Source organism: Legionella stuttgartensis (genome assembly GCF_977063405.2).
The window spans coordinates 1-115343 of sequence record NZ_CDRUHA020000060.1 but is presented as its reverse complement, the minus strand read 5'-3'; the positions used below and the strand labels follow the sequence as shown (position 1 = coordinate 115343).

The window sequence follows — 115343 nt, the reverse complement described above, 5'->3', positions numbered from 1 at the left end:
CTGTTGATTTGATCAATAATGAGAATGCTATAGTCATCGATTTGCGTGACAAAGATGCCTTTAAACAAGGACATATTATTGATGCGATCAATGCAAAAAGTGAAGATTTTGAACAGCAAAAAATGGATAAGTATAAAAATACGCCCATTATCCTCATTGCTTCACGGCCTATGGAAGCGCAAGCTCTTGCTAATAAAATTCGCGCCCAAGGGTACCAACCCCATGTACTTAGCGGCGGAGTTACTGCCTGGCAAAATGCAGAATTACCCTTAGTTAAAGGAAAATAAGATCATGGCTGAAATAATTATGTACAGTACAGGTTATTGCCCCTACTGTGTCAAAGCCAGGGAATTATTACAATATAAAGGTGCCTCATTTACTGACATTCGTATTGATTTACAACCAGAATTACGTGATGAAATGATAGCAAAAAGCGGCAGACGTACCGTCCCGCAAATTTTTATTAATGGCCAGCATGTCGGTGGCTGCGATGATTTATATGCCCTGGATGCCCAGGGAACACTCGATCAATTACTAAGAGGATAGCAATATCATGAGCGAACAAGCAAACCCAGCACAAAACCAAAATGAAACTCAATTCATGATTCAAAGAATTTATACCAAAGATTTATCTTTTGAAACGCCTAATACACCTGCTGTGTTTCAACAACAATGGGAACCAGAGCTGAATCTCGAAATCAATACTTCCAACACCAAATTGGAAGAGGGTGTTTATGAAGTAGTATTAACTGTAACTACCACCGTGAGCAATCAAAAAGCTACTGCATTTCTTGTAGAAGTGAAACAAGCGGGGATTTTCACCATTCAAGGTGCTCCTACAAATCAATTGGATCATTTGTTAAACAGCTTCTGCCCCAACATTTTATTCCCTTACGCTCGTGAAGCAATTACTTCTCAAGTAATTCGTGGCAGTTTCCCACAATTAGTATTGGCACCTATTAATTTTGATGCTTTATACATGCAACAAGTTGCCGAAAAACAAAAAGAAGGTCAAGCTTAAAAAATACAAGTACATACTAAAGTATTGAGCCCGGGTACAGGCAAAGCCCTAACCCGGGGGTTAGTATAAGAATCTGTTTTTCAACCGGGTCACTTCGCTTGATCCCACTACCAATACACTCCTTTTTAAGAGCATAAAATGAACCAAAAAAACATTACCATATTAGGTGCTGGATCTTGGGGAACGGCTGTAGCAATTCACCTCGCCAAAGTGGGACATCGTGTTTTGTTGTGGAGCCATGATCCGCAGCAAGTTGCTCTTATGACGGAGAAAAAAACAAACCCGCGCTATCTACCTGATATTGATTTCCCTAAAACATTAGAGCCTTCAACCGATTTTGATCAGTGTGTGAATGAAGCCCATTACGTTATTATTGCAGTGCCTTCTCATGCTTTTGCAGAAATTATCGGCAAAATAAAAATACCACCTCAAGGATTAGCTTGGCTGACTAAGGGTATTGATCCACAAAGCCATCAATTATTAAGTGATTTAGTGGGTCAAACTTTTGGCCCTACTTTTCCCAAGGCAATTATTTCAGGTCCATCATTCGCCAAAGAAGTAGCCCATTTCTTACCTACGGCAGTGACTTTAGCCTCTAATGACTCAGAATACCAAAAAAATGTTCGTGAGTTACTTCATCACGATAACCTTCGTGTGTACTTGAGTGATGATCTGATCGGCGTACAAATTTGTGGTGCGATTAAAAATGTTTTGGCTATTGGCTGCGGCATCAGTGACGGTTTAGGTTATGGTGCAAATGCCAAAGCCGCATTAATTACCCGCGGACTCGCAGAAATGGAGCGTCTGGGACTGGCTTTGGGAGCACGTGCAGAAACTTTTCTTGGCTTAGCTGGCGTAGGGGATTTGGTCTTAACCTGCACTGATGATCAATCTAGAAACCGTCGCTTCGGCTTACTCCTCGGACAAAATATCAGCATCAACGATGCAGAAAAGCAAATTGGCCAAGTTGTAGAAGGTAAATATAATGCTTCTCAAGTCTGCTTCCTTGCCAAACAGCATCATGTAGAAATGCCTATTTGCGAGCAAATTAACGCCCTTTTGCAAGGGAAAATTAGTCCCAAACAAGTGGTACAGAACTTAATGAGCCGCCCTCCTAAAGAAGAGTAACTGCACTCTCAATCCGCCGGATTCTGCCTTAAGCTTACAAATTTTCCCGCGCAAGCGAGAATTTATGCTGGAACTACTCTGTTCTTTATCAGGAATGGTTCCCGCTTGCGCGGGAACTACAGTTCTTAAATGAATTTCAGCGTACGTAGAAATTATATTTAGGATTTAACATCCACAAGCTCAATGTCCTCAGAGAACAACCGATCGCCTAAAAATATCTCGCCCACAATTTGGAAGCGCTTCACTGAATCCGTTACTAAATAATTTACGGAACGGCTCAAAGAAGGAACATCATTCAATAAATCCTGCTTTTCGAGCAACTGATACAGAGCATGTGCAGTGGCATGTGCTGAATCCACTATAGTAACCCCTTTAGGTAACAAGTCACTCAGCAAAGACTTAAATACAGGGAAATGGGTACATCCAAGGAGCACCGTATCTTCATTGGTAAAACCATCCAAGTAATGTTTTAATGCTTCGCGCGCTACTTGATTGTTCACCATGCCTTCTTCTGCTAAAGCAACTAAAACGCTGCATGCACGCGTATTAATTATTGCTTGAGGTAAATGGTGGGTAATTAACTGTTGGTATGCATTGGATGCAATTGTTGTTTCAGTAGCTAAAACAATAATACGCTTGTTTTCAGTTGCCGCTACTGCTGCCGCAGCACCTGGTGCAACCACACCAAGCACTGGCATACCAGGTAGCATTTCCTGTAAATACGGTAATGCGGCTGTAGTGGCGGTATTACAAGCAATGACTAAAGCCTTAATCCTCCGCTCAACCAGCAATTTTGCCATTTGCATGGCATATTGTTTTACCGTATCTGGACTTTTAGTTCCATAAGGAAGTCGAGCGGTATCCCCCAAATAGATAAACGATTCTTGCGGTAGCCCCTCCCGCAATGCACGTAAAACAGTTAAGCCGCCCATCCCTGAGTCAAATACACCAATCGCCAATTGGTTTGAATTCAATTGTATACCCCTTTTTAGTAATTATCGCTTAAACCTACCCCCCAAGAGTCTTAGCTGTTCCTTCTACTTTCTTATCTTTTTCAACTTCTTTCTCGATATTTTGATCTTTATCGCCACTGAGAGTATCTCTGTAGAATGAAGTTGAGTTTTTAACACCTTTATCCACTTTATCTCGTTTCTTTTGATCAATCATGGAGGTGAATTCCCTTACATGTTCCGCAGTGTATCCACTGGCTTTTTCCTTGAATACTTTATTATAAACAGAAACTTCGGTAAAACCTCTCCAGTTACGTTCCCCATCAGGTTTCCAATTCGCAGTTCCTGTAATGGATATTTTATCACGAGAGAATTTGGGGTGATGCTCGCCTAAAACATTGAGAGCGGTCCATAAATAGGCCAATTCTTTCTCTTTACCACTCCAGCCTTTCAATTTAATAAGACTCTGGCCATCCCAATCTTTTAACAATTCTCTTGCTGCTCTCAAGGATTGATCCGCTCTATGAACGGGATCATCTACTGGCACAGCAATCATTACCTTTATAGGTCTAGAACTGACTACATCATTTCCTGCTAAAGTTGCTTTGGGAATAGATCCATCAGGATGATAATCAATAGCAATACGTCCTTTTACTTCTGTTGAATCAGGCTTCACATAAAGCGTATTGATACAAAAAGCTTTACCTTGCTCAGGGATTTTGTGTAACTTAGAGGTCTCGGAGTCGCCACTTGTATTAGTAGCTCCGGTGGTCACACTAGGAGTACGAGCTTCAGCCTTTATAGGGAAGTAATCAAGGCCACTGCCAACAATTTGACCATCAATTTTTTTGATATCACTCAGATCGAGTGTGGAGTATGTAGTAGATGCTGTCTCCACCACCGCAGTGAGCTCTCGCTTCATTATTCCTTTAATTTGTTCTAAAGCACCATTTTCTCCCGAAATTTTTTGTTTTATTTCTTTATAAAATTTGAGCTGTTCCTTAACATCCGTTATTTCTTTCTTTAACTTCTCATGCAGTGGATCTAATTGTTCTTTTACCTGAGGACTTACACCACCAGCAGGTGTATTATCTAGACGGACTTGAAGCTCGGCCTGAACCCGTTCTAAATGCACGATGACCGTATCACATTGCTTTTCCAAAGCTTTATATTCTGCTATCATTTTCTCAGCTTTGTTTTTGGCTTTGACTTCATTGGCCCCGCTATATAAAGCAGGTAGAGACTTAAGATCCTCTTTAAGCGCTTCTAAATGTCCTTTATGTTTTTCAATTGAAGACTTACTTTTTTGCAGTCGTTCTAAGTCCTGATTGATTTCTTGTATAGTGGATAGTTTAGTTTGATCATCTATGCCAAAAAGACTCGTAATTCTCATGCCTTTTAGTTCATTATACACGCTTGGCGTAAACTCTCTGCTTAATTCTTTTTTTAGTGCGCCCTTTAATGGATCACGATTAGCAACTGCTTCAGGGATGAGGTTATCAAGAAACTCGTGAACATTAGTGCTCGATTTAAATTTCTCAAAAAGATTCTTGACATCGGCTGTGATATGATACTCATTTCGCAGCGGCATCACCGACACCCCTTGAATGTCAAGATGAGCAGCTCCCGTAACTCTTGCAAGAATCTGCACAAATTTTTTCTGTGTTGGACCTAAAGCCTCATCTTCCTGCACTCCATTGACCCTGACCACCACATGAGATACAGCTTGGTGAGCATCAAATAAAGGTTTATTTTTTTTATGTTCGTCTTGTACCGCATCTGCTATCGGATGCGTGGGTACCTTTAAAGTATTTACAGAATCACTTTGCAGATCAAAAGATTTATAAAATGCATTTTTATTTGGAGCCGGTACGGCACATTTTCCATGAATATCGTCAATTAAGGTTTTATAATGAGCGAGGTTAGTAAAATCGAGGTCTTTGTTTGCTAATAACCTTTCATTTATACCATCAATCATCGCTTTATTAGGAGAAATATAATCAAGCCCCATCAAAACTTTAGCTATTGTGGGATTCATGATTTGTTTAAAGGCCGCAGCACGTTCATTCTCTCGAACAAGCGCATCCACAACAAGCGCACTGCCATTGGCGTCTTTATTTCCCCAATAATACTTAATTTCTTCGGGACTTTTTGCATTGATTACAAAAAGCAATTCGTGCTGCTTACTAGATTCCAAAATTTGAGTTTGCTTTGTATCGGGTAACTGTTTAAATACTTCCATTAATTTTGGATGCGACACCGCACCTAAACGAGAATATTTTTCAACCGCAGCTTTAAACTTATCCTCCCGATCTTTTCGCGAAAAGGCAGCTATCTGATCACGAAGTGTCTCTCTTAACTCAGGCAAGTCTTTTTCCTGAACAAAATCAAATGTAACTCCATTTCCAACCTTAGTAACGAGCTCTTTTCGGAAACTCTCTAAATTACCAGAAGCTGCATGGAGTTTTTTTAAGGAATCAAGATCAGCCGGAGTACCACCTGAACCTATTTTTTTTATGATATTCGCCGTTAAAGCCACTTTAAACGCGGATAAGTTGGTATCAGTTATAGCCTTGCCGATAATTGCCTTATCATCGGCATCGGCGGCTGCTCCGACGAAATTTTCTAATTGGGTTTTTAAGGTATCTTTATTTAATTCTTTTAATGGATTGAGTAAAAGAGGATCATTAATTGCTTTATCTGTAGCTAATATCTTAGCTTTTAGGTATTGCTCACATAATGGTTGTTGGTGAGTAGTACCAAGAGCCGTTCTTTTACTAGCCTTCAAGTTCGCCATTCTAGCTTTATATGGGTTATTCGCTAGATCCTCTTTTAATTTTGCATCGGCAGCCAATGCATCTAAGAATGCTTGTTCACCTTGTTTAAGCGTATTTTTCATTCCCAAAAGATCGATATCTGAAACGGTGCTTTTAAAATTTTGCAGTTGTTTCTCAAACTCAGCTATAGCCTTTAGATCCAGTAAGTTGTCTCTTCGCTTTGTAGCGGCATCAACAACTACCGCAACGGAGTCAAATGCCAAACCATTTGTTATATCATCTAGTGTTTTCCCAGGAGGTAGGGTAATTCCGCCTGCAGTAATAAGTGCTTTCGCAGCAGTTTGAAATTCTCCTATATTTGTTGCCTTGGTTAGATCATCAAATAATTTAGGATCAGTGAGTTCGGGTTTGGCTATTAATTTTAGTAGTAGCTGATTTGCTGCTTCTATTCTTATCTTAGCTAAAGAGGCATGGGTTAGGACATCCTCATTGCTTGGATTCCATCCATGTATCTCACCAAATTTAAGTCCAAGAGAATTCTCCCTCGATGCTAAGTATTGTCTAAGTATTGTTCCATTATCGGTAAAATCAGAGGTTAAAAGGCCTACTAAAACATCATTTTGCGCAGCTGCTAATGAAAATTTGACACGTTGTTCAGCGGCTGCTTGTTTTATTTCTTTCAAAGTAGGAGTATCTTGTAGTCTGGCGCCCAAAAAATCATCATTTTGGACGGGGTTAGATGAGACAAATGCAGCTCTGGCACCTCTTTTTATAGTTCCCAAGCCCCAAGATGGAGGAGCAATAGTGCTGTCCATCTGCTGCCAAAAAGCTATACTTTCATCCGAAAGTACTGCTGATCTAAACTCTTTTGGATTATTGGCATCAGCTTTTAATAATTCGTCTAAAGCACCATTTCTTTCCGCTTCTACAACACCAGGTCCTCGTAACTTTGCAGTATTCTTTAATACGGTTAAAAGCTCTTTATTCTTAGGCATAATCAAACACTCCGCAAACCATAATGTATCTATTTTAAACTTATTTTATTAAATAAACCTTAAATTTCATCGCTTCAGCACATCTTGCTTGAATATAGGGGGTAAGATGAACTAACTTTATAACATTATTATAGCAAGATTAAAGGATTAAGTGATGAAAATCATACGGATTGGATTATTATTAGCATTAATTAATTTTGCTTATGCTCAAGGTTGCGTCATTGGCGAGATTCCTTCGAATCCTCGTTATGTGTGTTTTGATGGTAGAACATTGCAGCTTGCAGAAGATGGCCATTATCGTTGGAATGCCAAACGAGGGTGTTTTGTTAGTGCCGTCCCTTGTTGTGCATACAAAGCCACCCATTACGCATTTTACCCCGATCCCACCAAAATCGGTGCCGCCTATGCACGTTGCCGACATGATTACCCATTCCACCTGGGAGAAATGCAAACCCATTAATTTCTAATTTTCATAAGTGAGAGAACACGGCAATTATTTGTATCAGGCTGGATGTGGGTTGGTAACCATTCACCTGCGTCCTGAGGAGTTTACACGGGACATGAATTTTGTAACTCATAGGCCGGAGGGGATTCTGCTTGCTTGGCACAAGAAAAGAATGAAAAAGAATTGGATTCTTTGGCTTGGTTACGCTCCAGAGCCCGGTTAATTAGGGTATTAATTTCCCATTGTGTGGAACTCCAACCATATAATCCCCGTAATTGGCGAATAATCCATAGTTTACTGCGTAGTTGGCGTATGTATTTCACCCCTGCCGATTCTTCTTCAGATGAGTAACCATTTATGTCGTATCTTAACTGGTTCAGTCTATTCTCAAAATTAGGATGATTTTGATTAATCTTAATAAAACGCTTAATACTTTCTAGAGCTAAATTCTTTTGGAATTTCAGACAAAAACGATGATCCTCACCTATATCTCTTAAAATCTGCTTGAATGATCGATAACTCATATTCGGTTTTATTTGTTCCAAATAAGGATTTTTAAAAGCATATGCTTTAACTAATTGCATAAGACCAGAATCTCTATATTTTTTGGTTATATACGCTCCATTGTCTATTAAATGTTTGATGATTAACACTCCATTTTTCGTTACATCCTGTTCATCATCTACCCCAGCTTGAACTCGTTCCACTACAATGTCTAAAGGAGTTTTACCGGCTTTATTTTTTACATTCATGAACTGAGCAAACATGCTCAAAGTTTCTTCATAGCGATACTCACCCAGCTTAATTGCGGTATGTAACGGTGTATCTCCTTTCTCAAATCCACCGGCTTCATTACATAAGGTCTTATAGTGAATAAAAGAATTACGGACTTGTTTTACAAGAACCTCAGTTACTAGATGCGGCGGAATAATTTCTTGCAATAAAGCTTTGGTTTTTTCATTATCCAAACTGCCTACATAATTTCGAAAATCTTTTACCGAAAACAATGCAGCCCGCAAACGGGCAAGCCTTGCTATGGTAGTTTGGGTCATCAATGCAACTTCAGCGCGATCTGCCGCATTCTCCATTTCTGCACAGTCTTGTACTGTTTGCTCAATGATCTCATTGGGAATTAAAATATGTTTATAAAATGATTTCCATTTCGCTTGGGTGAACCGAGAATTATTACTGAGCAGAGAAAAAGCATTAATATCGGCATAATTATGGTATTCCTTGTTGTCAAAGGGATTAGCAATATAACTAAATTTTGTTGGCCAATAGGAATTAGACGAATTAGTTAAACACGTGAGTGACTTAAGGTCTTTGACGGTAATGTCAAACGCATGAGCACCGTGCATTAAATGAAAAGGTCGGCGAGTATGAAACCCCATAATGCTATCTACGAACATTAAATCATGATCAATTTTAAAGAACACCACCTGAGGCTTACCATTGCGCTCTACCAAATAAAAGCCATAGTTTCCTTTATGCAGATCATCCTCTTCCAAAGTATAAGAAGTCGCAAGGATGCTGGCTAAAGAGTCATAATCAATGGTTAATTTTCCATCTATCTCCGCTTCGACTAAGCGCGCAAAAAAGCCCTGAGGTAATTTATCTAGAAAATAAATGGGTATTTTAGTGGGATCATTGAGTCGTGATGGAGTTGAGTCATAACCTGTATTTGGATCATTTAAAGCATAAAAGTCATGCTCTAGCCCTTCCTTGTTGGCTATAACATAGCAAAGATGCTGAACAGCCAAACCAAGAATGTTTTTGTCACCATCGACCACCAAGTTGTTCGATGGCGTTAAACCAGATAATAAAAACAGGCGAGCCAATTGGCTAAACATCACTTCCAAACGAGAAAATTGCGGTTGACCGTATTTATTCTTTTTATAAATAATTTTATAAGCGGGTTTTTCCCGACTGGGGGGAGTATATACTGCTTTAAGATACGTCTCATGACCCGATGCGTGTGAAGGCGGTCCTAAGGTAATATCTTTAATCTGAAAAAATGCAGCCATGAACCATAAATCGGAATCAAATTGCGCTAAATTTTAACATGAAGAACAAAAAAATCAATTCTCATCAATAGTTAACGTATCATTTTGAGAATCAAAGTCACCGCTACTATTTAAACGAATTTGTAAACCCACATTATTTTTTGAATCCGCATACTTAATTGCATTTTCTTGGGAAATTGCTCCGCTTCGGTATAATTTTAATAAAGCCTGATCGAACGTCTGCATCCCCTGTTCGGTGCTGCGCTCCATAGCTTCTTTGATGTCATCAATTTTTCCTTTCTCGATCAAATCAGAAACATAAGGCGTATTTAATAATAATTCTACAGCAGCCATACGTTGATTATTCACGCCAGGAATAAGACGCATTGAAATAATAGACCGTAAATTGAGCGACAAGTCCATTAATACCTGTTTCCGTGCATCTTCGGGGAAGAAATTAATAATGCGGTCCATTGCTTGGTTCGCATTATTGGCATGGAGCGTCGAAATACATAAATGGCCTGTTTCTGCATAGGCAATAGCATGCTTCATCGCATTGCGTTCGCGAATCTCACCAATTAAAATCACATCCGGAGCTTCACGCATCGCATTGACTAAGGCATTATCATAACTCATGGTATCAATACCCACTTCGCGTTGGTCCACTATTGATTTTTTATGTTGATGAATAAATTCAATAGGGTCTTCAATGGTTAAAATATGCCCGCTTTGGTTTTCGTTACGATAATCAATCATTGATGCCAAAGTAGTTGATTTACCGGATCCAGTTGCACCTACAACCAAAACCAGACCGCGTAACTCCATAACTATAGTTTTTAAAATCAGCGGTAAATTTAATTGTTCGAGTGAAGGAATTTTATTTTTGATATAACGCACCACCATCGAGATGTCTCCACGCTGGCGAAACAAATTAATTCTGAAACGCCCGACAGAAGCAATGGAGAGCGCCATATTCAGTTCCAAAGTAGCCTCGAATTCTTTGCGCTGATCATCATTCATCAACGATAAAGCAATTTCAGCCATTTGTTGGGATTTGAGTGGCACCTGCCCTACAGGAGAAATTACCCCTTCAATTTTAATATTAGGTGGCGCCCCCACACTAAAAAATAAGTCTGAAGCACCGCGGTCAACCATTAATTTAAAAAAAGGAGTTATGTCCATATATCATTCCACCATCGTCAGAGTGTAGCCTGGGGGCTTCACCTGAATCTTATACTCATCTCTGAAAAACCTGTCCAGCCCTATCCCGACGTCCCGCGGCTTTGTCCGCGGGATCCAGAAAATCTGCCTAAAACCCTGGACCCCGCGGACAAAGCCGCGGGGCGTCGACAAAGGTGTGATCAAGAGACAGGTGCTTCACCCTGGCTATGACAAGACCAGTTAAGAAATCACCAAATCACGTATCCTTCGATTTTCCAATTCATTCTGACACGTCTTTAAAAAAATCGCCTTGGCATTTTTCGCTGCCTCGCTCTGTACTGGCATTAAATCAACCACCTCATGGAGACGCATCAAAAAACTTACACATTCTTCTTTAGTATATTCTATGGATTTCATTTTTGGTGAATGACTTATCTCTTTTATACTCTTATCCTCCAATTCACTTTTCAAACCCAAACTCAGATCAAGCATTTTTTGAAAATAATTAGTGTTATAAGGAGCCATAGCCAAACGATCTGCACCATCATTCTTCTGGGGTGTCGCATTCCAGCGTTCCGCTGCTTCTATAAACTCCTTCATGTTTTTAGAGTCTAAGAACTGAGAATAATGAACCACTCCATCTGGAAAATGTTTTCCTAAATGATTTCTTACTTCAAATTTTTGTTCTTTTAAAAACTCTAAAAATTCTTCTTCAAAACGAACAATCCCTCGTGTTTGGGGATGAGTCACCACATCCAACGCAATGATATGTTCATCAGGGCTGCTCGTACCGGTTGGAGATAATCCTCCATTAGTTCCTTTCAAATAACGAACATAGACCGCGTAAGTTATCGGGTATTCTCCACGCCTCGATGCCTTGTTTACCTGATTTTCGATTTGTTGCAAAATTGCTTCTAAATTCTCTCCAGCCTTGTCATCTTTTACAGGGATAAAATAATCCACATCACGAAGTTTTTCAGGGAACGCGACTTGGGGATGGGTGATATGATTTTCAAAATCGACTATAGATTTTGTTCCTCGTTCTTCAATCGATTGAGCCGCTGCAATTAACATAAACTCTGGCAATAAACTTCTTAATTCCGAATTAACTAAGAAGTCCATTAAATCTTTACCCAACCTTAGTCCCAGCTCTTGGGCCAAAGAAGTAATCGTTGGTGCATAGGTTGGTTGAGTCTTTTGAGTTGGTTTATCCGTAGTGTAATTCCACATACGCACTTGCCATTGATGAACATTCTCACCCAGTGGGGAGGAGCTTGGCATTCCCATAACACTCACATAGTGATTATTCTTTAATATATCTCCCAGTTTGCCTTTCATTTCTTCGGTATTGTGAAATACTGCGATTGTTTCTCGTAAATTGTAAGCCTTCACCGCGCGCATTTTGACACTAAGAATAACTCCTAAAAAACCGCTATGTGCTGCACATAATGTTTGAAAATCAGGATGGTCCGGGGTCAGTTCACGAATGTTTCCATCCATATCACAAACTCGAATTGACTCAATCAAGCCACTGACTGCCGGCTCATCACGACCTGTACCGTGTCCTCCATGCCCAAGTAATCCTACTAAACTTGCCCAACTCAACATACTAAGCGTCGATGAAGATAAATTATTTTTTCGCAAAAATTCTGCATATTCGGCTATTTGCATTCCAGCACTTACCTCAACCAATGAGGCAGGAAGCTGGTGAATTGGATTGTTGGGATTAAGCCATGCCGGTTTGGTATTAAGAGGGCCTAGGACTTTCGCTTTGTGAAATTTCTTTTTAAAACGAAGAATAATGTCAGTACCTTCGCCTTCAGAAGAAGCTCTTCCTCCTACTACTTCTGAAAAAGAAAAACTGCCTTTACCGTATTCTTCTTCCTGAACTTTGGACCATGGAAATAAACAACAGCTTACACTGTTGTCTTTATTTTCCCAACCGGCCGTCGCTCTTAAGGTAATTTTATTCTTTGGAGTCCGCCCCTCATTCATCCGTTTTATTTCTTTCATAATTAATTGAACTTGCGCTTCACTATCTACATCAACAACCACAGCTGAGGGATTACGTACGTTTCCCATAAAATTCGTCCAACCCTGACTGCAAGAAATTTTGTTGCGGGTTAGCATATCCATAAATTCAAATTTTAGCTTGGCTGGAAAAGTCATCATTGCTCCTATCGTTGATTAAACATCAAAAAGGTAAAGACTTTATCCATCCATCATGTCATAAGTTCTTGAAACTTTACACATACACGTCTTTGTGACTGGAAATCCCTCGTTTCGCCTTCCAATTCACCTTGAGGCACTAAGCTTTCTTTTTTACTGGATGCTGCGAACAAGTCGCAGCACGTAGTGCTCTGGGGCAGTCCAAAAAAAACGTAATTGCATACCACGTTATCCTGAGGAGTTTACGACGAAGGACCAGTTTTGACCTAAATTTATGTCATTCCCGCGCAGGCGTGAATGACACTATATATGATTAATGACACATATGAGTAATAATACTATATACAAACAAGTTACCCATTAATGGACTCGAAAAATGGTACAAAAAATGTGACGATATTTCAGGTTTAGGATAATAACGTCGTAACCTGGGGTCCAATACGCTTCACCCAGGCTACCACTAGCACAAGAATTACATTTTTTCCAAAACTTCGTGCAAATATTTAACAGGTTCGATTACCATTGAAGAGTTCTGCTGTTTTGGTGCATTGGCAAAAGGCACTATTGCCCGTTTAAACCCATGTTTTGCTGCTTCTTTTAATCGCTCTTGCCCACTTTGAACGGGTCTAATTTCACCTGCCAATCCTACTTCACCAAAGATAATGGTTTCCCGATCAAAAATTCGATTACGTAAACTCGATACAACGGCGGCTAATAATGCTAAATCAGATCCTGTTTCCGTCACTTTTACACCACCTACTACGTTAATGAAGATATCCTGATCGTAGGTAGCAATGCCCCCATGTCGATGTAATACAGCAAGTAAAATAGCCAGGCGATTGGATTCAAGCCCAACCGTTACACGTTTGGATTGCTGCCCATGTGCCTCATCCACCAGCGCTTGAACCTCCACTAACATAGGACGCGACCCTTCCCACGTCACCATCACTGCACTACCTGCAGTAGGTTCTGGTTGACGCGATAAAAAAATCGCTGACGGGTTGGCTACTTCTTTTAAACCTTTGTCCGTCATCGCAAACACGCCAAGTTCATTGACCGCACCAAAACGGTTTTTAATGGCACGAATGACCCTAAATCGGCTGTCACTTTGACCTTCAAAATATAAAACGCTGTCTACCATATGCTCTAAAACTCGTGGGCCTGCTAAAGCACCCTCTTTCGTTACATGTCCAACCAGAAACACGGCGGTTTGGGTTAGCTTAGCAAAACGAACCAATTGTGCGGCCGATTCACGTACTTGGCTCACCCCTCCTGGAGCAGAACTGATATTTTCCGTAAAAATAGTTTGAATGGAATCGATCACAATCACTTTAGGACTTTCTTTTTGTGCATGAGCAATAATTGATTCGACCTGTGTCTCGGCTAAAAGTCTTAAACCCGCCAAGGGTAATCCCAGGCGCTTGGCACGCATCGCTACTTGTTGTAAGGATTCTTCACCAGTGACATATAAAACAGTTTCCTGCATCGAGAGATTAGCCAATGTTTGTAATAACAAAGTGGACTTACCAATTCCTGGATCGCCACCGATCAGGACTACAGAGCCATAAACTAAACCGCCACCTAGTACTCTGTTCAATTCGGATAAGCCACAATCCATGCGCACTTCTTTATCCATAACCACATCTTCTACAGCAGTGATTACCGAACGTTGATTCACCCAAGAGCCGCTGCGCGAATTTTTATTCACAGGCATACCTTCTTCTGCGATTGCATTCCATGCCCCACACTGCGTGCATTGTCCGGCCCATTGCTTAAAAATTGCGGCACATTGACTGCATACAAATTGGGTTTTCGTTTTCATACTTATTCCATCTGATTCGGTTGCCGTTAATATACACGATTTAGCTTATTGAATCTTCATTATGCATGGCCTGAATACCTCACTTAAATTTAAATGTGAGGTAGCCTGGCTGTGAATCCAATTCAAATAAAATTAATTTACTTACATTGAATCCTGAGTACAACTCAGTATAATCAGTACATTTTGCACAATCAGGACAAAATCTATGAGCCAAGGTATGCATTTTGAGCAGTCGATCACGGAACTAGAGGAAATTGTCAGGCAACTAGAAAAAGGCGAACTCTCTTTAGAAGACTCCCTGAAACAATTTGAAAAAGGAATTAGCCTGGCCAGAAATTGTCAGGATGTGCTACAAAAAGCCGAACAAAAAATAGAAACATTAACCTCGGCAGAACCCAGCTCGGATGAACAATTAAGTGATAAGTAATTACATACAACGGCATGAAGAATTTCTCAAGCAAATAATCAATGACTCTTCTGTGCCTGCAACAACGATACGTTCGGCAATTAATTATTCTCTTTTCCCTGGCGGAAAGAGAATCAGACCTATTTTGGTCTATTTAACTGGAGATTTGCTCAATCTGGATCTAAAAATTCTCGATGTTATTGCTGCCGCAATTGAGTTAACGCATTGTTATTCTTTAATTCATGATGATCTCCCTGCGATGGACGATGATGATCTGCGTCGTGGTAAACCGAGTTGTCATAAAGCTTTTGATGAGGCGACAGCGATTTTAGCTGGTGATGGCATGCAACCCTTGGCCATTGAAGTCCTATTAACTCATCTTTCTCCACTGATTGACCCCCAACAAGTCATAGCAGTTACTCTTGAGCTTGTTAAAGCCAGCGGCATTAGTGGGATGGTGAGCGGACAAAGTCTAGACTTATCTGAATTAGCCAAATCATCTACTAGCGAAAAACAGCTTAGAGAAATTCACTATCTTAAAACTGGGCGACTTATTTTAGCGTGCATTGAAATGGTTCTAAATGCCCGTACAGTACCCGAAGCCCATCAAGTCGCTTTACAGACTTATGCCAGTCATTTAGGTCTGGTTTTTCAAATGCAAGATGACTACCTGGATCATTATGCTCCTGCAGATTTGGGTAAAGGCCGCTCCTCTGACTTGGCTAACCAAAAAACAACATTTGCGACTCTATACTCCAAAAATAAATTGGAAGAAGAAATCAACACGCATTATCAAATTGCGTTCGATGCGCTAAAAATATTTGATCAAAAAGCACTTGCATTGATTGACTTAACCAAGCAATTACAAGAACGTAGTCAATTGGATAGGTAATAAATAATTTTCAATCCGATACTCAAAGGAGAAAATTTGATCCCCAAGGAAACTACGTTAAAACATGGATACCGGAATTAGCACAAGTTCCCAATAAATGGATTCACAAACCTTGGGAGGCCCCTCAAAATGAGTTGCGCATTACGTTGGGCTTATCCTTTACCATTAGTGGATCATAATCTCGCAAGGAAAAGAGCATTACAAGAATATCAAACGATTAGGAAATGAACGATATTTTAACTCTTTCGCCTCGTTATCTGCGAAATAGGGATCATGGTTTCAACCCCAAGTTCTGTTTTTCTTTGCTCGCCCTTCCAGGCATGTCCGTACACTACTTCATAAGTTAATGGATATTTTCCTTTATCCGTTTGCAGGGTAGAGTAATTTTGTTCGAATTGTCGCCAGGCCATTTTCCCCGTTAAACCTTGGTTTCGTTGCGGATTAATATTTATTACTCCCTGGGCTTTTAAAGCCTGTAATAACTGAGGCAGCGTTTCATAATGTACCGCCAATAATTCCATATCAACTACGGGCTCCAAAAAGTGCTCAGACATCAAGCAATCACCTACATCATGCATGTCAGCAAACTCATTCACATGAGCATGCTGATTCACTCCGGACCAAGCATGTTTCAATTCTTTAAAGGTATCAGGCCCCAAAGTAGTAAACATCAAGCATCCATTAGCGTTCATGACTCGATTCAATTCCCGAAAAACTCGCTGTAACGGACCGCCCCAGTGAATCACTTGATTGGCAAAAATTAAATCAAATGCACCTGTAACAAAGGGCATATGCACCATATCTGCAGCCACTAAAGGCCATTTGCGTCGCCAACCTTGTTTTTTTTGTGCCTGAATTAGCATCAGCTGTGCCAAATCCAAACCAACAACTTGGGCCTTTGGATACATTTGGCTCAATTCATAAGAAAAAAAACCTGGTCCACATCCTAGGTCAAGAATACGCTGCGGCTTCATATTCAAATACTGCAATCGCTCTAGTAACCGTACTCCAATCTCTTGTTGTACTTTAGCAGCACGTTCATATTCAGCGGCATGATGATTAAATGCCTTGCTAATTTCATAGATAACAGCCATTATAAAACCAGGAAAAATTAATGGATTCCAACGCTCGTGCGCCAGAAAATATGGAGTTTAACACAAAGTTTAAGCTTGTACTCAATATGTGCTTTATGCAATCAATTTCATAATAACAAAATGGCGGTATGTCACGCGTGTATTTCGCTCATGACGCCTTTAGGCCCTGCTTGTCATTTCTGCGCTTATCCTTTACCTGATACGCATCTGTCGGTCTGCGGGCGCTGTATTAAAAAAACACCTCATTTTGACCGAACAATTATTCATTACATCTTTGAAGAACCATTGCGCAGTCTTTTGCATCAATTTAAATACCACAATGGCCTTTATCTTGGTTCTTTTTTAAGTCACTTAATTCTTAACTCTCTCAGTCATGGAACGAGGCCTCAATGTTTAATTCCAGTCCCTATGCATCCACAACGACTTAAGGCACGCGGATTTAATCAAGCAGCGGTTTTAGTTCGTTTACTCGCCAAAGAACTAAAGTTACCTTATGATTTAACCAGTTGCCAAAAGATCATTAACACAGAGCCCCAGGCAAGTCTTGATGGAGAACAACGGCAAAAAAATTTACGCCATGCGTTTAAAACAAAAAAGCTTCCCTGGCATCATGTAGCAATTATTGATGATCTTTTAACAACTGGCAGCACTGCAAATGAACTGGCTTTCACTTTAAAAAAATCGGGAGTTAAACAGGTAGACATATGGTGCTGTGCACGAACCGTTGGTAAATCATAAAATAGGTATCCTGGTTTCTCACGCAGGATACAATGATATGATTTTATTTGCACTCTGGTTGTCGAGTGAGTTCCGATTCATTAATGCCGCAGAATTGCAACATCATGGAAACATCAATGCCATAGGGAGTAATACTATGCGCCACACTGTTAACAGATAAAGAGCCATAACCATGGCCATGCGATTGATAGATTATCTCATTCTGATCGGCAAAAGCTTGAATTGCCTCTTGAGCTGCTTCTAAGCGACCATCAAAATTACCTTTATCAATATTTAATTTCGTATTTTTAATGGCAATCTGAATGTTATTATTTTGGACTGGTTCCTCTGAAAAGAACCGACGATAACCTTTTTCTTGTCTCCCGCTGCGTCCTTCTAGTTGTTGCTGCAATCTTTGATACATAATTCACCTTTTTTAGACAAACTGATTGATTGTAATTGCTTTTCAAGAACGAAGCAAACCCTGCATCAATCATCTAATTAACTATTAAAATTTAGACTCGCTGCAGATCATTCATTAATAAATGAACCAATAAGACACAAAATATAATAAAGAACAGTCGATGCAATAAAAGTTCCATAGGTACCGAGACCGCTTTGCCGCGAACTTTTTCAATGAGCGCATACACTATAGAGCCTCCATCCAAACCTGGGATAGGGAACAGGTTAATCACGGCCACCGCCAAACTTAAGCTAGCTATAAAAAATAGAAAAACAACCACGCCTTGGGTAAGTGAAGCCACTGACGCTGCAAAAATACCTAGAGGTCCTAACAATACTGAAAAAGGGATTACTCCCGTAAGTAATTGTTTCAATATCATTAGAAAAAAATAAACCATATTCCCCATGAATTCATTCGTTTTATGTATTGCATCCATGAGGGATGAAGCCCGCAATATGTTTTTGGGCGCAGATAAATTCGGTTTAATTCCCAATTGCGTCAATAAAGATATTTTTGCCCCATGAAATTGTTGATGGCTTAAGTCAAGCATGGCATTTGACTCTTGCCCATTAGTCCGAATCAGCGTAACAGGAATATTGTTCTTTCCCCATAGAGTCACCAAACGCATCCCCACATCGCTCCAAGTCGGAGTAGCAGAACCGTTAATCGATTTAAATTTATCACCAGGAAGCATCCCTGTTTTCGCTGCGGTACTGTTGGGAAGTACTTCTTTGATTTCTGGCATAGTGTATGTAAGGCCTATGCTATACACCAGAACAAAAGCAAACCATGCGGTAATCAGATTTGCCACTGCTCCTGCAAGTAAAATAAGAATACGCTGCCAAATCGGTTTTTTATCAAAACATACGGAATGTTGCTTTGGATCTACGGGACTGATACGTGTATTTTCTAATTGGACGTAACCTCCTAATGGAAAAAATGCCCACACCCATTCACAACCACTTCGACTTTGCCAAATCAATAACGGCTTCCCAAAACCTATAGAAATTTTTTTGATTCTTACTGAAAAAATACGTGCTACTAATGCATGCCCACCCTCATGTATTCCAACAACCAAAATTAATGTAAGAATAATGGCGATTATTGCCAAAACCATAAACTACTCCTTCACCGAGGGCGCGTGTTATCAACGATTAATTCCAATACGGGAGTTCCTTTTCTACCATCGAGTTCATAACCTTGCCGATAAACTTCAAAAATACGATACGCCTGATTCGACTCACTATCAACTAATTCAACATCATCACCTTGTTCATCAATTAAGGTAACCGTTAAATGAATCTCACGAAATCCAGCGATATGATATCGTTCTTTAAATAATTCTAGTACACGTGCCAAACTTTTTGCTGCTTCTTCGCCACTATGTTCGCCTTGCAGGATAATATCCATGATGCTCTCCCCGTAACTTGGGATTTTTGTATAAAACCCTCTATTCTTGTTAGCGGCAAAATATGAATGTACTTTAATTTTACAATTAGTTTTTTTAATTGTCTGCGGTAAAGCCTTAAGCTCGGTTCTACTGCACATCATTGAAGTTATAGAATCGTTGCCGCTAGAAATCAAAATAAAGAAATAAGACAGCAGGCCTACAAATTTACTGACTAATCGTTTACAATTCCACGATTAACTCAATAATTCATATTCCAATAATTTATATTCTATGGTGTTTGTTGCTTGCGGGCTAAATCATAAAACTGCTCCAATAAACGTGCGTGAAAAAGTCGCCTTATCTCCTGCTACCCAAGATTCCTTGCTCGATAGCTTGTTAAAATTGCCGGAAGTGAATGAAGCCGCTATTTTATCGACCTGTAATCGTACAGAAATATACTGCGATACCCAAGACCCGCAAGTCATTGCACATTGGCTTACCAAAGAACATCAATTACCATTGGATTCCTTATCCCCATTTTTTTATGTGCATAAAGGCCATCAAGGAATCAAGCATCTTTTACGTGTTGCTAGTGGTTTAGACTCTATGATGATTGGTGAACCCCAGATTCTTGGGCAAATGAAACAAGCCTACCAGCATGCGTGCAATCTCGGTGCCATAAAAACGGAACTACGCCCAATTTTTGAATATGTTTTTAGCGCTTCAAAGCGAGTACGAACACAAAGTGGTGTCGGTACAAATCCCGTTTCAATTGCCTATGCTGCAGTACAATTAATAGGCCAGCTTTTTACAGACTATAAATCGCTGAATGTTTTTTTAATTGGTTCAGGCGAAACCGCTTCTTTAGTTGCAAAATACCTGCGTCAACACGGTGTTGAACGTTTTATGGTTGCAAGTAGAACACTAGAAAATGCGGAAAAACTAGCCAACTCATTTAATGGTAAAACGATTCCTATCACGGATATCGCTGAATATTTACCTCAAGCTGACGTCATTGTTTCTGCTACAAATTGTCCAATTCACTTTCTTAATAAAAGTTTGGTCGAAGAGGCATTAAATCAAAGAAATCATGCACCCATGTTTTTTTTGGATTTATCTGTTCCCCGCGACGTAGAAGAAAACATCAAGGAATTAGGACCAATACAACTTTATAACATCGATGATTTGCAATTTATGATCGATAAAGGTATGGAAGAAAGACGCCATGCCGCGTTACATGCAGAACAATTAATCGATGAAGAATTGAAGAAATACATCCGCAAACATCGCTCACTTAAAGCCAAAAAAGTCATTTGTGATTACCGCAGTCAAATGCAAGACTTGGCACAAAAAGAGTTAGAGCGTGCTTTGAAAAAACTTTCTGCAGGACAATGTCAGCAGGTCGTTTTAAATGAATTTAGTGAACGCTTGGTTAATAAACTCACACACAGCCCTACTGCAGGTTTAAGGCAAATCGCTAAAGACGGTCGGGAAGATTTATTTACTTTGGCACAATATCTTTTTAATACAACAACACATCAGTCATCCTATGAAGAAATCTCTTGAATTCAAACTGCAACAGATGCTCGAGCGATACGAAGAAGTAGGTCGCTTATTATCTGAAGCATCCGTTATAGCAGATCAGAATCAGTTTAAAGCTCTTTCCAAAGAATACGCCCAGCTAGAACCGGTAGCGACATGTTATGCAACCTATGTTGAAGCAAAAAATAATTTGTCCTCATTGAACGAATTGCTCGAAGGCGATGATGAGGAGCTGGCCTCAATGGCTTCGGAAGAGTTAGGAGCAGCTCAACAACAAATAGACGAGCTTGACGAACAATTGCAATGGCACCTGATACCCAAAGATCCAGATGATGAACGTAATATTTATCTCGAAGTCCGAGCAGGAACCGGCGGTGATGAAGCCGCAATTTTTGCTGGTGATCTTTATCGGATGTACAGTCGATATGCAGAAGGCAAAGGTTGGCAACAAGAGTTAATCAGTGCCAGCCATGGAGAACATGGGGGATATAAAGAAATTATCGTGCGTATTAGTGGTAATGCAGTGTACTCGCAACTTAAATTTGAATCTGGGGCTCATCGTGTACAACGTGTTCCTGAAACCGAATCTCAAGGTCGCGTACATACCTCTGCGTGTACTGTAGCCATTATGCCTGAAGTGGATGAAATTGATGACATTCAAATTAATCCTGATGATTTGCGAATTGACACCTATCGTTCTTCGGGTGCTGGGGGTCAGCACGTCAATAAAACCGACTCTGCCATACGGATCACGCATATCCCAACAGGTGTAGTAGTGGAATGCCAGGATGAACGCTCCCAACATAAAAACCGAGCCAAAGCAATGTCTTTACTTAAAACACGTTTGCTGGATGCAGAACAAAGCAAACAAAAGAAAGAACAAGCGCAAACTCGGAAATCGCTGGTAGGAACAGGTGATCGTTCAGAACGAATTCGTACTTATAACTACCCTCAAGGACGACTAACAGATCATCGGATTAACTTAACGATCTATCAATTAAATGACGTTATGGAAGGAAACTTAGCATTAGTTATCGAACCATTAAAACGCGAGTACCATGCAGAATTACTCGCAGAGCTGGGACGAAATGATTAGTATCCGTACGGCCCTGGGAAAAACTCCGGATCTGGAAACAGAGATTTTACTTTGCCACACTTTGAAAAGACCCAGGACCTATCTCTTTGCACATTCTGAAGAATTACTTACTGCAGAGCAATGGGAACTCTTCCAAAATTTAATGGCTCAAAGATCCCAAGGAATTCCCATTGCCTATCTCATAGGTGAACGCGAATTCTGGTCCCTAAATTTAAAAGTTAATGAGCATACCTTAATTCCCCGACATGAAACTGAACGACTAGTGGAATTAGCCTTGGAGCTGATTCCCAATCGCCCCGATACCTATGTTCTAGACTTGGGTACTGGCAGCGGAGCCATCGCCTTGGCCCTTGCTAAAGAGAGACCTCATTGGCACATCATTGCTGCGGATATCAGTCCAGAAGCTTTAAATATTGCAAAAGAAAATGCACAAAGCCATAAGATAACCAATGTAAGTTTTTATTTATCCAACTGGTTTAGTAATATTCCGCAACGCAAATATCATGCACTGGTAGCAAATCCGCCTTATATTTCAGAACACGATCCCCATATACACCAAGGCGATTTGCGTTTTGAACCAAGAAATGCTTTAGTGAGTAGTCAAGAAGGCTTAGCTGATCTACAATGTATTATTAAACAAGGTTATGACTACCTTTTACCGGATGGTCTAATTTTGCTTGAACATGGGTATGATCAAAAGTTAAAAGTACAGACTATACTTAATGAATTACAATATAAGAACGTACAATGTTGGCAAGACATTCAGGGAAATGACAGAGTAAGTGGGGGTTGGCGATAATTTTATTGATGATACAATCGTTTTTTGGTATACCTAACCGCTTTCTGTAACCCCAAAGTTGTACATGGGAACGGAGGCTAAAATGACCGAGCAATTAATTGATAAAACCAATGAGAGACGACACAACGTGAAAAACGACGCGATAGGTAGCATGGGAATCACCCCCTATAAGGAAGCCCCTGGTGAAGAATATATGAATGAAAAGCAGTTAGCACATATTGAAAAAATATTGCTAGCTTGGCGTCAATCGTTGATGGAAGAAGTCGACCGCACAGTGACACACATGAAAGATGAAGCGGCTAATTTTCCAGATCCTTCAGATAGAGCCAGCCAGGAAGAAGAATTCAGCATCGAATTACGTACTCGTGATCGTGAGCGTAAATTGATTAAGAAGATTGAGGATGCCTTAGAGCGCTTGAGAAATGAAGATTTTGGTTACTGCGAAGCATGTGGTATTGAAATCGGCCTCAAACGTTTAGAAGCAAGACCTACAGCAACTTTATGTATTGATTGTAAGACCTTATCCGAGATTAAAGAAAAACAAAATCAAGGCTCCTAATTAAATAGATCACCTCTTCTGCAAAGAAGAGGTCTCTTCATAATGAATCACTTTGGGTTCGCGTTTTTCTTAATTAATACCAGAATTCATTCATCAGAAATAGTTACGTCATCCTGGAAATCGTTAGGTCATCCCGAAACGCAGAGCTTCCAATTCCCCTTAAGTTTTACGTGACTATAACAATACCGACGTCCCGCGGCTTGTCCGCGGGATCCAGGGATTGAGGCACTAAGCTCGCTTATTCCTGGATGCTGCGAACAAGTCGCAGCACGAAGGGCTCAGTGGCTGTCAAGGAAAACTTAAGGTGAATTGGAAGACGCTGTGAGGGAGCTCCAATCAGGTGGCATTACATTAATATAAGGCCACAATCAGGAAACCCTCATTCAACCTAAATAAGCTGCTTCAATTTGCTGCAAATGTCGCCCTACTGAGCCTTTGTTTTTTTCAAAAACGGCAGTGGCATTTTGAATCATGTGTTGACGAAACTCGGACTCCGTATGCAGTTTAATAATTCCATCAATCACATCATTGGCCTGATCCACTAACAAAATACCCTGAGCCGCGTGTAAATCATTGCAAATGGCTTTAAAGTTATGGATGTGACTTCCACTTAATACCGGTACACCCATCGCAATAGGCTCTAAGACATTATGCCCACCTACAGGAACCAAACTTCCGCCTACAAAAGCATAGTCACTAATTTGATACAAACCTAAAAGTTCCCCCAAACTATCTAATACAACAATTTCATTTTCAGGGCTTAAGGTTTTTAGATCAGAGCGTAATCCCGTTTTAAACCCTGATTGCATGCATAATTGATAAACGGCTTGAAACCGTTCAGGGTGACGAGGTGCAATTAATAAAACAACTCCCGGCATGGCTTGCTGTAATCGCTTTAAATGCGACAAAATCTGTGCCTCTTCATTCTCATGAGTACTTGCAGCAATCACCGCCACTCGCTCTGCTCCCCAATGACTTTTTAAATCGCTAAAGCGTTTACTATCAATCTTATTGGTTTGCAGATCAAATTTCATATTTCCTAAGACATGGACTATCTCTTTTCTGGCTCCTAGAGTCATATAACGGCGTGCATCCTCTTCCCCTTGGGCCAAAATCGCAGAGAATTGATTCAAAATAGGTTTAATTATAAATTTAATCTTTTTATATCCATTCAAGGAATCATCAGATATCCGTGCATTCGCAAGTAATAACGGAACTTTTGCTGCTCGAGCTTGATAAATTAAATTCGGCCATAATTCGGTCTCCATAATCACACCAACACGAGGCTGAATTTGTTTAAAAAAGCGTTTGAGTACATAGGGAAGATCATAGGGTACGTATTGATGAGTCACCTTATTACCAAAGCGGGCTTGTACTCGCTCCGAACCCGTTGGAGTCATAGTAGTGACAAATATGGACCAGTTTTTTTCCAATATGGCATCGATCAAGGGAATAGCAGCAATTACTTCCCCCAAAGATACAGCATGAATCCAGACATCAAACGGTTTATAATCATGCTTACCGAGAAAGAAACGTTCGGATATACGCTCCCTGTATGAGGGTAAGCTCCTCCCTTTCCACCATAAACGAATAAGCAGAAAAGGACTTAGCAAATACATCAAAAAAGAGTAAAAAAATCGCATATAAAACTAAACCCAAAAAGCGACAGTATATACTTAAAGTGTGGTATAAAGCGATAAAATCAATTTTAACGTACTAATATAAGGAATCCTTTGTAATGTCTCTTCGAGACTTCTTTGTCGTATCAACATGGTGGGGGAAGATTCTTGGCGCATTTTTTGGCTATTTAATCGACGGGCCTACAGGGGCAATCTTTGGCCTTTTGGTCGGTAATTTCTTTGATCGGGGTTTATATAATTATTTTTCTAATCCTCATTGGCTGTATTACACCGAAAAGCGTAAAGTAATTCAAAAAGTCTTTTTTGAAGCAACCTTTTCCATTATGGGGCATTTAGCTAAAGCGGATGGTCGTGTTTCCGAACAAGAGCTGGACATGGCACGTCAGTTTATGGACGAAATGCGTTTGAGTAGCGAACAAAAAACGTTGGCAAAACATTTATTTAATGATGGAAAAAAAGCCCAATTCAACTTAGATGCAGTGCTTGAACATTTAAAGAAGGCCTGTAAGGATAATCGGGACTTGTTACGCTTGTTTATCGATATTCAATATCGCGCTGCTCAAGCAGATGGGCTTGGTGCTAAAAAAATCCAAATATTGGATAAGATTTTTTCCAAACTCGATTTTGCACCGCTTCACAAACAATATCGTTTTTATGAGGATTTTGGTACCAGTTATTCATCGGAAGCACCAGATGATACGAAGCAACAATCACAACAATCCTCTTCATCATCTCACTCGTATTCATCCTACAGTAGATATAATTATCAACCCAGTAAAACAAACATGGATTATGCTTATGCCCTTTTGGAAGTATCACCGAATGCCAGCAAACAAGAAGTAAAAAAAGCCTATAGACGCTTGTTAAGCCGTAATCATCCAGACAAATTAATTGCCCAAGGCTTACCCCAGGAAATGATTAAAATGGCAAATGAAAAAACGCAAAAAATAGTAAAAGCGTATGAATTAATTTGTACCAGTAAGGGCTGGTAACCTACACATGTGGGGTACGCAGTAAAATCCTTGATTTTCTTTAATCAATCTTAAAAAAGTAACAGTTTTCGCAGACAAGTCACTGAACGTCGGCTCTGCCGTTAGAACATCAGTATTTGAGGCTTCCGAAATATTATTTTCGCGCAAAATGTGTCGAATACAGTCGTTCAGTGAATACTGCGTGCACTCTTACAAAAAAGGAGCGATCGGTCCTAAATAAGAGTACATCACTGGAGGTGATTTAGGATGAAACTTTGGCAGCTTTACCATCCAGCCATGAATAAAGGAAAAGAGAAGTTGCTTACTGTATTCATAGTCATGGTGGGCACCCGGTATCTCTAAAGCCAAATAATTATTTTTATCCGGTCCAAATTCTTTTTTTCTTGCAGCCATTTCTTGCTTCGTCAAATCATAATCAAATTGAGCAACAATATCAAAGACGGGCATATTTAATTTAGGTTTCTTATTTTTAGATGGGGGAAGATCATAAGCCGATAGCAAGATTAAACCTTCAATTTCAGGTACAGGAGGTTTTTCCAGATAATCAAATGTTTGTTTCAATTGTTCCCCATAATGTACGACCACAATACGCATGATTTTTTGATTTCGCAACGTAGTGACCACTTCTGGAAATTGTTTGATCCAGGGAACGGCATTACTACTTTTATTATTAAGTAATACAACCTGCCATCCGTTTTGAGCCAATTCATTTGCAAGGTTATCTAAAAAGAGCGTGGATTGTGGCTGTGCACCTCCATTCACCAGGAGCACTGCGCCATATTTTTCGTTTTTTGCGGGCCAATAAGGTAAATCAACACTCTTACCATCTACCTTGACGGTTAATTTGTCTGCCAAAGCAGCTGAACATAAGAAAAAAAATATTAAAACGATCCTTGTAATATATTTCATATTATCCTAATAAAATGATCCTGGCTCAATTAAAACGGATATGTAGTCTGATGCAACGTAGCAGAACCCTGAGCCAGACTACATTGAAGGTTAGCGCTTTATCTAATCAGTTAATTCTATACCCGCTTGATCCAACATTATTTTGGCTTTATCTCCAAGAATTTGATGTGCCAATGCAGTTGGATGGACTAAATCAAAAAACAAGTAACCGTTACATGCATCTGGTGCTATTTTAGGTTTGACGGATGCCACCATTTTTAAGACCGATTTTTTAGTGATATCGTCCACTACAGAATTAACACAAGTGCCAGTTATATTGGTGAATCCATAATCTTGTGGATGCATCATGACTTCATCAAAAGCTTGATGCAAATCATAATATAACCACTCTACCTCTGGGTATTTTTGTTTGAAGTCATCAACGGACTTACTTAATAAATTATTATGCTCTTGAGCGTAATAAGTCATTTCGTTAATTGAACCAAATTCAATTGCAGCAGGAGTTCGCCCTAAATCAGGCAAATTAACCACTAAAATATGTTTCGCACCTTTTTCTACTAATCGATTAATACTGCGTACAATTCCTGTATGCACATCGTGCAATGTTTGTTCCGTTTCAGATGGAAAGGCGAGGTAGTTATTTGAGCCTATCCATATCACGAAAAGACTGTCTTCACTCGCTTTATCATTATGTTCTGCCAAATAGTTATTCACTTCTCTTCTTAAAGTAAACAAGACATCATCAGCTCCTTCTTCCTCGGACACACCAGCACCACCATAAGCATAATCCAATAAATGTCCAGCAGGATTTTCAGGAAAGTAAGAAGCAATTACATATTCGATCCAAACAGGTCCGTTAGAAAAACGACCTTCGAAATAAGGTGGAGATGGTGGTAATTGATACTTCATAAATTTATATAAATTACCGTTATCAGATAAACTATCACCAAATACAACTATATTATGAAGAGGTGTAGCCCAAATAATCCCGGAAAATAAAAAAGCCCCTATAGTTGCTAACAGTTTCATGAATACCCTTAAGTCTAATCCTAAATAAAGCAGTGACATCTTACTACAAATGGCTACTGCACTGAATTTTGAAGAGTGTATCTGGTTATTTTAAAAACAAAAAGCCACCCGCATTATAGTATGAAAGATCATTTATAAGCAATTTTTTTGCATAAACCCACTTTTCACTATTTTAATATATTTATCAATAAGTTAAATAAATTCAACTGCTCTAAAAACAACTATTTAAATCATAAATATGCTTATTTCATGGACAAGAAGACTATCTTGAAGGTTTTCCATTGCTCCCTAATCAAAAGATATTTATATTAGTATTTTTTGCCAGGGAAGCTTCATAAATGACTTTTGAACACAATTTCATCCTTAAATGTCTTGATTGTATGGAACAAATATTTTCTGATGAGGGAGAGTTAAAAGAAGCAATTCATCATTACCTCGAAAATAAAGTACCTACTTCTCGTTACCAACTGAATACCAAAATAACTGACGCATCATTATGGAATGAACACGATAAATTACGCTTTAGTGCCACTGTTTTTGAAGCAATTGCCCGCAGCTCATTATCGTTTTACTCAGAAAGCGATGAGAGGGCTCAAGAAATAAGTGCTGCCAATACAGTATTCCAGCAACAGTATCTCCCCCTCTTAACTGAAAATACCAACCCCAATAACAGGATTGACTCAGTAAAAGAAAAGATTGTACGAATTAAAACAGATCTCAAAAATAAAATAGAACGAACGGAGAATCCTTATACTTTTTTTACACCTGTCACCGCAGGCTTAGTCGTTATTGCTGCCGCCGCGACCACAGCAGCTTTATTAGCATATAAAGCCTAACTGAAAGAATGCGGGTAGTACGTATTGAACGATAATGTTTTACTTCAAAAATTGATTTTTTTAATTAAAAAGTTAGATAATTCTTCTATTGGTAAGGGTTTGCTTATATAAAAACCCTGAACGTAATGACAACCATGCTGTGTTAGGAACTGATAATGCTCTTTTATCTCAACACCTTCAGCAATAACTCTAATATGCATTGCCTTTGCCATGGCAACAATTGCATTGACTATAGCAATCGAATTAGGATCTGAGGGCAAATCTTTAATAAAAGATTGATCGATTTTGATAATATCAATATTGAACGATTTTATATAAGCAAATGAAGAATAACCCGTGCCAAAATCATCTATGGCAATTTTGACCCCCAGCTTTTTTAATTCACGCACAATATTGATGTTCGCTTCAGTGTTAGAAATAAAAACCTGTTCAGTCAACTCCAACACTAATTGGTTTGGCTGAATATTAGTTTCATGAATAATTTCTTTTACAGTTTGAACAAAGCTTTTATCTAGTTGAGGTGAAGCAATATTAACGGAGATGCTTTTAAGATATTTTGCGTGCAAATTGACAAACTCAGAACACGCAGTTTTGAGAATCCATTTACCAAGCTCGATAATATAATTCGATTCTATGGCAAGGGGAATAAAATCAGCAGGAGATATCATTACCCCACTCGAATGTTGCCAACGAATAAGCGCTTCAACTCCTATTGTATGAGAACTTGATGTATCGATAATGGGTTGATAGTGTAAAATCATCTCATTTTTTTCTATAGCATGATGTAATTCATTTTCTAAAATATATTTTTTCCTAGTGAGCTCTGATCTCATCCCATAGGAAAATTTAAAATTATTCCTGCCAGAGTTTTTAGCAAAATACATTGCTTGATCTGCTTTTCTTAGTAAAACAGCAGGATTCTTGCTATCTTTCGCATAAATACTAATGCCAATACTCGCAGTGATAAAAAATTCATAGCTCTCAATGCGAAATGGTTTCGAAATTAAATTTAAAATCTTAACGGCAATGCTTGTAATGATGTCGATGTCAATCCGACTCAAATTTGTCAATAATATAATAAATTCATCACCACCAAACCTGGCGACTATATCTGTTTTACGAACAGTGTTGCTGAGTCTTCTGGCAACCTCTTTTAATAACATATCACCTGTTTCGTGACCAAAACTGTCGTTTATTTTTTTAAAAAAATCGAGATCGATAAATAAAATAGCAAAATATAATTTTTCCGTTCTGCATCGAGCCACCTCATTATTCAAGCAGTTTGAAAAATGCTTACGGTTAGATAAACCAGTGAGCATGTCATGCTCGGATAGATATAATAAATTTCTTTCTAGATTCTTACGTTTGATAAATCCCCCAATTTGCGCACTGACATTATCAAACATATTGAAAAGCTTTCGATCAATATTGATCCCTCTATATCCAAATAATAATATAATGCCAAGAACTTCCCCCCTAAACGAAATGGGAAGTCCAAAGCAACAACATAAATCTCTTGGAAAGAGCGTTGAAAATTTAGATTTCTTTTCAAACTGCTCTAAGTCATTTATGAATATCGGACGTTTTCCTTGCCATACATAGTCAGCGAGATCTTCCCCATATTGGAAAATGATATTTCTTCCGTTTTTATCAAAGAGGGAACTCATCTTAAAGCTATGCCAAATACTGAGATGCTGTAATGCATCCTGTTTTTGATCGACTGCCCATATTTCTCCAATTTGCCAATTCTGAATTTCACAAATTATTTTTAAAATATTGTGTCCTGCAGAATTGATATCAGGTGATTCAGATAATGCCATTGCAATGCGATACTCAATAGCCAGAATGAGCTCATTTTGTTTTATATACGTGATGTCATGAGCAATAACAGAGATACCAATAATTTTGCCTAATTTATTTTTGATAGGTGCGGCATTAATAAGTACATTTAAACGTCGCCCATCTTTAGTGAGAACATACATTTCATAATCTAAAATCTCTCTATCTTCTTTTATGATATGAATCAAATTCATACCATCTTCTTTTATGTCAGGTGGTAGCAAAATGGAGACGTGCTGTCCTATTATTTCTTCTGCTTTATACCCAAATAATCGCTCAGCACCTTTATTCCATAAGTTAACTATGCCATTTAAATCCTTACTATAGATTGCATCGTTAGAAGATTTTAAGACTAAAGCATACTCAAGCAGGCTTCTTTCAGTTTGATTACGTTCAATAGCAGAAGTAATTGCGCGAAAAAGGGAGACACCATCATAATGTTCCTTATTAATGTAATCCTGAGCACCTTCTTTTAAGCAATTAATGGCCACATTTCCATCTAGCAAATCGGTTAAGACAATGATAGGTGTATCAACTACGACATTTTGCATTTTTTGAAAGGTGTCTAAACCTTGAGAATCTGGAAGACCTAGGTCAAGAAGAATCAAATCAATTTTATTATTATTTTCTTTATATAAATTTATCGCTTCTTCTAAGGTCTGAGTTAAGATAAAATTAGGCTCAAGATGCCCTCCATCGATTAATAATTCCTTTATTAATCGAGCATCGCCTGCACTATCTTCAACTAATAAAATGGATAAATTATTTTTCATAATTTCATTTGAGATTTTAGATAGATCTCTTAAGTTTTTTGAAACTCTTCTTAAGTATATATCATAAAATGACAGGTTTTTTTGGCAAACCAACCCATTTTAAGGACATTAATGATGCAGATTATTATGACTTATTTCTTCATAGTAATTTACAAATTAAGTCCTCGGGAAGTTAAAAATAATCGTTTTCTTACATGCTATACTAGCAGTAGTAAATTAAAAAAGGACATGCGATGAAAGTCCCTTCATCTCAAGTTTTTATAAGGATTTTTTCTGTTTTTAGTGTTGTATTTATTATCATCATTAGTTTCATTATATACTTTCAACTTTATCGACTCATTGATGAAAATGATCAGGTTTTTCACACTCATAAAACCATAGAAACTGCTGAACGAATAATTACCAGCGTAAATACTCTGGAAAAAATACACAGTAATTATATTATTTTTGGCAAAGCAAATTATCTTATTGATTATAAAGCGTTAATTGGTCAGATTGTTCTAAATATTAAAATATTTACTAATCTAACCCGAGACAACCCAATCCAACAAAACAGAATAAATGATTTTTCACGATTATTTGCTGAATACCTCAAACTTTTGGATGCATCCATTCAAGTACGTCAAAAAAACGGGATGAAAGCAGGTTTAACATATATTGCCGCAGATAATTTCAAATGGATGTCTGATCAACTGAACCAAACCAGTGTACAAATCATAAATGAAGAACAAAAGCTGCTGGATATCCGTAGTGGAAACGCTTTCATCGTAGAATCAAGGACCTTATCTTTAGCACTATTATGTAACATCGGTGCTATTGGATTAATTATTTTATGTTTCTATTTGTTAAATAAAATTATCAATGAAAAAATACTAATAGAAGAACGAATTCGCATATTTATGAATAGTTCTAAAGATTATGGTTTTCTCATTCTTAATCCAGCTGGTGAAGTCACTAGTTGGAACTTAGGAGCTGAGCGTATAACGGGATATACCGAGAAAGAAGTACTTGGTAAACATTTTACTCTGCTTTTCCCTAAAGACAAACTTATAGAAGACCAGGAACAAGAATTAAAAGAAGCAGCAGAAAAAGGTCTTAGTGAAAAAAATGAATTGTGTGTACGCAAAAATGGCCAACCTTTTTGGGCCAATATCATCGTTAGACCTATGTACGATAGTCTTCAAAACTTGGTCGGTTTTGGAAAGATCATACGTGATGTTACAGATAAAAAAATAATTGAAGATGAGTTAGATAAGAACATAAGTGAAAAAATAAAAGTCAATGAACAGTTACAAAAAACTTTGGATGAGTTGCAAAGATCAAATAAAGATCTAGAACAATTTGCTTATATCGCCTCACATGATTTACAAGAACCACTCCGAGTGATTTCAAATTACACCAAGTTATTAGAAAAACGCTATAAAGATAAATTGGATGATGATGCAACTGATTTTATTAATTATATTGTTGACGGAAGTAAACGAATGCAACAATTAATCACTGATTTATTGGCTTATTCTAGAGTTAGAACACAAACCAAGCCGACGCAACAGGTGGATCCTAATCTTTTATTAGATGACATCTCCGCTTCTTTAAAAGAAGCAATTAGTGAAAAAAAGGTTATTATTCAATACGACAAATTACCAATGGTGTGGGCAGATCAAGGGCAGTTACGCCAATTATTTCAAAATCTTATTTGCAATTCCATCAAATTTTGCAAAGAAAATCCTGTAATTAAAATCACGGGTAAAAAAAAGGGTGAGCTTGTCACTTTTTGCGTGGCGGACAATGGCATAGGAATTGCACCTGAATATCAAGAACGGATCTTTGAAATCTTTAAACGGTTACATACTCGAGATCAATACCCTGGAACAGGGATTGGATTAGCTGTGTGTAAGAAAATTGTCGAGCAACAAGGAGGCACTATTTGGGTTGAGTCAGAATTAGGCAAAGGCTCTAAGTTTTGCTTCACATACATGCATCAGGGAGAAAGGAATGGACAAACTAATGACTAATCTTAGGACAACAAATATTTTATTAGTGGAAGATAGCCTCGCAGATATTCGATTGACACAAGAAGCTTTAAAAGAATGCAAGCTCAAATTAAACCTATCCATTGCAACAGACGGTGAGCAAGCTATGGATTATCTTTTTCATCGCAATGGATTCGAGAATTCGAAACGTCCAGATCTGATTATACTTGATTTAAATCTCCCCAAAAAAGATGGACGCGAGGTATTAAAAGAAATCAAATCTGATGATTCATTGAAAAAAATTCCAGTCGTTATTTTAACTGTTTCTACGGAAGAACGTGATATTCTTCAAGCGTACGATACCTACGTCAATTGTTACATTACTAAGCCTCTTGATTTAGATAAGTTTAGTGATGTAGTGCAATCTATCGAAAATTTTTGGTTCACTATTGTTTCCTTACCACAAATATAATACGTAATTTGTAAGAGCTAGTTAAGGGAAATAGGCTCGCTGAGCGAAATGTTGAAACAGCCTTATTAGCCAAAACATGGAAGCCTGTAGCATATGTGAATGTTATCAGGTATAGAGCAGAACCCCGGGTTACGGCGTCGCCTTCACCCAGGCTACACTCGAGGATTCCATACCTATAGCCGGATGCAGCAAGCGGAACCTCGGGTAAGAATTAGTTTTAGCGCTCTCGGTTACGACTTTATTGAGCGCTACCAATCAAGGTTAGTTTCAACTGACGTCCACAAACCCATGCCTTGGTTAAATCACTCATGACTTCTTTAGGCATTCCTTTAGGTAAGCGTACTGTTGAATGATCGTCATGAATTTTCAGACCAGTGATATGTTTACTTTGTAAACCAGCTTCGTTGGCAATCGCACCTACAATATTCCCTGGTTTTACTCCATGAACTTTACCCACATCAATGCGGAATAAATCTTGTTCTACAAATTCGTCACTAAATTTTTTACGATTGTCACGACCGTCTCGGAAACCTTTCTTGTCACTAGAACCGCCTCTTCGCTCATCGGCTCGAGAGCGTTCAAATTTGCCACCACGCTCAACACGTCCCTCTTTAGCAGGTCTTGATGCTTTAGGTAATGCTTGCTCTTTTTGCCAAGGAAGGTCTTTGTGTAGTAATAAAGCCAATGTTGCAGCAACATCAACAGCGGAAACGTCATTTTCTTTAATATACTCTTCAATGATGCGTTTGTATGAAGGTAAGTTTTCATGCTCTAAACGTGCAGTGATGTTTGCCATAAACCGTTCCTGCCGCGCAACTTGAATCATATGATCATTGGGAACAGCTACTTTGGTAATACGTTGACGGGTATGTCGCTCAATACTCGTAATTAAACGTGATTCCTTAGGTGTTACGAATAAAATAGCGACTCCAGAACGACCAGCTCTACCGGTTCTACCAATGCGATGCACATAAGTTTCATTATCATGAGGTAAGTCATAGTTAATTACATGCGTTACACGCTCCACATCCAAACCGCGGGCAGCCACATCTGTTGCTACCAGAATATCAATTGCCCCTTGTCTAAATTGTGCAATAATGCGTTCACGTAGTGCCTGGGTAATGTCGCCATGAATGGCCATCGCCCGCAATCCTTGTTGTTGTAACAGTTCGGCAACTTCTTCAGTGCTGCTTTTAGTACGAACAAATACGATAACACCTTGATATTCTTCTACAGCCAGCACACGCAATAATGCATCAGGTTTTTGATGTCCTGAAGCAAATAAAAAGCGTTGTTCAATACTTTTAACCGTAGCCGTTTCAGCACGTATTTCGATGGAAGCCGGATTCTGCAAATAAGTATTGGCAATTTGGCGTATACGATGAGGCATGGTTGCTGAAAAAAGGCCTATTTGTTTTTCTTCAGGCAGTTTTGCCATGATGGTTTCAATATCTTCAATAAAGCCCATTCGCAACATCTCGTCGGCTTCATCAAGAATAAACGTACGCAAATTATCTAATTGCAAAGTACGTCTATCGATATGATCCAAAATACGGCCTGGAGTTCCAACCACTACCTGAGCCCCTGCTTTCAATTGTTTTAATTGGCGCCCGTAATCTTGTCCGCCACATAAAACAGCAACAGTAGTACCACGTTGCTTCGCACTTAATAGTTCAAACTGCTCAGCAACTTGTATTGCTAATTCGCGGGTTGGAGCCAAAATTAAGGCTTGAGTACCTTGGACATTAGTAGATAAATTTTGCAATATAGGCAAAGCAAAAGCTGCAGTTTTCCCTGTTCCAGTTTGTGCCAGAGCAATCGCATCACGACCTTCCAGCAATAAAGGAATGGTTTGAATTTGAATTGGTGATGGTGTAGTAAACTTCATATCCTCTAGTGCTTTGTTTAAAGCATCTGAAAAATTAAAGGACGCGAAGCTGTTGATTTCTTGAGACATAAAAATCCTGATAGATTAAAACATAACCTATAAAAGGCTAAGTGATATAAAAATTGAACAGTATAATAACAAAATAAACAAAATAATGCACTATATTTATGAATTGATTAGGGTAAACTCTATATCAATTGGTGTGCAATTATTATAGTCCACGTGCGATAAATTAAGCCAGAATAAATACGAATTAACTAAAAAACCTGGGTTACGACTACTCGTCACCCAGGGAAAGTCAGATTAAATCAATGCCGCTAAACGACAGGCCTGATCAATTGCATGACGGGCATCCAACTCCAGGGCTTTATATGCTCCACCCACTAAATGCACAAGTTTTCCTGCTTCTTTCAGAGGGGTATACAATTCAGCAAATTCGATTTGTCCAGCACATATAACCACTGTATCCACTGGTAGAATCTGTGATTTTTCATTGATGTTCATATGCAAGCCTTCATCATCAATCGCATCATAGTGTACACCAGAAATCATTTTGACCTGCTTATGTTTCAGGCTTAAACGATGAATCCAACCTGTTGTTTTACCCAGGCGTTGGCCCATTTTTTCCTTTTTACGTTGCAACAAATAAACTTCACGTGGGCTGGGAGTTACTTGGGGAGGTTTAATGCCACCACGGTATTCTCCATGAATATCAATACCCCACTCGTTATAAAACTGATCCTTTGGAACTGGATGCTCATGAGTTAAAAATTCAGCCACATCAAAGCCAATTCCGCCTGCACCAATAATAGCCACCCGTTGACCTACTTCTTTCTTACCAGTAATCACATCGATATAACTCACCACTTTAGGATGGTCAATGCCCTTGATCTCGGGAACTCTTGGTTTAATTCCACTGGCTAAAACAACCTCATCAAACTCTTGCAATAGCTCAGCCGTTGCTTCGGTATTTAGCAGAATAGTTACCTTAAATTTTTCCAATTGATAATTAAAATAATCCAAAGTTTGTTGAAAAATTTCTTTACCTGGAATCTTTTTTGCCAGATTAAATTGTCCACCGATTTGATTGCTTTTTTCAAATAAGGTGACTTTATGCCCACGCTCCGCAGCTACCGTTGCAAAAGCAAGTCCGGCAGGTCCAGAACCCACTACCGCAATGGATTTGGGTTGTGCAGTGACCTCATAAATCAGTTCCGTTTCATTACATGCACGTGGATTCACCAAACAGGAAGCCGTTTTGTTTACAAAAACCCGATCAAGGCATGCCTGATTACAGGCAATACATATATTAATCGCTTCGCTTTCGCCTATTTTGGCTTTTTCAGCAAATAAGGGATCTGCTAAAAAAGGCCTGGCCATAGAAACCATATCGGCTACCCCGGACTCGATTAATTGATTGGCCAATTCAGGTGTATTAATACGATTTGAAGTAATCACTGGAATTTTTAATTCAGGCTTCAAATGCTGGGTTAGAGGTGTAAATGCTGCAGCAGGTACCATAGTAGCAATCGTTGGGATGCGCGCTTCATGCCAACCAATACCGGTATTAATCAAGGTAGCACCTGCTTCTTCAATCGCCTTAGCAAGAATCACTACTTCTTCCCAATTGCTGCCATCAGCAATCAAATCCAGCATTGATAAACGAAAAATGATAATAAACTTTTCACCGACCGCTTCTCGTACACTCCGCACTACTTCAATTGGAAAACGAATACGATTTGTATAACTTCCACCCCATTCATCCTGACGCTGATTGGTATGCGTGACAATAAATTGATTAATTAGATATCCTTCGCTACCCATAATCTCAATTCCATCATAACCAGCCATTTGCGCAAGACGCGCACAGCGAGCAAAATGTTTGATGGTTTTTTTTATGCGATATTGACTCATTACCCAGGGCTTAAAAGGACTAATAGGCGATTTAATGCCACTGGGAGCAACAATAAATGGATGAAAACCATAACGACCTGCATGCAAAGCTTGCAGAACAATTTTGCCGCCTGCCTCATGTACCGTATGAGTAATTAATTCATGTCGACTCTGCTCTTTGCTGTTAGTTAATTTTGCAGCAAACGGAGCTAAACGCCCAGCACGATCCGGGGCAAAACCACCTGTTGCAATAAGTCCGACTCCTCCAAGTGCTCTTTCTCGATAAAATTGTGCTAAACGATTTAAACTCTCTTTATCTTCTTCGAGACCAGTATGCATAGACCCCATCAACAATCGATTTTTTAATTGAGTAAAACCTAAATCTAAAGGCTGAAATAAGGATTTAAAGGGAGTATTATCAATTCTCAATTCCATGAGTATTCTCACAAATAAACATCAAAATCAAAAGTATAAACCCTGTTCGAATCTTTTCACAGAGAATAAATAAGAAACTTATTGTCTGGGGTTATGAAGCGTATGGATTGGGTCAGAACCCGGATTAGGGACTATGCCTTCACCCAGGCTACTTATTAATTCGACAGTTGCCGTTGTTGAGCAAAAGAAAGACGCATTTGAAAGCGGTTGGCAATAAAAGCACCTAATAAAGTGACGCTGCATCCCACAAGAGAAAGTAATGAAGGTTGTTCATTTAACAAAAGAAATCCCATTAATGTGGATACGATGGGAAGAGCATATAAAGAGATGGACGCATTAGAGGCCGATAAATATTTCAATACATAGCCCCATGCTAAATAAGCAAGTGTGGCCGGGAAAATACCCATATAAACAACCGCTGCTGTAGTTTGTACCTCAGCCATTCTAATTTGCTGCAGCATGTCAGGTAGAAATATAGATAACAATAAAGTTCCCCCCCACATCACCCAGGCAATAATCGCAACAGGATGATAAACACTCACGAATCGCTTTTGGATAATCGTTAAAATCGCGCCCATCAATGCAGAAACCAAAATCGCCATGATTCCCTGTTGAACTCCGGGTTCTGTGTTCTCACCAATCGTCAATAAAGCCAACCCCAATAGGCTGATTATAATTCCAAACCAAACACCTCGCGCCAGTTTCTCTCGTAAAAAAACCAGTGATAAGAGAATGGTCATTGCCGGCATTAAACCCATAACAAAACTGGCAATGCCCGCAGAGACACTCAACTCACCATAATTCAAACAAATATTATAAATACCTATACCAGCCATGCCGGCAAGCAGTAATTGAATACGATCTTTCCATAGTACTCGTTTTTTAATGCCCAGGCTGTGGTAGATGATCATCATACAGAGTGATGCGACCGTAAAGCGTAAAAGAGCAAGTGCTCCAGGCGAATAGCCAACTAATCCAATGCGTATTCCAACGTATGCTGAAGCCCATAAAACTATGGCAATAATCATGATACAGCTTATTTTTAAAGACTGCATACTCCACCATCCTCAGAAAAAATAAAGGACTTATTGTATCAGAATTAATCTAAACAATCACCTGATAGGACGCATGGAACGTGCGTATTTCGCAGTTTTGCAGGTTGTCAAATTAAAGCGCAAATAATGCTGCACCGCACCCAAAAATCGTTGATTTTAAGATCTTTTTTTGCAAATACAACCTTTATTGCCGGCAATATGTAAAAAAGCTTGGCATTTTCTTTTTTTATAAACTACCTTTATAGAAGGGCCTGCTCCTGCTGAGGATGAATATGGATGACCCTTTTTCTACTCTGATTGAAGCCGTTAAATCCGTGTTTCATTTGATACCGATGAGAAACGGAAAATATACTTATCCTGAAATCCAGCAACTAAAGGATGCTATTGAACGCTATCAGCCTGATGAAAAAGCAACATTTGTTGAGCTGGTAAAAGCATTAGGCGCAACATTACACCATTTGGAAAAGTGGCGTATTAATTTTGGCCCTATAAAAAGTTCAATTGATTCTCTGGCTGCACAACATGAAATGCCAGCGATAAACTGGGATAGGTATCTTGATCATCCTAAAAAGTCGCAAAGATTCCAATTTAACGACACGCAAGCAGATGTTGAGTTTGTCCCGTGGTTAGATGCGATGTACGAAAAAATTCACGCTCAGAATGAATCGGGCTTACATACCAAATTAATTGCTCACCGAGATGAACTTGGGTTTAGTCAAAGACTCATTACCCATTTACAAAAAGAGCCAGAATTTTTAGCACATTTGATTATGGAATCCAAAGATAAATTCGTCCAAATTTCCGGTACACGCTTAATTTTTTACTTAACTGATGAGCAAATAGCTGAGGCAATAATCAAATACTTGCCTGATATGCTGCCGGAACACCCTGATCCTTTAGTCCAGGTAGAACAGCTCGTGGATAGATTAAATAGAATATTATCTAATGGGCGCTCTATTTCTACGCTTTTACGTAATTCCAAAGCTAAAGAAGTTTTAGATAGCTCAGAATTGTTCCAAATATATCAAAGTGATGAATATAAAAATCGCCCAGAGCATCCTTCTGTTGTAGAAAGCGAGGAGTATAAACCTAGAATGGTTTGAAATATAACATTGAGCCAGACTGACCCACGGCATGAAGTGATTAGAACCCTGGTTACGGATGCGCCTTCACCCAGGCTACAATCTTACGACTTTTTTATCCATAGAGAAATTTTATTAAGTATGTCATTCCCGCGAAGGCGGGAATTCATCGCAAAAATCAGGCATATACCAAATTTTTTGAATAGATTCCCGCCTTCGCGGGAATGACATATAGGTCTCTGAAATGACCTATATGAAATTTGATAATTACCGTTCTAATTTTTCCAGCAAAACTCCTTTGGAGAGAAAGGAGTTGTCGCATTACTAATAGAAAGAACCGATCCTTAATCCAACAAGCCTAAATCCTTAACTGTATCGTGCTCTTGCTTTAACTCATCTAAAGTTTTGTGGAACATGTCACGACCGTAATCATTAAAGGTTAAGCCTTCAACTACCTTCAATTCTCCGTTTTCACGTCGGCATGGGAAAGAGAAGATTAACCCTTCATCGACTCCATATTCGCCTTGAGAACTACGGCACATAGAGAATGACTCTCCAGCGGGAGTATCAGTCACTAAACGATTAACACCAGTAATCACGGCATTGGCAGCTGAGGCAGCAGAAGAAGAGCCACGCGCTTTAATTACTGCAGCGCCACGTTGTTGTACAGTAGAAACAAATGTGTCTTTTAACCAAGACTCATCAATCACTTTAGCAGCAGAAACTCCATTAATTTTCGCATTATAAAAATCAGGATATTGGGTAGAAGAATGGTTACCCCAAATGGTCATTTCAGTGATTGCGGTAATGTCCACACCTGCTTTTTTAGCCAATTGGCTACGCGCTCTTAATTCATCCAAACTGGTCATAGCATAAAAACGATCATTTGGGATATCTTTCGCGTTATTCATGGCGATCAAGCAGTTTGTATTGCATGGATTTCCTACCACAAAGACACGCACATCATCGCTTGCATTGTCATTAATTGCTCGACCTTGTTTGGTGAATATACCACCATTAATTTGCAATAAGTCAGAACGCTCCATACCTTGTTTGCGAGGAACAGAGCCAACCAACAATGCCCAATTCACTCCGTCCATTGCCTTATTCAGATCTGAGGTACAAACCACACGCTTCAATAAAGGAAAGGCACAATCATCCAGCTCCATCGCAACCCCTTCTAGAGAAGGCAGTGCTGCTTCAAGCTCAAGTAAATTTAATTCTACTTCAGTGTTTGCACCAAACATTTGTCCAGAAGCGATCCGAAACAATAATGCATAACCAATTTGTCCAGCTGCTCCAGTAACAGCAACTCTAACTCTTTTATTTGCCATGTGATTTCCTCTTATTTTTCAGGTAATCAGCACAAATTCTCTCTCGCAAAGCAGGAAAGAAAGCAACTTGCATGATTACATTTTTTGTTAGAAAACTTGCAACATGATACTATTGCATTCCCAAACAAGCCAGTCTTAAAAAGAGTAATGATCCCTTTATCGTTGTACATTCATATTCCATGGTGCATTCGCAAGTGCCCTTATTGCGACTTTAATTCTCATAAAAGTCCTGAGAGTTTACCAGAACAAAATTATGTTCAAGCGCTTCTTGCTGACTTAAAAACTGATTTGCAGCACTTTGAAGCACGTGAGATTTGTTCCATTTTCATTGGCGGAGGCACTCCAAGTTTGTTTTCCGCGCAAGCATACGATACATTATTTACCGAATTAAGACGGCTTTTATCCTTTGCGCAGGATATTGAAATCACTATGGAAGCCAACCCAGGCACTGTAGAGCAACAACGATTTACTGAATACCGACAAATTGGGATTAATCGACTATCCTTAGGTATTCAAAGCTTCAATCCCGAACATTTAAATACTTTGGGTCGTATTCATGATGCACAACAAGCGCATCGAGCTATCGAATCCGCACGAAATGCCGGCTTTAACAATCTCAATCTGGACATTATGCACGGTTTACCCAAGCAAAGCGTGGCCCAAGGAATCGAAGATTTACGGGCGGCGATTGCTCATCAACCAGAACATTTGTCTTGGTACCAATTAACCATAGAACCAAATACGGTATTTTACAAAGAAAAACCTCCATTACCTTCTGAAGATGAAGCATGGTGCTTGGAAGAAGAAGGACTCGCTTTACTTAAAGAATCTGGTTTTGAGCGCTATGAAATTTCTGCATTTGCTCAATCTGCGCGACAAGCTCGGCATAACTTGAATTACTGGCTCTTTGGCGATTATTTAGGTATAGGCGCTGGAGCTCATGGCAAAATCACAACCCCAAAAGGAATCCAAAGAACACGTAAGCATCGTCAACCTAAAGAATATCTCGCCTCAGATAAACCTTTTTTGGCAAGTATGGAAACCGTAACGGCCCAAGATCTTCTGTTTGAATTTATGCTCAACACTACCCGTTTAGAACAAGCCATCCCCTTAGAACTCTTTACCCAAACTACGGGGTTAGCATTGAATGATTTACTCCCCAAGCTCAAAATAGCCGAACAGAAAAAGCTCATCACGCTCACGGATACTCATTGGCAAGTCACTGCTTTTGGCAGACGTTACACCAATGACTTACAAGCGCTATATTTATAAGTATAAACTGTAGAATAAGACCTGTTTATTCCAGTTCAAAAAGTTGAGTTAGGTGCAACTACTTGCTAGCCAATAAAGATTAATTAATAATAAGTTACTTTCCGGATAAGGAGCAATCGGTGATGTTATTCATATTTTTGGTAGTTCTTGCATATTTAATGGGATCTATCTGTTCTGCGGTTATTGTCTGCAGCGCTTGCTCTTTGCCAGATCCACGGACAGAGGGTTCAAAAAATCCCGGGGCTACAAATGTATTACGCATTGCAGGAAAGCAATATGCGGCCTTGGTTATGGCTGCCGATCTCCTCAAAGGTACGATTCCCGTACTCATTGCCAAAATCTTAGGTGCTGATCCAATAACAATAGGATTTACCGCTCTAGCCGCGGTTATTGGCCATATGTACCCTGTTTTCTTTGAATTCAAAGGAGGAAAAGGAGTTGCAACAGCTATTGGGGCACTCTTGGGCTTCCAGTTTCTTGTTGGTGTTTTAGTTGCAGCAACCTGGTTGGCCGTCGCCAAGTTTTCACGGTACTCCTCTTTAGCATCCATCACCGCAATTGGTTTTGCCCCATTTTATTCCCTGCTGCTGATTCAACGCCTAGATATTTTTCCACCCATCTTCATTATGGCGCTCTTAATCCTTTACAAACATAAAGAGAATATTATTCGTCTTATTGATAAGAAAGAACCTAAAATAAAATTGAAAGATGATGTTCTCGATAGCATGATGGAAGGCAAAACGGAGCATGCTGTTACCCCGGCTAAAACTGAAACCATACCCACAGAAACAGTAATTGAAGTAGAAGAAGTCATCATCACTGAAACCGTGGTGACTAAACCTAAAGCAAAAAAAGCAACGCCTAAAAAGACTGAAGAACCCGAAAAGAAAACCAAAGCAGCTAAAAAATCTGCACCCGTAAAATCTAAAGCAAAGAAAGAAAAAGAAGAATAAAAACTCCATTGTCTAGCGGAGTTCGTTCTTTGGTAATTACAACGGCTTTAGTTGGATTTAACCTACAAAAGTTGTCTTTTTTCAGCAAATGATTGAACCGACACCCTATGGGTATGAATGCCATACCCATATAGAACATTTACTCCCTTAAAAGAACCTTAAACCACCTCCCAGGATGTACATTAATATTTCAACTGTATATAATAAGTCCATTAAGTTCGAATTTTGGGGGAAAATAATGGGGTATAAAGATCATAACTATGTGTTCGAAAAGAGAGAGGGTAAAACGTATTATTCTTTTGATACCACAACAGCAAGTCCTTTTCATGAGATCGAATATATAAAAAAGAGACCTGTAAATCCACAACTATCGGCTAGATTTACAGAGCGCGCCTCCATAACCATCGATGGCATGAGTTTAGAGCAGCTACTCAAAAACGAAGGAAAATTTGCAAAATATAGCGATGGGCGTTATTTCTGTGAACAGGAAGAATTAAGCAATTTTTTAAAGACTCATCTTCTTTTCCGTATGCCTGAAAATCAGCAAGATGATGCTCTTATTCAATTAAAGCTGCTATTGGGCCAAGGCGGGCTAAGTCCAGCCACTGCAGCTGCAGACCAAGCGTTCAATGAGCTTAATAAAAAAGGAGTTATAGGACAAAAATTTTTCTGCAGCCGTGAGCAACATCAAGGGGAAGCCCGCATATTTGCCCCGGCACTAGATCCCAGCCCAAATAATCTATCCTCCCCTGTTTGGCAAAAAAGAGCACTCAATTTCCTTACAACAGAAAAGGGCTTTATTCTACAAGAAGTAGTAACTCAAGAGGCTTTAGTGGTAGTTAATGGGAAAGAGATATTAAAAATTTATCCAGATGACCCAAAGGGGGAAAAACCATACGTTTATCAAGCGTTGATGACTATAGATGTCGATTTAACAGACAATGAAGGCAAACTAACAGCCCAACCAACTGTTACACATTGCGGAATTAATTATGGAAGTGCGCGAGCAAAAGAGCTGTTAGACACTAGAGGTTTGTTGGCAAAATTCATTGATGCTGCAAAAAAGCTATTTCATATGGATGGCAGCAAAATTAGAGATTTATCAAAAGGTCGAGACGACGAGGAAGAGAATGTTGAGAACCAAGGCTGTTCTTTCTGTTCTTATTAAATCTCTATTGGCGGTTGCTTTCGTGCAATTAATACCTGGTATTAAATGAATCTTTTGCATTTGATACCAGAACAAAAAATTAAGCTAAAGGCCATCTTGCTTTAACTTCCACCCCCATACCTGAATCTTTTTCTCCACGCATCATCCGTAAACATCCAGCATAAGCAATCATCGCTCCATTGTCCGTACAATATTCTAAAGCTGGAAAATAAATCATTCCACCAATACTCTCAATCCATTCACGCAAGCCCAAGCGTAAGGCTTTATTTGCACCAACTCCTCCCGCTACCACCAATCGTTTGCACCCCGATTCCTGTATGGCTCGTTTGCATTTAATCATTAACGTATCGACGACTGCTTGCTGAAATGCTTTAGCAATCTCAGCACATGCACGCTCATCTTTAGCACTTTGATTCCAGGTGTTTAATGCAAATGTTTTTAAACCACTGAAGCTAAAATCAAGACCAGGCCTGTCCGTCATTGGACGCGGGAATCGATAAGGGGTTGATTCACATTGATCCGCTAAGGCGGCAAGTACTGGGCCTCCTGGGTAAGGTATTCCCATTAACTTAGCAGTTTTATCAAACGCTTCGCCCACAGCATCGTCTAAAGTATCACCGAGGATACGATAGTCCCCCAGATCTTTAACTTCAACCAATTGGCAATGACCGCCGGATACCAAAAGTGCAATAAAGGGAAATTCGAGCGAAGGAGTTTCCATTTTTGCTGCTAAAAGATGTGCTTCCAAATGATGAATAGCTAAAGCAGGGATTTGTAATGCATAAGCTAAACTTTTAGCAAAACAGGATCCCACTAATAATGCACCAACTAAACCCGGCCCAGCTGTATAAGCAACGCCATCCAGTGCTTTTTTATCAAGACCTGCTTGTAGCAATACTTTATCAAGCAAAGGAATCAAATAATTAATATGATCACGTGAAGCAAGTTCAGGAACTACCCCGCCATGCACACGGTGAGTATCTATTTGCGAATGCAAAGCGTGCGCTAATAAACCAGCATCTGAATCGTAAATTGCCACCCCAGTTTCATCACAGGAGGATTCAATACCTAAAACCAACATAAAATTAAGAGCCTGATAAAAAAATTCAGCAATTGTACCACAGATTTAAGCACTGTATCGACGAAACACCTCCCTATCCGGTAGCTTTCGAACGTGATCTAATAGGTTAAAAACAAAATTTATCTACTTAAAACTTGACGAGTGCTTCAACTAGCACTAGAATTGCCCACCTATTAAGATCAAATAACCAGAGGACTAGTTTAATGCCTACCGTTCGCGTCAAAGAAGGCGAAAATCCAGAATATGCATTGCGCCGTTTCAAGCGCTCTTGTGAAAAAGCCGGTATTTTAACCGAATTACGCCGTCGTGAATTTTATGAAAAACCAACTGCTGAGCGTAAGCGCAAACAAGCAGCTGCGGTAAAACGTCATCTGAAGAAAATTTCTCGTGATATGACAGCAAAACAACAAGGCGGAAAACGCCGACGTAAATAGGATTTTCTGTCCTGTATTTTTTACTAAGGCCACATATACTTCGCATAGTCACAAATAATTATGATTATGATGTCGTATTTAGTGGCCTTTAGCTTTTCAAAGTATATAAAAATCTTGAGGAACGGTTCGGTTTGTTCAAGATGAACCAGATAGCCGTTCCTAGACTTAGGAGCCGAGCTGCTCATTAGATTTTAAGGAATAAAAATGACAATTAAAGAACGCCTTAATAACGATGTCAAAGATGCAATGCGAGCTAAGGATAAAGAGCTTTTATCCACACTTCGTTTAATTACTGCAGCAGTAAAACAAGTCGAAGTGGATGAGCGTATTGAAGTAGATAATGAGCGTATGTTGGTGATTCTGGATAAAATGAGCAAACAACGCAAAGAGTCTATAGCACAATACGAAAAAGCCAATCGTGATGATTTGGTGGCGCAAGAACAATTTGAATTGGACATCATTAAGAAATACTTGCCAGAGCCTTTATCTGAAGCTGAAATTAAACAAATGGTTCAAGACGCTATTGCTTCAACCGGAGCTGAAAAAATGGCTGACATGGGTAAAGTAATGGCGATCTTAAAACCTAGCTTGCAAGGACGGGCTGATATGGCTCAAGTTAGTGCCATGATTAAGGCTCAATTAAGCTAAGGAGCAACATGTCTGGCTTAATCCCGCAGCCATTCATTGATGATCTCCTCCATAGAACGGATCTGGTTGAACTAATTGACAGCTATGTTCCCTTGAAAAAACGAGGGAACAGTCATATTGCCTGCTGTCCTTTTCATAACGAAAAATCCCCTTCCTTTAACGTCGTAGCTAAAAAACAGTTTTATCATTGTTTTGGCTGTGGTGCCTCAGGCAATGCCATCAGCTTTGTGATGAATTACCTTAATCAGGGATTTGTCGATGCAGTTGAAACCCTGGCAACTCGCGTGGGTTTAACCATCCCAAGAGACAAACAAAACGAGAAAAATAATCCCTCCCTGGATCTATATAAACTCTTAGCGGATGTCAGTCTTTATTATCAAAAAAAATTAAAACATGAAGGTCAACCTGCCATTAATTATTTACGAGGAAGAGGTTTAAGCGGAGAAATTGCGAAGCTATATCAGTTAGGTTTTGCAAGTGAGGGCTGGCATCACCTCGAAAAAGCGTTTCCTCGCAATCAACGGGAACTGCTAACCACGGGGATGTTGATTAAAAACGATGATGGAAAAATCTATGATCGGTATCGTAACCGGATCATGTTCCCCATTCATGACCGCCATGGACGCATTATAGGTTTTGGCGGACGCGTCCTAGACAACGAGCAAAAACCCAAGTACCTCAACTCCCCGGAAACCGTGATTTTTCAAAAAAGCCGGGAATTGTATGGTTTGCATCAAATTCTAAGCCAGCAAAAAACGATTGAGTACATTATTGTGGTTGAAGGCTATATGGATGTGATTGCCTTAGCCCAACATGGAATTATGAATGCCGTAGCCACTTTAGGCACAGCAACCAGCACCTACCATATTCAGCTACTTTCCAAACACACCAAATCACTGATTTTTTGTTTTGATGGGGATAATGCAGGAAGACAAGCTGCATGGCGCGCGCTGGAAAGCAGCTTGCCGCATTTGAATTTGGGGCTTGATGCCAGTTTTATGTTTTTACCAGATAGCCATGATCCGGATAGCTTGGTCCGCCAGGAAGGAAAAGAGAATTTTTTAAATCGAATTAAGCAAGCAACCCCATTACATCGTTTTCTTTTTGATAACTTAGCCAAAGACCTTAATCTGCTTCGACCTGCAGGAAAAACCCAGCTTATTAATTTGGCGAAACCGTTTTTACAGAAAATGGATGAAGGTTCATACAAGCAATTGCTCATTGAAGATTTGGCACGTTTAACTCATATCGAAACGCATCGATTGAATCAGTTGATTACTGAGGAGTCGAAAACACCTCAGCAGGAGCAGACAATGACTATTGCGCGTACGCCAATGCGTATCGCGGTGGCTTTGCTCCTCCAACATCCAGAAATTTATGCTCAGATCAAACCCAAAATCAACCTTGAGCTTCTCGATTCAAAAGAACATGAGATCCTATTGCAGGTGTTACAGCAATTGGCAACCAATCCACAGGCAACTACAGCAACCCTCATTGAATCATGGCGTGAACATCCTTATTTTGACTCCATGAACAAACTCGCCGCGTGGGATCATCTGGTTCCCGAGCCAGAATTGGTTAAAGAATTTATCGATATTATGCTCTTTTTGCAAAAACAAAATCGGGAATTAAACATTCGCCAGCTGATTAATAAATCACGTCAGCAGGGATTAAGTGAAGTAGAACGAATAAAATTACAAGAGATGTTAAAAGAACGTCATGTTTGATTTGGAAAATAGCTTGAATAAGAGAATTTTTTACTTTGCAATTGGCATTTACCCTAGCTCTTGCAATTATTCATAATGTGCTAAAATCTTGTAAAGAAGAGGCCCAGAAAAAAGCGATGAAAAACTACTGGTATGTTGCAGTCTCAAGGTTTATAATTGTAAGGTTTTGTAATCCTAAAGAAGCAATCTAAATCCAATTAGTGCTATAGATACTGTAGATTCCATTGTTTTTTAGGAAAATATCCAATTGTCCCTAGAGAAGTGCCTATGACCACGAATGATCAAGAACAGCAAAGCTCACAGATAACCAAAGTCATCAGCCTAGGCAAGGAGCAAGGTTATTTGACCTACAGTCAAATCAATGACTTGCTGCCTAATATCGTCGATACAGAACATTTTGATGTTATTATCAGCATGCTGGAAGGCATGAACATTAAAGTATTTGAGTTGCCACCAGGTGATGATGAACTGGCACTTCTGCTGAATACAGAAGAAGTACCGGATATCGAAGAAGCCGCCATGGTACTCGCCTCTGTCGACAAAGAAACTGGCCGTACTACCGATCCAGTTCGTATGTACATGCGTGAAATGGGTACAGTCGAGCTGTTGACTCGTGAAGGCGAAATCCGCATTGCGAAGCGCATCGAAGAAGGTATTTATCAAGTCCTTAAGTCTTTGGCTCATTATCCAGAAACTGTACAGTTAGTGCTTGACGATTATGATCGTTTCAATGCTCAAGAAATTCGTCTCAATGAAATTATTAGTGGTTTCTCTGATGTTGAAGATGAAATAGCTCCTGCTTCAAGCATTGGCTCTATGCTCGATGAAGAACAAGTGGGTGAATTGCTGCTGTCTGATGATGAAGAAGATGAAGACGGCGAAGGTGGTGGTTTGGGAGAAGTTGATGATGGTCCAAACCCAGAGCAAGCTAAAATTTATTTTGATGACTTACGTGCAACTTATGAAATCGCCGCTGCTGCTTTAAAAGAATTTGGCAGAGAACATGCTAAAAGCGAAAAAGCTTTAGAAGCTATGTCTGAGTCATTCTTAAAGCTCAAGCTCACGTCCAGACAAGTTGATCGCTTAACACGTCATTTCCGACAGCTGCGTAACCACATTAGAGAGTTTGAGCGCAGTATTATGCGTCTTTGTATTGAAAAAGCGCGTATTCCACGAAAACTATTTATTGATACATTCCCAGGTCAGGAAACCGACATGGAATGGCTCAATAGCATTGTTAGCAAACACGGTAAAAAACTCGATATGGTTCGTATTGAGGAATATACCGAGGAAATTTTGCGTATCCAATCTCGATTGGTCGCGTTCGAACTCGAATACGGTTTAACAATTGGTGAAATTAAAGACATCAATCGTAAAATGTCGATTGGCGAAGCCAAAGCACGACGCGCCAAAAAAGAAATGGTTGAAGCAAACTTACGTTTGGTAATTTCCATTGCGAAAAAATACACCAACCGTGGCTTACAATTCCTTGATTTAATTCAGGAAGGTAACATCGGTCTGATGAAAGCCGTAGATAAATTTGAATACCGTCGCGGTTACAAATTCTCAACCTATGCTACCTGGTGGATTAGACAGGCAATTACTCGTTCGATTGCCGATCAGGCACGTACCATACGTATTCCGGTACACATGATCGAAACGATTAACAAGCTTAACCGTATTTCCAGACAAATCCTGCAGGAAACTGGCCGCGAAGCCACACCTGAAGAATTAGCTGAAAAAATGGAATTAAGCGAAGACAAGATTCGTAAAGTCTTAAAAATTGCCAAAGAACCTATTTCCATGGAAACCCCTGTTGGTGATGATGACGATTCGCACTTAGGTGACTTCATTGAAGACAATAACATCGAGTCGCCAATCGACATGGCAACCGCCGAAGGGCTTCGCGAAGCAACTTTAGAAATCTTGGAAACGTTAACGCCAAGAGAAGCCAAAGTACTCCGCATGCGTTTTGGTATTGAAATGAATACCGACCATACACTGGAAGAAGTGGGCAAGCAATTTGACGTAACCCGCGAGCGGATTCGTCAGATCGAAGCCAAAGCGCTCCGCAAGCTACGCCACCCATCTCGTTCAGAAAAGCTGAGAAGCTTCCTTGAAGGCGATGAAGGCTAGTTATCCAAATTAGAGGAAGGATAAAAAGGATTTGTGACCTCTTTACCCTTCCCTCCCCTCTCCCTAACGGGAGAGGAAAATGCTTTAAAAAAATCACAAAAAAAACTAGAACATTAAGCAAATTAAGTTTAAAATGACCCCCTCTCCGGGCCCATAGCTCAGTTGGTCAGAGCAGCGGACTCATAATCCGTTGGTCCTAGGTTCAAGTCCTAGTGGGCCCACCAATTTATACCTTTAAAATCAATAACTTACGTTGATCACCTGTTTTAACGCAAAAGTCCTTGCGTGACTTTTGCGTGACCTAGATCACGCACTTACAAACCTACGTGACTTTCCCTTAGAGTATTTTGACATGCAGGTCTACTCTTTAGGTTTCTCAATAACGTTAATATCACTCCGCTTTTACGATTCTCACAAACCTTATTCGCAGCTTGATATAAACTTTGCAACTCAGCTGAGGAATAGTGAGTTGTAATCCTACCTGAACGATGCCCAAGTAAATCTTGCCTATCTTCAAAACTTACCCCTGAAGCTCTTAACCGTCTACCAAAAGTATGCTTTAAATCATGCACTCTTACTTCAGGCAATTTCGCCTTGTCCCTAGCCTGTCGCCAACCAGTCGATAACATACGACTTAGTGGTCGACCTTTAAAACTAAAAACATGAGTAGGATGTTTACCTCTCTCCCCTTCTATAACTTCCCGAACTGTTTCATTACAAACAATCAGCCGTTCCTCACCGTTTTTGACCAGTTCACCTGGTACAATAAAAACGATGATGTGTGGCAATTCTGGAATTTGTATTTCCCAATCCCAGCGCAGTTCACATATTTCGCGATCCCGACACCCTGTATTTACGGCAAACAAAGCCATATTTTTCAGATGTTCGGGTAACTGCTGAAACAGCTTGTGCTGTTCATCCCAACTTAATGGATAAGGCTTCCTTAAATCTGGCTCAGGCAAAAGTTTTATCTTTGGCGCTGAAATTAGCCAGGTTAAGCCAAACTCGTCCATCCATTCACTGGCCGCTAAATTTAATATACGCCTAACAATTTTCAAACCATGATTGATAGTTCGCATACTCACATTATCCTTTCTTCGACCTTCAATAAAGGATTGCAAGCTACCGATATGAATTGCTTCAATAGGCAAATCGCCAATGTATTTAACCACTTCTCGCAAACGACCAGCATCATCACTGATACTGCGTTTGTGTTGGTTTTCCATCAGAAATTTAGTAGCGGCTTCTTTGAATGTTCTTTTTGGGCGAACACCGTAGACTGTTGCTAATCTTATCTCTTCGAGACGCCTTGCGAGATACTTTTCCGCCTCTTCGAGGTTGTCAGTACCAGTGCTTTCACAAAGTCGTCGTCCGAAGACCTTTTTGTCAATACACCAGACGCTGCCACGCTTTTGCAGTCCTGGTGTTCTTTTTCGTCCCATAATTCCAAACTCCTACTTTTTACTGCCGCGGGACGACCACTACACTGTATATAATCGTCTACCCAAGCGTCTAAATCAAGTCGATCAAATGCAATACCTTGTGTTCCCATTGGAATCTCAACCAGGCTTGGTCTGACATCTTTATTAAATCGATGTCGATCCATACCTACATAGGACGGAGCGTCTCTTAAACGAATTAATCGGGGAATTAGGTGAATATTGTTCATGACTTCTAAACTCCTGTAAATCACACATAATAAATACTCGTTTCGAGCATTTATTAGAGCATATCGAGCATATCACTGCAAATTTTTTTTGGGCTATACCTTAAAAATTTATTCGTACAATGGCAATCAAAGTTTAATATAAGGTGATATTAGTAGTACGCCTGATGCAGCCATTTGCCAGATAGTTTTCCTTTGGGCGCCTAAAAACTTTGCATCCACTTCAATATTTAATGTGTTCATATGCAACTCCATTTAAATCCCTGATGCACATATTGATTATTTGTATTGAGTTCAAGAATTAAATGATAAAGCCTTAGAAGATCCCTTTCGCAATGTGGATTTGTTGGCATTAACTCATCGAAATAAATAGAATGTAATTGTCTTATTGAGCAGTTTAATAAAGCAGCTATATCTATTAGAGTATAGTTAGTTGACTCTAATAGATACTTAATGATGTGCCTACAGATTTGTAGCCTAAAATTATTTTCCACAACGAAAACTCCTTTTCAACTTTTCTGTAGATAGCTACAGAAAATAATTTAAAAATATTTTTTATCTCAATCGGTTTTGACAAGAGTGATGGGATTAAAGCATAATGCCCTTGTCATTTACATCACTAAAATATTTGGACAAATCGCATTTCAGTTCAAAATAACAATAAATTAACCAATAATGATACGAATATGGAATTTTGTAGGAATTTTACTAAAGTATGTTGGGATGAAATTAAAGAAGAAGTAAAAAGATCTAATCCTGAGTTTTTTTTCTTAGTTGATGAAATAGCGCCCGGAAATGATTTCCCACTTTATCTTTTTAATTTTGGATATGGTGATTTAATTGGTGATTCTGAAACCTTTTATATTCCGCACCAAGGAAAGCTTAAATCCCTTAATAATTTTTCATCTATAGAGTCAATTACGAAAGACCTTATTTATGGATTTCATAGTTGTCCATTAGGTCTTGTCTTAGATAAATGCTTTGAATGGTACTTAAGAGGTAATGCAGAAAATGAAACGTATCCTGTTTACATTGATAAAAAAGGAGCTTTTTTTAATATTGGACATGTAACCCAGGTAAAACCACTTAAACGATATTTACCTAATAGCATACTTTCTGTAAAAGCTGGGGCACAAACGACTCTTGTAACACAAAACATTGGATGCAAAAGAAGCCATAATCGTCTTATTCGTTCTGGAATTGACTGCACCATCCCCAATTCATATCATGATCACAGTGATCTCTTTAAGCGAATTTACCAGTCTTGCCCATCTGAAAGTAAATGGAGGGCCTCAATTGTTTACTTCTCTGAAAAATGGATAGAAAATATAGTTAATAATCCTGATTGGATACATATTAATAAGTATTTCTTTAAATATTATCTAAATTCTTATGCTTACACCTACTATGGAGACTATTATCAACATATTTTTAGGGTTGCTTTTGATAAGTCGAATTTAGAGCGCGATTTTTTTATTCAAGATACTGCTAAATATATCTTTGAAATTCTAATAGGTGAAAAGTATGGGTTTTCTTTTAGTAACACGGATGAGTTCTTGCCTGCATCATGGGTTTCCTATGTTTTAAAAGATATTTATAAACTAAAAACAGAACCATCTATATTAATACCTAAAAAACATGTTGAAAAAAATCCAGTATATTTTTCGCTTCAACATCCTATTTTCAGACCATATCAAGGTTTATCCAGAAAAAAAGCGACTTTAATGTCTGAGCTTGAAAATATAAAAATCGCTGCAACTAAATATAAAGAATTATTTTCCTCTACTCATGAAGAGTGGGCCAATACAATTCTTGAAGAAAAGGCCAAAAAATCTCAATTTCATTATTACCATGGGTTTGAGAGTAAAAAGGATTGGCTATCGGACATTCATCATTTGTTCAAAAATGACGCTGGGATGCAGAATTTAAATAATGGGAATTTCTGTCAAGATGCACCATTTTTTAAAGGATGCATCTCAATAAACAGCCTCTAACCGCCGTTCTCTTTTAGAATTAAATACTAAGAAAGCACTCATGAAACAAAGCAAAGAAGATATTGTCCAAGCACTTTGGGCATTGAAATAATACATCGCTATACCTGATATGAGAGGACCAATCATCATGCCTAACGCATATGCACTACGCCACGCCCCTATTCCTAAGCCACTGTGATTAGAACTTCCATATTGATGACATAATGCAACAGAATATGCCATAAATAACATTTCACCAAGAGTAAAAACTAATAGCGAACAAAACATTCCTAGTATAGTAGTAGACAAACCCATAGAAAAGGTTGATGCTCCTAATAAAATACAGCCTATACAAGCAACTGCATGTTTATTGAAACCCTCAATTCGTTTTGATAATTTTACTTGAAATAATGCAATTAAAATTGGATCAGTTGCGAAAAAAAATCCAATAACTAAAGAACTTCCAATTGTTTCGTTTAAGTGAATCCCTAGTACTGTTTTTTGTATCCCATAAGTCAAACCGATGCAAAATACTGAAAATAACATTGGAATGAGCGAGCTATAGATTGTCTCAATCTCTTCCTTATTACTGGTTGTTGCAACTACATCATCATTGCTGATTTCTAATTTTATAAAAATAACGGTTGAAAATACTATTAAAGTAACGCCAACCAAAATCATTGCTAATTTAAAATGATTTTGCGCTAAAAGCATTATTAATACCATTGCCACAATACCACCAGTATTTTCTAGTGCATTTTTGTAAGATTGAGCAATCGTTAAACTGTGATTTGTCTTTCTTGAAATCTGCAAAAAAGATGAGTTACTGCAAGTGATAAACAAGTTGATTCCAAATCCCATTAAAAATACAAAGGCAACAGATAAATGAAAGGAACTTACTTTTGCTAAAATAACAAACGCTACTCCTATGAGTAAGAAACTTGTGCCTATGATATCCTTTGCTTGTGCTTTGCCCGTAACGTATCCACCACATATACTGCCCAAAATGGCTCCAATCCCCATTGCAAAGCCTAAAAAACCAATATTTAATTTATTAAAATTAGTGCTTACACTAAAAAAATACGCAATATGATAAGATAGGCCGCCTCCAATAGCTTCTATAAAAGAAAGAGCTAATAACAATTTACAAGCGACTGGTAAATCCCTAAAAGAAAAGCCTACCTTAGAAGAGCTGACTGTTGAGCTCATTGTACTCCCTCACCTTAAATAAATATTAGATACATCCACTTAACCTATGCCATTTGATTTAATAACCTTAATGCATCAGAACTCGGCACTCGAAGATTTTCATCGGGAGGAATATACAAAGTAGATAATGTTGTTAACTCTTGCCTATCAAGTTGCTCTAACTCAAACTCAGTTATCTTTGGATAAGTACCAGGATAAAGAGCAGCTTCGTAAATAATAGCCTTTTTTCCATTTTTATAGAGCTTAGTTAATTTATTTTTAATAAAATTGATGGCTTCCAAATTGACTGTATTCGTTGGTAACCCCAAATTTCCAACCATACAAATCTGGTAAACCACTACATGAGAAGAAGTATCTACTGATCTATCGTACAAAAGATATTCCGTAGCATCAAATGACTGTATACCTCCAGATGCAGGGTCAAATCTAAGATCGGCATATAAACAGTCTTGAGCTGAAATACCGGGACACACTACTGTTTTAATGTTATTACTAAGCCCAGAGAAAGCAAGCAATCCAGGAGTGGCAAATACACATGGATGGCCATATATAACAACACATAGAGAGTCTACATCTTCGATCTCTCTATAAATAAATTGTGCCACATTTTTATAAGCATTTTCTCTTGAGTTAGAGTTAAAGTAGATTGCATCCAATGACTCTGATAATTTCGCTAATTTATGAATATAACGCTCTAGCAAGGGTTCATTAACTAAATACAATACCTTGTCACAAGTACATATATATCCTTTTGCTTCCTCTGTAATATGAGCGATTGTTTTAATTCCAGTACCAACTAACGCTAAAACTTTCACTTAACTCCCTATTAGGTCAGTGTAAAAACATGTGTCATATCGGGATACGGGATCACATGTGTCATATCCGAAAAGTTCCTTTTATTTGTGGTTAACTTCCTGATCTTATGGGTATCTGAGTTTTTATATGATTCAATCAAGCTTTTATTTAAAATACAATCCTCTAAAATCACTGTATCAAGGAGAGGATTTTTCACCAATGACTCCACTGCATCCAATAATTCCATAGTCCCTCCAAAATTTGGTAATCAAAATTTTGTACTATTTATTTTATAAAAAATTTAGATCAATAGATTATCAAAAATCAACCATTATCAAGGATTCTTTTATTGCAAATAAAATATCTGTACATACAACATCATTACGAACTGATTAGCATTATTCCATAAATGTGTGTTTTTTTGAACACAAATTATTTTACACTTTTTTAGTGCATGTCTTCTCTGACACCTGGGTTCAAAGCCAAGTTCTGTTCACGTAATGGTCTAAGGGTTTTGACAACCCAGTTAACAGATACGGCACATTATCTATCTAAAAAAATATACCTTTCCCTCACAAGTTATTGTGTGACAAAAAACCAACTCGATTTATAATGATAATCGATCCCTCCTAACCGATTCATAAAAAATCATGGCTATATTCCTATTAACAGAACGGCTTATTTTGACAACACCCAAATTAGAAGACCTTGATGAAGTATTCGAACTTCAATCAGATCCAGAAGTGATGCGTTATATAGGCGACGGTGTTCGGACAAAAGCTATGGTTGCAACTTTTTTGAATATGGCTATTGAACATTATGCCAAACATGGGTTTAGTTTTTTTTCAGTACGTGAAAAAGATACTAATCATTTTATCGGTCAGGCCGGCTTGATTTATCTTGGCTACGATGACAACCAACCCCAAATAGAGGTAGGTTACCGTTTACACTCAAGATATTGGGGAAAAGGCTAAGCTACTGAACTGACTACCGCCTTAATTAAATGGGGTTTTGATAATCTGAATATACCAACTCTAATGGCTGTGGTTGAACCTAATAATGTTGCTTCTTATAAGGTTCTTCTAAAGGCTGGTATGATTAATACTGGAACAACAACCTATTGGAACCGAGAAGTAACCTGTTTTGAAATCAAAAATTATAAATTAAAATGAGTTACACAATATATTGAATAAAACTCAACTTCATAAATCCTGGTGGGTATACATGCTTAAATGTGAAAACAATAGCTACTACACAGGATATACCGATAATCTTGAAAGGCGCTTTCAAGCACATATTTCTGGAAAAGGTGCCAAATACACAAAGAGCTTCAAACCACTCTCGATAGCCCAAAGTTGGGAGGTGCTGGGCGACAAATCCACTGCTATGCAGATAGAACGCCTCATCAAAAAACTTTCAAAAAAGGAAAAAGAACATTTGATTTTAAACCCTGATATTTTATATCAAATGCTCGCCCTTCCCCCTACGACACATAAATGATCAATTAAGGTACATAGCAATAGCAACTTAGACTTGTGTACTGTATAAAATGGCGACTCCTTCTTGACTAGCTCATCAGGATGAAAAACGGGGGTTTTGTTAACTCATATGCTTGACCTTTAATGCTACAGAAGATCAATTTTATTGAAGTTAAGAAATACAGTTATTAATTCTAAGTAAAAGAGATGTTCTATTTGTGAATAACTTAAGTTTGTTGGGAGGAAGCTCTCTTCAGTATATTTGGTGCATATTCTGATACATATAGAATCAATGATAACGGGCCATATAAGTATGAAATTGACCTCCATCCAGTATCCTTGAGCCGCTCAGAAATTTTTTTATCATAAATGATTCCTTGTGGCCTTTGTTTTGCATTAGCTAGATCAACTTCAATATGAAATAGAAGATCTAATTTTTCACGTATTTCAAGCGGATACTGCGGTTTGTCTCGCCTCTTTCTGTTTGCCAATTCAAAAGAATTTTGAATGATCTTCTCACTTAAATATTCTGGTTCAAGATACTCACCTTCAAAACCAGGATTAGCATTAATTAATTCATCTCGAGTTTTTGCATTAGTAATACGGTTCTTGAATTTCTGGTCTTCATCTTTAATTTTATAATCTTCTGGGTAAAGGATTTTTTTTAACTGAAAGCTGCAATCTTTAAAAGAAATATCTGTTTTACTACCTTGATGCTCTTTTATAATTTCTTCTTCATTAAAGTTGATGCTATGTATTTTTAAAAACTCTCGTACAATCCATATTTCTTCATCGGAAAGATCATGTTTTAAGCGAGCATTTAGTCCTTCAATATATTTTTTTTTGAAGTTTTCTAATTCATCATCCATGGGTAATATCCAGCAATTAATTTGATTGAAGTATAGCTAATTTAAAACATTATCTCTGATCTAATTAGTAAACATATTATTTGTTGAGCGAGTGCCCTTCCCCCGTCATGCTCTATAACTTAATTATGCTATATTTTAATATGTATTAATAATTTATGGATAATTATGTCAATATTAAATGGATTTTATAAAAGTAAATATGCAAACTGCTCTGAATACAAAAACGCCCCTTGTTATAGGTCTTTAATATCTATCGCTTTCTTTGAATACTATTTGCATTGTTTAATGCTAGAGGAAGTTAGAAAAGAAATTAATAAGTTTACCTCATCAGCACGTGAAGCAGAGAAATACATTCTAACATATGATTTTGATGAGGACGATCCAACTTTTTTAATGGAATTCTACCCTCTAGAGTTCGTTGAGGGATGGGGTGCTATATATGTAGATCATACTCATACCTGTTATCCACTAATACTTTATCCCCAAGCCCATAAAATTAAAACATCAACAAGGATAGAGGGCTTTTTACATGCTGTCGAATCCATTCATGGTGAAGTGGATAATTTACTGAATCTATTTTTAAAATATGAAATAATTAGACATTTAGAAGACGATGCGCAGATAAAATCAAACTGGTCAAATTACCATAAGGATTTACACACATTTATCCATAATCAATATTCTTAGAAGAGACTTTGTATAGCCTTTATTAAGTATGTGCGTTTTCGAAACTTTGATGAATCAATGCTTTAGTGTATGCCCTAACTCTTGAAAAAACTGAATGACATAATCACATATTTGCGAATACAACCTACTATTAAATTGCAATTCATTTCCATTCACTAAAGAAGCAAAGCCGTTTTGCACTAAACTCTCCCTTTCAATAGTACTTAATGAGCAATCTGAATGAGAAACTTTATTTCTTAATATAGATAAGCACTTAAAATATTTTCGCCAAATTTTTTTTCTATCTTCTGCCATAGAACTGATATTTTTTAAAGAGGCTTCTAAGTAATCGTCGAAAGATGGTTTTTTAGGAGCTAGTGATTCAATTAACTTGATTTGCTTATTTGTTAATTTACCGTCCAGTTCTTTTAAAAGAGAATTAATCTTTTTTTTACTTTTGATTTCTATAATTTTGCAGCTTTCGGCAAGTGCTCTTTCTACTGAGGTTTGTATGCTCGATAAAAAAGATCGATGAACTGCCTGCATAAGACTAACCCAATTATTATCGTCATTAAAGCTGATCCTACGATTGCCGCCATCCAAACTATTAGCCGGAGCAGTGAGAAGTCCAATAGTATTGTCAACAATTGTACCTATATACTGAAAACAATTATCCGATGGCGCAGCAGTTTTTTTTGATATTATAATTAACTCTTCCAAAGTTGTTAAAATATGTTGTAAGTGTGAGTTCCTATTTATCTCATTAGTGGCTTTCATATTAAATGAGCATCCTTAATTATTCCCTTTAACTTATCACTGATTAATATACTTATACAATGTAGTTTTCCCTACACCCACCATCTTACAAATAGATTGAATTGAATGTCTTTTATTAGCATAGAGTGTTTTTACTAGCTCTTTTTGTTCATCATTCAGCTTTTCTGGTCTGCCATCTTGCCTACCTCTAGCCCTTGCCGCTTCGAGCCCAGCAAGTGTTCGCTCCTTAATTAAATTTCGTTCAAACTCCGAAAGTGCGCCAAAGACATGAAACATAAACGTTCCAGAAGTGGTTTCCATGTTAATAGATTCAGTAATACTATGAAATCCTATCCCTTTTTCTTCAAGCTTACTGACATAAGAAATAAGATCGTTTTGTGGAAGACCTTTTCATTGTATATATTATGATTTTTATAATAACAAGATGGCTTGAGTCTTAATGTAGCTTTGGTTTTTCCTCATCAATCAAAAGTAAGTCTACACTCTCAAAGCCCTAACCAAACTAAACCCACATCCAATAATCTGAGCCTGAAGTTCACCATAACCTACACGAATATCAGCCCAATCCTCATTAAGCGCGATTAACTCAAACTGCTGTGTCTCTTTAGATGCTGATAACTGCTTATATTTGCGAACAATAACCTCCTGCTCTCCCTCAAGCAAAGCCACTACCAAATCACCAGGCTTAGGGCTGGTATCAGGATCTACTATGATGACATCATTAATCCGAAACTCAGGCATCATGCTTTCATCTTTGATCTGCAACGCAAAAGCGTTCTTTCCAATGCTATCGCTGACAGCTGTGCTAACAGGAATAAACTCAACCTTGGTATCAACATCTTCTTTGATTTTTTGGATGACGGCTACTGGGTCAACTGCTTGTTTGAAATCCAAGATAGGAACCAATGCCCCCATGCCAGGGGACCTAGTCATCTTGCCTTCACGATTATCGGTTAAGCACATCAAATAAGAGGCTGAAACTTCTAGTGCATCAGCCAGCAATTTAATTTCTGTTGGGCCGGGGGTACGGTCCCCTCTTTCATAATTATTAATACGTGAAGTTTTCAATTCACTGGTCAACTCAGCCAATGCCTTTCTCGTCAAGCCTTTGGCTTTACGTTCATTCATGATTCTTTGGCCGATTTTCTCTTTGATGTTCATACCCATTCCACGGTTTTTGGATAATAAATTAATCCTTTTATCTCTTGACAATTGCTCTTTATGTGTTATTTTGGATCTATTAATTACTCGAAACGAGTAATATAACTCAATAAGAGCCATTTTAAGCCTTAAGTTCTCAAAATGGTAACACAAGTTTCTGTAGGCGCTAAGAGTTTTAGTTAAGGAATAACGGATTATTTATGTACTTTACAGTGAATAACAAGGAATTGGATGCACTCTGTGGGCTTTCATATCTCCAGCAAATTACTTACTTAAGTGGGATTCGTCCATACATGGATCGCAATACCTTCATGGTTGGGATTAAGCGCCGCATAAGCTATCAATCACTTGCTGAGTCACTTTATATTGAACCTCATCCTGGTATTCAAGAATCAGGCTGTCCTAGCCGCCAGCAAATTCGTAGAGCCATTAAAGGACTTGAGCGATCTGGACTTATCGCCATTCAGTCTTGTGATATGAATCTGATTTTAAAATGCCTTTTAGCGGATATCCGTTATTGTGTCCAAAATAAACCCGACACAAACCCAACACAGCAAGCCGACACACAACCGAACACAAAACCCCTTCTAACTACAAGATTTAACGAGCGTGCAGGGACAAAAGCCGACACAGATGAAACCCCACAAGCCGACACACCTTATATAAAAGATAATAATTATATTTATTTATTACGCAACTTTGATCTTTTCTGGGAAATGTACCCCGAGAAAAAATCACGTGAGCGTGCTTTTGAAATCTTCAAGCAAATCAATCCCGATACGCTTCAGTTGCAAACCATGCTGAAAGCCCTTCAACAACAAATCAAGATTTACCAAGCAAAGCAAGCACATGGCGAATGGGCACCTGCTTGGAAATTTCCAGCCAACTGGTTGTCGCAACAATGCTGGGAAGATGAAATCAAACTCGAGTTAAAGCAGGAGAAAAGAAATGAAAAGTGCCGCACAAATACTGATGCAAACCACGATCCCTTCTGGATCCCAGAAGCAGGAGAATCAACAAGTACAGATGAAGATGAATACCAGCAAGACAACGTCATCAACTTCCAACGTTACCGACAATAGCAAAAAACGCATCGATAACCTGTTTAGTCGATTTGCTGTTTTTTATGGAAATTTGTGGCGTAGCCAGTTCAAGAACGAAGGCTTCCTAGAGTTTTGCAAGAAAGAGTGGTTGGTGGGTCTAAGCCCTTTTGATGATGACACTTTAAATCAAGCTATTTTGGCGTGCAGGGATTTTCAAAAAATGCCGCCTAGCCTTCCTCAAATGATTAGTTTTTGTCGAGATATCAAAAGAAAAACCTCATTTTATGTTGCAGATACAGATCATCAACCTGCAAGCCCGAAAGTGGTCGAAGCGCATATCAAGCAATGCAAAGCCTTTTTAATTTAATAACAGAAGGAGAAACATTATGTTGGTTTTAACAAGAAAACTTGGGCAATCGATTGTGATTGGTGATGATATTTACTGCACTGTAGTAGGAGTGAAAGGAGGCCAGGTTCGATTGGGATTTGATGCCCCTAAATCATTATCTATTCACCGAGAAGAAATTCAAAGACGAATCAATAGCGCTCAACAAAATGACTCATGGTTCGATGAACAAATAGCCAGTAAAGAAAACATCGTTGACCGTCTTATCCGCACATTCAAACTCGGACTAAAAGTTGCTGAACGGCATCGATAGGGAGATAAGCATCATGAGAAAGTTATGTTTTAAAAAGATGGCACTAACTCTTTCACTGGCTTCACTACCAAACCTAATTCATGCAAGCCCCGCATCAAAAGAGTACGTGGACAAGCAAATTCATGATTCTCTTGAAGTGGTTCAAGTTCAACTGCATCAACAAAACACAAAAATCGAGGCAGAACTTAAAGAACTAACACACCACATTGGTGAAACATATCAAGGTGGTTTAGTAGTTTGGGTTGATGAGTCTGGGCAGCATGGCCTTATTGCTGCCAAAGGCTCTGCCACATATTCAGCAGTTCAATGGAGAAATGGTGAAAGCGGTGAAAAAACAACGAATGCAAGAGCCAATGGTGTCTTTGCAGGTCTTTCTAATACGCAACTCATTATTTCAGAACAAACGATTGACGATCAAGAAGGGCAATTTGCAGCTCTAGTTGCCCATCAATTTGCAGTTCAGGACGATGGCATGGCGCCTTGTGACAAAACACATATCTGTTATGGCAATTGGTATTTGCCCTCTTTAACTGAATTACAGCTGATACAACAAAACGCATATTTCCAAGGGATTTCGGGACGCTTTTGGAGCTCTAGCGAAGAAAGTATCTCTAGTGCTTATTTGTTGGACTTTAGCAGTGGCAAGGCAATAAGCATGGACAAAGCGACCGAAGCGCTTGTTCTTCCCATCCATTCCTTTTAATGCATAAGGAGTCTTCATGAATATTAAAAAAATGATTGGACTATTATTTTGTGTTCCCGCCGTTTCTTCATTTGCGGCCAATGATACAGAAATGTGGGCAAAGATTCAGTATGCCTATACGTTAATTGATATTGCCAACACGAATATCCAAAGCCTCTTTCAAGAAATAGCCCTTTTAAAAGCGAATCAAAACGCACATCACATCGGTGAAGCCTATCACGGCGGTGTGATTTTTTGGGTAGATGAATCCAAACAACATGGTCTTATCACCAGCAAAATTGATGTAACCGAAGAAGGCATTCAATGGCGCAATGGGGCTTCTGGAAATAAAATAACCAATGCAAAAGGCGATGGGATAGGTGCTGGAGAAACAAATACCCGCCTCATTATTGCAAGCCAAACGATGGATAATCAAAAAGGCCAATTTGCAGCTCTTTCTGCCTCGCAATTTCAAATTCAAACCGATGGCATCACCCCATGCAAAACCCCAATTACCCAGGAAACGATTTGCTATGGCAGCTGGTATTTACCTTCGGCCTATGAGCTTCAGTTAATGCACACCCATTTACGCCAAAAAAATCTTGTGGCTTTTACCCCTGATTATTATTGGACTTCAACAGAAGCAAGCACCTCAAATGCATGGCTTATTAATTTTTCAACCGGGGAATTAACTGCCAGCAATAAATCCAACACGATGGGCCGCGTTCGAGCCATCTCGCGTTTTTAGTCGAAAGGATACGTCATGAAGAGTCATTATGTGTTTTTAAGTGTCGCACTTTTAGCCTCACAACCAGCAGCCAGTAACTGCTTTGATTGCTCGAACACGCGCGTTAGCATTTCAGGAAGTACAGGTGTTGCTTTTTACAATGATGCCTACGCTCGTGATGGTCAAAGCATATTGGGACGTTTGAGTTTAGAGCTGCAACGAGAGTTTTCCGAATCTTTAAGTTTGGGATTAGAAGTCGGGATGCAAAACGGCAACACCATGCGATTAGACATTCCCAAACCCGTGCTGAACACATTGGGTGGAGAACCTGTAAGCGTGGTTGTGAAACCCCTACTGGATGCGCTAGCAACACTAAAAATCACCCCTTTTGATAACCCTGGCTTATTTGGATTTGTTAAAGGAGGCATCGCATTCAGGCAATTACAAGTCGATAGAAATGAAGTCAATGACCTAGTGCGACTAAACCCTGAACTTCAAGCAGGTCTTGGCTATGGCCTCAGTGACAATGGGGCTTTTTTTGTTGGCTATCAACATGTCTTTGGGAAGAACCCTAACTACCAGGTTAATCCATTAACTGAAACCGGACACATTGAGAATTTGCCATCGCAACATTCAATCCTCCTAGGCTTTTCCATCTTATTTTAAAAAAGGACAACAAGAAACATGATGATAGAACCAGAAGACGCAGCCATCACGGTAAAAGATCGGGCCAAAGAAAAACTACGGCGTGATTTAGGTCCGTTAATTGAGAATGCTTTAAATGACCCTAAAACGGTTGAGATTATGCTTAATGCCGATGGCAGATTGTGGCAAGAACGCTTAGGCGAGACCATGCACTGCATCGGAAACATCGTTGAAACGCGGGCTGAATCCATCATCAAAACCGTGGCCGGATTTCATGGTAAAGAAGTAACACGTTTTAATCCCATTCTTGAAGGGGAGCTACCCATCGATGGCTCACGCTTTGCCGGGCAATTACCACCTATCGTATCTAAACCCACCTTTGCTATTCGTAAAAAAGCCATATCGGTTTTTAGTTTAGAAGATTATGTGCAAGCCCAAATTATGACTGAGGCACAATCTACTGTGATTAAAAACGCCGTGGTTAAGCATCGAAACATCCTAGTAATTGGTGGCACGGGCTCAGGCAAAACAACTTTGGTAAACGCCATTATCCATGAAATGGTGAGTCACGCCCCTTCAGAACGTGTCTTTATCATCGAAGACACCGGTGAAATCCAATGCAGTGCTCAAAACTTCGTTCAATACCACACCACCATCGATGTCAGCATGACTCAACTTTTAAAAACAACCCTTAGGATGCGACCCGACCGCATTTTAGTTGGCGAGGTTCGTGGCAGTGAGGCCCTTGATTTACTCGATGCCTGGAATACAGGTCATGAGGGAGGTGCTGCCACATTGCATGCCAATAACTGTCTTGCAGGCCTTCAACGGTTGAAATCATTAATAAGCCGAAATCCTGCAGCACCTGCTGATATTGAACCATTAATTGGTGAAGCAGTGCATTGTGTGGTGCATATCGCACGAACCCCAACCGGTCGAAAAGTTGAAAACATCCTATCCATTAAGGGCTATGAAAACGGACAGTACAACATCGAAACACTCATATAAGGAGAATAGCTATGACTCAAACGTTACGCATTAATGAAAAACACCTTTGGATGATGGGGGTTGTCATTTTATTACTACTCTTAATGACAGAACCAGCAAGCGCCTCAAGTGCTGGAGGAGGCCTCCCCTTCGACTCATGGCTTACCAAAATACAAAAATCCATTACCGGTCCCTTTGCTTTTTCTGCAGCAATCATAGGGCTAGTCGCCGCAGGTGCCACCCTTATTTTTGGTGGGGACATGAATGGTTTTATGAGAACGCTCGTCTTTTTTGTATTGGTCCTATCATTTTTAGTCGCGGCACAAAATACCATGACCGCCATTACAGGAAAAGGGGCCGAAATCTCTAAACCTATGGAGTTATCACGATGAGTCTTCGCACCGTTCCAATAAGAAGTTGTGGCAACCGCGCAAGCCTCTTTATGGGAGGGGATCGCGAGCTTGTTATGTTTTCAGGTTTGCTATCCGCCATTTTAGTCTTTGCAGCGCAAGACTGGTTAGCTGCTACTATGGGCGCGGCCCTTTGGTTTTTATCACTCAAAGGGCTTCGGCTTATGGCAAAATCAGACCCTCAGATGAGGGCAGTCTATCTTAGACAAAGAAGCTATCAATCTTACTACCCTGCACGCTCCACTCCATTTAGGAATAATACAAGGGGATACCTATGATTGCTTTCATAACGCTTTTAATCAGCATCGCAGGACTTCTTTTTTTGAGTCTCTTGTTTGCAAGCCTTCGCATGAAAAGCCGCGAACTCCATACCAAAAAACATCGAGGCAAAACTTCAGGATTGGTTGATTTATTAAATTTTGCCGCCGTAGTTGACGATGGAGTAATCATCGGTAAAAACGGCTCTTTTATGGCAGCCTGGATTTATCAAGGGGAAGACATTGCAAATAGTACCGATGAGGCTCGTGAGATGATTTCCTTTCGTATCAATCAAGCGCTCTCCTCTATGGGAAGTGGATGGATGATTCATGTCGATTGCATAAGACATCAAGCACCTGGGTACAGCAAGCAAGAGGATTCACACTTTCCTGATGCGGTATCACGCGCCATTGATGACGAACGAAGACAGCTCTTTGAGCGCATAGGCACTTTGTATGAAGGGTATTTTGTGATTACTTTAACCTGGTATCCACCGGTTTTGGTACAAAAGCGTTTTGTTGAATTGATGTTTGACGATTCAAGTGAGCACTTGAGCCAAAAAGCAAAAACTCAGCAATTAATCGATGCCTTCAAACAATCCTGCCGAAACTTTGAATCCCGTATGAGTGCAGCATTTCATTTAGAGCGACTGGGTTCAGAAACTCGCATTATTGATGACAAGCCCATCATCCAAGATAACTTTTTAAAGCACATTCAATACTGTGTTACAGGGGTTAATCATCCCATTAATTTGCCGAAAAACCCGATTTATCTCGATGCATTAATTGGTGGCCAGGAATTAACAATGGGTATCACGCCTAAATTGGGTCGACAGTTCATTCAATGTGTTGCCATTGAAGGGTTTCCCATGGAGTCTTATCCTGGCATTTTAACCCTGTTAACTCAGCTTCCTGTTAGCTATCGCTGGAACTCGCGCTTTATCTTTATGGATACCCATGAAGCAGTTGCCCACTTCACCAAGTTCCGTAAAAAATGGAAACAAAAAGTCAGGGGATTTTTTGACCAAATTTTTAATACACGCTCAGGTATTGTGGATGAAGACGCGCTTAATATGGTGAACGATGCCCAAGCGGCCATTGCTGAAACGAACTCTGGCATGGTCGCGCAAGGCTACTACACTTCTGTCGTTGTGTTAATGGATGAAGAAAGGGCTGCCGTTGAGCACGCCGCACTATTTATAGAAAAAAACATCAATGCCCTAGGCTTTACCGCTCGAACTGAAACCATTAACACCATGGATGCCTTTATGGGTAGCCTGCCAGGACATGGCGTTGAAAACATCAGACGCCCTTTAATCAACACCATGAATTTGGCAGACCTTATACCCACATCAAGCATTTGGACTGGGGAAGACAAAGCACCTTGCCCATTGTTTCCACCTCATTCACCGCCGTTGATGCATTGCGTGACCAGTGGTAATGCGCCCTTTCGCTTAAATCTTCATGTCCGAGACTTAGGTCATGGCATTATGTTTGGCCCGACCCGCTCTGGAAAATCTACTCATCTTGGTTTATTGGCATTATCTTGGCGACGTTATAAAGACGCTCGAATTTATTCTTTTGATAAAGGCATGTCCATGTATCCAACGTGCAAGGCAACTGGTGGTGAGCATTTTACTATTGCCGATAAAGAAAGCCGTCTTGCTTTTGCACCCTTACAGTTTTTAGAGACGAAGGCCGATAGAGCTTGGGCTATGGAGTGGATTGATACGATTCTTGCCTTAAATGGTTTAAACACAACACCTGCCCAACGAAATGAAATCGGCCATGCCATTATGAGCATGCATCAAAGTGGCTCTAAAACCTTATCTGAATTTGTGATAACCATTCAAGATGAGCCCATTCGTGAGACGCTCAAGCAATATACGATTGATGGCTTGATGGGACACCTCTTGGATGCAGAGCGTGATGGCCTTGGTTTATCGTCTTTCATGACCTTTGAAATTGAGCACTTAATGGGTTTAGGTGAAAAATTCGCACTCCCCGTGTTGCTCTATTTGTTTCGCCGCATTGAAACCTCGTTAGATGGCCGTTCAACGCTTATTTTACTTGATGAAGCCTGGCTAATGCTCGCTCACCCCGTCTTTAAAAACAAGATTGCAGAATGGCTTGATTCCATGGCGAAAAAAAACTGCGTGGTGTTTATGGCAACCCAACATTTATCGCATGCTGCTAATTCTGGCATTTTAGACATTATTGTTGAGTCTACTGCTACCAAAATCTTCTTACCCAATCTCTATGCACGCGATCCAGAAACTCGCGCCATCTATGAGCGCATGGGATTAAATCCACGTCAGATTGACATTATAGCGAATGCCCAACCTAAGCGTGACTATTACTTTGTGAGTGAAAAAGGCCAACGACTGTATCAATTGGCACTAGGGCCTTATGCCTTAGCCTTTGTAGGTGCAACCGATCCCGACTCTATCACGCAGATGAAACAGCTTGAATCTCAATATGGCAAAGCCTGGGTGTCTTACTGGCTTTCAGAACAAGGAATTACCACAGAAGAACACGGAGAAGCGGCATGAAAAAAAATCTTACCTCGAACCCCTACCTAAACGCCCGTCGCGCCTGGAATGCTCATACGGCGGGACTTATGAAATCCCTTCAAGTATGGCAATTAGTCGGATTAGGTAGTCTTTTGGTCGCTTTAGCTTGCGTTGGCGGACTAATAACGATTGGCAGTCAATCCAAGTTTATTCCTTTGGTGTTTCAACAAGATGCCAATGGCAATACCTTGTCTGTCACGCGAGCTGATAATGTGATTCAGGCCAGTATTGATGATTACAGAGCTGCAGCGGCACATTTTATCGAAAACATTCGCATGGTAAGTCTTGATGTCGAATTACAAAAAAAAGCGGTGTTTCAAGTTTATTCCTATTTGAACGCCAATGATGCAGCCTTAACCAAAGTTCAAGAGTTTTATAGTGACAAACAACAATCCAACCCCTTTGAAAGAGCCACACATGAAATCGTAAGCATTGAAATTCGCTCGGTACTTCAAGAGTCTTCCGAGACCTGGCAAGTCGATTGGGTTGAGACGATTAGAAACCGTGACGGCACGCTTAAAGAAAAGCCTCGCATGATGAAGGCAATGATTACCATGTATCAGGACAATGAACTTAATGACATCTCCAGTGAATCGATTTTGAAAAACCCTCATTTAATTTATGTGCGTGATTTTAACTGGTCGTATGAATTAAAGCATGGAGAAAACGCATGAAAAAAATAATGCTCCTGTTAGGGTTTACCATCTCATTCACAACGTTTGCCCTGGATAATGAATCGCTAGCAACTCGATATTTTTCGCAAGAATCACCAAGGCTTGCTATTCAAGAACAGCAAGCCATCGACATTGCGGAGCGTTTGCAAAAAGGAAAGCACACAAGCAAGCCCTATGCATCCACTGATGGCTCAGTCAGTTATGTTTTTGGATCAGGACAAATTAGAATCGTATGCGCACCCTTACAAGTCTGTGATATTGCCTTACAACCCGGGGAACTATTTAACGACATGAATGTGGGCGACCCTCGCTTTATTGTTGAGCCATCCATCACAGGTGAAGGCTCCCTACAACAAATTCATATCATTATTAAACCTAAAGATGTTGGACTTGATACCTCTATGGTGGTGACCACCAACAGACGCACCTATCACTTTAGATTAAAGTCTGACCGAACGGAGTTTATGCCTTATGTATCGTTTACCTATCCAAATGATGCCAAAGCCAAAAGGCAGGTGCTTAAGCAAAAACGAACCATAAAACTCCAACCAGAACCCCATGAATATTTAGAAAACCTTAACTTTAACTACCAAATTAGAGGTCGTGCACGATTTAAACCGGTTCGGGTTTATAACAATGGGGTTAAAACCATCATCGAGATGCCAAGATCCATGGTACATAGTGAGGCTCCTGCCTTATTGGTTTTAAGAAGCCGTGGAGTATTTCATAAATCAGAAACCGTCATGGTGAACTATCGTCTGCAAGGATGTCGCTACATTGTCGATGGTGTTTTTGATAAGGCAATTCTTGTGATTGGAAGCGGCTCATCCCAAGAAAAGGTAACGGTTACCAGGTGCAAAAGCCTTTGGTCTCATAAGGAGTAACGCAGATGAATCAAAATAATGATTATTTATCACCCGAAAGCTCGCCACAAAAGCTTAAAACTGCCGGTGTTAAACGAGTAAATAACGTGCCGCTGATTATTGCCATAGGTATTTTGACGCTGTTTGTTTTGATGATAGCGCTCGTTGCCAATAAAAGAGCGAATGCACAAAACCAGGCACCAGAAATAGCACCCATGAAAAGCCTAAAAAAGAACACAATGCTTCTAGCCAATGATGTGGTGGGGAGCCATAAAACCGCTGTAATCCCAATAAAAAGTGAAATGATTGCGCTCAATGCAACAGCACCATTATCACTTCCTGAACCACCTCTTAAAGAAGAACCCTTCACCCCTGAAGTATCTGAAGCTGAAATCGAGCGCATTCGCCAAGAAAAAACGCAAGAATTCGAAGAGGCGGTTAAAGCTAAAACATCCGTTATGGTAGATAACGCACGCTTGAACAGTAAGGACGTGATGAATGCTAGCATCAGCAACAACAGTGATGCATCCATGAACTTTAAAGAGCAGCTTACACTCCTACAAACTCAGCACGGCAATCCTACGCCACAAAACTTAGGCGGCGAAGAAAATGAGATGCGCTGGCATTTAAACTCAAGACTTGAAAATCCCAATAGCCGTTATGAATTAAGAGCAGGTGCCGTCATACCTGGGGTTATGATTAGCGGCATTTCATCAGAACTCCCAGGACAAATTATCGGTCAGGTTTCACAAAACGTGTATGACACGGCAACGGGTAAATACCTACTCATTCCTCAGGGAACCAAACTCTTTGGTATCTATTCCAGCGACGTAAGCTTTGGCCAGAACTCAGTACTCGTGGCCTGGCAGCGCCTGGTGTTTCCTGATGGCAAAGCATTGGATATTGGCTCCATGCCTGGTGCGGATAGTGCCGGATATGGAGGATTTCGCGACCAGGTCCAAAACCACTATGCACGAATTTATGGCTCAGCATTGTTGATGTCTGGCATCGTGGCAGGCATTACCTACAGCCAGAATACGAATCAAACCAATCAGTTTGGATATGGCCCACCCACAGCAGGTAGTGTTATGAGTCAAGCATTGGGACAACAATTAGGCGAAGTAACATCACAGCTTGTTGCGAAAAATCTAAATGTCGCTCCCACCATTCGGGTTCGCCCAGGGTATCGCTTCAACATTATGGTCGTGAAAGATCTGACCTTTAAACGTCCATATCAACAGTTTGCATATGAATAAAAGGGGAATGTTATGAAATGTAAAGCAACACTCGTTTTTTTATGGAGCCTTCAGACTTTTGCTAATGGTGCACCAGTATTTGATGCTGCAAATTGGATACAAAATGGGAAGATGATTGCAAACCAAGTAAGTGAGTATAAAACGCAAGTCGACCAATACAAAAACCAACTACAGCAATATCAAAACATGTTAGATAACACCAAGTCCCTAACCTCTTATCAATGGGATGATGCCAATTCTGTGATTAATAATCTGCTGGAATCCACCGACACCCTGGACTACTACAAACAAGAAACAGGTAGCCTTCAAGGGTATCTGGATAAATTTCAAAACCAGGAGTATTACCAGAATAACACTTGCTTTAATGGTAATGGTCAATGCTCCGCTGAGGAGCTCAAAAAGATTAATCAAAGTAAGCTTGCCACGTCCGTTGCCCAAAAGCGTACTAATGACGCCATGCTCAAAGGCATTGATAAGCAGCAACAAAGCCTAAAAGCTGATTCAGCAAAACTGCGCACTTTACAATCACAAGCACAAACAGCTACCGGTCAAAAGCAAGCCTTACAAGCTGCTTCTCAACTTGCAAGCAATCAATCACATCAATTGCTACAAATTAGAGGTCTGCTATTAGCACAACAAAATGCCCAAGCGGTTAGAGATGCAGCGATTACCAACAAGGAGGCCATTCAAGAAGCAGGTGATGAGCATTTTAGAATGGGGACCTTTCACAAAAGTTCTGGTAAAACATGGTAGCTCATAACAACAAGGAGAAAACATGAGACGTTTAAGTTTATTTATTATAGTACTTACAGGTGTGCTTTCAGGTTGCGATAATGCTGAAACAAAAGCCAAGCATTTAGCATCTTTAACTTGCAATAGCCCACGTGATAATCGCACCCAAGAAGAGTTACAAGCTATAGGGGACGCCTGCTTTAGAAGCGGCAGTTATTCCAAAAGCTCAGGAAAAGAGTGGTAGCCCTATGAATAAAAAGACAACCACTACCTTCATCTTATTATGTTTGCTTGCTTTTTCGACGTGCTCTTATGCGACGAACTCAGGTATCGATAGCAAAGATTTGTTGGATAACATTTTGTTTCGATTTTCAAACACATCAGCCATGTGGAGCAAAACCATTTTAAGTTATGCCAGATACCTTTTTTGGTCTCTGGCCTTAATCAGTATGGTTTGGACATATGGCCTTATGGCATTACGCAGGGCCGACATTCAGGAGTTTTTAGCCGAAACGGTGCGGTTTTTGGTGGTTGTCGGTTTTTTCTATTGGATTTTAGATAATGGTCCTGAGATTGCAACATCTATTATTGATTCCATGCGACAACTTGCAGCGCGTGCATCGGGCATCAATAAGCAAGTCTCCCCTTCTGCTATTGTGGATGTGGGATTTGATATCGTCTCGCATGCCATAGACAGCTCCTCAATTTGGTCGCCTGCGGCAACCACAGTGGGATTAATCGTGGCTGGTGTAATTCTAATCGTATTGGCGTTAGTCAGCATTAACATGCTCATTATCTTAATTACTGCCTGGATATTAACCTATGGCGGCATCATTTTATTAGGCTTTGGCGGTGGGCGTTGGACCCAAGATATTGCGATTAACTATTACAAAACGGTATTAGGTATTGCATTACAAGCATTTGCCATGATTTTAATTATTGGCATTGGTAAGTCCTTTGTCGACCAATACTATGCGGCCATGTCAAACAACATCATGTTAAAAGAGATGTTTGTCATGCTGGTTGTGGCCGTGGTGTTGCTAGTTCTTATTAATAAAATCCCACCAGCCTTGGCTTCTATTGTTTCAGGCGGGGGCTCTGGTGGCGGTGGTAGTATTGGTCTTGGTGGTGCACTAGGAGCAGCAGGAATAGCTGGTGCTGCCATGACAGGTGCAGCAGGCACCGCACTTGCCCATAGTGGTGGTGGATTATCCGCACTTAATGCGGCCTTTAAAGCAGCCAGTCAATCAACCAACTCTGGCGATACAAGTGCACTCTCAGGAATGGATAAAGGATTTAAAACAGGTGGGTTAGCCGAAGCCATGGGAACAGCGGCCAAATTTGCAGGTTCTTTTGGTTCTCATTTAGCATCAGGTACTATGGATGTAGCTCGTGAAAAAGCAAACTCGATTAAAGAGGCAATTGCTGAAAAAATTGCTGGCACAACGGGTGGGAAAATTGCTGAGGCAATTCAGAACAAGGTAGATTCACCTGCTTCTGAGTCGCAAGAATCCAACGCACAAAATATTCTGTCTATGGGTACTCCTGGAGGTAGCTTTAGTTCAGGAATTGATACATCAGATGAGGTCAGTCAGTTTGTGAACCAAAGGGCATCGGGAGAGAGCCAATGAGCCAAAACAAACTGAATAAAGCCATAGGCCCTCAAGTCAGAGAAAAAAATCATGGCAAGGCAAATAAAACGCATATCTGGTTAGTGATTTGTTCTTTTTTAATCAGTATGCAAATTGGAACACAGTTTTTTGCGCATCAATTTCACTATGCTGATGTACTAGGGGCTTCATTCGCCCATGTTTATATGCCTTGGCAGATTTTTATTTGGGCTTTTAAATATCAATCCTATTATCCAGATTCATTTAATGCTGCCTTTGGTCTAATTGTCATGATTGGCTGTCTCTTTTTAATGATGATCGTGTTGGCTTCCAAATATTTTAAAAAGAACAATGTGAGTGATTACCTCCATGGTTCAGCCAGATGGGCTAATTGGGAAGATTTAAACAGTGCAAGCCTCGTAGGCCTTGATGAAGGAGTTTATGTTGGCGCATTCGAAGATGACAAAGGAGAGATTCATTATTTGCGCCACAATGGGCCTGAGCATGTTTTAACCTATGCGCCAACACGATCAGGGAAAGGAGTTGGTCTAGTGATCCCTACCCTTTTATCCTGGAAGCAATCCTGCGTCATTACCGATTTAAAAGGTGAACTTTGGGCATGTACTTCCGGATGGCGGCAGAAACATGCTAACAACAAAGTCATTCGATTTGAGCCGGCAACGTTAAAAGAAAGTGCACGCTGGAACCCACTAAATGAAATCAGAGTAGGTACCGAATCAGAGGTCGGTGACGTGCAAAATTTGGCAACACTTGTAGTTGATCCTGATGGTAAAGGATTGGAGACGCACTGGCAAAAAACCTCTCAAGCTCTTTTGGTTGGTTTTATTCTGCATACGATTTATAAACTGAACAACCAGGGAGAACCAGCCACATTTCCCAACATTGACCGCATGCTGGTTGATCCCAATATTAATATTGCCGACCTGCTCATTGAAATGACGCAATACCCACATATTGAGGGCAAAACCCATCCTGTTATTTCAGCCTCCGCGCGTGACATGATAGACCGACCCATTGATGAAGCAGGCTCTGTATTATCTACTTTAAAATCTTATTTGGCGTTATACCGAGATCCAGTAGTAGCACATAACGTCTCTTCCTCTGATTTTTGTATTCGAGATTTGATGAACCATGAAAATCCTGTGAGTCTCTATATTGTTACCAAGCCTTGCGACAAGGCTAGGCTTCAACCTCTGGTTAGAGTCATGATTAATATGATAGTGAGACTATTAGCTGATAAAATGGAATTTGAGCGTGTATCCGATGACAAAGGATTATCGTATGTGAGTGCTAAAAAAACGTATAAACATCGACTGCTTTGCATGATTGATGAATTTCCAAGCCTTGGAAAACTCGATATTTTACAAGAGTCATTAGCTTTTGTTGCTGGTTATGGTTTAAAATTTTACCTAATTTGTCAGGACATTAATCAGCTTAAAAGCCGTGAACGTGGCTATGGCCCTGATGAGACCATTACTTCTAATTGCCACATCCAAAATGCTTATCCACCCAATAGAGTTGAAACAGCAGAGCATCTTTCCAAGCTGACAGGCCAAACAACTATTGTTAAAGAACACATCACCGCCAGCGGTAAACGCTTTTCTACGTTCTTAAATCAAATATCAAAAACTATTCAGGAAATATCGAGACCTCTTTTAACCGTTGATGAGTGCCTACGTATGCCAGGGCCTAAAAAAGATTCTAATGGCTTGATTGTTGAAGCAGGCGACATGGTTGTTTATGCAGCGGGCTTCCCTGCTATTTATGGTAAACAACCGCTTTATTTTAAAGATCCAGTCTTCATGGCTAGAGCATCTGTAGAGGCACCTATTCACTCAGATATTTTACGTGTTCGTTTAAGTGAGGATGAGGTGATCAGGCTGTGAAAAAACCGTCCATCATAATCGCTATTTTTCTAATAAGTACTATTGCTGCAGGCTCATTGTTTCATTCTATGGGCTTTAGGATAAATCTTACTGAATCCATTCCTGTAGGCCTATTTTGCATCACCGGGACAGAGCCGCTAAAAAATACTTATGTGATATTTTGTCCAGATGATAGGCAAACTTTCAGATTAGCCAAGAACAGAGGCTATATAGACCAAGGTCTTTATTGTAATGGATATGGCTATTTAATGAAAAAAGTGGTGGCTGTATCTGGCGATATCCTCTCTGTGACAAATGAAGGGGTTTTTGTGAATCAAATGCTAATTCCCTATTCAAAACCAAAATTACAGGATGGAATGAATCGCACTTTACCTCAATGGCAGGTAATGAATTATCAACTTCAAGAAGATGAAATCATGACGATGACCAGTCAAAGCGAATGGTCATTCGATGGTCGATATTATGGTCTTGTTCACACAAGACAAATCAAGGGAATGATCACACCCATATGGGTAATTAATAAACGGGAGAAAACCACATGAGTCATGAAACCGAGTTAATGGATGTGATTTCAGAAAAATTCGAGGATTTAGTAACCCCTAGCCTTCTTGTCGAAGTCAGTCCGGTAGAGGCTGACATTATAAGAACTTTTGTTGAAAATGCACCCAATCAAGAAAATGAGTACTCTAAAGGGGTTAATGTGATGATTTGAAAATGTTGAACTTGCAACTTAACCCTCTAGTCATTCCTAACAAGTAACCAAATTCTTTGGACTCAAACTCACCAAAACACCACTCTAATAATTTATTAATTCTTTTTATATATAATTATATACCAGATGGCTCTTTTTGGGTTCATCATGACAGACTGTTTCAAAAGAAAAATTCAAATATTCAGATCAAAAGTATTATTCCCAGTTACTCAAAAGGATTAGTAGCATACTAAAGGATATGGCTAGACAGGCAAAAGCGACTGGGGCAACTGTTCATACATTTAATCCACCAGGCATGAACAGTAGCACTTGACATATGGGTGAGTTCTTTTAAAGCCACACAAGATCGTAGTAAACAACTAAACGCATGCATTGATTATATGGACTCTCATTGCAACAAAATGCCACTCAATCCCAGTCTCAGTTTTGGCTTATAAAGGCATCAAACAGATAGTTGGAGAAGATCGTGGAAATTTTTTTTACACTTGAGAGTGAAATGAGAACCAAAGACCAATAGAGCATTATTTAAACAAAATGCTATACTTAGTGGAATGCATGCAATGATATAGGATTTTGATGAACATTGTGCTCTTGGCGCTCGGCAGCAGGGGCGACATACAACCGTTTATAGCATTAGCCTTAGGGCTTAAAAAATTAAATCATACCGTAGTTATTGCTACTCATGATGAGCACTCAGCATTAATTTATGATTATGGAATAGCGCATTACCCCCTATCAGGGAGTCCTATTGAGCTACTAGGGGGAAAGCAAGGGCAGAGACTTATGGCTACTACGAATCCGTTGGCTGCCGCTAAAATTTTTTCCAGCATGCAATTAACTATAGCAAATACCATCTTAGTGGAGTGTTGGCTGGCTTGCCAGCATGCCGATGCGATTGTTTATGGGGTACTTGGCACTAATATAGCATCTAGTATTGCAGAAAAACTGAATATAAAAGCGATTCCAGCCTACTCGCAACCCTTGCACCCCACTGCTGAATTTCCCTATCCTCTAAAAAGGGTTCCTAAACAAAATGGGGCTTTACGCCGACTAGCGGGATGGTATTTTATGGAAATTTTGCTGTGGTATTATTTTCGTCCCCAAATCAATCAATGGCGGATTGAACAGCTCAATTTACCTCCAATTAAACAGTCTTTTTTGTATTGGCGCACAATACGCCAAAATGAAGAGTTAGCATTATATAATATGAGTCCGTCAATTTTTAAAAAACCCAAGGATTGGCGTGATCACATAAAAATAACGGGTTATTGGTATTTACCTGCTGCTTCAAATTGGCAGCCCGATAAACCGCTTCTAGACTTCCTATTAGCTGGATCACCCCCTATTTACATCGGTTTTGGTTCTGTAGTTACGGTTCAAGATAACACATTAATCCAATTAATTAGTGATGCCTTATTACACACCAAACAAAGAGGAGTTTTGAGTGGTCATTGGCCTAAATCAGTACTTGATCAGTTGCCCCCTCATTTAATATACGTTAAGTCAATTCCTCATGATTGGTTGTTCCCTAAAACAACTGGCATCATTCATCATGGTGGAGCAGGCATAACCGCAGCGGCTTTATTAGCGGGGAAACCCTCTATTCCTATCCCATTTTTTTTAGATCAGCCCTATTGGAGTCACAGCATTGCAAAATTGGGAGCCGCAACTCAACCCATTCCCTACAAAAAATTAACCTTTGATAATTTAACGGCTGCTATTAATGAGCTCATTAACAACAAATCGCTCTCTTGTTGCGCAAAAGAATTACAAACAAAAATAGTCAAAGAAGATGGCGTAAGTAAGGCTGCTGGCTACATTACCGACTATTTAAATCACCGGAGCACTTTATGAAAATTAATTCAGTGCAACTATCACTTCCTTCTCGTACCGTAAGTAATGAAGATATTTTGCAATTAATCGCGGACGAGAGTACGGAAACTGCCGAAAAAGAAAAGCAGAGAATACTCGCCCATGTAAGTAAAATATTAAAAATGGCTGGGGCGAATAATCGTTATTGGCGTGCTGAAGATGAACTCCCGATACAAATGGTGACAGATGCCTTTAATAAAGGATTAGTGGAAACTGGTTGGCAAAAAAAGGATATTGATTTATTAATCTATGTGGGAGTTGGTAAAGGTTTTATTGAACCAGGAAACTCCTATATGATTGCTCATGCATTAAAACTCGATCACACCCATTGCTTTGATATTTTGGACGCATGCATGAGCTGGGTTAGGGCCGTACATCTTGCACACAATTATTTTAAACTGGGGAACTATAAACGTATTATTATTGTTAACGCAGAGTTTAATATTAAAGAATATTTCTACCCCGCTCTTTTTAAACTCAGCGCAGTGCAACAGCTTCAATATACCTTTCCCGCGTTTACAGTTGGAGAAGGAGCCTCAGTTACCTTTTTATCCAATGAGGACAGCGAACCTTGGGAATTTCAATTTTCATCACGTACTGATTTAGCTGATTTATGCACAATCCCCTTCCCTAACTACGAATCATTCTGTGATAACTCCACCAATAAAATAGGAAAAAACGGTGCCTACCGATTTACATCTTATGGCTTTGATTTACACAAGCACGGTTATATTGAAGGAATAAACATTATCAGAAAACTTTCTATTGATAGCAATGCAATTGACATTCTGCTTCCACATGCCTCAACCAAAAACAGTTGGCAAATGGGAGCAGAAGCGGTGGGTTTAGGTGATAAATTATTTTGTATTTTTCCAGAAACCGGGAATTTAGTTTCAGCCTCAGTCCCAGCTGGGATGTTTATGGCGCTTAATGCACATAAATTAAAACGAGGAGACCGGGTAATCAGTTGCGTAGGTAGTGCCGGTATGTCTTTTGCGGCATTTAGTTTTATTTTTTAAAACCATTTAGTGGAACTTTATGACAACAGAGACCGCATTAATCACTGGTGCCTCAAGTGGTATTGGTAAGGAATTGGCTCTACTATTTGCTGCCCGAGGTTATAATTTAATTTTAGTAGGGAGGCTACGAGAGCCGCTGGAAGAATTAGCCAAAACGCTTTCAAACTGTAATATTAATGTTTTTATCATTATTCAAGATTTGAAAAATAAAGACGCCGGATTAGCGATAAAATCCTATTTAGATGCACATAACATTCAAGTGGATGCCTTAGTTAACAGCGCCGGCTTCAGTACTTTTGGAACCTTTTTTGATACAAGCCTCGACTCGCAAATGGATCTATTGGCGGTAAATATTCGTGCATTAACTGCTTTAACTCATTTATTGTTACCAGCCATGCTGCAAAAAGGCAAAGGGAAGATACTTAATATTGCTTCATTAGCTGCTTTCATGCCTATCCCACAAATGTCAGTTTATTGTGCTACCAAATCCTATATCGTAACGTTTTCAAAAGCATTAGCCGAAGAATTGCGTGATTCAGGTGTCTCTGTAACCGTTGTTTGCCCGGGAGTTACCAAAACTGCTTTTTTACAACGAGCTAATATTGGTGATCATAATGTCAGGCTCTATTTATTACCTTCGATGTCAGCTCAAAAAGTAGCTAAAATTGCATTTAAAGGTTTTTTATCTGGCAAAATACTGGTTATCCCAGGATTTAAAAATAAAATTTTTTCTTTATTTGGCTCATGGATAATTAAACTATTTGGAGTGCGTATCACGAGAGTTTGGTTAAAGAGATACAAATAAGATTCTATTCGCCAGGAGCAAATGTGAGCTTGACTAAGGATTGAAATGCCAAGAAAACCGTATGCGGTTGGATAATGACGGCTGTCAAACTCTGCCAGAGCGCTATTATAATCAGGTGCATATACACTCGTTAGACTATTATCAATAATCTTCAATTTAAGAACTCGTTATTTAAATGAGAAGAATCCGACTCTTATATCAAGCAAGTGCAGCTTGATATGCATACTCAGGTCTAAAACCATATTTGAGTTGTCTTTTTGTTCATATAATGATACTATTGATCATATTTTATCTAATTTTTGGATGTTATATTATGGCATTAGATACAGATGTTTTAGTCGTTGGGGCAGGTCCAATTGGTCTTATCAATGCCTGGGGAATGAAGCAACTTAATCCTAATCTGAAAATTGTTGTGCTTGAAAAATATGCAGAATATCAAAGAAGCCATACCTTGGTGATGCAGGCAAAACAATTAGAAGCCATAATGAAAGCAACCCACAGTGAGATGGATCCGGATATGGTATCGCTGCTATCACAACTTCAAAAAGATCCCCATATTCGCACAAATACCCTTCAAAAAATTTTCACTAAATTAGCGAGGAACAGTGGCGTAGACATTCTAATCGAACATGAAGTTACCAAAGAAACATTAAAACAAATCCTAGCAGATGAATACCCTCACACAAAACTCATCATAGGAGCTGACGGGACACATAGTGTAGTGAACCAAATATTATTCCCGGAGGAGAATCAGGTCAAGCATGAATTTGACTTTGTGTTACAATTACGTTTTGAAATTGATGGTGAAGAAAAAGCATTAGGCATTAAAACACAAGAATTTTATCAGCAAATGGCGCGCAAGGGTCTAATTGCTAATGAATATGTAGGTCATTTTGATCAAGGTAAAACCCCAGTAACAATGCAAATGATGATTTCAAAAGAAGATTTTCTTGCATTGCAAAAATTAACCTCCAAAAAACCCTTAAGGCTTTTTAGTGACGAAACTCCAGAAGATGCACCAAAGCTACCTCCTCGTCTGAAATCATTCATTACTAAATATATTAGTTATAAAATCCATGATACTGAGAAAGCCGGACAAAAAATTGATCCTAAATCAATCCGTATCAGTGTAAATGAAGCCCCAGCTACTCATGCAAAAGAAGTAGTTACACTACATGATGGTGCACACGTTGTTCTTGAAGGAGATGCTGCTCTAGGCCTCTCATATTTTAAAGGTTTAAATGCTGGACTTGAAGCAAGTGCACGATTCTTATCTGCAATGGCTGGTCCTATTCAAGATGCATTTAAATATAAAGAACAAATGGATGCAAAACTGAAAGAATACCAAAACTGGTTCTTGAAAGATTTTTCACCTAAAAAAATCAAGGAAGTAGGTCAATATAGCTTTTGGCAAATAAGAACCTTTATGCGGGCAATGGAAGCGGTACAGAGTATTAAAACTACCTCAGTAGCAGAATATGATGAAGATTATTTACCAGAAATTACAAATTATTTTAATCACTTTACTAGAGATCCCTTGGCAACAAACAACCATCCAGACTGGCGGGCTTTCCCTCATCGCGAATACGATCCGGTTAAATTTGGTGAGTTATCTTATGTTCCTTTAAAACATACCGCAAAGAAAATTGCTAAAATTTTAATTGATTATCTAAAACCTTATAAAAGCAGCGCACATATTTTGCAAGATTATAAACAACCATTAGTTGGCATCGGAAATAGCCTCGTTGGTTTAGAAAAAATATTTGGAGGCATGTTATCCCTTAGTCCTAAATTAATTGCAGATGGATTATTTACTGTATTTAGAGGACTTATTGAATTAGTAACTTTTCCTTTCGCATGGGCTATTAAACCAATTACGCGAGGAATTGCTACTTTAATTCATGGGGGCTATAAAAGAATTGAAGAAAATAGGGGTATGCAAGATCTAGCTCAATATGGCCAAGAGTATTTGGGTGAAATTGAAGAATCTGCATTAAAGTCAGATAGTAAAACGATTTATAATTTGCTAGCGATCTGTAACGACATGCACCGTAAATTTGATAAGTCGTTATCTATTGGAGAAAGTACTGATCTGGAAATAGAGGAATACGCTAGTTATTCTGACATTCGAGTCGATAATACTTTAGATCGAACAAAGTTACTTCACTACTTCTCATTGTTTGCACCTAAAAAGGAATATGATGAGAGTGAATTTCTATTCTCAGCAAACAGGCCAAGGTTAGCTGGGGATAATTGACTTTTCTCTTTACCAGTCTCCTCAATAAGGATTTGTTCTTTTTCAATAAAACGAGTAAAAAGCTTGCATTGAGATAATTTCTCTTTGCTTGGTTGAGCATTCATCAGAAGAACAAGTAATTTTGTTTTATTTCTAAGAAAATCGTATATAGCTAAGTTGAAAAAATAGTTGGGGGCCTTTTTGATCTTGTTCCGTGATAATTTGAGCAATAGCATACAACAAGAGTTGCTCAAATGTTTTATTGAAGTATTGTTCTTTTGACAAAATACTCATTACCAGTAATATTCCCTCATCAGATAAAAGAGCTAGCTTATCCAGTATGAGAGTCACCGTTAACTCTGTTTTCTTTTCACAGTTTATCTTAATAAAAATAAAAATGTTCTACTAAAATGATGACCGTTGAGGATTAGCCTAAAATAACTATCATTCAATTATAATTTTTATTTTGAAGTAAGGTTAAGGTTCTTTTCTGACAATGTTGAGTAATGAGCCATTGCCATCGGCTTATGCCGTTATTCAGAAATAAAAAAATCCCCGTCTGTGCAGCGGGGATGATAGCAGAATGATTCTAATTTATTTCTAATGCACTTTTTACAGCATGATCTTCTTCTGTTCTTTGAACAAACTCTCTAAAGAAAGTCTGCGCGCTATTACCTGATCGATTATGCAATGTACTCCATTCTGAATTATGGCCATTAGCATATTGTGAATCAGTCTCCATTTTCCTATCACTTTTGATTTTTTCCCTAGCTTCAACTAAAGCCTCTCTTGCATTAACCAGCCTTGATTTAGCAAGAGGATCAGCTTTTTTAATTATATTATCTAGATTTTTAATTTCTTTATCAATCACCTGCTTTTTCGCACGTCTCTCTGATGTCAGTTCTTTATGGATAGATGCATAATGCGGAATCACAGCATCATTTATGCTTATGGTGACAAACGAGGTGATCATGAGCTATTAAACTATGCAACTCATCTGTTTTATCGTTGCTTTTAATAACTCCAGATCCAGATGGGTATCCTTCTCTTTTTATACATATTACAAAAGTCTTCTAAAAGCTTTCCTGTGTTAATATAGTTTTAGGTTCTTCCTCGATGATTCCCATCATATTCAGTTCGAATAAAATACAGTCTTTTTGTTCATTTTATATTATGATAGCCATTTATTTTAGAGACACAGAGTCGCAATTCAATACAGATGATCACAGTATCATCATATCGATCTTTATTTGATCCAATTACAAGCGTATGTGCTATAATTAGACATAACCATATAGGTTATTCGAGCAAATTATGTCAAGACGAAAAGCAGATATTACGGAACCGATAGCTCCTCATAGAGTCAAAGATACCGAAAAAGATAGGCTTAACCCGGGCTATTTTAGAATCAAATCAGGAGACAGGGTTGTTCTCAGGGAGGATATAGTTTACTTATGGTCTTATAATTCACAGAAAGAACTTGTTATCGGTATTGAATACCCATGGCAGTATCCAGAGATTTTCAATGTTGATATGAAAAATGAACAAGAAAAGAAAATATGGAATAGTATCTGTGCTCAGTTACAAGGACTGATAGAGGGGATTAAAGCTCACCATGGCTTCGGACATCCAACGTTGGCGGCTGAGTTTAATAGTGATGGTCAAGTTAAAGTTGGCTTGGCTCATTTAGGTGGAGAATTAAAGTGTATTAACGGAGAGTGGATTATAGATAATCGATCTGGTAGATTTGGTCGTTATGATGAAGTATCGGCAGATATTCGACTCCAAATAGAAAATACAATTAATGAGGTAGCTAGCATATTCCAAGAAGCAAATATTAAGGTTACACCAAAACTACATTTCAAAAATCCAGCAATTTTTTCGTCTAAAGAGCAAAAGGAAACAACTTTTTTTAAAAAAACAGATGAATCCAAAGACAACAATATCGAAAGTATTGAAAAGAAATTTGAATATTAAGGCTTAAATATAGCTGATCACAAAGTGTGAGATGAGTTTGACTCGTTGACCAACCAAGTCAAGAATAGTTTGTAAGTTCAATCGAATACTTAGAGTCATCCTAATAAGCTGTTTTAGTCAGAATTTAATTGATCTTGCTTGTCCACACGGCTATACAAAAAAACTCGGCTTATAGCTTGGGATTAGTAAGAAAATATATCATTTTTAGTCAAGGCATCATATAATAAAATCAAATTGATTTTTATAAAGACAAAATTCCCTTATGCCTATATTTACCAATAAAGAATTAGAACTCATTGATAAAGCTTCTAAAGGACTCGTTCAAACTGTCAATAGCAGTAAATTTGTAAAATCAGCACTGGAGATGAGTTATATCCGGCCAATTGCGATTGATAAAGCTATAGAGACAGCGATCTATTCGGCATCTCGAGTTTCTTCGCAAGAGGCTGAGAAAAGATGGAAATTAGTTTTGGTATTATGTGGTTTAAGTCAGTCTGGGCATAAACCAAGTAACAAGTTAGTAGAGAAAGTATTTACCTACGCCATAAACCACGCGGCTGCTACCAACAATTGGGAATTTGTTATAGCTCTATGCAACTTAGCTGCACCAGCGCATCAACCAAGGAAAGAAATAATCAATACGGCTCTTGAAATTGCATTAACTGTGGCGGAGAGTTATGAAGATGAAGGTATCAGAAAACAATCCTCCATAGCATGGAGTGCAGTTGAAGCGATTGCTAGAATACAAGCCCCTGCTACAATGCCCGATAAAAGCTTATCCGAGAATGCATTAGAACAATTAGCAAATGTTCCCAAAAAACGTATCGATAAGAAATTTGAAGCTTTAACCATTGAAAGAGAGTGGATAAAGGTTTTGAATTATTTCGTGCAAGATCAACAAGACAAACCATCTCAGAAAGCAATGAATTTTGCATTAATTACGGCAGCTTCGGATGGTCAATGGGAGGTTTTTAAGTCACTTTCCAGTTTTCAACAACCCGACAAAAAAACTGCTGGGGAAATACTGCAAGTTGCGGCAAGAAAAGGAACTCTTGAAATTGTGCGATTACTTTGTAATTTAGATGAACAAAATAAAACCAACATTCATTATATTAATAACGCAATAAGCATTTCAAAAAATGAAGGGAATTCAGAAACAGAAAGCTATCTTTGTTGTGAAAAAATTCGTCAAACAAATTCAAATATAGATCCATTGCTTCTCACAAAGAAAATACTTCAAGATTTTGTCAATCATATTTTTACTATAAGTAGTTTATTTGGTGGTGAAGCGAGAGCAGTAAAAAAAATTCTTTCAAAGGTAAAATCTGCAACAGTAAAAGAAACAACTGAAGATGAAAGAGACCAGATAATAGTGGATGCAGTGAGTTCTTTAAAAGCATTACAAGGGCGTAGTAAGCAATTAAATGCATGCATTGATTACATTGACTCTCATTGCAACAAAATGTCAACCAATCCCAGTCTCAGTTTTAGCTTATAAAAGCATCTACTAAACAGATAGTTTGAGACAATCATAGAAGTATTTTTACACTTATGATGATAAATTAACCTTATAGGAGTAATTATTTTTGAGAAATAAAATTAACTTTTTTTCAACTCTACTAACAATTATTTTCAAAAGCCAGAAGATGAGCAGCAATTAGAAAAAGTCGAAAACAGCAGTGAGCAAAGACTTCTAGAAAAAACAGAACTTCATGAGCCACATAGAGAAAAATCAAACTCTCTTAGCTATTAGAGCTTTTATTTCATCGAGTCAACCAGACATTATGAAACTTTTTTTGAAAATGAGGAAATGGATATTTCGCCAAATTCTCTAATTTATTTTGCTGCATCCGCAGGTCATTTACCTATATCGAAGGGAAAACGGCAGTACATATTGCTACTAACCGTGGTTACATAATAGCTTTTGATTTTTTGACCAAAGAGCATGCTAATTTAAATGCTGTTGACAATTGTAAGAAAACAGCGCTTCATGTTGCCGCTGAAAAAGGTGTTGCTAAAACAGTAAAAAGATTAATCGATCTTGGTGCTGATACTAGTCTTAAGGACGAAGAAGGCCACACCGCTTATGAAGCATGCCTAAAGGAAGAAAAATCAAAGCACAATTAAGACTACTACAATCCTTTATCGCGGAGTTTATTTACCGCACTAATTGAGAAGTATTTAGTTGAAGCGATTTCAGTATTAGAGAACTCTGCGTTGTTAACTCAGTTGAGGAAAAATAACCTCCTTTCAGTCAGGCTTTATCGGTCGTAGAGCCTGATACTTCATGAAAAAATGATAGAATTAAGGTTTTTTGCCAACACTGCTTAGTTCATCTGACAAGCCATCTGGAGTAATCGACCATGGTAAGTATTTAGAATTATTAATGTCTAACCCGCCTTCCTTTAAAATATCACTAACAAGAGAAGTGCAGTTATGTGCTGATGAATTATTTGGAGCATTTTTCTTTGCTCTACGACTCATTTCTATATCGATAGGATCTTGAGCTATGAATGATGCGCTATCTTTAAAAAAGTTGAGCAGGTTGACATTTGGAAACAATTGATAGCTCATTACACCAGAGCTTACTTCTTTACGTACTTTGTCCATTTTCTTGCTCATCTTGATGTTGTCAAGATTTTTAAAATGATGGATTTCATCAGGGGTTAATGGTTTTGAGCTTTGATAGGTGGTTGATTGTGGCAGAAAATCCATATCGTTAATATTAGTTGTACTCTTTGCCTCACCTAAAGACTCCATGTCTTCAGTTAAATTACTAGCAAGGTGTGCTGACAAAAGTAAAACCGATGTTAATCCCATGGAAGGGATTTTATCTGGATGTAGGCTTCCGTATTCCCCGGGGTCGCCTGCTTTCATTTTGGGCTTGGAGCCCCCTATTTGTACCGCAGCATGCCCAGGAGACTTAACTGTCATCTTCCAAATAAAAACCCATGTATGCCACAATGATCTTCCGGCGGTAAAGACCCACTTTCTTTCTTATGTTGTTCAACAATTTTATTAGCACCTATCCACCTTTTAAGAAACTTGGGACCAAGTTTGCAATAGGATTTATAGTTCCAAAGGCAGCGTAGGTAATTTCCCGATTGTCTACCCCAATACTTAAATCTATTTGTGCTTTTTTCATGTTTTTATACTGTTGTTCAGTAATTTCTCTAGACTACACCTTATTGGCTTCAGTTAAATCTTCAATATGGTCTTTAGCAAGCTCTCCAGATGTTGGAATAGAACCAAGACTAAAACGCTGAAGAATACCTCCAAGAGCACTCGGAAAAAAACTAGTATGAGTAACTGTACTCTTACCTTCTTTTGTTTTGCGCGTAAATGCAGATACATGACCTGATCCATTTTCATTATTGGTTTCTTTTACACAAACACCAAATTCATATTTAGTCTGTTTATCATCTTTTTTTGATTGCATCTCTACGCCTCAATACTAAAACCTGCGATATCGGTTTCTATCAAATTAAATTTAACTGATTATAAATAGGAAAATCAAGATGGATTTATATTTAAAAACAACATGTTATTGCTGTCTTCGAACTAACCGGTGTAACGGCTCGTAAGCAAAAACCTTGAAGCTAAAGGTAAGATTGCAAAATTACAATCAAAATGGTTAAGTGGTACTTCTTAAATCATGACAAGTACTAATAGATATTCTATTAACTGATTTGAATGCCCTTCCGTCCTATCTAAAACAATATTACCAGGAGTAATTCATGAAAAAATCCATTAAAAAATCGCCCTTCCTTATTCAGGTGGTCTAGATAAGTCAGTCATGATCCCTTAGCTTAAAGAGCATTTTGAAGAAACAAAGAATTATTAAGTCCGAAAGAAACTTATGGTGCCCTGGACGGATTAACCCTGGCTTACATTGGTGATAGGAACAATATTCTTCGTAGCTCACAAACATCTTGCGGTCTCGACTTCTAACTAATCTACGATGAAAGATATAACCAAAAAATCGATGAGAACAAAACAACGTTGGTCTCTACTGCCTGAGTCAAATATAGAAAATAGCAAAACCAATTCTGCTATTGATTTATTTTTATACGACAAGAACCACTTGAGGCGCGAATGAGTTTTTTGAACTCAAAATACATTTAAGTGAACTCACAGATTAATATTTCCTTAATATTTACATATTAGGATGACAATTAATTAAACACAGGAGAAAGTAACGTGCCACCAGTCACTTTTTTATCAGAAGCATCTCAAGAGTATATTTTAAGTTCTTACAACGAGCAGAAAAAAGGAAATGATAAAATTCCAACGGTGCCTCGTAATTCTAAAACTGGGTGGCCTCTTTTACAACTAAGTATGCTTTCTCCATCCATATCCATAAATCAAACTCAGAAATATGAGCATGTATTAGGAGGAGGAAAATGCCACTATTTTCTTATTGGTGCGTTCAATTTTGCTAGTCTTCTAGCTAAAGTTCCTGGAAAAATGACCGTGACAGGAAATAACGGTAAGCAATTAACTAGAGAGCAAATTAAGGCTGATAATGTTGGCTTATTTTTGAATGAATTTGAAATTAGACATCATGCCTTAGGAATAACCATAAGTTCGGGATCAGGTGCATATGGAAAAAAACTTTCTGTGCAATCTCCTGCAGGCTCTGACGAACTTTATAAAGCTTTATTCATAAAAGTTCCCTTCGAGTTTGCAGTTAAACGAGGCTCAGGCCTTTCAGCTATAGGTAATTGGAAAGATTCGCCAGGACATACCGCCAAACAAATTCAAGAAGGCATTAATGATGACGTTGCTGTTTTTTCCGAAGGCCAAATTTTTGTTGATTTGGGTGAGTTTTTGGATAGGGAAATTCAAAATCCTGAGCTAAAAGAGATGTTGAAGACTGCTTTTCAGGTTGATGAGTTTCTTAAGTTAAAAATAGAACACAAAGAACAGGAGCCCCTTTCACCTCCTCCTATAATTTCCGAAATAGTTGAGGTTATCTCTACTTCTTTTGATAATTTATATAGAAAGATAAAAATTATGCGAGATTATGGAGAGACTCTAGTCTCTGAAACAGATAAAAAGACTGTGGCTCAACTTTCTAGTGACTTAGCTAACAAATTGGACAACATCAAGATAAAAATATCGCAAGGGAAATTAGAGACAGACGAAATAGAGCTGTTTCAAGCCCAATTCAAAACGTTGCTTCATTCTAAAGATAAACTTATGAAAACCCATGAGGCCTTATGGAAACCTATTCTAGCAAACATTGCATTGGGTATTTTCACTTTGGGGTTTGGCTTTTTAGCAATCGGTATAAAAGCTGGAATAGCTTTAGTAAACGCCTATCAAAAAGATGAAAAAGTTAGTGCAAGTGATATTTTATTTTTTACTCAATCAAAAGCTCAAAGTGCTATTGCAAGTATGGAGAAAGAAGTTGATTTAGAAGAACTATATAAGCGGCCTTAAATTGAAAATCAAGATTGAAGTAATCCCCCCAACAACAAGTGATTATCCAATTGTACAAAATCTAGGAAGTTATTATGTTTATGATCGAACTGGATATATGGGTTGGTCATGTTCCGAAAAGGGATTTTTGAATGCATCGATTTTAAACATTACTTTGAAACCTCAAATAAAAAAGCTTTTCTTGTTAAAGTCGATCTAGTGGTCTCGCACAAAAGGTTAATATTGATAATATCTAGCCCCAATACTGCAGCACTGGAACGAATCAATAATTTATTATTTATTTCCTTTATTCATTGAGGTAAGGCGGATAAAATATCTTAACAACATGGTTGAGCAAGATCATCGTGGTATCAAAAACATCACGAAATATAAGCTTGGTTTTAAATCATTTCAGGCGGCTAAGCAAAAATTGCAGGAATTGAATTACATAGAATAATTAAAAAGGTACAGATGAAAATCCAAGAAGATACTCCAGCCTGAGAGCAGTTTTATGAGCTTGCGGTCTAACCGCGTCTTTAAAAAGGCATCGCTTAATTTCTTGAAAAATTTTCGACAGAACGGATGGAGAATAGAAAGAAAAAACTCATCTTTGTTTTTATTATCCTGCTGGATGAATAGCCTATAGGATACATCCAGTATTATGATGCCTGTGATTTTTTTCCCTACCGATAAGGCTTTTGATTTTCAAAAAAATGCATTTATTGATTTCTATCTTGGTGAAAAATCAATTTTGGGACAAAGGCTTGACATTGTTGCATTAAAGCCATTTGTGCAGAATATTTTTTCAGCAACTTGATACAGCGCTAGTCACTCCAGATATTAAGAATCGCAGTGCAATCGCCTGTTATCAAAAGGCAGGAGGTATGCTTTGCTTAACAAAAGAAGTAGCACATGATCTATGGCTAATCGATAAAAAGGAAGTATCTCATCTCTACTAATCCGCTCAATGAACTCACCGTTCGCTTAAATTAAATTAAGTTCATCAGTAAGCCTATCAATCATCAAGTCACTTTGTATCACCTCGAGTTTAGCCACTTGATGCTATTCCTGTTATTTTTTACAATAACTAACGTAAAAACAACTTGTTATTCACAACTCCCCCCGTCGCATCCTGTTTTTTGATTGACTTTAACTCCAGCTGTTTATATTATGAACATAATTCATTAGTACGTTCAATAAATCATGAAACATAACGAGGTTTGAAATCCATGCTAAGTCGCGAAGAAGTTTACACCATAATCAAGTTGCGTAATCGCAATGACACCATTTTTTCTAAATTACCCCTCGAAATAATTCGAGAAATAAGTGATTTCGGCCAAAACCCCAATAGCGATATTGCAAAGGCCTTACATCACGCAGCGTATGCACGACAAGAAGATGTTAAGGCGCTACTTGCCATGCTCGATAAAAATCCCTCTTTATTGCTTCAAGCGAGCAATGTGACAACACCCGGTGGAGATGAGTGGAAACGGGTCACCATTTATGAGTTTTTATTGGGTGCAGGTGATTATGAGCTGGCCAAGCAAGTACAGGAATATTTTTCAAAAATAGAACAAGGTGAGCAGCAAAGAATAGCTCAATATGAACGTTATAAGCCGCATATTGAAGGCATGCTGACACAAAAACCCTATGATTTATCACCATTGATTGAATTGATTAAAAAAGCAACGCCTGAGCAAGTAGCGGCATTGCTCAAGAAAGACATGACCGGCGACAATGAACTTTGTAAGGCACTTAGCCAGTTTCGCAAAGATTGGGCGCCTAAAGTTCTTACCAAACCCGGCATGCATTATAACTATGCGAGTCCTCAACATGCTTTCGAACTACTTGACCGTGAGTGGGCCAATTTATACAAGGCAAGCAATGATAATTATGACAAGATTCGTTTAGTGTGGAGGCACTTAATCGGTTTTGAAATGAGACGTTTACCGGGTATTGATAGGTGTGTGATGGCGCAGGGGCTCTATTATGTGATAGACGGAAAAGAGGCTGTGGGTCGGTCATATACACTTCGAGAGGCCGGGATGGCTGGGTCATTTCCTGTTACCACTTCTGATGATTCTATTGATGGGTTGGGGGCAGATTTTTCAGTCGATATATTTGGGGGGGCAGCCGCATCGCCGATGGCGTTGGCGGGGCGGTGGCGCACGCGGTCGGTATTGTTGGAAAACTTATGTCGAACAAAAACTTCAAACTTGCGGAACTTATACCCTTTCCCCAACTCATCAGCCGAGCCCGTGTGTAATAATCTAAGCTGATGTCGACAAGATAAGGCGGTCGCGTAACCGGTCACTTGTCCGTGCCAGCTCACATTAATAAAGTGCTGCAAAAGTTCTTGGTATTGCCAAGTGGTTGAAGTGTTTGTCCACCACATAGTCCAACGATGAAGATAATTTCTGATTCGGCAGGAAGAAATCCCATCAATCACCATATATTTAACTTGCTCTCGCGCTTTACACAGGGTTCTCGGATGAGGGACCATGCGTATCGGCTCACACCTTTGATGCTCAAAATTTGTCTTACCACCCCCCCCATTTTCGTTCAAATTATAAACATTATTGGTGGTGGTTATTGCAACATCATTGATGTGAGATATGTTGGTGTTACCTTCCGTTCGTGTCGGAAGATAGTTAATACCGAGAAAATGAAAGCCACCACTGATGCAGCCCATGCGTGATTTTTTGCGCGAGAGGCTTAAGCGTCTTTCGTGTAATACGTCCATCATGCGCCGCCGGCAACGGCTCAGTTGGCGTTTTGTTTTTGCAAAAATAAGAATATCATCTTGAAAGCGGAGATAGTGCACGTCCATTTTGCTTAGTGCATCATCAAGTGGCTTAAGATAAATACCGCTAAAAAATTGGGATAGTGGTCCACGTAACGCAATGCCCTGTGAAGGATTTTTATATCCCCTGGGGGTATCAATAGGCTTTGTGATGATGTTTTCAAGCATCACATGCAACTTGGGGTCGTAATAATATTTTTTGACATCCTGTACCAACTGAAAATGCGGTATGGAAGCATAAAAAGATTTTATATCTGCGCGTAATACGTAATTAGGTTTTTCATCTCGCAGCACTAGTTTTATATGTTGCGTCGCATACTTGACGCCTGTAGGCCCGTCCAAATGGTAGCAATTTGGATTCATTACATACTTAAACGTAGGTTTCAATTGTTTCAGCAAAATATGCTGAAGGATTCTATCGGAGGGGTGTAGCTGGTCGACTACTTCATCAGAAAAATAATAACGTTTTAAACAACGAGGGTTATAGCTGCCATCCACAATGGACTGAATACCTTGCGGCAGTCAGTCATTGATTTCTCGTGCCATAAAGTGAATTTCATGGTTATGATGGGCATGATATTTTTGCTTGTGAATTTTTGCGAAAAGCTTCTTACCAATGCCCATCATTTGCCCATCATTTCCGCTACATTCCAACGCTTCATTTTGACCCTCGGTAGCGTTTACTGCTTCAGTCAAATATAGACTGTCAGATAATATCAACCTGATGCAACCTTGTAACTGTATTTATTGTGTGATTCGCAAGGTACCTTGTGAAGAGTAGTATAACAAGTTGGTGACAAGCCAAGGAGCACTAATATTTTATTTTGAACTGTTGTTAATGGTGTTATTTCAAGGTGTTTTACGCCATTAACGATCAACGCGACCAGTGAAATGCCCCGAAAAACCTTCAGCATCATTTCAGCTGTTGGCCTGACTGTTGCACGCTTTGGATTGCCTTTATAAATCCCGGACAATTTCTCTTGTTTTTGTTGTAGCGCCTCCCTGACAGAAAATTCAAGAAGACACAGTATCCGCAATCCAATACTGAGCAAGCGAATAAGTCCTTTGATGCGTGTTGTCGAGCTCAGGTATATCGGGGTGAGACCCAGTGTCTTTCCTTTGTAACGAGCAAATCCATGTTCGATTAAATATTCTTGCCGATAGGCCAATACTGCCTCCTCAATGCTTAATGCAGGGTCATTGCACGCATAAACCCGCCAGCCTAAATGGCGCACCTGTTTTTCCAAAGCATCCTGATTCAGGGTGGAGTGGACAGTAATGCGTGTTTCAACCAGGATATAAGCCTCGCGTTTGCGAGTTGCTTTGTGTAGGGTTTTCTTTTCTTCTCTACGATACTCAATTTGCAACAAGTTTTGAAGCTTGTGCTTTTTCAAAATAGCATCAACTGCCGCATGCAACTCTTTTTCATCGAGCATTTTGATGCCACGTCCTCGCTGATTAAGCTTGGCAATGGCTGTCTGCCCTTCATTGATATGTCCATGTAGCGTATGCTCTTGTTTTCTTGCATGATTAAGTGAGCGAACCACAAGCCGCTGTTCCTCCCATGAAAAATTATCACCGGCTTCATCTGATTCCAAGTGGATTGTATAACCGTAACCTTCTGCAATTTGTTCAGGACTATCACCTTCACCAACTGCCGGACGATAAATACTGGTTAGGACTTGTTCGTTATTCCATATTTTGTCCAGTAGTAATGACAGTTCTGATTCAGGCATTTGAACTGCAGATAAGGGACACAAATAAAAGTCATCACTTTTGGCTACGTAAGCACGAGTTGCAAGGGAAGCCATTTTGCTGTCACCCACTAAAGAACGCCATGTTCAATCAAGCTGTTTTGTACTTTGCGTATCTCGGTGATATACAATGGATCATCGGCCTTTTCACCACTGACAATGGTAGTCGTGAGCGGTATACCTAAAGGATCTAACGCAGACTGATTTATTTTTAACTGGGGTAAATCCGGGCGAGGATCTTTACTGTGACCAAATTGAAAAAGGCCATTCTCCATTACCGTCATATAACCTGATGCACTAGTGCTATCAACCCGAACGCGTTTTGCCCTTAAATCATAAACGCGTATGATGCCTTGATTAAGATTGCTCTCAAATGCCTCAAAATCATCATCATGGCCCAAGGAATCCAGCACTATCGCGAGGCGATCGTCAGTGAAATCCAAAGATCGCACTGGCCTTGCAAGACATTTTTCAAGTGTTATCAGTAAGCTGTCAGCCCAGCTTTCAACATGGTTCAGACGATGATCGCCTTCACTAAGTATATGGGCAAGCCAGACTTGGACAATATGACCTAAACCAAGTCCTTTCCAATGCCCATGCATGGGGAAGTGTTTGTCCAGTAATGTTGCCAATTGAATTTTTTCCATCTGCGCTAGCAACAGAGGTATATCGTCGATCCGCTCAACTGTACTGATAAGTCCGTTTGTCATTGTAGATAAATCTTTTCCGGCAATAAAAAATACCCGGATTATGATGGGATTATTGAAAATAGCAAAATTAATTTTTTTTGATTGGTTTGTTTTGAAGTGCACAGAGCGCTTTGGGGGAGTAAAATGGATATTGTCTGAACTCTAAATAAATTTAAGCGAACGGTGAGAATGAACTTAAAAATACTATATCGTTAGTGCATGGTGATGAGGGAAAACAATGGTGGCAGCGGTTGTCTCGATTTCTTGGGCATCTTGCTCATACACAGGAGCTTACTTTATTGGATCCGTTTGATCATTTAAGTTTCAACTACATGCTTCCAGTTTTAGGTTCAAAAGGTGAAAAATGGGTATTAAAAGTCAGCATTCTCCATGATGAATTTTCGAGAGAAATTCATGCATTAAAGTATTTTAACGGTAGAGGTTCCACTCGCTTGATTTCTGCAAATCATGAAGAAGGTTGGATGCTTATTGAGCGCTTTTTGCCTGGAACACGATTAGTTGATGTTCTGTATGAAAAACAAGCTATCCCCATCGAAGTCAGTGTCATGCAGCGCTTGTAGTCACCAGTTATTGAACCAAATAAAAAAGAGAATAGAGGAGGGGTTGGTGAATCATGTAGATGATTAATGCATGTCTGCCCATCATGGCGAAAACAGTTTTCCCGGGGAAATTGACCTGGTAATACAGATGAAGTTTTTTGCTGGATAAATAGATGCCAAAAAAAACAAAGGCAATATTAGGAAAAATGGGCTGAAAATCAAGCGTATGGATCATATGCTCATGATACCAATACACCCAATCATGCCAAATGAAAGCAAAAAGAATAAGCAGTAAGATCCCCATGGTTAAACTGTGCCTGGGGTATCGAGCAAAGGGATAGGTAATCACCATACAGACGGCTATACAATGCAGTATACCGAAGTAAATCCAATAATTGGGATAAATAAAATAAGTAGAAACACTGAGTAGTGCTGCGCAGACTCCAACCCTGAAAATTCGTTTTAAAAATTTTTTTGGCGATAAATCAGCCAATCCCATGGAATAACCCACTAATAATAAAAATGAAGAGGAAATGACGTTATTAAATACTATCCAGCCCAGGGTCTTGCCTATTTGAAATGAGGCATAGCCAAAAAGAGTGAGATCGAAAAAAAAATGAAAAATAATCATCCCGAAAACGGCTAAACCTCTTACTATATCAATCAATTCAAAACGATTTTTTTCTGGAGAAGCCATCTCTTATCACCGTTATTAATGACGCTCATTTAATGCAGTAACTGGCTGTATTTTGGTGGTTCTATAAGCAGGAAAAACACCCGATATTAAACCAATAAAAAGTGAGACCAAGCAGCAAGGTAATAAATAAAAATAAGAATTAATAAAACTGATAGCAATATAAGTACTGAAAATATAGACTGCAATAACGCCCAGTATACTGCCAAATACCCCTCCAATAAGCGCTAAAAAAGCAGTTTCCAGTAAAATTTGGATTAAAATACTTTCATCAGTGGCGCCTATTGCTTTGCGTAAACCAATTTCACTTTTTCGCTCTGAAACAGACATCAGCATCAGGGTCGAAATGCCAATACCACTTATCACTAAAGATACAATGCCAATGAGCATCAGCGCCCCGCCTATAGTCGCGAAAATAAAACGCAATGAGTTTACTTCTTTAACTCTATCCAGCACTTTAAAATCTAGTTTATTTTTATCTTTTATGCGGTGATTATTAGTTAATAAATCAACTATTTTAGTCGATATACTGTTGATTTCTGCAGGGTTTTTTACCGATAAGATAATGTAGTCTACTGCATTATTAGCCTGATAATTATTAAAAAAATTTTCTCGGGCGGTCGAAATGGGGATGACGATTACATTATCCCTATCTTTGCCATCAACACTTTGCCCCTGTGTTTCAATGACACCAATGATACGATAAGGTACATTATTTAGCTTAACGAACTGACTTAAGGGATCAGCTTGCGGGAAGAGTTTTTGCCTTATAGTACTGCCTATGACGGCTATTTTCCGATGATTTTTAATATCATCCAGGCTAAAGCTCACCCCATAAATAATATTTAAATTCATGACCGGAAAATAATCAGGAGAGGAACCCATCACTATGGTATCAATATTGCTGAAACTCGATATAGCGTGCGTTTTCTCGACAATCAGTGGCGCAGTATGATTCACCCCGTTGAGCTGGCTGATTTTATCGCCATCTTCCTCAGTTAACAGGGAAGTGTATCTGGAGGTGGTATTAACCCCATTAACTCTGGTCGTTTGAGGAGTAATGATTAACATGCGACTAATTGGCGACAGTTCTTTTTCCAGAGTGTGATTGATATAATTACTGATATTCAAGGTAAGGAAAACAGAACAAATTCCTATACTAATACCCAGTATGTTTAACAAGCTTCTTAGGCGGTAGTTATTTAAGGAAATAATAATTTCGAGTAGAAGGACATGCCATAGCATCAAAAATCCCTCCTGTTAATTAATTTTCCCCTGGCGTATGGTGAGAATGCGATCAGCATATTGGTTTACTATATCATCATGCGTAGCAATTAATAGTGTTGCGTTATAAACCTTATTAATTTGTTTTAGCACATCGAGAATAATAAACGTATTTTCCTCATCAAGATTCCCGGTGGGTTCGTCTGCAAGAATAAGCTGTGGTGAATTACTTAAGGCTCGGGCAATAGCAACGCGCTGTTGTTGGCCACCTGATAGTTTTTTGGCGGGCTTATAAAGCTGCTGAGTTAAATGCATGGACTCAATAAACAGGCTGGCTTTTTTATGGGCTTCTTTCAAGGTTAATCCCTTATACAACAGGGGCAAAGCGACATTGTCAAGCACACTGCGATCCCACATCAAATGGAACGATTGAAAGATTAAACCGATATGATTTAACCTGAATTTTGATAATTCGCTGGCGTTCATGCCAGTGACTTCAAAACCACAAAAATTATAGCTTCCAGAAGTAGCGCTATCAATACAGCCTAATATATTTAATAAAGTACTTTTTCCCGAGCCAGATTGTCCCCTGAGGGCCAAAAATTCCCCTTTTTTTATATCCAGACATACATCACTGATCCCCGTTTCATAATTGTTATTATCATAGCTATAATGTTTGCAAAGAGAAGTGGTTTTAATGAGGCTCATGGTCATCAATTCCTAAAATTATTTTTTGGTTTTTATTGATATTTCCACCCAATATTTGCGTATACTCGTCATTTTCAATCCCTGTTTCTATTTCGACAGGAACAATTTGTCCCTTTTCTAAAAGGTAAATGTATTTTTTGTGGAGATCTCTTTTTTTAAATTCAGGTGGGGTAAAGCGCAATGCATCACTGGAAACGTATTGTGCGTTGTCTATTCGTGCTAATTCAATCGAGATGTCAGCCGACATCCCTGGTCTCAGCAGATTATCTTTATTGTTCACTTTCATTAACACATCATAAGTAACAACGCCTTGTTCAATATTTGGATTCAGCATGATTTTTTCTATATAGGCTTGAAAAGTCTTCCCGGGGAATGAACTGACCGTAAATGTAGCTTTTTGATTTATTGAGGTTAAAGGGATGTCTAATTCAGATATTTTCACTCTAATTTGCATATCGGTCATGTTTTCGGCGATTTTAAATAAAACAGGGGTGGTAAAAGATGCCGCAACAGTTTGACCAGGCTCTACAAGCCGTTCCATCACTACGCCATCAATCGGCGATAGAATATCGGCGTACTTGATTTGAATTAGAGCTTGCTCAAAATTAGCCTGGGCTAAGGCGTAATCGGATTCTTCAATTTTCTGTTCGGCTATTTTTATATCCAGATCCTCAGCAGATATAAATTTGTTTTTGATAAGTTTTTGCATTCGTTCCAGGCGAATTTTAGTCAATTCCAGGCGGGCTTTCATTTTGTCGAGCACGGCTCTACGTTTTTGAACATCATTACTAAAGATTTTTTTATCCAACACCGCAAGCACCATATTTTTTTTAACGACACTATTTTCATCAACAAATACATCTTCGACGATTCCTGAGACCTGAGTTCCGACAGAAATCACTTTTTTGGGATTTATAGTACCAGTCGCGGTAATTTTTTTAATCAGTAGACCTTGCTTTAAAGTAGAAAGAATATAATTGTTTTCATCGACTTCTGTACGTTTATTATAATAAAACAGGACGGTAATAAGTATTGCAGTAGTTACACTAGCTAACCAAAAAGTCTGTTTGGTCTGGAGTTTTATCAATTTCTCGTTCCGTTAAATTGAATGAGATTTAGAAGCTCACTATTGCTTTGAGCTTCTAAAGTTTAAATACCCTATTTCATGCTCTGACTTGCAGTACTACCTGTGGGAACTGGACCACCACAACCTACAAGAGCGATTGAAGACAAACTAATCATTAAAAAACAAACAACTGATAATAAAGTTTTCATTATCTGTACCTCTATTAAGTAAAACCTACTTATGTTTAACCCATAATAATTATAGACTGCATTTGTAAAACTGTACAAATAAAATCCATTAATATCTGTTTTTTTCGTATTTGACTTATATTGTAACAAATGGTTCATTATAAATTCATTTTTCTAGGTGAGTGAGTAAGGTTGATGAAAGGCTTTGTTTCTTAGCTCATTAATATCCCATTAGCGTGTCCTGATTTCAGGGTCTTAAGCAAGCGACTTGGTGAGTTAGGTATCAAGGTTCCGCGGTACAAGAAAACAGGGGAGTATGGTCGACGAAATTACTCTGAATTAGGAGAGCATCGTTACCAACGAACTTTTGGTGATACAACATGCGCGTGATTTTTCCCGTCAACAGCAAGAGACTATGTTGGCTAGTGGAGTGCTCAATAAAATGACATCACTGAAAATGCCTCAAAGCCGTCGATCTGCCTAAGTTTTGTGGAAGAAGACTCTGCGTGGGATTAAGAAACAAAGTCATCATCGATTATTAATTGTATTCTGATTGAAATGCAATTAACATTTGTTTATATAAAATAATATGGAATTTGAATGAAGTTAAAAATAAAATTTTGTTTTTATCTTTTTTTGATATTGATAGGACTATCAGAAGCGAGTATAGCTAGCAATCTAATAAATCATCCTAACCTCAACTTATCAGAAAAGACAACAGAGTCAACAAAAAATATTCCTCATTTTTCTTCCTTAAAAGATAAATCTAAATCGAAAAATTATTACTTATCATTGCAATTAGGTGGGTTTATAGGTCATCAAGGAACTAACCAGGTTATTGAGATCAATGGAACACGTGGGGATTATTTTTCTATTTCTCGTCAAAATAACAGCAACGCTCTTGTTGGACTTGGCTATTATTTCAATACAAAAGAGTTGGAGTATGTTAGTTTCACATATGGCCTCAATGCTTTTTATTTGGCACGATCTAAAATTATAGGTACGGTTACCCAGGAGCAATTATTCACTAACCTTTCATACAATTATTTTATAACAAATTGGCCTATCTATTTTGCAATTAAGACTCTTGTTAAAAATCGGAACAATAATAACCACAATCTAACATTAGACATTGGTATTGGACCTAATATCATTCGTACCAGCAAATTTAATGAGCAGCCACTTCTTGGAAGTATAATTCCTGATAGTATTGTCGCAGGGCAAACAACTACAAACTTTACTGCTATGGCGGGGATAGGTTATAGAGTAAACCATTTCTTTGGGCCTGCTCCACTCGAGTGCGGGTATCGATTTTTTTACTTAGGTCAAACTAATTTACGCAATATTAATACTCAGATAATGAATCATTTCTCAACCGGACAAAGTTATGCTAATGCGCTGTTATGCACTCTAACAATATAATTTTTTAAATAGGATGAAGATGAAAGCCATCAAATTTTTACATGCCTGTTTAATTACGGGCTTATTATTAAGCAGCACAACCACTTTTTCAAATAGCCCAGGAAGTGTTATTGCGGTCACTTATTCAGGTATCCCTCTCGTTGTTGATATTGTTGTGTGTACAAATGTTAACGATCCCATCACCTGTGAAATACATAAATCAACACATAACGAGGTTATTCTTACACCAGTAGTAACAAATTTTTATTATAAATACATGGGGTTCAAAATAATGACCCCTGGATATCTTGCTCAAAATTCTCAAGGGACCTTAATCCCAAATAGTTTTGGTTATGTGCTCACACCAGGATCAGCTTCAGCTCCTGCAGTATCTCAAATAGGAGAAAGTGTCCCCTCATGCAATGGATTGACGGCGATTAACCTAGATGGTGTAAATTGGCGATGTTATGATTTGGCAGCAAACTCTAGGACAAGCTGTATGCTTCCCCCCAAAAATAACTGTGTAGCTGTTGCAGCTACAGTACCAACCAACAATCAAATAAACGACCTATATACAAGATTTAACGTGAACAACAGTCAGAGTATCTTTGCGCAACCTACTAATGCTCTTATCGCAAACCAGCCGAATAATATATTTTTGGGTAATGTTTTACAAATAAATACTCCTGCCACAATAAGTGCAGCAAGCTGGTCAACTGATTGGGGTACTCAAAATTTAATTTTTAGCGCACAGCAGCTTTGTCCTTGCACAATTTAAAATTATTTGGGCGGATCCAACTAGTTAACACAACTTTCGGTATGGTAATGGAGCACTTCTTTCTTTAAACGCTCTTTAACTCGTTGATGTTTATTTATTCCAGGAAATTGTTGATTACCCTAGCGCTCACAATCATGACAATAAAGTTTATAGGTTTATATCGTATCATCGGTACAAAGCCGGTAGAAAATTCTTATGTGATTTTTGCCCAGATGATAGGCAAACCTTCAGAGTAGCCAAAAACAGCGGCTATATAGACCATGGTCTTCATTTTAATGAATATGGCTATCTAATGAAAAAAGTGGTTGCCGTATCAGGCGATATCCTCTCTGTGACAAAAATTGGGATTTAGAGCTATAAAGAGCGAAATTAAACCAAAGATTGAAAAAATTGGGTTATGATAAACCCCTAATAAATCGGTTATAACATCAGTAACCCCTCAGGCCCATGACCAGTACCCAATTCATCAAAAACATTGTCAGTACTTATCTATTGCAATATAAACTATGGTTTTGGCATTGAGTTATTAACTATTGTTCTTGAATGGGTAGGCTTCTCTTTTGAGTTATCAAAAAAGCACATTGTGCGCTTCATATCTATGGCTTGGGATAATTCACTGTTTTTATCTTTTAGTAATTTATCTACATCCAAGTCATTATCTATAGCTTTTACAAGAGCATCAATAATTCTACTTAATTTTTTGCTACTGTTCACCCAACGAGGATTGTAGCTATTTGCACCTATTTCTAACCGATTTATGATTTCGAGCAATTTTTGATTTTTATTAAAATGTTCTTTAATTTGATCAATACCAGGAACTTCAGAAACCAACGTACTTAAATCATCCATAGATTTCTTAAAATCGTAGCCTCTGGATTGTTCTGGTATATGGCTGACTTGCATCTCACGCAAGTCATCAACTAGCTTTTTAAGCTTGTCTTTCTGATGCATGGGGCCTTCAAATACAAACCGAGCTAATCCATAATATCTGTCAATAAAATCGTTCGACCTCCATTTACTTGTCACACGCTCTTTCCAGACCCGATCATCTCCAAAAGCAGTTGCACAGCAAAATAGTTTTCGATTTTCAATCAAATACAAACAGAGTTCTGCTTGCTTTTTTGACATTCCCTCATGAACTAATTTTTCTAAGTTTATGGCTGGCTTTTCTACATAACGATTGTTAAGCCAATTGTTTTTCTTCAAAAGTCCTACTGAAGTCGAGTTAAGATATTCTTGGGGATAAAAGCTAAAGTGTGTAAAAGCATTAGCATCAAATATATATTGTTTTACCTTATCGATACTTAGTGTTAAATTAGGTTTTGGCATTGTTTACCCCATTTTGAACCATTAATACACAGAATTAATATAACTATATCAAATATAAATTAAGCTAATATTAAGACAATTTAATCGTTAATGATGGTTTTTTTAGGTCATTTAGTGCAATTTGACCACGAATTACCAATGATGAGTATCCAAAGAATTTAATACGACCACTTAAGAGTTGGCTGATACAATCGGTGTTAAAATGTGACTTTCAAGAATTTTCTATTTCTAATATTTACATAGCCTTATTTAATTTGATCTCTTAAAAGATTAAACACGTTTTGATGTGAGAGCTTCGCAGTTCTTATCGGGTAACAATTTACTGGTGGAAGATAACTCCAATTCTTGAACGGTTTTTTTTAAAAGATTTAGGCAGTCTTGAAACATCACCTGATGCTCAGTGCCCTGGCTTTTCAAAAGAGAATTGGTATCAACATTAGGACTTGAAAATTTTGAACCAGCAATATAACTTGGGTCTTTCAAAACCAACTCCATCTCTTTTTCAGCTCGAATATACTCGTTGACAAGTTGCTCAACAGAAAGTCCTGGAATCATATTAGAATCTTCAAATATCACAGGCATTAAATTTTCACGCATAAGCAAATATTGCATCAAGAGCATGGAATAGGTCCGTCCAACCCCATCATCAAATGGATGAAATAAAACCACGTGTTTTAAAAAAGTGAAAATTGAAACTAGTTTTTCCTGTTTGCCTATGGCTTTTTTTAGGGAATTTTCAAGTTGTTGAATGCAATCTTCATGTACTCTATCTAATAGACCTCCTCCATTTTCTGAAGTGACGTATTGAATATGCATGCCTTCTTTTGCAGCCATCCAAATCTTCTTTGCCAGCTCCCCAGGATCGTGGTTTTTAAATGAGGAATAGGTCGTATAAGAACGTTTTCCTTTCTCCTTCTGAACCCATATTTCGATTTCACTGCTGTTTTCTTTTGGGGACGATAGTTCTATAAACAAAGGGTCCTCCTCGAACATTCGGTTCTTATCAGTCAGGTATTTTCCTTGAATAGATTTCAAATAAACAATGTTTTCTAATAGTCCTTCAAAGGAGTCACATCGTTCAGGGATCAAATCCCAAGCCGCAACATTTTCACTCTCTCGAAAGCACCCTGGTTTAGTGCAGTTCCTTGTTTTTTTCACATTTTTAAGGCACGTGCCATGCAATTTTTTAATAAATTCCACATTAAATTGACTGTTTTGCCTGATGCCATCAAGTAGAAAACATAACCCTTTAGTCATTCCTAACAAATAACCAGGTTCTTTAGACTCAAAACCCACCCACCCCCTATGCATGTCTAAAAAATCTTTTAATTTTTTCTCTTCTTGTCCTTCTGAGTCTAGATTAAGAAAATCAAATACTGATGAGCTGCCGCGGCTAATTTCCCACAGAGTATCCTCATAATCTTCTAGAGTAAGCTCTTTAAATAACTCATGTTCCAATATCGTTTCTAAAGACGTTTTTATTAACTCATCCTCACTAATCCCCATCAGTTGTTTATACACAAAGCGGTACAATGATTCTCGGTAATCATAACGAGAGCGTTCAACAAAAAAACGCCAAAACTCTTGTACGGGAAATGCTTTTATAAATTTCACCGTATCGCTGCTCTTAATTTCATGATCCTTTGAGAAAAACATGATTATTTTCCGTCGTACTCTTATGTTAAAAATATATACCGTTAATTATGCATTTTATGTGGCCTTGAAAGTCCTTCGTTAACATGTTTTTTTTGATGCAAGCTTTTTGTGTGGGGCTTCTGTAGCTTCATCGTATTCATAGTCAGTGAAAGGGTCCTCATCCTCTATGCGGTTTCCTTAATGCCTTCAGCAAATGGGACGTCCATTCTTTCATTTGTCCATGCGCCGTGAGTATAGCTTACGTACTTGCCGAGTTTTCTATTGGAAGTGGGGGAAATATCAGTAGATGTTCTAATCCCTGCTTTTTTGAAACGCTCCTCAATTTTAACAAAAACGTCTATCCATTTTTCAGCATCGAACTCCGGGTTTGCGTTACCATAAATGACAAGCTCTCGCCCTATCATGGTTTTTACGTCATTATTTTGCACACGATTTGCTTGTGCTTGAGTCATGATTTTAAATGTCCCCAAACTCATTTGATTAGCCACCTCTGCAATGATAGGAAAAGCTTTTGAGACGTCGTCCTTATGAATGGATAAATTGAATTTCCAATCAAATTCGTCTATTTTCTTAACTGGCGGCTTGGTGCGTTCATAACGTATCCAACGGTCGCCTTCTCCAGAAAACGCATGAAATATCGAAAGTTTGAAACCGAGGGCTTCGTGATTTTCTTGTCTATAACCTTTTTCTCCACATTGCTCTTCAGGTTCTTTGGAGAAGTAGCTACTTACGATGTCCTGGATATTAGCGGATTTAAAAAATGAAAGGCTTTTCTCTAAAACGCTTTTTGTAACACTGTTTGCAGAACTTGAAAATTTTTGAAAGAATGTATTACTCTGACGTTGATGCTCTAAGTGTTCTTTTTCTGCTGCATCAAGCTTTACAATTGCTTCACGCGCTGAGGGAGAAAGAGGGCAATCTTTTTGCACCACATCTAAAATATCCAACAGTGTCCTTTTAAATGAGCCCCATTCTCTTGCAGCCAACATCTTGTCTTTTGACAATATTTTAGACAGATATTGGATATAAATTTCTCTTAAAACGAGTAAATTCATTTTGTTATTTAATTCTTCTGGCGAATAGGGAGCATATCCAGCTAGGGTGCACAGGCTATTTAAGGTCTCTGAATGCAAATTGTAACAGACTCGCTTCATTTGCTCATTATCTAAAAAAAGCTCTAACTCGGGGTTATCACCTTCTTTCTTAATTTGCCACATAACCGTTTCTATTATTTTTTTAAAATTTGTTTCATTGATAGGAATTTCTTTGAGCTTTGGATTAGTGTCTTCATGATAAAAATACAGTTTATTGTCTTCAGTAATAACGTAAGCTCGTGCTATTCTCCACTTTTCTGTTGATTCAATCAACCTAAGCATGGTCGCCTCATCCAGTCCTGATTTGACTTTCATTAAACTAGTGGAGGGCTCATGATGAATGCACTTGTTAAGACCTTTTCCTAGAAAATCAAGTATTTGCGAGTGAATAAATAGGTTTAAATCAACAGTGCCTCCATATTCTTTTTCGAGGGCAGTTAATTTTTCCATGATTTCAGCAGATTTAAGGCGATTATTTTCTTTAAACAATACAGCAAGCGGGTTTTTTATTTTTAAATCTTCGCATGAGTCATGTTGTTGATAATATCCTGCCACAAAATCCTTAGGAAAGAATTCTTTAAAGACGCTGGATAATGATTTTAAACCCTTTACGGAGGGAATTTTTTCACAATGCGTTTCGAGTTTGTAGTATAAGGGGGTGCCATAAAGACTCTTTTTAAAAAATTCCTCGTATTCAGTTCTTGGTTTTGATGCTACAAGTAGTAGATATTCGTTCCTTAATAAGAGTAAAGATTTTAAATAATGAGCAGGCACGCTTGAAATTGCTTCAAAAGAGTCAAAAGCTCCTCCAATTTTATACTTTTTAGTGATGACAAAAAATAATTTTTCAATGTAATCCATTTTTTCATCGACGCTCATGGCCTCATTATCAGTTATTTCTTTTTCAAAGTCAGGAACCGTACCCTCATCGATTAATCTCAGTAAAGGTAATCCCTTTAAAAGTTTTTCGTAGGACTTTTCCAGCATTGGTTTTATTGAGGCATCCAGTTTATCCACTATGTTTTTGCGTCTTTGATTGATGTATTTAGTTGATTGCTCCTTGGACTGGTCGAAATGGTATTTCTTTTTATGTAATTGAATAAATACATCCGGGTCAAGGTCAAAATCTTTGGATTTTTTAAGGGCCACTTTCATGGCCTCATAAGATTGCCCCATCGCGATAACTTTGGTAGGCATATCACATAACATCACCCAACTGATTTTATCCATATTATCCAGTTTGACTTTTCTCTTTTTTGTGTAACCTTCTTCTATTTCGATTTCTTTGGTTGACTTAAAGGACATCTCTTCTTCGTACTGCGCTGGCAAATAATCAAAAGCATGGTCGTATTTACTGAGTTCGCTAAGAACCGCCAGAGTGTATACCGAGCAGTTGAATTCGTCCTTTTGCAGTCGAGACTGACAAGATTTGATTTCGAATTTCAACCCTTTTTTAGTTAGTTCTTTATACAACAACTCCAGAGCCTCCATGTGTTTGGGGTCGGCTGCAGATTCAAAACAAAAAACTCTATAGACACCTGAGCTGTCTCTTTCTACATCAAAGCCAATCGTGTGAGCGCCATTCAAGTGACTGTACAAATACTGTTTCCTATCCCCCAAAGCCAAACCCGTGATGGCTTTTGCAAGTTTTCTTGCCGTGGCCTGTGAGGCATAATCAGTACATCGAATGGATATCAGTTGCCCAGAGCGTCCTATTTCTCGCAAGCGACGGTTTTTGGCTTTCAATATGGGTGTTATTTCTTGGGCTTCAAAAGGTTGTCTATCTCGTTTATATCGCACTGAATCATAAACCTTGCATAAGAACATATACTCATCGCTTGAAAAATCACCCGACTCATAGGTCGTCAATTTTTTCTTGTCCTGCAGCTCCCTTAAGTGTTTTGTTAAAATAAGATGGACGTTTTTGACCAATTCCTTAGAGAAATCGTTGTTGGTGTTGCATGATTGAATTGCTTTGCGTAATTGATATTTGATAGATGAGTTAAAATGTAGCCAATAAGCCAGACCCTTTTCGTCTTTTTTACTGATTAAACTAGCCAACTCTGACTCTGGTGGCTCTGTGAATAGTGCTTTTCTTTCATGGCATCCAATAATTAATTTTGCTAGCTCAATGGAAGATACCTCATTATCCGATGGTGCTGTAGATAGTATGAACTCTGTTTTTCCTGTACCCATGATCTTCAACCTTAAATTAAGTTATTAAGTTATTGTTTATTTATATAGCACATAAATAGTCATTTGTGTACAAAAAACACCCTTTCTTTGGAAGTATCCCAAGGAGGTGAAGAGGTCGGCAATGAGGTCCGTTCGTTTATATCCTCAGGATCATCGACGCCCTCGGCTGTTCAGTTCATTTGTTTGTTAATAGAGAGGTTCTGCATATGCGTTGGTGCACCCTGTCTTTACTTTAGGTTTCAGCTTCTTGTGATAGTCACTCGATTCAAATCATTCTTCCAGCATAATGCCTTTTTCACCCTTGTATGCTGCTCGGTAACGTTTAGACAAATTTTTAAGTAAAGCCCCATCGATAACTTCCCCACAACAATTGTCCGGTTTATTTTTTGTTTCGGTAACATTGCTTATGAGGCAATTCGTTAGGTAGGTCATGGCTTGATATTTTCTGAACATAATGTATACTGTATGTATAATTTGTTTGTATTAGTATTAAAATGCCTCTAATCCTAAGTGCATTTTCAGCCGTTAAAGAAGCCAACTTGGTAAAACTAAGTCCGAAGCAGAAAGAGATTGTTGATAAATACTCCGAAAAGTTACTGCGCGCTCAATACAAAGCTCATCAACCACGTACATTTGAGTTAGCAGTAAAAACCATGAAAGTGCAACTCGAACAACTATCTGTTTCGTTGAAAGAAATAAATTTAGAGAAGATGCCAGATAAAGACAATCGTCGCCGTGAAATGATTCAAAAAATCGAGAACGATATAAAATTCATTGAGAATTGTACTAAGGGAGATTTTGCAAAGAATTATCAAGATCTAAAGAAAGAGTTTTTGAAATATTTACAACACCCAGAAAGTAATAGCTCGCTTGATAAAACTGGAAAACTTTTAGAAAAAGATGATCCATTTACCCTGGCATATATTGAAGACGCATTGGAACACCACTACTTGGACAGTGGAGACCCTGAACAATTAGCCAACTTGTTTTTGTTGATGAAATTAAAAGTTGCTTATACATCAAGTCCAGTGGTTATTCCAAGTTTGCCACAGGACGTATCCCTGCTTCAATTACATGGAGAAGTTGAAAAACAACGCTTGTTAGCGATAATTGATGGACAAGAGGACTTGGCTCGTGCGTTAAAGTACTTATCGATTGGATGCACTACAGTAACCGCGAAAACAGAAGAATTACGGGAAGGGATCATTAAGCATGGAACAAGGTTACAGGCCTATCGACATCAAGAAAAATGCTGTGAACTAGGCGGTCGGGTTGTTCTACATTGTAGTCAAGCAATGCTTCCCGGAATGGGTTTAGAAAAAGGAATGTGTTATGGCTTAGCCTGTCGTTGGGCAGAGGATGTTATAAAGAAAGATAGTTTTATGGGCTTTCGAGGTAATCAAGAGGTATTTATTCAGCCAACCAAAGCAACGGATAGAATTCTACAGGCAATACCGAGTTTTAATGATCTTGTTCGTTTTGATCCTAAAATCTATGAAACTCATCGGTCTCAAAAAGAACATGTCGATCAGAGTTATGAGGATAATGTAGAACTCAACCCAGAAAAGCAATTCGAAAAATTCACCGATCGTATAATGCTTGAAGTAGGCAAATATACTAATACAGCCACCTTTGTTAGTTATTATAACAGCAAAGGTGCGGGACATGTTGTTGCTATTCATAAACGAACAAAACCGACGCCCCAAGGCTTCCTAATCGACTATTTCGATGCTAATTCAGGTTGGATGCAATTTAAAGACGATGAGAGTTTTAAAACATTTTTTATCTATTATTTAAATGATCGACATGAAAAAGAGAAACTTACGAGCATAGCTTTTGAAAACAAGTTTTATAAATCTTCCTACTCGCATATTTTCGATTCGCTCTCTGAAAAAGCACCACAAAGTACTCCTCAGAGACAAAGAGCACACAGCTTGTCAGCAAAAATGGAAAAAAGCACTAGCCAAACAAAGTCTGAAATAAGCGAAAAAGTTGAAAGCGTCAAAACAACTGAGAAAATCGAAAAAAACGATGAAGAGCAAAACAACGTTATTGTCAAACGCAGTTTATGACATTAATTGGGTGTGTCCATTTAATTACGCTATTTCAGTCTAATGTTAATTATTTAAATATTTTACTTTCCAAGATAAGGACTCAGATTCATTCAGCGACAGTGTTAATGAATAGAATATTTTTTTGGAAAGTCATATTCTTTGACAGTGATGCCGCCTCGGCAAAGGCGGCATCAGACTTTTATTTTGGATTAATTGTTACAATTTGCTCTTGGGCATCTTGGATAGACATTGGTTCAGTAAATCCATCATGGTCTTTTTTCATTTTGGCAAGAGTTACTTCTTTTAAGGTAACATATCCAAGATGAGGTTTTTCCATAACCAGTTCATAATCATTGGTTTTGGTTTCTTTTTGGATATAGCGTTGAGCATCCCCTTTTTTGCTAAAAAACTTAGTGTTTGAGTTGAATGACTTCTTAATATCATCGTCAGATACTTTTACTTCTTTGCCGTAAAAGACAGCGGCTCCATCAAAAAAAAGAGATGTAGCGGGCTTTTGATACACTACATTATCACCAACAGTAAAAAAATTGCTTCCCTTAGAAAGAGCCAAAACACCTAAATCTTTTGCCTTAGGATTATTCCCTAGGAAGTGAGTGACTAGGCTAAACAATTCTGTAGAGCTGAGTCGCAAGTTCAAAAGTGACTTTAAATCAAGAAACGGCAATAGTTCTTTTTGAAAAATGTCTGGGCTAATGTTTGACGTTAAGCCACCGTTATTAGATTGACTTACTGAAATTATTTGTTTGCTCTTTTTACTTTCTCCCGTTTTACCGTTTTCTGGATTGCTAATCGACTTCAAAAATTTCCACATATTTCACCTATTAATTTAACAAAAACACTAACTGGATTTATATTGTACATTAATTGCACTATAATTACAATAAGTATCTATATAAGCAAATTGCCTCATAACCAACCTCACTGAAGAATAAAAATAAACGGAACCATTGTCATGAGGAAGTTATCGATGGAGCTTTACTTAAAAATTTGTCTAAACGCTACCGAGCATCATAACAAGCGTGAAAAAGGCATGACTCTGGAAGAATGATTTGAGTCGAGTGGCTATCACAAGAGACATGCTATTCGATTGCTCAGTGCAGTTCTGTAGTATTCCAAAGTTATCAATGTTACAAAGAAGCCCCAGTGAAACTTTAATCGGCCGTAGGTAAACTCATTTTTTCAGATTGAGAACTAACACTTATACAACTTGAATATTGCGGCTGCCCCTGCTCAGGGTGAAGTTAGTTTGACAGTTCATTGAACTTTTTCGAAAAGAGGTATTTCAAATATTTTCCATCCGTCTTGTTTGAGGATTTGACTCGGGAAAACTTCTGCAAAAGTTGCTTGTGTACAAGCTTTCTTTGTCAGGATTTGGCGTAAAAAAATACTATGTCTATTATTATAAATAAGTAAACAACTATTATTTATTGTATGAATAATAAAGAAACCATCTCTGATGAGCTACGAAAAAAATTTTGTGAGAATATTGTTCCTGTATTATCGGTTATTCATGAAGTTAATGGAAGAACAATAAGGGATTGCTGTTTAGACACTGAAAAATTTGAAGATAGAATTAAAAGTTATTTCTCAAGTATTTCACCTGTTATGATTGATAAGACAGTAGAAAGAGTACAAGATTTATTTGAAGGGTCATTTATCATTGGTGAGTCCCATTCGCATATCAGCCCCAAACGAGTACTAATTGAAAACATGAAAAAAATGAAGGAGTACGGGTATGAAATCTTATTCATGGAACACTTGTTTTACGATACTGACCAAAGCGATCTAGATAAATTCTTCGAGACTGGTGAGATATCCACCTACTTAATGTCTCGTCTTTATGAGATGAATCGGAGTGGAATGAGACATTCTTTTGGTCCAGCTTCAGGAATTACATCTCCATTGTGGCAGCAAAATGATTATACATCAGTATTAAGAGCTGCTCGTGAAGCGGGTATTCGGGTTGTTGGAATTGATATAAGTACAGTCTATTACAGCCAAAAAATCGGCATTGATGATCAGCATCTAGACAATACTAGGGTCAGGTATATGAATTATACTGCTGCTCAAATCATGGAGCGTGAAAGTCACTCTCTATCTAAAGGTAAAAAATGGTGTTGTTTAATGGGAAATGTACATGTTAGAACCTTTGAAAATACGCTAGGTGTTTCAGAGTTATTGGGTGTACGCAATGTCTACATTTTTGATCTCCCCGACTGGAAAAACTCTACTAAACCTCTCAAAGGTGAAATAGAACTTGAGAGTGAGTTTATTCACTCTAATGGACAGCAGATATTTATAGGGGATGTGATTTATCAAACGGATCCGCGATTTAAAACATCATTATTTGATGCTCAACTTGAGCACCCCAGCTCAGTGTACAAGGAAAAATTAGCCAATATGTCGCAAGAAAAATTACAACTCACTGAAAAAGACGTTGAATTGGCAATCAGATATCTAGCCAATCTGGATATTATTGAATTAGGGAAAATATTTGGACTAAATGAGAAGGAATTAGATAAATCATATCATTTTGTAGAAAAAATAACACCCGTTAATCCCAAAAAGAAGATTGAACAAAATACTTCATTTAGTATCCTTCTGGAGAGTAACTATTCTACTCAAAAATCATACATTCTTTATGTTTCAAAAGATCAGTTGCTGCAATTCTCCTCTATGCAAAAAGAAATAAAGCTTAAGATGAATTAATTTTGAAGTCCCAAAAGAAACGGTAATTGCCCCTTAAAAGACTTCTACAGGGTAAAAAAGCATATCACCTTTAAATCAAATCACACAAGGAAGCCCAATATTTGACCAATTGTGACGCGCTGCGCTATAATGTATTTAATTCAATCATTTTGCGCGTTAATAGACAATATCATGAGTTACTTTAAAGGTTTTTTTAAGGGGCGTGCCCCAAGCTCTAAAAAAGTTTCAGTTTCATCTAAACAAAGTAATAATTCCTCAATAACAAAAAGAGGTGAAAACTCACTTTTCTCCAAGATAGGGAAAAAATTGAGTCAATTTGTGAATCCTACCGTTGGACAAAAACTATGGGAATTACAACGCTTTCGTATTCTGTTTCGTCTTGATGCTAGAGCGCCCCAAGAAATATTCAACAAAAAGGGATTTCAAGCGATTCATCCCGCAAAGGTTATTTTAGATATTACCAAAAGTGAGCTAGAGGATTATCAGGAGCGTAGTCTAAATGCACCAGGAATCGGTTGGTGTCCAGACCTAAAGACTCTCGTCAAATTTGCACAAGCGAATGCAGCCTTTTGGTCAACTAGATATCTTTACGTGGGTATTGGCTTCGCGTGTGACTTGACCGAAGCAAAAATTGAGATAGGAGGGACAGAAGTTTCCAGTTTTGACTCTGAAAAAGAGCAATTAACGTTACAAACGGTAGATCTTACGAATGTGCTAGTATGTATCGCTCCAAAAGACTTTAAGCGCTTAGGAAAGGGCTTTCCAGTAGATAATTTGATGGCAAAAATCTTAAACGATGGTTCTGTACCTGAAAAAATAGAGGTACAAGATCTTGAGGGGGTTAAAAATATTTTAGTTTGGTTGGTAAGTAATAATTGCATACAAAAGGCTGTGGAAGTTGTATTACAATATGCCGCGGGTAATTCTTCTATACCTCTAAAAAGAGAGCTAACTCACTTGAATAAAGAAGAACCCGAATTGTGTAACTTATTAATGGAAGGAGTGTATAATGCACTTAAACAAGAGTCTATTGTAGGGATAGATGCATCGAAAGTTGAAGAAATGCTTAGTGAAGAGCTGCCATTAGTAACGAATAGGGAGAAAACAAAATATCCTTGATATACAATCAAGGTAGTTTGGGAATCCTTTTATAAGACAATCTAAGGATGTGAGACTTGTTTTTATTTTTTGTATTATAAATAAATTTTTGTTTAGTATAAACAAGTAGGAGACTGTCATGGAATCAAAAAACGAAAATTCTTCCATTATCTTTTCAAAACACATTGATGCAAAACAAGCAGACCTGATGCTGGACGCTGCGGGAGCAAGGCAAAAACCCAGTAAAGAAAAGTGGCTCTTAAGGGAAAGCTCTGTTGATGGGCTGTTGACTATTTCCTATTTTAATCAAGAAAGGAATAAATATTACCATCTGCGAATTGGATTTAAAGACGAAGAATGGCAATTAGCCCCTAATGAGGATAAAGAAGCTGAGGAGTTTATGAAAGAAGCACAAGCTGTTTTCAAAAATGCACTTCCTGAGAATAGTCATGAAAGTTTGCTTGATTTGTTAACTGAAAATGGTTTTGACTTAAATAAACAAGTTCGCCCAAAGCCTAATCAGTCAACACGCGAGAGTGTTCATCTAACTGTGTCACCTCATTGATTATCTAAGTTTCAGGTTCATACGGTCTTCAAAATAAATATGGAGCTGAGACGCGATAAGCGCCCAATTGTGCATGGGCTGACTCCATTTTTCC

106 protein-coding genes, 1 tRNA gene and 2 pseudogenes (1 of these 109 running past the window's edge) are annotated in these 115343 nt (G+C 38.6%); 66 read left to right on the top strand and 43 right to left on the bottom strand.

What is annotated here, in order from left to right; genetic code table 11:
* The 4 genes from ACWTEW_RS19850 to ACWTEW_RS19835 all read left to right on the top strand — a co-directional run.
* Positions 1 to 287, top strand: the 3' portion of a protein-coding gene (locus ACWTEW_RS19850) for a rhodanese-like domain-containing protein (RefSeq protein ID WP_454780238.1). The gene continues 133 nt to the left of window position 1, outside the view; the window shows 287 of its 420 coding nt (coding positions 134-420); its start codon lies beyond the left edge, outside the window; it ends in the stop codon at positions 285 to 287.
* A 4-nt stretch (positions 288 to 291) separates the two neighbouring features.
* Positions 292 to 546 (top strand): glutaredoxin 3, encoded by a 255-nt coding sequence (gene grxC, locus ACWTEW_RS19845; protein ID WP_454780237.1) that lies wholly within the window; start codon positions 292 to 294, stop codon positions 544 to 546.
* A gap of 7 nt (positions 547 to 553) precedes the next feature.
* Positions 554 to 1021 carry a protein-export chaperone SecB gene (gene secB / locus ACWTEW_RS19840; RefSeq protein WP_454780236.1) on the top strand — a complete coding sequence of 156 codons (468 nt, stop codon included), beginning with the start codon at positions 554 to 556 and terminating at the stop codon, positions 1019 to 1021.
* Between the two features lie 138 nt (positions 1022 to 1159).
* Complete coding sequence (locus ACWTEW_RS19835) at positions 1160 to 2149, top strand: NAD(P)H-dependent glycerol-3-phosphate dehydrogenase (RefSeq protein WP_454780235.1); 990 nt, start codon at positions 1160 to 1162, stop codon at positions 2147 to 2149.
* 158 nt (positions 2150 to 2307) lie between these two features.
* Here ACWTEW_RS19835 and murI read toward each other — a convergent pair whose 3' ends face one another.
* The gene (gene murI, locus ACWTEW_RS19830) at positions 2308 to 3123 is read right to left on the bottom strand and encodes a glutamate racemase (protein ID WP_454780234.1); all 816 of its coding nucleotides are present in this window, start codon (positions 3121 to 3123) and stop codon (positions 2308 to 2310) included.
* Between the two features lie 34 nt (positions 3124 to 3157).
* Positions 3158 to 6871, bottom strand: coding sequence for an AAA family ATPase (locus tag ACWTEW_RS19825; protein WP_454780233.1), 3714 nt, complete (start codon positions 6869 to 6871; stop codon positions 3158 to 3160).
* Positions 6872 to 7025: 154 nt separating this feature from the next.
* On the opposite strand from ACWTEW_RS19825, the gene ACWTEW_RS19820 reads away from it, so the two are divergent.
* Positions 7026 to 7331 carry a hypothetical protein gene (locus ACWTEW_RS19820; protein WP_454780232.1) on the top strand — a complete coding sequence of 102 codons (306 nt, stop codon included), beginning with the start codon at positions 7026 to 7028 and terminating at the stop codon, positions 7329 to 7331.
* An 89-nt stretch (positions 7332 to 7420) separates the two neighbouring features.
* On the opposite strand, the gene ankK is transcribed toward ACWTEW_RS19820, so the two are convergent.
* From ankK to radA, 4 genes are all read right to left on the bottom strand, one after another.
* Complete coding sequence (ankK, locus tag ACWTEW_RS19815) at positions 7421 to 9340, bottom strand: Dot/Icm T4SS effector AnkK/LegA5 (protein WP_454780231.1); 1920 nt, start codon at positions 9338 to 9340, stop codon at positions 7421 to 7423.
* Positions 9341 to 9394: 54 nt separating this feature from the next.
* Positions 9395 to 10501 (bottom strand): PilT/PilU family type 4a pilus ATPase, encoded by a 1107-nt coding sequence (locus tag ACWTEW_RS19810; protein ID WP_454780230.1) that lies wholly within the window; start codon positions 10499 to 10501, stop codon positions 9395 to 9397.
* 219 nt (positions 10502 to 10720) lie between these two features.
* Positions 10721 to 12649 carry an L-gulono-gamma-lactone oxidase gene (locus tag ACWTEW_RS19805; RefSeq protein ID WP_454780722.1) on the bottom strand — a complete coding sequence of 643 codons (1929 nt, stop codon included), beginning with the start codon at positions 12647 to 12649 and terminating at the stop codon, positions 10721 to 10723.
* Between the two features lie 472 nt (positions 12650 to 13121).
* Entirely contained in the window at positions 13122 to 14471 is a 1350-nt protein-coding gene (gene radA, locus ACWTEW_RS19800; protein WP_454780229.1) for a DNA repair protein RadA, read from the bottom strand.
* Positions 14472 to 14676: 205 nt separating this feature from the next.
* Here radA and ACWTEW_RS19795 point away from each other — a divergent pair, with 205 nt between their 5' ends.
* Genes ACWTEW_RS19795 through ACWTEW_RS19785 form a run of 3 tightly spaced genes read left to right on the top strand, consistent with a single transcriptional unit; the run spans position 14677 to position 15948 of the window.
* The gene (locus tag ACWTEW_RS19795) at positions 14677 to 14898 is read left to right on the top strand and encodes an exodeoxyribonuclease VII small subunit (protein WP_454780228.1); all 222 of its coding nucleotides are present in this window, start codon (positions 14677 to 14679) and stop codon (positions 14896 to 14898) included.
* On the top strand, positions 14888 to 15769 hold the full coding sequence (locus ACWTEW_RS19790; RefSeq protein WP_454780227.1) for a polyprenyl synthetase family protein: 882 nt from the start codon (positions 14888 to 14890) through the stop codon (positions 15767 to 15769). Before ACWTEW_RS19795 ends, ACWTEW_RS19790 begins: the two co-directional genes overlap by 11 nt.
* Positions 15769 to 15948 (top strand): FAD-binding domain-containing protein, encoded by a 180-nt coding sequence (locus ACWTEW_RS19785; protein ID WP_454780721.1) that lies wholly within the window; start codon positions 15769 to 15771, stop codon positions 15946 to 15948. The genes ACWTEW_RS19790 and ACWTEW_RS19785 overlap by 1 nt, the downstream gene beginning before the upstream one ends.
* A gap of 57 nt (positions 15949 to 16005) precedes the next feature.
* Here the strand turns inward: ACWTEW_RS19785 and bioC are convergent, their stop codons facing one another.
* Complete coding sequence (gene bioC / locus ACWTEW_RS19780) at positions 16006 to 16863, bottom strand: malonyl-ACP O-methyltransferase BioC (RefSeq protein ID WP_454780226.1); 858 nt, start codon at positions 16861 to 16863, stop codon at positions 16006 to 16008.
* A gap of 36 nt (positions 16864 to 16899) precedes the next feature.
* Here bioC and ACWTEW_RS19775 point away from each other — a divergent pair, with 36 nt between their 5' ends.
* Positions 16900 to 17601 (top strand): ComF family protein, encoded by a 702-nt coding sequence (locus ACWTEW_RS19775; protein WP_454780225.1) that lies wholly within the window; start codon positions 16900 to 16902, stop codon positions 17599 to 17601.
* 43 nt (positions 17602 to 17644) lie between these two features.
* Here ACWTEW_RS19775 and ACWTEW_RS19770 read toward each other — a convergent pair whose 3' ends face one another.
* The 3 genes from ACWTEW_RS19770 to ACWTEW_RS19760 form a co-directional block, all read right to left on the bottom strand.
* On the bottom strand, positions 17645 to 18004 hold the full coding sequence (locus ACWTEW_RS19770; protein ID WP_454780224.1) for a hypothetical protein: 360 nt from the start codon (positions 18002 to 18004) through the stop codon (positions 17645 to 17647).
* Between the two features lie 91 nt (positions 18005 to 18095).
* Positions 18096 to 19160 (bottom strand): M50 family metallopeptidase, encoded by a 1065-nt coding sequence (locus ACWTEW_RS19765; protein ID WP_454780223.1) that lies wholly within the window; start codon positions 19158 to 19160, stop codon positions 18096 to 18098.
* 11 nt (positions 19161 to 19171) lie between these two features.
* Positions 19172 to 19453 (bottom strand): hypothetical protein, encoded by a 282-nt coding sequence (locus ACWTEW_RS19760; protein ID WP_454780222.1) that lies wholly within the window; start codon positions 19451 to 19453, stop codon positions 19172 to 19174.
* 271 nt (positions 19454 to 19724) lie between these two features.
* Between ACWTEW_RS19760 and hemA the strand changes: the two genes are divergently transcribed.
* The 4 genes from hemA (at position 19725) to dksA (ending at position 23429) form a co-directional block, all read left to right on the top strand.
* Complete coding sequence (hemA, locus tag ACWTEW_RS19755) at positions 19725 to 20999, top strand: glutamyl-tRNA reductase (RefSeq protein ID WP_454780221.1); 1275 nt, start codon at positions 19725 to 19727, stop codon at positions 20997 to 20999.
* Positions 20983 to 22071 (top strand): peptide chain release factor 1, encoded by a 1089-nt coding sequence (prfA, locus tag ACWTEW_RS19750; protein WP_454780220.1) that lies wholly within the window; start codon positions 20983 to 20985, stop codon positions 22069 to 22071. Before hemA ends, prfA begins: the two co-directional genes overlap by 17 nt.
* Positions 22064 to 22870: a peptide chain release factor N(5)-glutamine methyltransferase gene (prmC, locus tag ACWTEW_RS19745; RefSeq protein ID WP_454780219.1), complete on the top strand. Its 807-nt coding sequence runs from the start codon at positions 22064 to 22066 to the stop codon at positions 22868 to 22870. Before prfA ends, prmC begins: the two co-directional genes overlap by 8 nt.
* Before the next feature lie 82 nt (positions 22871 to 22952).
* Positions 22953 to 23429 (top strand): RNA polymerase-binding protein DksA, encoded by a 477-nt coding sequence (gene dksA, locus ACWTEW_RS19740; protein ID WP_031562609.1) that lies wholly within the window; start codon positions 22953 to 22955, stop codon positions 23427 to 23429.
* A gap of 383 nt (positions 23430 to 23812) precedes the next feature.
* On the opposite strand, the gene waaA is transcribed toward dksA, so the two are convergent.
* Positions 23813 to 25072 (bottom strand): lipid IV(A) 3-deoxy-D-manno-octulosonic acid transferase, encoded by a 1260-nt coding sequence (waaA, locus tag ACWTEW_RS19735; protein WP_454780218.1) that lies wholly within the window; start codon positions 25070 to 25072, stop codon positions 23813 to 23815.
* Positions 25073 to 25167: 95 nt separating this feature from the next.
* On the opposite strand from waaA, the gene djlA reads away from it, so the two are divergent.
* Positions 25168 to 26061 carry a co-chaperone DjlA gene (gene djlA, locus ACWTEW_RS19730; RefSeq protein WP_454780217.1) on the top strand — a complete coding sequence of 298 codons (894 nt, stop codon included), beginning with the start codon at positions 25168 to 25170 and terminating at the stop codon, positions 26059 to 26061.
* A gap of 189 nt (positions 26062 to 26250) precedes the next feature.
* On the opposite strand, the gene ACWTEW_RS19725 is transcribed toward djlA, so the two are convergent.
* Both ACWTEW_RS19725 and plaA read right to left on the bottom strand, forming a co-directional pair.
* The gene (locus ACWTEW_RS19725) at positions 26251 to 26970 is read right to left on the bottom strand and encodes an alpha/beta hydrolase (protein ID WP_454780216.1); all 720 of its coding nucleotides are present in this window, start codon (positions 26968 to 26970) and stop codon (positions 26251 to 26253) included.
* A gap of 102 nt (positions 26971 to 27072) precedes the next feature.
* A complete protein-coding gene (plaA, locus tag ACWTEW_RS19720; protein ID WP_454780215.1) occupies positions 27073 to 27999 on the bottom strand; it encodes a GDSL family lysophospholipase PlaA in 927 nt (308 codons plus the stop codon).
* A gap of 338 nt (positions 28000 to 28337) precedes the next feature.
* Here plaA and ACWTEW_RS19715 point away from each other — a divergent pair, with 338 nt between their 5' ends.
* Positions 28338 to 28835 (top strand): hypothetical protein, encoded by a 498-nt coding sequence (locus ACWTEW_RS19715; protein ID WP_454780214.1) that lies wholly within the window; start codon positions 28338 to 28340, stop codon positions 28833 to 28835.
* A 44-nt stretch (positions 28836 to 28879) separates the two neighbouring features.
* Here ACWTEW_RS19715 and ACWTEW_RS19710 read toward each other — a convergent pair whose 3' ends face one another.
* On the bottom strand, positions 28880 to 31447 hold the full coding sequence (locus ACWTEW_RS19710; protein ID WP_454780213.1) for an EAL domain-containing protein: 2568 nt from the start codon (positions 31445 to 31447) through the stop codon (positions 28880 to 28882).
* A 233-nt stretch (positions 31448 to 31680) separates the two neighbouring features.
* On the opposite strand from ACWTEW_RS19710, the gene ACWTEW_RS19705 reads away from it, so the two are divergent.
* The gene (locus tag ACWTEW_RS19705; protein ID WP_454780212.1) at positions 31681 to 33462 is read left to right on the top strand and encodes an ATP-binding protein; all 1782 of its coding nucleotides are present in this window, start codon (positions 31681 to 31683) and stop codon (positions 33460 to 33462) included.
* Positions 33443 to 33892 carry a response regulator gene (locus ACWTEW_RS19700; RefSeq protein ID WP_454780211.1) on the top strand — a complete coding sequence of 150 codons (450 nt, stop codon included), beginning with the start codon at positions 33443 to 33445 and terminating at the stop codon, positions 33890 to 33892. The genes ACWTEW_RS19705 and ACWTEW_RS19700 overlap by 20 nt, the downstream gene beginning before the upstream one ends.
* A gap of 238 nt (positions 33893 to 34130) precedes the next feature.
* Here the strand turns inward: ACWTEW_RS19700 and ACWTEW_RS19695 are convergent, their stop codons facing one another.
* From ACWTEW_RS19695 to ACWTEW_RS19685, 3 genes are all read right to left on the bottom strand, one after another.
* The gene (locus ACWTEW_RS19695; protein WP_454780210.1) at positions 34131 to 35849 is read right to left on the bottom strand and encodes a DEAD/DEAH box helicase; all 1719 of its coding nucleotides are present in this window, start codon (positions 35847 to 35849) and stop codon (positions 34131 to 34133) included.
* A gap of 234 nt (positions 35850 to 36083) precedes the next feature.
* The gene (locus ACWTEW_RS19690) at positions 36084 to 38108 is read right to left on the bottom strand and encodes an oxidoreductase (RefSeq protein WP_454780209.1); all 2025 of its coding nucleotides are present in this window, start codon (positions 38106 to 38108) and stop codon (positions 36084 to 36086) included.
* 155 nt (positions 38109 to 38263) lie between these two features.
* Complete coding sequence (locus tag ACWTEW_RS19685) at positions 38264 to 39163, bottom strand: DMT family transporter (RefSeq protein WP_454780208.1); 900 nt, start codon at positions 39161 to 39163, stop codon at positions 38264 to 38266.
* A 272-nt stretch (positions 39164 to 39435) separates the two neighbouring features.
* Here ACWTEW_RS19685 and ACWTEW_RS19680 point away from each other — a divergent pair, with 272 nt between their 5' ends.
* The gene (locus tag ACWTEW_RS19680; protein ID WP_454780207.1) at positions 39436 to 40266 is read left to right on the top strand and encodes a hypothetical protein; all 831 of its coding nucleotides are present in this window, start codon (positions 39436 to 39438) and stop codon (positions 40264 to 40266) included.
* Positions 40267 to 40589: 323 nt separating this feature from the next.
* Here the strand turns inward: ACWTEW_RS19680 and ACWTEW_RS19675 are convergent, their stop codons facing one another.
* A complete protein-coding gene (locus ACWTEW_RS19675) occupies positions 40590 to 41579 on the bottom strand; it encodes a malate dehydrogenase (protein ID WP_454780206.1) in 990 nt (329 codons plus the stop codon).
* 147 nt (positions 41580 to 41726) lie between these two features.
* On the opposite strand from ACWTEW_RS19675, the gene hemW reads away from it, so the two are divergent.
* The 3 genes from hemW (at position 41727) to ACWTEW_RS19660 (ending at position 44972) form a co-directional block, all read left to right on the top strand.
* Positions 41727 to 42851 (top strand): radical SAM family heme chaperone HemW, encoded by a 1125-nt coding sequence (gene hemW, locus ACWTEW_RS19670; RefSeq protein ID WP_454780205.1) that lies wholly within the window; start codon positions 41727 to 41729, stop codon positions 42849 to 42851.
* A 119-nt stretch (positions 42852 to 42970) separates the two neighbouring features.
* On the top strand, positions 42971 to 43804 hold the full coding sequence (gene plsY / locus ACWTEW_RS19665) for a glycerol-3-phosphate 1-O-acyltransferase PlsY (RefSeq protein WP_454780204.1): 834 nt from the start codon (positions 42971 to 42973) through the stop codon (positions 43802 to 43804).
* A 238-nt stretch (positions 43805 to 44042) separates the two neighbouring features.
* Entirely contained in the window at positions 44043 to 44972 is a 930-nt protein-coding gene (locus ACWTEW_RS19660; protein WP_454780203.1) for a hypothetical protein, read from the top strand.
* A gap of 79 nt (positions 44973 to 45051) precedes the next feature.
* Here ACWTEW_RS19660 and tsaD read toward each other — a convergent pair whose 3' ends face one another.
* A complete protein-coding gene (tsaD, locus tag ACWTEW_RS19655; RefSeq protein WP_454780202.1) occupies positions 45052 to 46053 on the bottom strand; it encodes a tRNA (adenosine(37)-N6)-threonylcarbamoyltransferase complex transferase subunit TsaD in 1002 nt (333 codons plus the stop codon).
* Positions 46054 to 46256: 203 nt separating this feature from the next.
* On the opposite strand from tsaD, the gene rpsU reads away from it, so the two are divergent.
* The 5 genes from rpsU (at position 46257) to ACWTEW_RS19630 (ending at position 51222) form a co-directional block, all read left to right on the top strand.
* Complete coding sequence (rpsU, locus tag ACWTEW_RS19650; protein ID WP_010652681.1) at positions 46257 to 46487, top strand: 30S ribosomal protein S21; 231 nt, start codon at positions 46257 to 46259, stop codon at positions 46485 to 46487.
* Between the two features lie 204 nt (positions 46488 to 46691).
* Entirely contained in the window at positions 46692 to 47135 is a 444-nt protein-coding gene (locus ACWTEW_RS19645; protein ID WP_454780201.1) for a GatB/YqeY domain-containing protein, read from the top strand.
* Positions 47136 to 47143: 8 nt separating this feature from the next.
* Positions 47144 to 48862, top strand: a complete 1719-nt coding sequence (gene dnaG / locus ACWTEW_RS19640; protein ID WP_454780200.1) for a DNA primase — start codon at positions 47144 to 47146, stop codon at positions 48860 to 48862.
* A gap of 267 nt (positions 48863 to 49129) precedes the next feature.
* Complete coding sequence (gene rpoD, locus ACWTEW_RS19635) at positions 49130 to 50998, top strand: RNA polymerase sigma factor RpoD (RefSeq protein ID WP_454780199.1); 1869 nt, start codon at positions 49130 to 49132, stop codon at positions 50996 to 50998.
* A gap of 147 nt (positions 50999 to 51145) precedes the next feature.
* A tRNA-Ile gene (locus ACWTEW_RS19630) sits at positions 51146 to 51222 on the top strand.
* Positions 51223 to 51312: 90 nt separating this feature from the next.
* On the opposite strand, the gene ACWTEW_RS19625 is transcribed toward ACWTEW_RS19630, so the two are convergent.
* Positions 51313 to 52440, bottom strand: a complete 1128-nt coding sequence (locus ACWTEW_RS19625; RefSeq protein WP_028377809.1) for a tyrosine-type recombinase/integrase — start codon at positions 52438 to 52440, stop codon at positions 51313 to 51315.
* 910 nt (positions 52441 to 53350) lie between these two features.
* Here ACWTEW_RS19625 and ACWTEW_RS19620 point away from each other — a divergent pair.
* The gene (locus ACWTEW_RS19620; protein WP_028377808.1) at positions 53351 to 54658 is read left to right on the top strand and encodes a hypothetical protein; all 1308 of its coding nucleotides are present in this window, start codon (positions 53351 to 53353) and stop codon (positions 54656 to 54658) included.
* On the opposite strand, the gene ACWTEW_RS19615 is transcribed toward ACWTEW_RS19620, so the two are convergent.
* From ACWTEW_RS19615 to ACWTEW_RS19605, 3 genes are read right to left on the bottom strand one after another with little or no spacing between them, the layout of a single operon-like run.
* Positions 54641 to 55846: an MFS transporter gene (locus ACWTEW_RS19615; RefSeq protein WP_058479880.1), complete on the bottom strand. Its 1206-nt coding sequence runs from the start codon at positions 55844 to 55846 to the stop codon at positions 54641 to 54643. The genes ACWTEW_RS19620 and ACWTEW_RS19615 overlap by 18 nt on opposite strands.
* 44 nt (positions 55847 to 55890) lie before the next feature.
* Entirely contained in the window at positions 55891 to 56661 is a 771-nt protein-coding gene (locus tag ACWTEW_RS19610; RefSeq protein ID WP_058479879.1) for an SAM-dependent methyltransferase, read from the bottom strand.
* A gap of 11 nt (positions 56662 to 56672) precedes the next feature.
* Positions 56673 to 56888 carry a hypothetical protein gene (locus ACWTEW_RS19605; protein ID WP_028378542.1) on the bottom strand — a complete coding sequence of 72 codons (216 nt, stop codon included), beginning with the start codon at positions 56886 to 56888 and terminating at the stop codon, positions 56673 to 56675.
* 403 nt (positions 56889 to 57291) lie between these two features.
* Between ACWTEW_RS19605 and ACWTEW_RS19600 the strand changes: the two are divergent.
* Positions 57292 to 57813, top strand: a pseudogene (locus ACWTEW_RS19600) (GNAT family N-acetyltransferase).
* A 52-nt stretch (positions 57814 to 57865) separates the two neighbouring features.
* Positions 57866 to 58141 (top strand): GIY-YIG nuclease family protein, encoded by a 276-nt coding sequence (locus ACWTEW_RS19595; protein ID WP_028378543.1) that lies wholly within the window; start codon positions 57866 to 57868, stop codon positions 58139 to 58141.
* A 205-nt stretch (positions 58142 to 58346) separates the two neighbouring features.
* Here ACWTEW_RS19595 and ACWTEW_RS19590 read toward each other — a convergent pair whose 3' ends face one another.
* Positions 58347 to 58988, bottom strand: coding sequence for a PDDEXK family nuclease (locus ACWTEW_RS19590; protein WP_028378544.1), 642 nt, complete (start codon positions 58986 to 58988; stop codon positions 58347 to 58349).
* Between the two features lie 165 nt (positions 58989 to 59153).
* Here ACWTEW_RS19590 and ACWTEW_RS19585 point away from each other — a divergent pair, with 165 nt between their 5' ends.
* Positions 59154 to 59675, top strand: a complete 522-nt coding sequence (locus tag ACWTEW_RS19585; RefSeq protein WP_019234698.1) for a hypothetical protein — start codon at positions 59154 to 59156, stop codon at positions 59673 to 59675.
* 54 nt (positions 59676 to 59729) lie between these two features.
* Here ACWTEW_RS19585 and ACWTEW_RS19580 read toward each other — a convergent pair whose 3' ends face one another.
* From ACWTEW_RS19580 to ACWTEW_RS19570, 3 genes are all read right to left on the bottom strand, one after another.
* Positions 59730 to 60431: a hypothetical protein gene (locus ACWTEW_RS19580; protein WP_019234697.1), complete on the bottom strand. Its 702-nt coding sequence runs from the start codon at positions 60429 to 60431 to the stop codon at positions 59730 to 59732.
* Positions 60432 to 60467: 36 nt separating this feature from the next.
* Positions 60468 to 60797, bottom strand: coding sequence for a recombinase family protein (locus ACWTEW_RS19575; RefSeq protein WP_202972556.1), 330 nt, complete (start codon positions 60795 to 60797; stop codon positions 60468 to 60470).
* Positions 60798 to 60908: 111 nt separating this feature from the next.
* Positions 60909 to 61592, bottom strand: coding sequence for a helix-turn-helix domain-containing protein (locus tag ACWTEW_RS19570; RefSeq protein ID WP_032832002.1), 684 nt, complete (start codon positions 61590 to 61592; stop codon positions 60909 to 60911).
* A 200-nt stretch (positions 61593 to 61792) separates the two neighbouring features.
* Here ACWTEW_RS19570 and ACWTEW_RS19565 point away from each other — a divergent pair, with 200 nt between their 5' ends.
* From ACWTEW_RS19565 to ACWTEW_RS19455, 23 genes are all read left to right on the top strand, one after another.
* Positions 61793 to 62674, top strand: a complete 882-nt coding sequence (locus tag ACWTEW_RS19565) for a hypothetical protein (protein ID WP_028378546.1) — start codon at positions 61793 to 61795, stop codon at positions 62672 to 62674.
* A 19-nt stretch (positions 62675 to 62693) separates the two neighbouring features.
* Positions 62694 to 63002 carry a hypothetical protein gene (locus tag ACWTEW_RS19560; RefSeq protein ID WP_028378547.1) on the top strand — a complete coding sequence of 103 codons (309 nt, stop codon included), beginning with the start codon at positions 62694 to 62696 and terminating at the stop codon, positions 63000 to 63002.
* A gap of 19 nt (positions 63003 to 63021) precedes the next feature.
* On the top strand, positions 63022 to 63294 hold the full coding sequence (csrA, locus tag ACWTEW_RS19555; RefSeq protein ID WP_028378548.1) for a carbon storage regulator CsrA: 273 nt from the start codon (positions 63022 to 63024) through the stop codon (positions 63292 to 63294).
* Positions 63295 to 63307: 13 nt separating this feature from the next.
* Positions 63308 to 63997, top strand: coding sequence for a hypothetical protein (locus ACWTEW_RS19550; protein WP_032831999.1), 690 nt, complete (start codon positions 63308 to 63310; stop codon positions 63995 to 63997).
* A 16-nt stretch (positions 63998 to 64013) separates the two neighbouring features.
* Positions 64014 to 64724: an Lcl C-terminal domain-containing protein gene (locus ACWTEW_RS19545; RefSeq protein WP_028378550.1), complete on the top strand. Its 711-nt coding sequence runs from the start codon at positions 64014 to 64016 to the stop codon at positions 64722 to 64724.
* A gap of 15 nt (positions 64725 to 64739) precedes the next feature.
* Positions 64740 to 65369, top strand: a complete 630-nt coding sequence (locus tag ACWTEW_RS19540; protein ID WP_028378551.1) for a hypothetical protein — start codon at positions 64740 to 64742, stop codon at positions 65367 to 65369.
* Positions 65370 to 65387: 18 nt separating this feature from the next.
* Positions 65388 to 66356 carry a P-type conjugative transfer ATPase TrbB gene (gene trbB / locus ACWTEW_RS19535; protein ID WP_019234688.1) on the top strand — a complete coding sequence of 323 codons (969 nt, stop codon included), beginning with the start codon at positions 65388 to 65390 and terminating at the stop codon, positions 66354 to 66356.
* Between the two features lie 11 nt (positions 66357 to 66367).
* Positions 66368 to 66727, top strand: a complete 360-nt coding sequence (locus tag ACWTEW_RS19530; protein WP_019234687.1) for a TrbC/VirB2 family protein — start codon at positions 66368 to 66370, stop codon at positions 66725 to 66727.
* Positions 66724 to 67023, top strand: a complete 300-nt coding sequence (locus ACWTEW_RS19525) for a conjugal transfer protein TrbD (RefSeq protein WP_028378553.1) — start codon at positions 66724 to 66726, stop codon at positions 67021 to 67023. The genes ACWTEW_RS19530 and ACWTEW_RS19525 overlap by 4 nt, the downstream gene beginning before the upstream one ends.
* Positions 67020 to 69554, top strand: a complete 2535-nt coding sequence (locus tag ACWTEW_RS19520; protein WP_028378554.1) for a VirB4 family type IV secretion/conjugal transfer ATPase — start codon at positions 67020 to 67022, stop codon at positions 69552 to 69554. The genes ACWTEW_RS19525 and ACWTEW_RS19520 overlap by 4 nt, the downstream gene beginning before the upstream one ends.
* Positions 69551 to 70249, top strand: coding sequence for a conjugal transfer protein TrbF (locus ACWTEW_RS19515; RefSeq protein WP_028378555.1), 699 nt, complete (start codon positions 69551 to 69553; stop codon positions 70247 to 70249). The genes ACWTEW_RS19520 and ACWTEW_RS19515 overlap by 4 nt, the downstream gene beginning before the upstream one ends.
* Positions 70246 to 71133: a P-type conjugative transfer protein TrbG gene (gene trbG, locus ACWTEW_RS19510; protein WP_028378556.1), complete on the top strand. Its 888-nt coding sequence runs from the start codon at positions 70246 to 70248 to the stop codon at positions 71131 to 71133. Before ACWTEW_RS19515 ends, trbG begins: the two co-directional genes overlap by 4 nt.
* A 5-nt stretch (positions 71134 to 71138) precedes the next feature.
* Complete coding sequence (locus ACWTEW_RS19505; RefSeq protein ID WP_028378557.1) at positions 71139 to 72368, top strand: TrbI/VirB10 family protein; 1230 nt, start codon at positions 71139 to 71141, stop codon at positions 72366 to 72368.
* Positions 72369 to 72380: 12 nt separating this feature from the next.
* Complete coding sequence (gene trbJ, locus ACWTEW_RS19500; protein WP_028378558.1) at positions 72381 to 73121, top strand: P-type conjugative transfer protein TrbJ; 741 nt, start codon at positions 72381 to 72383, stop codon at positions 73119 to 73121.
* Between the two features lie 22 nt (positions 73122 to 73143).
* Positions 73144 to 73344 carry a hypothetical protein gene (locus tag ACWTEW_RS19495; protein ID WP_028378559.1) on the top strand — a complete coding sequence of 67 codons (201 nt, stop codon included), beginning with the start codon at positions 73144 to 73146 and terminating at the stop codon, positions 73342 to 73344.
* A 4-nt stretch (positions 73345 to 73348) separates the two neighbouring features.
* Positions 73349 to 74731: a P-type conjugative transfer protein TrbL gene (gene trbL / locus ACWTEW_RS19490; RefSeq protein ID WP_028378560.1), complete on the top strand. Its 1383-nt coding sequence runs from the start codon at positions 73349 to 73351 to the stop codon at positions 74729 to 74731.
* On the top strand, positions 74728 to 76617 hold the full coding sequence (locus ACWTEW_RS19485) for a type IV secretory system conjugative DNA transfer family protein (protein ID WP_028378561.1): 1890 nt from the start codon (positions 74728 to 74730) through the stop codon (positions 76615 to 76617). Before trbL ends, ACWTEW_RS19485 begins: the two co-directional genes overlap by 4 nt.
* Positions 76614 to 77159 carry a conjugative transfer signal peptidase TraF gene (gene traF / locus ACWTEW_RS19480; RefSeq protein ID WP_028378562.1) on the top strand — a complete coding sequence of 182 codons (546 nt, stop codon included), beginning with the start codon at positions 76614 to 76616 and terminating at the stop codon, positions 77157 to 77159. Before ACWTEW_RS19485 ends, traF begins: the two co-directional genes overlap by 4 nt.
* Positions 77156 to 77329: a hypothetical protein gene (locus ACWTEW_RS19475; RefSeq protein WP_028378563.1), complete on the top strand. Its 174-nt coding sequence runs from the start codon at positions 77156 to 77158 to the stop codon at positions 77327 to 77329. Before traF ends, ACWTEW_RS19475 begins: the two co-directional genes overlap by 4 nt.
* A gap of 576 nt (positions 77330 to 77905) precedes the next feature.
* Positions 77906 to 79183, top strand: a complete 1278-nt coding sequence (locus tag ACWTEW_RS19470) for a glycosyltransferase (RefSeq protein WP_050598484.1) — start codon at positions 77906 to 77908, stop codon at positions 79181 to 79183.
* Positions 79180 to 80220: a 3-oxoacyl-[acyl-carrier-protein] synthase III C-terminal domain-containing protein gene (locus ACWTEW_RS19465; protein ID WP_028378564.1), complete on the top strand. Its 1041-nt coding sequence runs from the start codon at positions 79180 to 79182 to the stop codon at positions 80218 to 80220. The genes ACWTEW_RS19470 and ACWTEW_RS19465 overlap by 4 nt, the downstream gene beginning before the upstream one ends.
* A gap of 19 nt (positions 80221 to 80239) precedes the next feature.
* Positions 80240 to 81025 carry an SDR family NAD(P)-dependent oxidoreductase gene (locus ACWTEW_RS19460; RefSeq protein ID WP_032832000.1) on the top strand — a complete coding sequence of 262 codons (786 nt, stop codon included), beginning with the start codon at positions 80240 to 80242 and terminating at the stop codon, positions 81023 to 81025.
* 313 nt (positions 81026 to 81338) lie between these two features.
* Positions 81339 to 83282, top strand: coding sequence for an FAD-dependent oxidoreductase (locus tag ACWTEW_RS19455; RefSeq protein ID WP_028378565.1), 1944 nt, complete (start codon positions 81339 to 81341; stop codon positions 83280 to 83282).
* A 132-nt stretch (positions 83283 to 83414) separates the two neighbouring features.
* On the opposite strand, the gene ACWTEW_RS19450 is transcribed toward ACWTEW_RS19455, so the two are convergent.
* Both ACWTEW_RS19450 and ACWTEW_RS19445 read right to left on the bottom strand, forming a co-directional pair.
* Entirely contained in the window at positions 83415 to 83612 is a 198-nt protein-coding gene (locus ACWTEW_RS19450; protein ID WP_028378566.1) for a hypothetical protein, read from the bottom strand.
* Positions 83613 to 83850: 238 nt separating this feature from the next.
* On the bottom strand, positions 83851 to 84234 hold the full coding sequence (locus tag ACWTEW_RS19445) for a hypothetical protein (RefSeq protein ID WP_019234670.1): 384 nt from the start codon (positions 84232 to 84234) through the stop codon (positions 83851 to 83853).
* Between the two features lie 341 nt (positions 84235 to 84575).
* On the opposite strand from ACWTEW_RS19445, the gene ACWTEW_RS19440 reads away from it, so the two are divergent.
* The 3 genes from ACWTEW_RS19440 to ACWTEW_RS19430 all read left to right on the top strand — a co-directional run bounded on the left by ACWTEW_RS19440 (position 84576) and on the right by ACWTEW_RS19430 (position 87365).
* Positions 84576 to 85238: a hypothetical protein gene (locus tag ACWTEW_RS19440; RefSeq protein ID WP_019234669.1), complete on the top strand. Its 663-nt coding sequence runs from the start codon at positions 84576 to 84578 to the stop codon at positions 85236 to 85238.
* Positions 85239 to 85500: 262 nt separating this feature from the next.
* Positions 85501 to 86736: an ankyrin repeat domain-containing protein gene (locus tag ACWTEW_RS19435; protein ID WP_028378567.1), complete on the top strand. Its 1236-nt coding sequence runs from the start codon at positions 85501 to 85503 to the stop codon at positions 86734 to 86736.
* Positions 86737 to 87086: 350 nt separating this feature from the next.
* Complete coding sequence (locus tag ACWTEW_RS19430) at positions 87087 to 87365, top strand: ankyrin repeat domain-containing protein (protein ID WP_080274359.1); 279 nt, start codon at positions 87087 to 87089, stop codon at positions 87363 to 87365.
* A gap of 177 nt (positions 87366 to 87542) precedes the next feature.
* On the opposite strand, the gene ACWTEW_RS19425 is transcribed toward ACWTEW_RS19430, so the two are convergent.
* Complete coding sequence (locus ACWTEW_RS19425; RefSeq protein WP_205882909.1) at positions 87543 to 88115, bottom strand: hypothetical protein; 573 nt, start codon at positions 88113 to 88115, stop codon at positions 87543 to 87545.
* A 301-nt stretch (positions 88116 to 88416) separates the two neighbouring features.
* Entirely contained in the window at positions 88417 to 88677 is a 261-nt protein-coding gene (locus ACWTEW_RS19420) for a hypothetical protein (protein ID WP_050598486.1), read from the bottom strand.
* 1034 nt (positions 88678 to 89711) lie between these two features.
* On the opposite strand from ACWTEW_RS19420, the gene ACWTEW_RS19415 reads away from it, so the two are divergent.
* From ACWTEW_RS19415 to ACWTEW_RS19405, 3 genes are all read left to right on the top strand, one after another.
* Positions 89712 to 90683, top strand: coding sequence for a hypothetical protein (locus ACWTEW_RS19415; RefSeq protein ID WP_205882908.1), 972 nt, complete (start codon positions 89712 to 89714; stop codon positions 90681 to 90683).
* Between the two features lie 640 nt (positions 90684 to 91323).
* Positions 91324 to 91479 (top strand): hypothetical protein, encoded by a 156-nt coding sequence (locus tag ACWTEW_RS19410; RefSeq protein WP_019234665.1) that lies wholly within the window; start codon positions 91324 to 91326, stop codon positions 91477 to 91479.
* 412 nt (positions 91480 to 91891) lie between these two features.
* The gene (locus ACWTEW_RS19405; protein ID WP_028378570.1) at positions 91892 to 92941 is read left to right on the top strand and encodes a hypothetical protein; all 1050 of its coding nucleotides are present in this window, start codon (positions 91892 to 91894) and stop codon (positions 92939 to 92941) included.
* Positions 92942 to 93372: 431 nt separating this feature from the next.
* On the opposite strand, the pseudogene ACWTEW_RS19400 reads toward ACWTEW_RS19405, so the two are convergent.
* The 3 genes and pseudogenes from ACWTEW_RS19400 to ACWTEW_RS19390 form a co-directional block, all read right to left on the bottom strand.
* A pseudogene (locus ACWTEW_RS19400) lies at positions 93373 to 93963 on the bottom strand (reverse transcriptase domain-containing protein); the annotation flags it as partial.
* 218 nt (positions 93964 to 94181) lie between these two features.
* Complete coding sequence (locus tag ACWTEW_RS19395; protein ID WP_201785600.1) at positions 94182 to 95276, bottom strand: IS1634 family transposase; 1095 nt, start codon at positions 95274 to 95276, stop codon at positions 94182 to 94184.
* 14 nt (positions 95277 to 95290) lie between these two features.
* Entirely contained in the window at positions 95291 to 95929 is a 639-nt protein-coding gene (locus tag ACWTEW_RS19390; protein WP_197697699.1) for an IS1634 family transposase, read from the bottom strand.
* A 230-nt stretch (positions 95930 to 96159) separates the two neighbouring features.
* Here ACWTEW_RS19390 and ACWTEW_RS19385 point away from each other — a divergent pair, with 230 nt between their 5' ends.
* The gene (locus tag ACWTEW_RS19385) at positions 96160 to 96489 is read left to right on the top strand and encodes an aminoglycoside phosphotransferase family protein (protein WP_229309755.1); all 330 of its coding nucleotides are present in this window, start codon (positions 96160 to 96162) and stop codon (positions 96487 to 96489) included.
* A 7-nt stretch (positions 96490 to 96496) separates the two neighbouring features.
* On the opposite strand, the gene ACWTEW_RS19380 is transcribed toward ACWTEW_RS19385, so the two are convergent.
* Genes ACWTEW_RS19380 through ACWTEW_RS19365 form a run of 4 tightly spaced genes read right to left on the bottom strand, consistent with a single transcriptional unit; the run spans position 96497 to position 100181 of the window.
* Entirely contained in the window at positions 96497 to 97165 is a 669-nt protein-coding gene (locus tag ACWTEW_RS19380; protein ID WP_028378571.1) for a heparan-alpha-glucosaminide N-acetyltransferase, read from the bottom strand.
* Between the two features lie 15 nt (positions 97166 to 97180).
* The gene (locus tag ACWTEW_RS19375; protein WP_019234660.1) at positions 97181 to 98407 is read right to left on the bottom strand and encodes an ABC transporter permease; all 1227 of its coding nucleotides are present in this window, start codon (positions 98405 to 98407) and stop codon (positions 97181 to 97183) included.
* A 15-nt stretch (positions 98408 to 98422) separates the two neighbouring features.
* The gene (locus ACWTEW_RS19370) at positions 98423 to 99094 is read right to left on the bottom strand and encodes an ABC transporter ATP-binding protein (RefSeq protein ID WP_050598487.1); all 672 of its coding nucleotides are present in this window, start codon (positions 99092 to 99094) and stop codon (positions 98423 to 98425) included.
* Positions 99081 to 100181 carry an efflux RND transporter periplasmic adaptor subunit gene (locus tag ACWTEW_RS19365; RefSeq protein WP_028378573.1) on the bottom strand — a complete coding sequence of 367 codons (1101 nt, stop codon included), beginning with the start codon at positions 100179 to 100181 and terminating at the stop codon, positions 99081 to 99083. The genes ACWTEW_RS19370 and ACWTEW_RS19365 overlap by 14 nt, the downstream gene beginning before the upstream one ends.
* Before the next feature lie 767 nt (positions 100182 to 100948).
* On the opposite strand from ACWTEW_RS19365, the gene ACWTEW_RS19360 reads away from it, so the two are divergent.
* Positions 100949 to 101770 (top strand): hypothetical protein, encoded by an 822-nt coding sequence (locus tag ACWTEW_RS19360; protein ID WP_050598488.1) that lies wholly within the window; start codon positions 100949 to 100951, stop codon positions 101768 to 101770.
* 19 nt (positions 101771 to 101789) lie between these two features.
* The gene (locus tag ACWTEW_RS19355; protein WP_028378576.1) at positions 101790 to 102527 is read left to right on the top strand and encodes a hypothetical protein; all 738 of its coding nucleotides are present in this window, start codon (positions 101790 to 101792) and stop codon (positions 102525 to 102527) included.
* A 504-nt stretch (positions 102528 to 103031) separates the two neighbouring features.
* On the opposite strand, the gene ACWTEW_RS19350 is transcribed toward ACWTEW_RS19355, so the two are convergent.
* From ACWTEW_RS19350 to ACWTEW_RS19335, 4 genes are all read right to left on the bottom strand, one after another.
* The gene (locus ACWTEW_RS19350; RefSeq protein ID WP_028378577.1) at positions 103032 to 103856 is read right to left on the bottom strand and encodes a hypothetical protein; all 825 of its coding nucleotides are present in this window, start codon (positions 103854 to 103856) and stop codon (positions 103032 to 103034) included.
* A 270-nt stretch (positions 103857 to 104126) separates the two neighbouring features.
* A complete protein-coding gene (locus ACWTEW_RS19345) occupies positions 104127 to 105512 on the bottom strand; it encodes a hypothetical protein (protein ID WP_028378578.1) in 1386 nt (461 codons plus the stop codon).
* A gap of 164 nt (positions 105513 to 105676) precedes the next feature.
* Positions 105677 to 108802 (bottom strand): hypothetical protein, encoded by a 3126-nt coding sequence (locus ACWTEW_RS19340; RefSeq protein ID WP_454780198.1) that lies wholly within the window; start codon positions 108800 to 108802, stop codon positions 105677 to 105679.
* 270 nt (positions 108803 to 109072) lie between these two features.
* Positions 109073 to 109255 carry a hypothetical protein gene (locus ACWTEW_RS19335; protein ID WP_028378580.1) on the bottom strand — a complete coding sequence of 61 codons (183 nt, stop codon included), beginning with the start codon at positions 109253 to 109255 and terminating at the stop codon, positions 109073 to 109075.
* A 41-nt stretch (positions 109256 to 109296) separates the two neighbouring features.
* Between ACWTEW_RS19335 and lem8 the strand changes: the two genes are divergently transcribed.
* Positions 109297 to 110874, top strand: coding sequence for a Dot/Icm T4SS effector Lem8 (gene lem8 / locus ACWTEW_RS19330; RefSeq protein WP_028378581.1), 1578 nt, complete (start codon positions 109297 to 109299; stop codon positions 110872 to 110874).
* Between the two features lie 181 nt (positions 110875 to 111055).
* Here lem8 and ACWTEW_RS19325 read toward each other — a convergent pair whose 3' ends face one another.
* The gene (locus ACWTEW_RS19325) at positions 111056 to 111688 is read right to left on the bottom strand and encodes a hypothetical protein (protein WP_028378582.1); all 633 of its coding nucleotides are present in this window, start codon (positions 111686 to 111688) and stop codon (positions 111056 to 111058) included.
* 620 nt (positions 111689 to 112308) lie between these two features.
* Between ACWTEW_RS19325 and ACWTEW_RS19320 the strand changes: the two genes are divergently transcribed.
* The 3 genes from ACWTEW_RS19320 (at position 112309) to ACWTEW_RS19310 (ending at position 115249) form a co-directional block, all read left to right on the top strand.
* Complete coding sequence (locus ACWTEW_RS19320) at positions 112309 to 113586, top strand: membrane-targeted effector domain-containing toxin (RefSeq protein ID WP_028378583.1); 1278 nt, start codon at positions 112309 to 112311, stop codon at positions 113584 to 113586.
* A 306-nt stretch (positions 113587 to 113892) separates the two neighbouring features.
* Positions 113893 to 114705 carry a hypothetical protein gene (locus ACWTEW_RS19315; RefSeq protein WP_454780197.1) on the top strand — a complete coding sequence of 271 codons (813 nt, stop codon included), beginning with the start codon at positions 113893 to 113895 and terminating at the stop codon, positions 114703 to 114705.
* 118 nt (positions 114706 to 114823) lie between these two features.
* On the top strand, positions 114824 to 115249 hold the full coding sequence (locus tag ACWTEW_RS19310) for a hypothetical protein (RefSeq protein ID WP_454780196.1): 426 nt from the start codon (positions 114824 to 114826) through the stop codon (positions 115247 to 115249).
* The last annotated feature ends 94 nt before the right edge of the window (positions 115250 to 115343 follow it).

Bases quoted from the DNA above. Each gene is read 5' to 3' on its own strand.
- ACWTEW_RS19710 (WP_454780213.1), bottom strand. From the start codon at position 31,447: ATGAAAAATAATTTATCCATTTTATTAGTTGAAGATAGTGCAGGCGAT.
- ACWTEW_RS19440 (WP_019234669.1), top strand. From the start codon at position 84,576: ATGTCAAGACGAAAAGCAGATATTACGGAACCGATAGCTCCTCATAGA.
- ACWTEW_RS19525 (WP_028378553.1), top strand. From the start codon at position 66,724: ATGAGTCTTCGCACCGTTCCAATAAGAAGTTGTGGCAACCGCGCAAGC.
- ACWTEW_RS19615 (WP_058479880.1), bottom strand. From the start codon at position 55,846: ATGAGCTCAACAGTCAGCTCTTCTAAGGTAGGCTTTTCTTTTAGGGAT.
- ACWTEW_RS19835 (WP_454780235.1), top strand. From the start codon at position 1,160: ATGAACCAAAAAAACATTACCATATTAGGTGCTGGATCTTGGGGAACG.
- ACWTEW_RS19420 (WP_050598486.1), bottom strand. From the start codon at position 88,677: ATGCAATCAAAAAAAGATGATAAACAGACTAAATATGAATTTGGTGTT.
- ACWTEW_RS19345 (WP_028378578.1), bottom strand. From the start codon at position 105,512: ATGTTTTTCTCAAAGGATCATGAAATTAAGAGCAGCGATACGGTGAAA.
- ACWTEW_RS19645 (WP_454780201.1), top strand. From the start codon at position 46,692: ATGACAATTAAAGAACGCCTTAATAACGATGTCAAAGATGCAATGCGA.
- trbB (WP_019234688.1), top strand. From the start codon at position 65,388: ATGATGATAGAACCAGAAGACGCAGCCATCACGGTAAAAGATCGGGCC.
- ACWTEW_RS19590 (WP_028378544.1), bottom strand. From the start codon at position 58,988: ATGGATGATGAATTAGAAAACTTCAAAAAAAAATATATTGAAGGACTA.
- ACWTEW_RS19570 (WP_032832002.1), bottom strand. From the start codon at position 61,592: ATGAACATCAAAGAGAAAATCGGCCAAAGAATCATGAATGAACGTAAA.
- hemW (WP_454780205.1), top strand. From the start codon at position 41,727: ATGATCCCTTTATCGTTGTACATTCATATTCCATGGTGCATTCGCAAG.
- ACWTEW_RS19435 (WP_028378567.1), top strand. From the start codon at position 85,501: ATGCCTATATTTACCAATAAAGAATTAGAACTCATTGATAAAGCTTCT.
- ACWTEW_RS19530 (WP_019234687.1), top strand. From the start codon at position 66,368: ATGACTCAAACGTTACGCATTAATGAAAAACACCTTTGGATGATGGGG.
- ACWTEW_RS19810 (WP_454780230.1), bottom strand. From the start codon at position 10,501: ATGGACATAACTCCTTTTTTTAAATTAATGGTTGACCGCGGTGCTTCA.
- ACWTEW_RS19340 (WP_454780198.1), bottom strand. From the start codon at position 108,802: ATGGGTACAGGAAAAACAGAGTTCATACTATCTACAGCACCATCGGAT.
- ACWTEW_RS19515 (WP_028378555.1), top strand. From the start codon at position 69,551: ATGAAAAAAAATCTTACCTCGAACCCCTACCTAAACGCCCGTCGCGCC.
- ACWTEW_RS19475 (WP_028378563.1), top strand. From the start codon at position 77,156: ATGAGTCATGAAACCGAGTTAATGGATGTGATTTCAGAAAAATTCGAG.
- grxC (WP_454780237.1), top strand. From the start codon at position 292: ATGGCTGAAATAATTATGTACAGTACAGGTTATTGCCCCTACTGTGTC.
- rpoD (WP_454780199.1), top strand. From the start codon at position 49,130: ATGACCACGAATGATCAAGAACAGCAAAGCTCACAGATAACCAAAGTC.
- ACWTEW_RS19455 (WP_028378565.1), top strand. From the start codon at position 81,339: ATGGCATTAGATACAGATGTTTTAGTCGTTGGGGCAGGTCCAATTGGT.
- ACWTEW_RS19795 (WP_454780228.1), top strand. From the start codon at position 14,677: ATGAGCCAAGGTATGCATTTTGAGCAGTCGATCACGGAACTAGAGGAA.
- plaA (WP_454780215.1), bottom strand. From the start codon at position 27,999: ATGAAACTGTTAGCAACTATAGGGGCTTTTTTATTTTCCGGGATTATT.
- ACWTEW_RS19760 (WP_454780222.1), bottom strand. From the start codon at position 19,453: ATGGATATTATCCTGCAAGGCGAACATAGTGGCGAAGAAGCAGCAAAA.
- ACWTEW_RS19565 (WP_028378546.1), top strand. From the start codon at position 61,793: ATGTACTTTACAGTGAATAACAAGGAATTGGATGCACTCTGTGGGCTT.
- ACWTEW_RS19375 (WP_019234660.1), bottom strand. From the start codon at position 98,407: ATGCTATGGCATGTCCTTCTACTCGAAATTATTATTTCCTTAAATAAC.
- ACWTEW_RS19580 (WP_019234697.1), bottom strand. From the start codon at position 60,431: ATGAAAGCCACTAATGAGATAAATAGGAACTCACACTTACAACATATT.
- lem8 (WP_028378581.1), top strand. From the start codon at position 109,297: ATGCCTCTAATCCTAAGTGCATTTTCAGCCGTTAAAGAAGCCAACTTG.
- ACWTEW_RS19505 (WP_028378557.1), top strand. From the start codon at position 71,139: ATGAATCAAAATAATGATTATTTATCACCCGAAAGCTCGCCACAAAAG.
- ACWTEW_RS19660 (WP_454780203.1), top strand. From the start codon at position 44,043: ATGGGGTATAAAGATCATAACTATGTGTTCGAAAAGAGAGAGGGTAAA.
- ACWTEW_RS19685 (WP_454780208.1), bottom strand. From the start codon at position 39,163: ATGCAGTCTTTAAAAATAAGCTGTATCATGATTATTGCCATAGTTTTA.
- ACWTEW_RS19545 (WP_028378550.1), top strand. From the start codon at position 64,014: ATGAATATTAAAAAAATGATTGGACTATTATTTTGTGTTCCCGCCGTT.
- ACWTEW_RS19495 (WP_028378559.1), top strand. From the start codon at position 73,144: ATGAGACGTTTAAGTTTATTTATTATAGTACTTACAGGTGTGCTTTCA.
- prmC (WP_454780219.1), top strand. From the start codon at position 22,064: ATGATTAGTATCCGTACGGCCCTGGGAAAAACTCCGGATCTGGAAACA.
- ACWTEW_RS19820 (WP_454780232.1), top strand. From the start codon at position 7,026: ATGAAAATCATACGGATTGGATTATTATTAGCATTAATTAATTTTGCT.
- ankK (WP_454780231.1), bottom strand. From the start codon at position 9,340: ATGGCTGCATTTTTTCAGATTAAAGATATTACCTTAGGACCGCCTTCA.
- trbL (WP_028378560.1), top strand. From the start codon at position 73,349: ATGAATAAAAAGACAACCACTACCTTCATCTTATTATGTTTGCTTGCT.
- ACWTEW_RS19460 (WP_032832000.1), top strand. From the start codon at position 80,240: ATGACAACAGAGACCGCATTAATCACTGGTGCCTCAAGTGGTATTGGT.
- ACWTEW_RS19540 (WP_028378551.1), top strand. From the start codon at position 64,740: ATGAAGAGTCATTATGTGTTTTTAAGTGTCGCACTTTTAGCCTCACAA.
- ACWTEW_RS19445 (WP_019234670.1), bottom strand. From the start codon at position 84,234: ATGATCACCTCGTTTGTCACCATAAGCATAAATGATGCTGTGATTCCG.
- ACWTEW_RS19370 (WP_050598487.1), bottom strand. From the start codon at position 99,094: ATGAGCCTCATTAAAACCACTTCTCTTTGCAAACATTATAGCTATGAT.
- rpsU (WP_010652681.1), top strand. From the start codon at position 46,257: ATGCCTACCGTTCGCGTCAAAGAAGGCGAAAATCCAGAATATGCATTG.
- ACWTEW_RS19725 (WP_454780216.1), bottom strand. From the start codon at position 26,970: ATGAAATATATTACAAGGATCGTTTTAATATTTTTTTTCTTATGTTCA.
- ACWTEW_RS19520 (WP_028378554.1), top strand. From the start codon at position 67,020: ATGATTGCTTTCATAACGCTTTTAATCAGCATCGCAGGACTTCTTTTT.
- trbG (WP_028378556.1), top strand. From the start codon at position 70,246: ATGAAAAAAATAATGCTCCTGTTAGGGTTTACCATCTCATTCACAACG.
- ACWTEW_RS19410 (WP_019234665.1), top strand. From the start codon at position 91,324: ATGATGCCTGTGATTTTTTTCCCTACCGATAAGGCTTTTGATTTTCAA.
- tsaD (WP_454780202.1), bottom strand. From the start codon at position 46,053: ATGTTGGTTTTAGGTATTGAATCCTCCTGTGATGAAACTGGGGTGGCA.
- ACWTEW_RS19335 (WP_028378580.1), bottom strand. From the start codon at position 109,255: ATGTTCAGAAAATATCAAGCCATGACCTACCTAACGAATTGCCTCATA.
- ACWTEW_RS19700 (WP_454780211.1), top strand. From the start codon at position 33,443: ATGGACAAACTAATGACTAATCTTAGGACAACAAATATTTTATTAGTG.
- ACWTEW_RS19770 (WP_454780224.1), bottom strand. From the start codon at position 18,004: ATGTATCAAAGATTGCAGCAACAACTAGAAGGACGCAGCGGGAGACAA.
- ACWTEW_RS19625 (WP_028377809.1), bottom strand. From the start codon at position 52,440: ATGGGACGAAAAAGAACACCAGGACTGCAAAAGCGTGGCAGCGTCTGG.
- ACWTEW_RS19325 (WP_028378582.1), bottom strand. From the start codon at position 111,688: ATGTGGAAATTTTTGAAGTCGATTAGCAATCCAGAAAACGGTAAAACG.
- ACWTEW_RS19350 (WP_028378577.1), bottom strand. From the start codon at position 103,856: ATGCCAAAACCTAATTTAACACTAAGTATCGATAAGGTAAAACAATAT.
- ACWTEW_RS19605 (WP_028378542.1), bottom strand. From the start codon at position 56,888: ATGGAATTATTGGATGCAGTGGAGTCATTGGTGAAAAATCCTCTCCTT.
- ACWTEW_RS19405 (WP_028378570.1), top strand. From the start codon at position 91,892: ATGCTAAGTCGCGAAGAAGTTTACACCATAATCAAGTTGCGTAATCGC.
- ACWTEW_RS19360 (WP_050598488.1), top strand. From the start codon at position 100,949: ATGAAGTTAAAAATAAAATTTTGTTTTTATCTTTTTTTGATATTGATA.
- ACWTEW_RS19465 (WP_028378564.1), top strand. From the start codon at position 79,180: ATGAAAATTAATTCAGTGCAACTATCACTTCCTTCTCGTACCGTAAGT.
- radA (WP_454780229.1), bottom strand. From the start codon at position 14,471: ATGAAAACGAAAACCCAATTTGTATGCAGTCAATGTGCCGCAATTTTT.
- ACWTEW_RS19550 (WP_032831999.1), top strand. From the start codon at position 63,308: ATGAGAAAGTTATGTTTTAAAAAGATGGCACTAACTCTTTCACTGGCT.
- ACWTEW_RS19695 (WP_454780210.1), bottom strand. From the start codon at position 35,849: ATGTCTCAAGAAATCAACAGCTTCGCGTCCTTTAATTTTTCAGATGCT.
- ACWTEW_RS19470 (WP_050598484.1), top strand. From the start codon at position 77,906: ATGAACATTGTGCTCTTGGCGCTCGGCAGCAGGGGCGACATACAACCG.
- ACWTEW_RS19825 (WP_454780233.1), bottom strand. From the start codon at position 6,871: ATGCCTAAGAATAAAGAGCTTTTAACCGTATTAAAGAATACTGCAAAG.
- ACWTEW_RS19765 (WP_454780223.1), bottom strand. From the start codon at position 19,160: ATGGTTTTGGCAATAATCGCCATTATTCTTACATTAATTTTGGTTGTT.
- ACWTEW_RS19585 (WP_019234698.1), top strand. From the start codon at position 59,154: ATGTCAATATTAAATGGATTTTATAAAAGTAAATATGCAAACTGCTCT.
- ACWTEW_RS19485 (WP_028378561.1), top strand. From the start codon at position 74,728: ATGAGCCAAAACAAACTGAATAAAGCCATAGGCCCTCAAGTCAGAGAA.
- ACWTEW_RS19320 (WP_028378583.1), top strand. From the start codon at position 112,309: ATGAATAATAAAGAAACCATCTCTGATGAGCTACGAAAAAAATTTTGT.
- ACWTEW_RS19395 (WP_201785600.1), bottom strand. From the start codon at position 95,276: ATGGCTTCCCTTGCAACTCGTGCTTACGTAGCCAAAAGTGATGACTTT.
- ACWTEW_RS19675 (WP_454780206.1), bottom strand. From the start codon at position 41,579: ATGGCAAATAAAAGAGTTAGAGTTGCTGTTACTGGAGCAGCTGGACAA.
- dnaG (WP_454780200.1), top strand. From the start codon at position 47,144: ATGTCTGGCTTAATCCCGCAGCCATTCATTGATGATCTCCTCCATAGA.
- ACWTEW_RS19355 (WP_028378576.1), top strand. From the start codon at position 101,790: ATGAAAGCCATCAAATTTTTACATGCCTGTTTAATTACGGGCTTATTA.
- hemA (WP_454780221.1), top strand. From the start codon at position 19,725: ATGGTGTTTGTTGCTTGCGGGCTAAATCATAAAACTGCTCCAATAAAC.
- ACWTEW_RS19380 (WP_028378571.1), bottom strand. From the start codon at position 97,165: ATGGCTTCTCCAGAAAAAAATCGTTTTGAATTGATTGATATAGTAAGA.
- bioC (WP_454780226.1), bottom strand. From the start codon at position 16,863: ATGGCTGTTATCTATGAAATTAGCAAGGCATTTAATCATCATGCCGCT.
- csrA (WP_028378548.1), top strand. From the start codon at position 63,022: ATGTTGGTTTTAACAAGAAAACTTGGGCAATCGATTGTGATTGGTGAT.
- ACWTEW_RS19620 (WP_028377808.1), top strand. From the start codon at position 53,351: ATGGAATTTTGTAGGAATTTTACTAAAGTATGTTGGGATGAAATTAAA.
- ACWTEW_RS19805 (WP_454780722.1), bottom strand. From the start codon at position 12,649: ATGACTTTTCCAGCCAAGCTAAAATTTGAATTTATGGATATGCTAACC.
- secB (WP_454780236.1), top strand. From the start codon at position 554: ATGAGCGAACAAGCAAACCCAGCACAAAACCAAAATGAAACTCAATTC.
- dksA (WP_031562609.1), top strand. From the start codon at position 22,953: ATGACCGAGCAATTAATTGATAAAACCAATGAGAGACGACACAACGTG.
- djlA (WP_454780217.1), top strand. From the start codon at position 25,168: ATGTCTCTTCGAGACTTCTTTGTCGTATCAACATGGTGGGGGAAGATT.
- ACWTEW_RS19390 (WP_197697699.1), bottom strand. From the start codon at position 95,929: ATGACAAACGGACTTATCAGTACAGTTGAGCGGATCGACGATATACCT.
- waaA (WP_454780218.1), bottom strand. From the start codon at position 25,072: ATGCGATTTTTTTACTCTTTTTTGATGTATTTGCTAAGTCCTTTTCTG.
- ACWTEW_RS19715 (WP_454780214.1), top strand. From the start codon at position 28,338: ATGACTTTTGAACACAATTTCATCCTTAAATGTCTTGATTGTATGGAA.
- ACWTEW_RS19425 (WP_205882909.1), bottom strand. From the start codon at position 88,115: ATGAAAGCAGGCGACCCCGGGGAATACGGAAGCCTACATCCAGATAAA.
- ACWTEW_RS19595 (WP_028378543.1), top strand. From the start codon at position 57,866: ATGCTTAAATGTGAAAACAATAGCTACTACACAGGATATACCGATAAT.
- prfA (WP_454780220.1), top strand. From the start codon at position 20,983: ATGAAGAAATCTCTTGAATTCAAACTGCAACAGATGCTCGAGCGATAC.
- ACWTEW_RS19310 (WP_454780196.1), top strand. From the start codon at position 114,824: ATGGAATCAAAAAACGAAAATTCTTCCATTATCTTTTCAAAACACATT.
- ACWTEW_RS19705 (WP_454780212.1), top strand. From the start codon at position 31,681: ATGAAAGTCCCTTCATCTCAAGTTTTTATAAGGATTTTTTCTGTTTTT.
- ACWTEW_RS19690 (WP_454780209.1), bottom strand. From the start codon at position 38,108: ATGGAATTGAGAATTGATAATACTCCCTTTAAATCCTTATTTCAGCCT.
- ACWTEW_RS19680 (WP_454780207.1), top strand. From the start codon at position 39,436: ATGGATGACCCTTTTTCTACTCTGATTGAAGCCGTTAAATCCGTGTTT.
- trbJ (WP_028378558.1), top strand. From the start codon at position 72,381: ATGAAATGTAAAGCAACACTCGTTTTTTTATGGAGCCTTCAGACTTTT.